The sequence below is a fragment of the Pseudomonas sp. Pse35 genome (genome assembly GCF_024519715.1).
In the GTDB taxonomy this organism is placed as follows: Bacteria; Pseudomonadota; Gammaproteobacteria; order Pseudomonadales; family Pseudomonadaceae; genus Aquipseudomonas; species Aquipseudomonas paracarnis.
Window position 1 is genome coordinate 1 of the sequence record NZ_JALJRP010000022.1, and the last position, 99,666, is coordinate 99,666.

At 59.0% G+C, this 99,666-nt stretch carries 109 protein-coding genes; 31 read left to right on the forward strand and 78 right to left on the reverse strand.

The features are described 5' to 3' along the window. Positions 1–377: 377 nt before the first annotated feature. The 9 genes from OC445_RS18255 (at position 378) to pdeM (ending at position 10,850) form a co-directional block, all read left to right on the forward strand. Positions 378–1,382, forward strand: coding sequence for a ligase-associated DNA damage response exonuclease (locus OC445_RS18255; RefSeq protein WP_198791113.1), 1,005 nt, complete (start codon positions 378–380; stop codon positions 1,380–1,382). Then, the gene (locus OC445_RS18260; RefSeq protein ID WP_198791114.1) at positions 1,379–3,013 is read left to right on the forward strand and encodes an ATP-dependent DNA ligase; all 1,635 of its coding nucleotides are present in this window, start codon (positions 1,379–1,381) and stop codon (positions 3,011–3,013) included. Before OC445_RS18255 ends, OC445_RS18260 begins: the two co-directional genes overlap by 4 nt. A 310-nt stretch (positions 3,014–3,323) precedes the next feature. Then, positions 3,324–4,103, forward strand: a complete 780-nt coding sequence (locus tag OC445_RS18265; protein WP_014717255.1) for a transporter substrate-binding domain-containing protein — start codon at positions 3,324–3,326, stop codon at positions 4,101–4,103. Positions 4,104–4,160: 57 nt separating this feature from the next. Further along, positions 4,161–4,889 (forward strand): ABC transporter permease, encoded by a 729-nt coding sequence (locus OC445_RS18270; protein ID WP_003189227.1) that lies wholly within the window; start codon positions 4,161–4,163, stop codon positions 4,887–4,889. Continuing rightward, positions 4,886–5,596: an ABC transporter permease gene (locus OC445_RS18275; protein WP_003189226.1), complete on the forward strand. Its 711-nt coding sequence runs from the start codon at positions 4,886–4,888 to the stop codon at positions 5,594–5,596. The genes OC445_RS18270 and OC445_RS18275 overlap by 4 nt, the downstream gene beginning before the upstream one ends. A gap of 9 nt (positions 5,597–5,605) precedes the next feature. Next, positions 5,606–6,724 carry a succinylglutamate desuccinylase/aspartoacylase family protein gene (locus tag OC445_RS18280; RefSeq protein WP_054897987.1) on the forward strand — a complete coding sequence of 373 codons (1,119 nt, stop codon included), beginning with the start codon at positions 5,606–5,608 and terminating at the stop codon, positions 6,722–6,724. Positions 6,725–6,737: 13 nt separating this feature from the next. Continuing rightward, complete coding sequence (locus tag OC445_RS18285) at positions 6,738–7,502, forward strand: ABC transporter ATP-binding protein (protein WP_034126849.1); 765 nt, start codon at positions 6,738–6,740, stop codon at positions 7,500–7,502. 217 nt (positions 7,503–7,719) lie between these two features. Beyond that, positions 7,720–10,200, forward strand: a complete 2,481-nt coding sequence (locus tag OC445_RS18290) for a ligase-associated DNA damage response DEXH box helicase (RefSeq protein WP_198791115.1) — start codon at positions 7,720–7,722, stop codon at positions 10,198–10,200. Further along, the gene (gene pdeM, locus OC445_RS18295; RefSeq protein ID WP_197882200.1) at positions 10,200–10,850 is read left to right on the forward strand and encodes a ligase-associated DNA damage response endonuclease PdeM; all 651 of its coding nucleotides are present in this window, start codon (positions 10,200–10,202) and stop codon (positions 10,848–10,850) included. Before OC445_RS18290 ends, pdeM begins: the two co-directional genes overlap by 1 nt. 21 nt (positions 10,851–10,871) lie before the next feature. On the opposite strand, the gene OC445_RS18300 is transcribed toward pdeM, so the two are convergent. Both OC445_RS18300 and dcd read right to left on the reverse strand, forming a co-directional pair. Further along, positions 10,872–11,069, reverse strand: coding sequence for a hypothetical protein (locus OC445_RS18300; RefSeq protein ID WP_005785769.1), 198 nt, complete (start codon positions 11,067–11,069; stop codon positions 10,872–10,874). 108 nt (positions 11,070–11,177) lie between these two features. Continuing rightward, positions 11,178–11,744: a dCTP deaminase gene (dcd, locus tag OC445_RS18305; RefSeq protein ID WP_003189215.1), complete on the reverse strand. Its 567-nt coding sequence runs from the start codon at positions 11,742–11,744 to the stop codon at positions 11,178–11,180. Between the two features lie 388 nt (positions 11,745–12,132). Between dcd and OC445_RS18310 the strand changes: the two genes are divergently transcribed. Next, positions 12,133–12,342 (forward strand): cold-shock protein, encoded by a 210-nt coding sequence (locus OC445_RS18310; protein WP_002554837.1) that lies wholly within the window; start codon positions 12,133–12,135, stop codon positions 12,340–12,342. A 333-nt stretch (positions 12,343–12,675) separates the two neighbouring features. Here OC445_RS18310 and rpoS read toward each other — a convergent pair whose 3' ends face one another. The 8 genes from rpoS to OC445_RS18350 all read right to left on the reverse strand — a co-directional run bounded on the left by rpoS (position 12,676) and on the right by OC445_RS18350 (position 19,799). Further along, positions 12,676–13,683: an RNA polymerase sigma factor RpoS gene (rpoS, locus tag OC445_RS18315; protein ID WP_034126846.1), complete on the reverse strand. Its 1,008-nt coding sequence runs from the start codon at positions 13,681–13,683 to the stop codon at positions 12,676–12,678. A 106-nt stretch (positions 13,684–13,789) separates the two neighbouring features. Next, a complete protein-coding gene (locus OC445_RS18320) occupies positions 13,790–14,626 on the reverse strand; it encodes a peptidoglycan DD-metalloendopeptidase family protein (protein ID WP_003189213.1) in 837 nt (278 codons plus the stop codon). 209 nt (positions 14,627–14,835) lie between these two features. Next, positions 14,836–15,471, reverse strand: a complete 636-nt coding sequence (locus OC445_RS18325) for a protein-L-isoaspartate(D-aspartate) O-methyltransferase (RefSeq protein WP_169850588.1) — start codon at positions 15,469–15,471, stop codon at positions 14,836–14,838. Between the two features lie 41 nt (positions 15,472–15,512). Beyond that, complete coding sequence (gene surE, locus OC445_RS18330; protein ID WP_003189210.1) at positions 15,513–16,262, reverse strand: 5'/3'-nucleotidase SurE; 750 nt, start codon at positions 16,260–16,262, stop codon at positions 15,513–15,515. Further along, complete coding sequence (gene truD, locus OC445_RS18335; RefSeq protein ID WP_034126844.1) at positions 16,250–17,308, reverse strand: tRNA pseudouridine(13) synthase TruD; 1,059 nt, start codon at positions 17,306–17,308, stop codon at positions 16,250–16,252. Before truD ends, surE begins: the two co-directional genes overlap by 13 nt. Next, complete coding sequence (gene ispF, locus OC445_RS18340) at positions 17,305–17,778, reverse strand: 2-C-methyl-D-erythritol 2,4-cyclodiphosphate synthase (RefSeq protein ID WP_034126843.1); 474 nt, start codon at positions 17,776–17,778, stop codon at positions 17,305–17,307. The genes truD and ispF overlap by 4 nt, the downstream gene beginning before the upstream one ends. 54 nt (positions 17,779–17,832) lie before the next feature. Beyond that, a complete protein-coding gene (gene fghA, locus OC445_RS18345; protein ID WP_058410376.1) occupies positions 17,833–18,678 on the reverse strand; it encodes an S-formylglutathione hydrolase in 846 nt (281 codons plus the stop codon). Between the two features lie 8 nt (positions 18,679–18,686). After that, positions 18,687–19,799 carry an S-(hydroxymethyl)glutathione dehydrogenase/class III alcohol dehydrogenase gene (locus tag OC445_RS18350; RefSeq protein WP_014717243.1) on the reverse strand — a complete coding sequence of 371 codons (1,113 nt, stop codon included), beginning with the start codon at positions 19,797–19,799 and terminating at the stop codon, positions 18,687–18,689. Between the two features lie 109 nt (positions 19,800–19,908). Between OC445_RS18350 and OC445_RS18355 the strand changes: the two genes are divergently transcribed. Next, entirely contained in the window at positions 19,909–20,805 is an 897-nt protein-coding gene (locus OC445_RS18355) for a LysR substrate-binding domain-containing protein (RefSeq protein WP_034126841.1), read from the forward strand. A 129-nt stretch (positions 20,806–20,934) separates the two neighbouring features. Here the strand turns inward: OC445_RS18355 and ispD are convergent, their stop codons facing one another. From ispD to rpsB, 23 genes are all read right to left on the reverse strand, one after another. After that, positions 20,935–21,642 (reverse strand): 2-C-methyl-D-erythritol 4-phosphate cytidylyltransferase, encoded by a 708-nt coding sequence (gene ispD, locus OC445_RS18360; protein ID WP_198791117.1) that lies wholly within the window; start codon positions 21,640–21,642, stop codon positions 20,935–20,937. Beyond that, the gene (gene ftsB, locus OC445_RS18365; protein ID WP_003189195.1) at positions 21,639–21,917 is read right to left on the reverse strand and encodes a cell division protein FtsB; all 279 of its coding nucleotides are present in this window, start codon (positions 21,915–21,917) and stop codon (positions 21,639–21,641) included. Before ftsB ends, ispD begins: the two co-directional genes overlap by 4 nt. Positions 21,918–22,088: 171 nt before the next feature. Then, positions 22,089–23,378, reverse strand: coding sequence for a phosphopyruvate hydratase (gene eno, locus OC445_RS18370; protein WP_198791118.1), 1,290 nt, complete (start codon positions 23,376–23,378; stop codon positions 22,089–22,091). A gap of 157 nt (positions 23,379–23,535) precedes the next feature. Continuing rightward, positions 23,536–24,381, reverse strand: a complete 846-nt coding sequence (kdsA, locus tag OC445_RS18375; protein WP_003189190.1) for a 3-deoxy-8-phosphooctulonate synthase — start codon at positions 24,379–24,381, stop codon at positions 23,536–23,538. 5 nt (positions 24,382–24,386) lie between these two features. Then, a complete protein-coding gene (locus tag OC445_RS18380) occupies positions 24,387–26,018 on the reverse strand; it encodes a CTP synthase (RefSeq protein ID WP_034126838.1) in 1,632 nt (543 codons plus the stop codon). A gap of 273 nt (positions 26,019–26,291) precedes the next feature. Beyond that, positions 26,292–27,611, reverse strand: a complete 1,320-nt coding sequence (gene tilS, locus OC445_RS18385) for a tRNA lysidine(34) synthetase TilS (protein ID WP_054917866.1) — start codon at positions 27,609–27,611, stop codon at positions 26,292–26,294. Between the two features lie 174 nt (positions 27,612–27,785). Continuing rightward, the gene (locus OC445_RS18390; protein WP_003189182.1) at positions 27,786–28,733 is read right to left on the reverse strand and encodes an acetyl-CoA carboxylase carboxyltransferase subunit alpha; all 948 of its coding nucleotides are present in this window, start codon (positions 28,731–28,733) and stop codon (positions 27,786–27,788) included. 129 nt (positions 28,734–28,862) lie between these two features. Continuing rightward, the gene (gene dnaE, locus OC445_RS18395; protein ID WP_262020241.1) at positions 28,863–32,384 is read right to left on the reverse strand and encodes a DNA polymerase III subunit alpha; all 3,522 of its coding nucleotides are present in this window, start codon (positions 32,382–32,384) and stop codon (positions 28,863–28,865) included. A gap of 76 nt (positions 32,385–32,460) precedes the next feature. After that, positions 32,461–33,087, reverse strand: a complete 627-nt coding sequence (rnhB, locus tag OC445_RS18400) for a ribonuclease HII (protein ID WP_161793220.1) — start codon at positions 33,085–33,087, stop codon at positions 32,461–32,463. A gap of 2 nt (positions 33,088–33,089) precedes the next feature. Beyond that, positions 33,090–34,229, reverse strand: coding sequence for a lipid-A-disaccharide synthase (lpxB, locus tag OC445_RS18405; protein ID WP_072446902.1), 1,140 nt, complete (start codon positions 34,227–34,229; stop codon positions 33,090–33,092). 2 nt (positions 34,230–34,231) lie between these two features. Then, on the reverse strand, positions 34,232–35,008 hold the full coding sequence (gene lpxA / locus OC445_RS18410; protein ID WP_032893181.1) for an acyl-ACP--UDP-N-acetylglucosamine O-acyltransferase: 777 nt from the start codon (positions 35,006–35,008) through the stop codon (positions 34,232–34,234). Next, complete coding sequence (gene fabZ / locus OC445_RS18415) at positions 35,005–35,445, reverse strand: 3-hydroxyacyl-ACP dehydratase FabZ (protein ID WP_003172281.1); 441 nt, start codon at positions 35,443–35,445, stop codon at positions 35,005–35,007. The genes lpxA and fabZ overlap by 4 nt, the downstream gene beginning before the upstream one ends. A gap of 111 nt (positions 35,446–35,556) precedes the next feature. Continuing rightward, positions 35,557–36,612, reverse strand: coding sequence for a UDP-3-O-(3-hydroxymyristoyl)glucosamine N-acyltransferase (gene lpxD / locus OC445_RS18420; RefSeq protein WP_034126835.1), 1,056 nt, complete (start codon positions 36,610–36,612; stop codon positions 35,557–35,559). A gap of 3 nt (positions 36,613–36,615) precedes the next feature. Further along, the gene (locus OC445_RS18425) at positions 36,616–37,119 is read right to left on the reverse strand and encodes an OmpH family outer membrane protein (protein ID WP_003189173.1); all 504 of its coding nucleotides are present in this window, start codon (positions 37,117–37,119) and stop codon (positions 36,616–36,618) included. Positions 37,120–37,164: 45 nt separating this feature from the next. Continuing rightward, a complete protein-coding gene (gene bamA / locus OC445_RS18430) occupies positions 37,165–39,552 on the reverse strand; it encodes an outer membrane protein assembly factor BamA (protein ID WP_057975605.1) in 2,388 nt (795 codons plus the stop codon). A gap of 74 nt (positions 39,553–39,626) precedes the next feature. Beyond that, positions 39,627–40,979, reverse strand: a complete 1,353-nt coding sequence (rseP, locus tag OC445_RS18435; RefSeq protein WP_262020242.1) for a sigma E protease regulator RseP — start codon at positions 40,977–40,979, stop codon at positions 39,627–39,629. Positions 40,980–41,032: 53 nt separating this feature from the next. Further along, positions 41,033–42,223 (reverse strand): 1-deoxy-D-xylulose-5-phosphate reductoisomerase, encoded by a 1,191-nt coding sequence (gene ispC / locus OC445_RS18440; protein ID WP_198714773.1) that lies wholly within the window; start codon positions 42,221–42,223, stop codon positions 41,033–41,035. Further along, the gene (locus tag OC445_RS18445; RefSeq protein ID WP_070415440.1) at positions 42,220–43,026 is read right to left on the reverse strand and encodes a phosphatidate cytidylyltransferase; all 807 of its coding nucleotides are present in this window, start codon (positions 43,024–43,026) and stop codon (positions 42,220–42,222) included. The genes ispC and OC445_RS18445 overlap by 4 nt, the downstream gene beginning before the upstream one ends. Continuing rightward, positions 43,027–43,782 carry a polyprenyl diphosphate synthase gene (uppS, locus tag OC445_RS18450; protein WP_005785713.1) on the reverse strand — a complete coding sequence of 252 codons (756 nt, stop codon included), beginning with the start codon at positions 43,780–43,782 and terminating at the stop codon, positions 43,027–43,029. A gap of 17 nt (positions 43,783–43,799) precedes the next feature. Continuing rightward, a complete protein-coding gene (gene frr / locus OC445_RS18455) occupies positions 43,800–44,357 on the reverse strand; it encodes a ribosome recycling factor (protein WP_003189163.1) in 558 nt (185 codons plus the stop codon). After that, positions 44,354–45,097 (reverse strand): UMP kinase, encoded by a 744-nt coding sequence (pyrH, locus tag OC445_RS18460; RefSeq protein ID WP_003189161.1) that lies wholly within the window; start codon positions 45,095–45,097, stop codon positions 44,354–44,356. The genes frr and pyrH overlap by 4 nt, the downstream gene beginning before the upstream one ends. 211 nt (positions 45,098–45,308) lie before the next feature. Next, positions 45,309–46,172, reverse strand: coding sequence for a translation elongation factor Ts (gene tsf / locus OC445_RS18465; RefSeq protein WP_005785711.1), 864 nt, complete (start codon positions 46,170–46,172; stop codon positions 45,309–45,311). A gap of 191 nt (positions 46,173–46,363) precedes the next feature. Beyond that, positions 46,364–47,101 (reverse strand): 30S ribosomal protein S2, encoded by a 738-nt coding sequence (rpsB, locus tag OC445_RS18470; protein WP_003189158.1) that lies wholly within the window; start codon positions 47,099–47,101, stop codon positions 46,364–46,366. A gap of 388 nt (positions 47,102–47,489) precedes the next feature. Here rpsB and map point away from each other — a divergent pair, with 388 nt between their 5' ends. From map to dapC, 3 genes are all read left to right on the forward strand, one after another. After that, the gene (gene map, locus OC445_RS18475; protein ID WP_054917857.1) at positions 47,490–48,272 is read left to right on the forward strand and encodes a type I methionyl aminopeptidase; all 783 of its coding nucleotides are present in this window, start codon (positions 47,490–47,492) and stop codon (positions 48,270–48,272) included. Between the two features lie 64 nt (positions 48,273–48,336). Beyond that, positions 48,337–51,039 (forward strand): [protein-PII] uridylyltransferase, encoded by a 2,703-nt coding sequence (locus tag OC445_RS18480; RefSeq protein WP_262020243.1) that lies wholly within the window; start codon positions 48,337–48,339, stop codon positions 51,037–51,039. Between the two features lie 135 nt (positions 51,040–51,174). Next, on the forward strand, positions 51,175–52,374 hold the full coding sequence (dapC, locus tag OC445_RS18485; RefSeq protein ID WP_096144487.1) for a succinyldiaminopimelate transaminase: 1,200 nt from the start codon (positions 51,175–51,177) through the stop codon (positions 52,372–52,374). Between the two features lie 11 nt (positions 52,375–52,385). On the opposite strand, the gene OC445_RS18490 is transcribed toward dapC, so the two are convergent. Together OC445_RS18490 and OC445_RS18495 are read right to left on the reverse strand one after the other, a co-directional pair. Beyond that, complete coding sequence (locus OC445_RS18490; RefSeq protein WP_057975603.1) at positions 52,386–54,029, reverse strand: Na+/H+ antiporter; 1,644 nt, start codon at positions 54,027–54,029, stop codon at positions 52,386–52,388. Between the two features lie 95 nt (positions 54,030–54,124). Next, entirely contained in the window at positions 54,125–54,490 is a 366-nt protein-coding gene (locus OC445_RS18495) for a hypothetical protein (RefSeq protein WP_198791120.1), read from the reverse strand. A 52-nt stretch (positions 54,491–54,542) separates the two neighbouring features. Here OC445_RS18495 and OC445_RS18500 point away from each other — a divergent pair, with 52 nt between their 5' ends. Beyond that, positions 54,543–54,896, forward strand: coding sequence for a hypothetical protein (locus OC445_RS18500; RefSeq protein ID WP_057975601.1), 354 nt, complete (start codon positions 54,543–54,545; stop codon positions 54,894–54,896). Here the strand turns inward: OC445_RS18500 and OC445_RS18505 are convergent. From OC445_RS18505 to OC445_RS18690, 37 genes are all read right to left on the reverse strand, one after another. Further along, entirely contained in the window at positions 54,877–55,407 is a 531-nt protein-coding gene (locus OC445_RS18505) for a lysis system i-spanin subunit Rz (RefSeq protein WP_160049432.1), read from the reverse strand. The two genes, OC445_RS18500 and OC445_RS18505, sit on opposite strands and share 20 nt — an antisense overlap. After that, a complete protein-coding gene (locus OC445_RS18510) occupies positions 55,404–55,829 on the reverse strand; it encodes a structural protein (protein WP_160049430.1) in 426 nt (141 codons plus the stop codon). The genes OC445_RS18505 and OC445_RS18510 overlap by 4 nt, the downstream gene beginning before the upstream one ends. 43 nt (positions 55,830–55,872) lie before the next feature. Beyond that, positions 55,873–57,060 carry a hypothetical protein gene (locus OC445_RS18515; RefSeq protein WP_262020244.1) on the reverse strand — a complete coding sequence of 396 codons (1,188 nt, stop codon included), beginning with the start codon at positions 57,058–57,060 and terminating at the stop codon, positions 55,873–55,875. 55 nt (positions 57,061–57,115) lie between these two features. Beyond that, positions 57,116–58,018 carry a hypothetical protein gene (locus OC445_RS18520; RefSeq protein ID WP_262020245.1) on the reverse strand — a complete coding sequence of 301 codons (903 nt, stop codon included), beginning with the start codon at positions 58,016–58,018 and terminating at the stop codon, positions 57,116–57,118. A gap of 306 nt (positions 58,019–58,324) precedes the next feature. Further along, complete coding sequence (locus OC445_RS18525) at positions 58,325–62,320, reverse strand: DUF1983 domain-containing protein (protein WP_262020246.1); 3,996 nt, start codon at positions 62,318–62,320, stop codon at positions 58,325–58,327. A gap of 9 nt (positions 62,321–62,329) precedes the next feature. After that, positions 62,330–62,926, reverse strand: a complete 597-nt coding sequence (locus OC445_RS18530; RefSeq protein WP_262020247.1) for a tail assembly protein — start codon at positions 62,924–62,926, stop codon at positions 62,330–62,332. Continuing rightward, a complete protein-coding gene (locus tag OC445_RS18535; RefSeq protein ID WP_262020248.1) occupies positions 62,926–63,678 on the reverse strand; it encodes a C40 family peptidase in 753 nt (250 codons plus the stop codon). Before OC445_RS18535 ends, OC445_RS18530 begins: the two co-directional genes overlap by 1 nt. A 5-nt stretch (positions 63,679–63,683) precedes the next feature. Continuing rightward, the gene (locus tag OC445_RS18540; protein ID WP_262020249.1) at positions 63,684–64,370 is read right to left on the reverse strand and encodes a phage minor tail protein L; all 687 of its coding nucleotides are present in this window, start codon (positions 64,368–64,370) and stop codon (positions 63,684–63,686) included. Then, positions 64,367–64,705: a phage tail protein gene (locus OC445_RS18545; RefSeq protein WP_262020250.1), complete on the reverse strand. Its 339-nt coding sequence runs from the start codon at positions 64,703–64,705 to the stop codon at positions 64,367–64,369. Before OC445_RS18545 ends, OC445_RS18540 begins: the two co-directional genes overlap by 4 nt. Next, a complete protein-coding gene (locus OC445_RS18550; RefSeq protein WP_262020251.1) occupies positions 64,705–68,082 on the reverse strand; it encodes a tape measure protein in 3,378 nt (1,125 codons plus the stop codon). The genes OC445_RS18545 and OC445_RS18550 overlap by 1 nt, the downstream gene beginning before the upstream one ends. 582 nt (positions 68,083–68,664) lie before the next feature. Then, positions 68,665–68,970 (reverse strand): DUF4035 domain-containing protein, encoded by a 306-nt coding sequence (locus tag OC445_RS18555; RefSeq protein WP_198834071.1) that lies wholly within the window; start codon positions 68,968–68,970, stop codon positions 68,665–68,667. A gap of 23 nt (positions 68,971–68,993) precedes the next feature. Then, positions 68,994–69,467, reverse strand: coding sequence for a phage tail assembly chaperone (locus tag OC445_RS18560; RefSeq protein WP_262020252.1), 474 nt, complete (start codon positions 69,465–69,467; stop codon positions 68,994–68,996). Beyond that, the gene (locus tag OC445_RS18565; protein ID WP_262020253.1) at positions 69,467–69,937 is read right to left on the reverse strand and encodes a phage tail tube protein; all 471 of its coding nucleotides are present in this window, start codon (positions 69,935–69,937) and stop codon (positions 69,467–69,469) included. Before OC445_RS18565 ends, OC445_RS18560 begins: the two co-directional genes overlap by 1 nt. 8 nt (positions 69,938–69,945) lie before the next feature. Then, positions 69,946–70,293: a DUF3168 domain-containing protein gene (locus tag OC445_RS18570; protein ID WP_054898076.1), complete on the reverse strand. Its 348-nt coding sequence runs from the start codon at positions 70,291–70,293 to the stop codon at positions 69,946–69,948. Between the two features lie 5 nt (positions 70,294–70,298). Then, positions 70,299–70,769: an HK97-gp10 family putative phage morphogenesis protein gene (locus tag OC445_RS18575; RefSeq protein WP_262020254.1), complete on the reverse strand. Its 471-nt coding sequence runs from the start codon at positions 70,767–70,769 to the stop codon at positions 70,299–70,301. After that, positions 70,766–71,056, reverse strand: a complete 291-nt coding sequence (locus tag OC445_RS18580; RefSeq protein WP_262020255.1) for a phage head closure protein — start codon at positions 71,054–71,056, stop codon at positions 70,766–70,768. Before OC445_RS18580 ends, OC445_RS18575 begins: the two co-directional genes overlap by 4 nt. Before the next feature lie 29 nt (positions 71,057–71,085). Continuing rightward, complete coding sequence (locus OC445_RS18585) at positions 71,086–71,427, reverse strand: head-tail connector protein (RefSeq protein ID WP_262020256.1); 342 nt, start codon at positions 71,425–71,427, stop codon at positions 71,086–71,088. Position 71,428: 1 nt separating this feature from the next. Then, positions 71,429–71,662, reverse strand: a complete 234-nt coding sequence (locus tag OC445_RS18590) for a hypothetical protein (RefSeq protein ID WP_262020257.1) — start codon at positions 71,660–71,662, stop codon at positions 71,429–71,431. 43 nt (positions 71,663–71,705) lie between these two features. Further along, positions 71,706–72,920 carry a phage major capsid protein gene (locus OC445_RS18595; protein WP_262020258.1) on the reverse strand — a complete coding sequence of 405 codons (1,215 nt, stop codon included), beginning with the start codon at positions 72,918–72,920 and terminating at the stop codon, positions 71,706–71,708. After that, positions 72,917–73,804: a head maturation protease, ClpP-related gene (locus tag OC445_RS18600; RefSeq protein ID WP_262020259.1), complete on the reverse strand. Its 888-nt coding sequence runs from the start codon at positions 73,802–73,804 to the stop codon at positions 72,917–72,919. The genes OC445_RS18595 and OC445_RS18600 overlap by 4 nt, the downstream gene beginning before the upstream one ends. A 14-nt stretch (positions 73,805–73,818) precedes the next feature. After that, entirely contained in the window at positions 73,819–75,219 is a 1,401-nt protein-coding gene (locus OC445_RS18605) for a phage portal protein (protein WP_248135665.1), read from the reverse strand. Further along, on the reverse strand, positions 75,219–76,910 hold the full coding sequence (locus OC445_RS18610; protein WP_262020260.1) for a terminase large subunit: 1,692 nt from the start codon (positions 76,908–76,910) through the stop codon (positions 75,219–75,221). Before OC445_RS18610 ends, OC445_RS18605 begins: the two co-directional genes overlap by 1 nt. A gap of 2 nt (positions 76,911–76,912) precedes the next feature. Beyond that, complete coding sequence (locus OC445_RS18615; RefSeq protein WP_122489761.1) at positions 76,913–77,320, reverse strand: hypothetical protein; 408 nt, start codon at positions 77,318–77,320, stop codon at positions 76,913–76,915. Positions 77,321–77,472: 152 nt separating this feature from the next. Next, positions 77,473–77,790, reverse strand: a complete 318-nt coding sequence (locus OC445_RS18620) for an HNH endonuclease (protein ID WP_262020261.1) — start codon at positions 77,788–77,790, stop codon at positions 77,473–77,475. Between the two features lie 259 nt (positions 77,791–78,049). Beyond that, a complete protein-coding gene (locus OC445_RS18625; RefSeq protein ID WP_262020262.1) occupies positions 78,050–78,226 on the reverse strand; it encodes a hypothetical protein in 177 nt (58 codons plus the stop codon). Between the two features lie 54 nt (positions 78,227–78,280). Beyond that, positions 78,281–78,466, reverse strand: coding sequence for a hypothetical protein (locus tag OC445_RS18630; protein WP_262020263.1), 186 nt, complete (start codon positions 78,464–78,466; stop codon positions 78,281–78,283). Next, entirely contained in the window at positions 78,438–78,815 is a 378-nt protein-coding gene (locus tag OC445_RS18635) for a hypothetical protein (protein ID WP_262020264.1), read from the reverse strand. Before OC445_RS18635 ends, OC445_RS18630 begins: the two co-directional genes overlap by 29 nt. Beyond that, positions 78,812–79,129, reverse strand: a complete 318-nt coding sequence (locus OC445_RS18640) for a phage holin, lambda family (protein ID WP_262020283.1) — start codon at positions 79,127–79,129, stop codon at positions 78,812–78,814. The genes OC445_RS18635 and OC445_RS18640 overlap by 4 nt, the downstream gene beginning before the upstream one ends. Before the next feature lie 136 nt (positions 79,130–79,265). Beyond that, complete coding sequence (locus OC445_RS18645; protein ID WP_262020265.1) at positions 79,266–79,643, reverse strand: hypothetical protein; 378 nt, start codon at positions 79,641–79,643, stop codon at positions 79,266–79,268. A 242-nt stretch (positions 79,644–79,885) separates the two neighbouring features. Continuing rightward, positions 79,886–80,239, reverse strand: a complete 354-nt coding sequence (locus OC445_RS18650; RefSeq protein WP_032903592.1) for an antiterminator Q family protein — start codon at positions 80,237–80,239, stop codon at positions 79,886–79,888. A 3-nt stretch (positions 80,240–80,242) separates the two neighbouring features. After that, complete coding sequence (locus OC445_RS18655) at positions 80,243–80,563, reverse strand: hypothetical protein (protein WP_262020266.1); 321 nt, start codon at positions 80,561–80,563, stop codon at positions 80,243–80,245. Further along, a complete protein-coding gene (locus OC445_RS18660) occupies positions 80,560–80,847 on the reverse strand; it encodes a hypothetical protein (RefSeq protein WP_262020267.1) in 288 nt (95 codons plus the stop codon). The genes OC445_RS18655 and OC445_RS18660 overlap by 4 nt, the downstream gene beginning before the upstream one ends. Before the next feature lie 2 nt (positions 80,848–80,849). Continuing rightward, positions 80,850–82,145, reverse strand: a complete 1,296-nt coding sequence (locus OC445_RS18665) for a tyrosine-type recombinase/integrase (protein WP_262020268.1) — start codon at positions 82,143–82,145, stop codon at positions 80,850–80,852. Continuing rightward, on the reverse strand, positions 82,142–82,450 hold the full coding sequence (locus OC445_RS18670) for a DUF1364 domain-containing protein (RefSeq protein ID WP_034127829.1): 309 nt from the start codon (positions 82,448–82,450) through the stop codon (positions 82,142–82,144). Before OC445_RS18670 ends, OC445_RS18665 begins: the two co-directional genes overlap by 4 nt. 198 nt (positions 82,451–82,648) lie before the next feature. After that, positions 82,649–83,335 carry a replication protein P gene (locus tag OC445_RS18680; RefSeq protein ID WP_262020269.1) on the reverse strand — a complete coding sequence of 229 codons (687 nt, stop codon included), beginning with the start codon at positions 83,333–83,335 and terminating at the stop codon, positions 82,649–82,651. Continuing rightward, positions 83,335–84,087: a DnaT-like ssDNA-binding domain-containing protein gene (locus OC445_RS18685; protein ID WP_262020270.1), complete on the reverse strand. Its 753-nt coding sequence runs from the start codon at positions 84,085–84,087 to the stop codon at positions 83,335–83,337. The genes OC445_RS18680 and OC445_RS18685 overlap by 1 nt, the downstream gene beginning before the upstream one ends. Further along, the gene (locus tag OC445_RS18690; RefSeq protein ID WP_262020271.1) at positions 84,087–84,788 is read right to left on the reverse strand and encodes a phage regulatory protein/antirepressor Ant; all 702 of its coding nucleotides are present in this window, start codon (positions 84,786–84,788) and stop codon (positions 84,087–84,089) included. Before OC445_RS18690 ends, OC445_RS18685 begins: the two co-directional genes overlap by 1 nt. Positions 84,789–84,931: 143 nt before the next feature. Between OC445_RS18690 and OC445_RS18695 the strand changes: the two genes are divergently transcribed. Then, positions 84,932–85,339 (forward strand): hypothetical protein, encoded by a 408-nt coding sequence (locus OC445_RS18695; protein ID WP_262020272.1) that lies wholly within the window; start codon positions 84,932–84,934, stop codon positions 85,337–85,339. Positions 85,340–85,514: 175 nt separating this feature from the next. Here the strand turns inward: OC445_RS18695 and OC445_RS18700 are convergent, their stop codons facing one another. Then, a complete protein-coding gene (locus OC445_RS18700) occupies positions 85,515–85,802 on the reverse strand; it encodes a helix-turn-helix transcriptional regulator (protein WP_315986351.1) in 288 nt (95 codons plus the stop codon). Between the two features lie 18 nt (positions 85,803–85,820). On the opposite strand from OC445_RS18700, the gene OC445_RS18705 reads away from it, so the two are divergent. From OC445_RS18705 to OC445_RS18715, 3 genes are all read left to right on the forward strand, one after another. Continuing rightward, positions 85,821–86,477 carry a helix-turn-helix domain-containing protein gene (locus OC445_RS18705; protein WP_262020273.1) on the forward strand — a complete coding sequence of 219 codons (657 nt, stop codon included), beginning with the start codon at positions 85,821–85,823 and terminating at the stop codon, positions 86,475–86,477. A gap of 640 nt (positions 86,478–87,117) precedes the next feature. Further along, positions 87,118–87,501, forward strand: coding sequence for a LuxR C-terminal-related transcriptional regulator (locus OC445_RS18710; protein WP_262020274.1), 384 nt, complete (start codon positions 87,118–87,120; stop codon positions 87,499–87,501). A 575-nt stretch (positions 87,502–88,076) separates the two neighbouring features. After that, positions 88,077–88,439, forward strand: a complete 363-nt coding sequence (locus OC445_RS18715) for a hypothetical protein (RefSeq protein ID WP_262020275.1) — start codon at positions 88,077–88,079, stop codon at positions 88,437–88,439. A 352-nt stretch (positions 88,440–88,791) separates the two neighbouring features. On the opposite strand, the gene OC445_RS18720 is transcribed toward OC445_RS18715, so the two are convergent. Continuing rightward, the gene (locus OC445_RS18720) at positions 88,792–89,166 is read right to left on the reverse strand and encodes a hypothetical protein (protein WP_262020276.1); all 375 of its coding nucleotides are present in this window, start codon (positions 89,164–89,166) and stop codon (positions 88,792–88,794) included. Between the two features lie 103 nt (positions 89,167–89,269). Between OC445_RS18720 and yejK the strand changes: the two genes are divergently transcribed. Continuing rightward, positions 89,270–90,277 (forward strand): nucleoid-associated protein YejK, encoded by a 1,008-nt coding sequence (yejK, locus tag OC445_RS18725; protein WP_262020277.1) that lies wholly within the window; start codon positions 89,270–89,272, stop codon positions 90,275–90,277. Between the two features lie 31 nt (positions 90,278–90,308). Here the strand turns inward: yejK and OC445_RS18730 are convergent, their stop codons facing one another. Then, a complete protein-coding gene (locus OC445_RS18730) occupies positions 90,309–90,509 on the reverse strand; it encodes a hypothetical protein (RefSeq protein WP_262020278.1) in 201 nt (66 codons plus the stop codon). A 49-nt stretch (positions 90,510–90,558) separates the two neighbouring features. Further along, entirely contained in the window at positions 90,559–90,792 is a 234-nt protein-coding gene (locus OC445_RS18735; protein ID WP_262020279.1) for a hypothetical protein, read from the reverse strand. 70 nt (positions 90,793–90,862) lie between these two features. On the opposite strand from OC445_RS18735, the gene OC445_RS18740 reads away from it, so the two are divergent. The 7 genes from OC445_RS18740 (at position 90,863) to OC445_RS18770 (ending at position 94,362) form a co-directional block, all read left to right on the forward strand. Then, positions 90,863–91,174 carry a DUF4406 domain-containing protein gene (locus OC445_RS18740; protein ID WP_217880313.1) on the forward strand — a complete coding sequence of 104 codons (312 nt, stop codon included), beginning with the start codon at positions 90,863–90,865 and terminating at the stop codon, positions 91,172–91,174. Further along, positions 91,171–91,518, forward strand: a complete 348-nt coding sequence (locus OC445_RS18745) for a hypothetical protein (RefSeq protein WP_262020280.1) — start codon at positions 91,171–91,173, stop codon at positions 91,516–91,518. The genes OC445_RS18740 and OC445_RS18745 overlap by 4 nt, the downstream gene beginning before the upstream one ends. 401 nt (positions 91,519–91,919) lie before the next feature. After that, positions 91,920–92,345 carry a hypothetical protein gene (locus OC445_RS18750; RefSeq protein WP_054898951.1) on the forward strand — a complete coding sequence of 142 codons (426 nt, stop codon included), beginning with the start codon at positions 91,920–91,922 and terminating at the stop codon, positions 92,343–92,345. Positions 92,346–92,394: 49 nt separating this feature from the next. Continuing rightward, entirely contained in the window at positions 92,395–92,775 is a 381-nt protein-coding gene (locus OC445_RS18755; RefSeq protein WP_262020281.1) for a hypothetical protein, read from the forward strand. Positions 92,776–92,811: 36 nt separating this feature from the next. Next, entirely contained in the window at positions 92,812–93,039 is a 228-nt protein-coding gene (locus tag OC445_RS18760; RefSeq protein ID WP_262020282.1) for a hypothetical protein, read from the forward strand. Next, entirely contained in the window at positions 93,036–93,278 is a 243-nt protein-coding gene (locus OC445_RS18765; protein ID WP_057975987.1) for an excisionase, read from the forward strand. Before OC445_RS18760 ends, OC445_RS18765 begins: the two co-directional genes overlap by 4 nt. Then, the gene (locus OC445_RS18770) at positions 93,259–94,362 is read left to right on the forward strand and encodes a phage integrase Arm DNA-binding domain-containing protein (protein WP_057975989.1); all 1,104 of its coding nucleotides are present in this window, start codon (positions 93,259–93,261) and stop codon (positions 94,360–94,362) included. The genes OC445_RS18765 and OC445_RS18770 overlap by 20 nt, the downstream gene beginning before the upstream one ends. A 12-nt stretch (positions 94,363–94,374) precedes the next feature. Here the strand turns inward: OC445_RS18770 and OC445_RS18775 are convergent, their stop codons facing one another. Both OC445_RS18775 and OC445_RS18780 read right to left on the reverse strand, forming a co-directional pair. After that, positions 94,375–94,878: a hypothetical protein gene (locus tag OC445_RS18775; protein WP_125919852.1), complete on the reverse strand. Its 504-nt coding sequence runs from the start codon at positions 94,876–94,878 to the stop codon at positions 94,375–94,377. Continuing rightward, the gene (locus OC445_RS18780) at positions 94,875–96,038 is read right to left on the reverse strand and encodes an AAA family ATPase (protein WP_087149543.1); all 1,164 of its coding nucleotides are present in this window, start codon (positions 96,036–96,038) and stop codon (positions 94,875–94,877) included. The genes OC445_RS18775 and OC445_RS18780 overlap by 4 nt, the downstream gene beginning before the upstream one ends. A gap of 216 nt (positions 96,039–96,254) precedes the next feature. Between OC445_RS18780 and OC445_RS18785 the strand changes: the two genes are divergently transcribed. The 4 genes from OC445_RS18785 (at position 96,255) to OC445_RS18800 (ending at position 99,367) form a co-directional block, all read left to right on the forward strand. Then, positions 96,255–96,617, forward strand: coding sequence for an ArsC family reductase (locus tag OC445_RS18785; RefSeq protein WP_057975991.1), 363 nt, complete (start codon positions 96,255–96,257; stop codon positions 96,615–96,617). A gap of 31 nt (positions 96,618–96,648) precedes the next feature. Beyond that, a complete protein-coding gene (dapD, locus tag OC445_RS18790) occupies positions 96,649–97,683 on the forward strand; it encodes a 2,3,4,5-tetrahydropyridine-2,6-dicarboxylate N-succinyltransferase (protein WP_034126827.1) in 1,035 nt (344 codons plus the stop codon). 68 nt (positions 97,684–97,751) lie between these two features. Beyond that, complete coding sequence (locus tag OC445_RS18795; RefSeq protein ID WP_054899094.1) at positions 97,752–98,957, forward strand: aminotransferase class V-fold PLP-dependent enzyme; 1,206 nt, start codon at positions 97,752–97,754, stop codon at positions 98,955–98,957. Further along, positions 98,954–99,367: a SufE family protein gene (locus OC445_RS18800; protein ID WP_054899095.1), complete on the forward strand. Its 414-nt coding sequence runs from the start codon at positions 98,954–98,956 to the stop codon at positions 99,365–99,367. Before OC445_RS18795 ends, OC445_RS18800 begins: the two co-directional genes overlap by 4 nt. Positions 99,368–99,666 lie beyond the last annotated feature (299 nt).

Below are 99,666 nucleotides of genomic sequence, written 5' to 3' on the forward strand. Positions count from 1 at the left end.
ATGGCGCGTGGCGGCGGCCCCCCAAATCACTGGCGGATTACGGGCACACCGAGCCCAAGCGAGGTGCCGAGTGGTGGGGCAAGAGCCTTTTTGGTTACTTTTGGGGCTCTTTTCCAAAAGTGACCCGCTGTAAAAGCGGAACCCTAAGTGGCCGTTACCGCAGAAATGGATATGTACACAGATAACAGCTTCGGCTGTCAGGCCGCCATCGCAGGCAAGCCAGCTCCCACAGTTGGATGGTCGGGTGTCAGGTAGATAGGTGTCGGCTTTCAGGCCGGCATTGAAGGCAAGCCCACCTTTGCACCACCTGCATTCAGATAGAACTTCTGCACCCAGCCCCACCTCATAAGTAACAAGCCCACCGCCCCGGCAACCCCATGGATCTTGTCATCGCCCGCCCCGAAGGCCTCTACTGCCCTGCCGGTGATTTTTATATCGACCCCTGGCGCCCAGTGGAACGTGCGGTCATCACCCACGCCCACGGCGACCACGCCCGCACCGGGAATCAACACTACCTGGCCGCCGCCCCCGGCGAAGGTATCCTGCGCTGGCGCCTGGGCCAGGACATTAACCTGCAAACCCTGGCCTACGGTGAACGGTTGGTGCATCACGGCGTGACTTTGAGTTTCCATCCCGCCGGGCATGTACTGGGCTCGGCCCAGGTACGCCTGGAATACCAGGGCGAGGTCTGGGTGGCGTCCGGCGACTACAAGGTCGAACCCGATGGTACCTGCGCGCCCTTCGAACCGGTGCGTTGCCACACCTTTATCACCGAATCCACCTTCGGCCTGCCGATTTACCGCTGGCAGCCCCAGGCGCAGATTTTTGCCAGGATCAATGACTGGTGGCAGGCCAATATCGCCAGCGGCAAAGCCAGCGTGTTGTTCTGCTACTCCTTCGGCAAGGCCCAACGCATCCTCCATGGGCTGGACGCCAGCATCGGCCCGATCCTCAGCCACGGCGCGGTCGAACCGTTGAACCGGGTGTACCGCGAAGCGGGCATCTACATCCCCGAGACGCTGTATGCCGGCGACTTCAAAAAGACCGACCCACTGCTGCGCCAAGCCCTGATCATCGCCCCGCCCTCCGCTGGAGGCAGTACCTGGATGCGCCGCTTTGGCGACTACAGCGACGCCTTCGCCAGCGGCTGGATGCGCCTGCGCGGTACCAGACGGCGGCGCGGCGTGGACCGTGGCTTCGTGCTCTCGGACCACGCCGACTGGCCGGGCCTGTTATGGGCCATCGAACAAACCGGGGCACAACGGGTGATGGTCACCCATGGTTCGGTCGGTGTGTTGGTACGCCACCTGCGGGAAAAGGGCTTGGATGCCCAAGGCTTCAGCACCGAATACGGCGATGACGAAGAAGAGGCCACGGCATGAAAGCCTTCGCTGAGCTGTACGCCAACCTCGACGCCACCACTTCCAGCAATGCCAAGCTCGCCGCCCTGCAGGCCTACTTTCTGCAGGCGCCGCCGGCCGATGCGGCCTGGGCTGTGTACTTTCTCAGCGGCGGGAGGCCTCGGCAACTGGTGCCGACGCGACTGCTACGGGACATGGCCACCGAAGCAGCCGGTATAGAACCCTGGCTGTTCGAAGAGAGCTACCAGTCCGTGGGTGACCTGGCCGAGACCATCTCACTGCTCCTGCCAGAATCCACCTACACATCCGAAGACGGCCTGGCCGTGTGGCTGGAAGAAAAACTGCTGCCACTGCGCGGTCTGCCACCCTTGGACCTTGCAGACCGGCTGCCGGCGCTGTGGGCGCAACTGGACCAACCGAGCCTGATGGTGTGCATCAAATTGATCACCGGCAGCTTCCGGGTCGGGGTATCCAAACTGCTGGTGACCCGCGCCCTCGCCGCCATGGCCGATCTCGACAGCAAACGCGTGGCGCAGCGGCTAGTGGGCTACACCGATTTGTCGAACCGTCCCACAGCCGAAGGCTACCTCAAGCTGATCGCCGCCGAATCGTCCGACGAACACGCGCAACGTGGCGGGCAACCCTATCCGTTTTTTCTGGCTCACGGGCTGGCGCAACCGGTGGAGCAATTCGACACGCTGCTCGGTTCACCCGCCGATTGGCAGGTGGAATGGAAGTTTGATGGCATTCGCGCACAACTGGTCAAGCGCGAGGGACGCCTGTGGGTCTGGTCTCGCGGTGAAGAGTTGCTGACTGAACGCTTCCCCGAACTCCATAGCCTGGTCAGTGGCCTGCCCGACGGTACGGTGATCGATGGCGAAATCGTGGTGTGGAAAGACTCGGTGCAACCTTTCGCGCTGCTGCAACAGCGCATTGGCCGCAAGACCCTGAGTAAAAAAGTCCTTGAGGATGCGCCAGTGGCCGTGCTCGCCTACGACTTGCTGGAGTATCAGGGCGACGACTGGCGCAACCACATCCAGGCCGAACGTCGCACCCAATTGGAACAGGTGATCGCTACGTGCAACCAACCGGTGTTATTGCCTTCGCCCTTGCTGGAAGGCAAGACTTGGGCAGCCTTGGCCGAGCAGCGCGAAGCCTCTCGCAGCCTGGGCGTGGAAGGCATGATGCTCAAGGATCGCAACGGCCTCTACGGCGTGGGCCGCACCAAAGACATGGGCCTGTGGTGGAAGTGGAAGGTCGACCCCTTCAGCGTCGACGCCGTGTTGATCTACGCCCAGCGCGGCCATGGCCGGCGCGCCAGCCTCTACAGCGACTACACCTTCGCGGTATGGGACGGCCCGCCAGGCAGCGAGCGCACCCTGGTGCCGTTCGCCAAGGCGTATTCCGGGCTGACCGACGAGGAAATGCGCAAGGTCGACGCCATTGTGCGCAAAACCACGGTGGAGAAGTTCGGCCCGGTCAGCAGCGTGACGCCCAGCATGGTGTTTGAGTTGGGTTTTGAAGGGATTGCCCTGTCCAAGCGGCACAAGAGCGGGATTGCGGTGCGGTTTCCGCGGATGCTGCGCTGGCGCCAGGACAAGGCGGTGGATGAAGCGGACAACCTGGCCACGCTACAAGACCTGTTGGCCTGATCCGGCCCCTTGTAGGAGCTGGCTTACCTGCGATAGCGGTGAGTCAGTTACCCATAGAACGACTGACCCACCGCTATCGCAGGCAAGCCAGCTCCCACCTTCTTGATAAGTGACAGCTCCAGAATGGTGCACTGGAAATTTCATGCCCATTTTTGAGCGCCGCCTACACTTGGAACTGCCTTATCCCACCGTTTAAAAAGCCCATCCGGAACTATGGTGCAGAAATTGCTACTTGTGATGGGTCTGACACCGTTCAGTAACAGTCCTAATCGCGCCACAAGCGCTTATCTTGGTTTCCAGGGATTACATAATGAAAAAAGCATTGCTGACCCTTTCTGCACTGGCTCTGTGCATGGCTGCTGGTGTTGCTACAGCCAAGGAATACAAGGAATTGCGTTTTGGTGTCGACCCTTCCTACGCACCGTTCGAATCCAAGGCCGCCGACGGCAGCCTGGTGGGCTTCGATATCGACCTGGGCAATGCGATCTGCGCGGAGCTGAAGGTCAAGTGCAAGTGGGTCGAAAGTGACTTCGACGGAATGATCCCGGGCCTGAAAGCCAATAAATTCGATGGCGTGATCTCGTCGATGACCGTGACCCCAGTGCGCGAGAAGGCGATCGACTTCTCCTCTGAGCTGTTCTCCGGCCCGACTTCGCTGGTGTTCAAGAAAGGCGCTGGCTATTCGACGCCAGAATCTCTCAAAGGCAAATCCGTGGGTTACGAGCAAGGCACCATCCAGGAAGCCTACGCCAAGGCCGTACTGGATAAAGCCGGGGTGACCACCAAGGCTTACGCTAACCAGGACCAGGTGTACGCCGATCTGACCTCCGGGCGCCTTGACGCTTCCGTGCAGGACATGCTCCAAGCCGAACTGGGCTTTCTCAAGTCGCCAGCCGGTGCTGGCTATGAAGTGAGCGCAGCTATCGACGACCCACTGCTGCCGTCGAAAACCGCTATCGGTATCAAAAAAGGTAACACTGAACTCAAGGCGCTTTTGGATAAAGGTATCAAAGCGTTACACGATGATGGCACCTACGCCACTATCCAGAAGAAACACTTTGGCGATCTGAACCTGTACAGCGGCAAATAATGCCTGGGGCGCCCTACTTCGGGTGGGGCGCTTTTTTATCGCCATAGGTCCTGATTTATGTTCGAAGATCTGTTGCAAACCCTCGGGCTGAGCGCATTCAGCCTGAAGGGTTTCGGCCCGCTGTTGCTGCAAGGCACCTGGATGACCATCAAGTTGTCGGTGCTGTCCCTGGCCGTCAGCGTATTGCTGGGCCTGCTCGGCGCCAGCGCCAAACTGTCCAGCCTGGCCATTGTGCGTATCCCCGCCCAGCTCTATACCACTCTGATTCGCGGTGTGCCGGACCTGGTACTGATGCTGTTGATTTTCTACAGCCTGCAAACCTGGCTCAGTGGCTTTACCGACTTTATGGAATGGGAATACATCGAGATCGACCCGTTCAGCGCCGGGGTGATCACCCTGGGCTTTATCTACGGTGCGTATTTCACCGAAACCTTTCGCGGTGCGATCCTCGCCGTGCCCCGCGGCCAACTCGAAGCCGCCACCGCTTACGGGCTCAAGCGCGGGCAGCGGTTTCGCTACGTGACCTTCCCGCAGATGATGCGCTTTGCGCTGCCGGGCATCGGCAATAACTGGATGGTGATGCTCAAGGCCACCGCACTGGTGTCGATCATCGGCCTCGCAGACTTGGTAAAAGCCGCCCAGGACGCTGGCAAGAGCACCTATCAACTGTTTTATTTCCTGGTGCTGGCGGCGCTGATCTACCTGTTGATCACCAGCGCCTCCAACTTTGTCTTGCGCCGACTTGAACGTCGCTACTCCGCAGGCGCCCGGGAGGCAGTGCGATGATTGAGCTATTGCAAGAATACTGGCGCCCCTTTCTTTACAGCGACGGCCAGCACATCACCGGTCTGGCCATGACCTTGTGGCTGCTCAGCGCCTCACTGGTCATTGGTTTTCTGGTATCGATTCCACTGTCTATCGCCCGCGTTTCGCGCAAGCGCCTGGTGCGTTGGCCCGTGCAGTTCTACACCTACCTGTTTCGTGGTACGCCGCTCTATATCCAATTGCTGATCTGCTACACCGGCATCTACAGCCTTGCCGCCGTACGAGCACAACCGGTGCTGGATGCGTTCTTTCGCGACGCGATGAACTGCACCCTGCTCGCCTTCGCCCTCAACACTTGCGCCTACACCACGGAGATTTTCGCCGGGGCAATCCGCAGCATGGCCCACGGCGAAGTCGAGGCGGCCAAGGCTTATGGCCTAAGCGGCTGGAAGCTGTACGCCTACGTGATCATGCCTTCCGCGTTGCGACGCTCGTTGCCCTACTACAGCAACGAAGTGATCCTGATGCTGCATTCGACCACCGTGGCCTTTACCGCGACGATCCCGGATATCCTCAAAGTGGCGCGGGATGCCAACTCCGCCACCTTCATGACCTTCCAGTCATTCGGCATTGCCGCACTGATCTATCTGACGGTGACCTTTGCCCTGGTCGGCCTGTTTCGCCTGGCGGAACGCCGTTGGCTGGCCTTTCTCGGGCCGAGCCACTAAGGAGTTTGCATGCGCCACCAGCTACATGATCTGATCGCGCCGGTGCCCGGCACGGCGCGGCAGATCCACAGTTTTCACTTCGGCCCGCAGCAGCCCGAAGGCAAGGTGTACATCCAGTCCTCCCTGCATGCCGATGAATTGCCAGGCATGCTGGTGGCCTGGCATTTAAAGGCGCGCCTGGCAGAACTTGAAGCGACCGGGCGCTTGCGCAGCGAAATCGTGCTGGTGCCCGTCGCCAACCCGGTGGGCCTGGAACAGGTATTGATGGATATCCCCTTGGGCCGCTACGAACTGGAAAGCGGGCAGAACTTCAATCGCCTGTTTGTCGACCTCAGCGAAGACGTCGGTAACCAGGTCGAAGACCTGCTGGGCGATGATCCGCAGCGCAATGCCCAATTGATCCGCAGCGCACTGTTCCACGCCCTGGCCGCGCACACCGCCCAGACCCAGTTGCACTCCCAACGCCTGGTGCTGCAACGCCTGGCCTGTGATGCCGACGTGGTGCTGGACCTGCATTGCGACTTCGAAGCCGTGGCGCACCTGTACACCACGCCCGAAGCCTGGCCACAGGTAGAACCGTTGGCGCGCTACCTGGGCTCGGAGGCCAACCTGTTGGCCACCGATTCCGGTGGGCAGTCTTTTGACGAGTGTTTCACCCTGCTGTGGTGGCAGTTGCAGCAACGCTTCGGCGAACGCTACCCGATCCCCATGGGCAGCTTGTCGGTGACCGTCGAGCTGCGTGGCCAGGGCGATGTCAACCACGGCCTCGCCGCGCTGGACTGCCAGGCCATCATTGATTATTTGATCCACTTCGGCGCCATTCGCGGCGATGCAGCCCCCTTGCCTGCCCTGGCCTACCCGGCTACGCCGTTGGCGGCGGTGGAGCCAGTGACGACTACGGTGGGTGGCTTGCTCGTGTTCAGCGCCCTGCCGGGGGAATACCTGGAGGCGGGGCAATTGGTCGCTGAAATCATCGACCCCATTACCGACCGCGTGACGCCTGTGCACTGCCAGCACGCCGGGCTGCTTTACGCCCGTTCGCTACGCCGCATGGCCACGGCCGGCATGGTGATCTGCCATGTTGCCGGCACACAGGCCTACCGCAGCGGTTATCTACTTTCGCCTTGAGGATGCATGCCACATGTACAAACTGACCGTTGAAGGCCTGCACAAAAGCTATGGCGACAATCAAGTGCTCAAAGGTGTGTCGCTCAAGGCCAAGACCGGGGATGTGATCAGCCTGATCGGCGCCAGTGGCTCAGGCAAGAGTACCTTCCTGCGCTGTATCAACTTTTTGGAAACCCCCAACGATGGCGCCATGACCCTGGACGGCCAGGCGATTCGCATGGTCAGCGACCGCCATGGCATGCGCGTAGCCGACGACGCCGAGTTGCAACGCTTGCGCACGCGGCTGGCGATGGTGTTCCAGCACTTCAATTTGTGGAGCCACATGAGCGTGCTGGAAAACATCACCATGGCCCCGCGCCGCGTGCTGGGTTGCAGTAAAAAGGACGCCGAAGACCGTGCCCGCCGCTACCTGGACAAAGTCGGGCTGCCGGCGCGCGTGGCTGATCAATACCCGGCGTTCCTCTCCGGCGGCCAGCAGCAGCGTGTCGCCATCGCCCGCGCCCTGGCCATGGAGCCGGAGGTGATGCTGTTCGATGAACCCACGTCTGCGCTGGACCCGGAGTTGGTGGGCGAAGTTTTGAAGGTGATCCAGGGCCTGGCCGAGGAAGGCCGCACCATGATTATGGTGACCCACGAGATGAGCTTTGCGCGCAAGGTTTCAAGCCAGGTGCTGTTCCTGCATCAGGGTCTGGTGGAGGAGCAGGGCTTGCCGGAGGATGTGCTGGGCAATCCGAAAAGCGAACGCCTGCAACAGTTTCTGAGTGGCAATTTGAAGTAGGAGCGAGCTTGCTGTGGCGAGGGAGCTTGCTCCCGCTGGGGCGCGAAGCGGCCCCCGCTCTTTGCTCAAAAAGACTGGGACTGTTACGCAGTCCAGCGGGAGCATGCTCCCTCGCCACAGGGCAGCGCTTCTGCTTGACTGAATGGCATTAGGCAGTTGAACGTCGGCGCTGCCTCAGGGGTCTTTGAACTAACCCCTCCAGAGCGTCCGCTGCCGAATGGCAAAAACCCACGATTTCGCCAAGCAATGGTTTGCCACCCAAGGCTGGAAGCCATTCGCCTTTCAGAAAGAGGTATGGGCCGCGGTCAAGGCCGGCCAATCAGGGTTACTGCATGCCAGCACCGGGGCGGGTAAAACCTATGCCCTGTGGTTTGCCGCCCTCAATCGTTTCGCCATTACCCGCCCGCCCGTCACAGGCAAACGCAAACCGCCTGCCGAGCCGCTGACCGTCCTGTGGATCACGCCGATGCGCGCCCTGGCCGCCGACTCCGCACGTGCCCTGCAAGCCCCGCTGGAGGCCCTGCAGATTCCCTGGAGTGTAGGTCTGCGCACCGGTGACACCAGCGGCAGTGAACGCGCGCACCAGACCCGTCGCCAACCCACCGCTCTGGTCACCACTCCGGAAAGCCTGACCCTGATGCTGGCCCGTGCCGACAGTGAAACCAGCCTGGCGCACCTGCGCATGGTCATCGTGGATGAATGGCACGAACTGATCGGCAATAAGCGCGGCGTGCAGTTGCAACTGGCACTGGCACGCTTGCGGCGCTGGCATCCTGAGTTGATGGTGTGGGGTATTTCCGCGACGCTGGGTAATCAGGCCCACGCTTTGGAGGTACTGGTCCCACAGGGCGGCGGCATCAATGTACAGGGGCAAACGGCCAAGGCGCTGAAGGTCGACACCTTGCTGCCGCCCGTCACCGAGCGCTTTCCCTGGGCCGGGCATATCGGCTTGAAGATGTTGCCGCAAGTGGTCGCCGAGGTAGAGGCCAGCAGCAGTTGCCTGGTATTTACCAACACCCGCGCGCAATCCGAGATCTGGTACCAGGCGATTCTGGGCGCTCGTCCGGACTGGGCCGGCTTGATTGCCCTGCACCACGGTTCGTTATCGCGAGAGACCCGGGACTGGGTGGAGCGAGCGTTGAAAGATGGACAGCTCAAGGCAGTGGTGTGCACTTCCAGCCTCGACCTGGGCGTTGACTTCCTGCCGGTGGAACGGGTGCTGCAAATCGGCTCCGCCAAGGGCGTAGCGCGGCTGATGCAACGCGCCGGGCGCTCCGGCCACGCGCCAGGGCGGCCCTCACGGGTAACGCTGGTGCCCACCCACAGCCTGGAGCTGGTGGAAGCCGCAGCCGCCCAGGATGCGATCGCCCAACGACGCATCGAAGCGCGGGAATCACCGTACAAGCCGCTGGATGTGCTGGTACAACACCTGGTCAGCATGGCCTTGGGCGGCGGGTTTACCCCGGCGGCACTGTTGGACGAAGTGCGCGGCGCCTGGGCCTATCGCGACCTCACCGAAGCGGACTGGGCCTGGGCCCTGGGGTTTGTGCGCCATGGTGGCCTGTCACTCACCGCTTATCCGGATTACCGCCGGGTGGAGCCCGATGAGCACGGCATCTGGCGCGTTCCGGATGCCCGCCTGGCACGGCGCCACCGCATGAGCGTGGGCACCATCGTCAGTGACGCCAGCATCCAGCTCAAGTTCTGGAGCAAAGGCGGCGGCGGCAAGAACCTGGGCAGTGTCGAGGAAGGGTTTATTGCAAGGCTCAAGCCGGGGGATGGATTTTTGTTCGCCGGGCGGTTGCTGGAATTGGTGCGCGTGGAAAACATGACCGCTTACGTACGCCGCAGCAACGCGAAAAAAGCCGCCGTGCCACGCTGGAATGGCGGGCGCATGCCCCTTTCCAACGAACTGGCGCAGGCGGTGGTCGAGCGTTTTGATGCCGCCGCGCATGGGCACTTCGACGGCCCAGAGATGAAGGCGGTGCAACCGTTGCTGCATACCCAATTGCGCTGGTCCGGGCTGCCGACCCGCGAGCATTTGCTGGCTGAAACCCTGCGGTCGCGAGAGGGCTGGCACCTGTTTCTGTACCCATTCGCTGGCCGCCAGGTACACCTGGGCCTAGCCAGTTTGCTGGCATGGCGGGTCAGCCAGCAGCAGCCGCTGACCTTTTCGATTGCGGTGAATGATTATGGCCTGGAGCTGTTGAGCGCCACCGAGGTGCAGTGGCCCCAGTTGTTGAATACAAGGTTGCTGAGCCCCCAAGGCCTGCTGGCTGACGTAATTGCCAGCCTCAATGCCGGCGAACTGGCCCTGCGCCGCTTTCGCGAGATTGCGCGAATCGCCGGGCTGGTATTTGCCGGGTACCCCGGCGCGCCAAAAAGCACGCGACAGGTGCAGGCTTCCAGTGGTTTGTTCTTTGAAGTGTTCAAGCAATATGACCCACAAAATCTGCTGCTGGCCCAGGCAGGAGAAGAAGTTCTGCGGGACGAGCTGGATATTCGCCGGCTGGAACAGACGCTGAATCATCTGTCGACGCTGAAGCTGGACCTGCACAGGATCCAGCGGCCCACGCCCCTGGCCTTTCCGCTGCTGGTAGAACGGATGCGCGAAAGCATGAGCTCGGAAAAACTCTCGGAGCGCATCGCGCGGATGGTCAAGGACCTGGAAAAAGTCGCCGACAAAGGGCAAGGCTGATGCATTACCCACTGACGCTGGAAGGTGAAGAGCTATGGCTATTGCCGGAGAAAGCTGTGTACTGGCCCGCGCGTAAATGTTTGCTGATCGCCGACGCGCATTTTGGCAAGGCGTCGGCCTATCGCAGCCTGGGGCAGCCGGTGCCACAGGGCACGACTACGGCCAACCTGGAAGGCCTGGACAGGCTGTTATCGGCCCTACCCTGCGAACAGTTGATCTTTCTCGGGGATTTCCTGCACGGCCCCGGCTCTCACGCCAGCGGCACCCTGAACGCAATCCGGGCCTGGCGTGAGCGCAATCGCACACTGGCCTTGATCTTGATTCGCGGCAATCACGACAAACGTGCCGGCGACCCACCACTGGACTTGGGCATCGACGTGGTCGCGGAGCCTCTGCTGATGGGCCCTTTCGCCTTGCAACATGAGCCCGACGCCCATGCCAGCCATCATGTACTGGCGGGGCATGTGCATCCTGTGTACCACCTGCGCGGTAAAGGGCGCCAACGGCTACGCCTGCCGTGCTTCCAGGTCGGCGGGCGGGTAAGCCTGCTGCCAGCCTTTGGCGCGTTTACAGGGGGCTATGCCGTGGAGCAGGCCCCAGACCGCCGAATCTATGTGATCGGCGATCACCACGTCTGGCCGATTCAATGATCGATAAGGCCTGCTCAGGGATCAGGCCACGGGCGCGGGTGGCGGCTCGTCCGGTAAGGTCGGCTCACCCGGTTCGGTAGGCTGTGGGTAATCAGGTTCGGGTTGACCTGGGATGCCCCCCGCGTGCGCGGGGTTGGCCATCAAGGACCAGGCCAGAACACCAATCTGGTTGGGTTCAAGCCGGGCGAGTTCTGCGCTGATTCGCGGGTCGATCTTCATAAGGTACTCCTCAAGTATGGCCCGGCGCGTTTCACACGCGCCGAAGCAGTACACCTAGATAGAGTCACTTTCTGCAGACAAATTCCCTTTGCCCGTAGGCGCTTTCGATCAAGCGCGTGGGAGAGTGACGCCGCGCTGGCCCTGATACTTGCCCGCACGGTCTTTGTAGGACACTTCACAGGCCTCATCGGACTGCAGGAACAGCATCTGTGCCACGCCTTCGTTGGCGTAGATTTTCGCCGGCAAGGTGGTGGTGTTGGAGAATTCCAGGGTGACGTGGCCTTCCCACTCAGGCTCAAGCGGCGTGACATTGACGATAATGCCGCAGCGGGCATAGGTGCTTTTACCCAGGCAGATGGTCAGCACGTCGCGAGGGATACGGAAGAACTCCACGGTGCGCGCCAGGGCGAAGGAGTTGGGCGGGATGATGCACACGTCGCTCTTGACGTCGACGAAGCTCTTTTCGTCGAAGTTTTTCGGATCGACGATCGCCGAATTGATGTTGGTGAACACCTTGAATTCATCGGCGCAACGCACGTCGTAGCCATAGCTGGAAACGCCGTACGAAATCACGCGCTCGTCGCCTTCGCCACGAATCTGGCGTTCGACGAACGGCTCGATCATGCCGTGTTCCTGCGCCATGCGGCGAATCCACTTGTCCGATTTGATGCTCATGGCGGTGTCCTGAATAGCGAGGCGAAAAAAATCTGTGGGCCATCTTACCGGGGCCAGCCTTGGGGTTCAAAGGCCACAAGGGTTTTCTTGATCAAAGCCCTGCGCGCTATAAGCCTCAGCCAACACGGCCGGGGGCGGGATTGCCGTGAGGGATGTCTGTAAATACCACCGCCAGTCACGAAAATAGAGAAACCTTCGGAAATACCATTGGCACGTTCCGGAAAAAGGGTTAAGGTGGCGCCACTGTGCTGCTTGTGTCACTGAGAATCTCTACACGATATGTTGAATTTCGATCCAACCATCTCCAAGAATTTTTCCTGCTCTTTGCACTCAGTCTCGGCCAGGGCTTTTCCTGAGTCGCAGTTAACTTTGTCCAAGGAGATACACCATGTCTAATCGCCAAACTGGTACCGTTAAGTGGTTCAACGATGAAAAAGGCTTCGGCTTCATCACTCCACAATCCGGTGACGACCTGTTCGTTCACTTCAAAGCTATCCAATCCGACGGCTTCAAAAGCCTGAAAGAAGGCCAACAGGTTTCTTTCATCGCTACCCGCGGTCAGAAAGGCATGCAAGCTGAAGAAGTTCAAGTTATCTAACTTGTACTGACTTAGTCGAAAAAACCCCGCCCTTAAAAGCGGGGTTTTTTTATGCCTGGATTTTGGTGCGCTACACCGTGGCTGCTCGTTCCCACGCTCCGCGTGGTAATGCCTTTTGTGACGCTCTGCGTCACCCCTGGATGCCCACGCAAAGCGTGGAACGATCAGCACAGCGTAATGACGGACACAAAAAAATGTGGGAGCGCAGCTGTATGTGGGAGCTGGCTTGCCTGCGATGCTATCGACTCGGTGCACTAGCTATACCGAGTTGACGCTATCGCAGGCAAGCCAGCTCCCACACAAGCCGGCTCCCACATTTTTGTCTTGTGTCGTTTACTGGAACAACGACTCACTCGACAAGCCATTCTTCTCCAGGATCTCGCGCAAGCGCTTGAGGCCCTCTACCTGGATCTGCCGCACCCGCTCACGGGTCAGGCCAATCTCCAAGCCTACATCCTCCAGGGTGCTGCTCTCATGGCCGCGCAGGCCGAAGCGGCGAATCACCACTTCACGCTGCTTGTCCGTGAGCTCTGAGAGCCACTGGTCAATACTTTGGGAAAGATCATCGTCTTGCAGCAGCTCGCAAGGGTCTGTCGGACGATCATCGGTCAGGGTGTCCAGCAGGGTCTTATCCGAATCCGGCCCCAGCGAGACATCGACCGAAGAGACACGCTCGTTAAGGCCCAGCATGCGCTTGACCTCCCCTACCGGTTTTTCCAGGAGGTTGGCAATCTCTTCAGGCGAAGGTTCATGATCGAGTTTTTGCGTCAGCTCACGCGCCGCCCGCAGGTAGACGTTGAGCTCCTTGACCACATGGATCGGCAACCGGATCGTGCGGGTCTGATTCATGATCGCCCGTTCGATGGTCTGGCGAATCCACCAGGTGGCATAGGTGGAGAAACGGAAGCCCCGCTCAGGGTCGAACTTCTCCACAGCCCGGATCAAGCCCAGGTTGCCCTCCTCGATCAGGTCCAACAGGGAAAGCCCACGATTGACGTAGCGTCGGGCGATCTTCACCACCAGGCGCAGGTTGCTTTCAATCATGCGCTTACGCCCAGCCGGATCGCCCTTCTGCGACAGACGCGCAAAATGGACTTCTTCTTCGGGGGTCAACAGAGGGGAAAAGCCGATTTCATTGAGGTACAGCTGGGTCGCATCGAGCGCCCGGGTGTAATCAACGTACTTGTGCTGCTTCAACGCAGCAGCATTTTTGGATTTGGTGCGAACTGAAGGTGGTGATACCCCTTCATTATCTGACATCGTTTCCAAATCGATGCCGGTCTCCATAAGGAGAACCTCATCGTCGATGTCAAACTCCGGCACTTCTTTACTGAGAGCCATTGTTATAGTCCTTTGGTGAGTTCGACCTCAAGCTCAAGCGACGCCTCTATCCTTGGCAACGCTGGAGCCTGTTCCTTCTACGTGAGGGAACAGGCTGTGCAACACATCAACGACGGGGCAGGAATTGCAGCGGATCTACAGGCTTCCCTTGGCGGCGAATCTCAAAGTGCAGTTTCACCCGGTCTGTGCCCGTTGACCCCATTTCGGCAATCGTCTGTCCGACCTTGACCTGCTGCCCCTCCCGAACCAACAACCTGCGGTTATGACCGTAGGCACTGACGTAGGTATCGCTGTGTTTGATGATGACCAGCTCGCCGTAGCCCCGCAAACCACTCCCGGCGTACACCACTGTCCCATCAGACGCAGCTAAAACAGGCTGTCCCAAATCCCCGGCGATATCAATGCCTTTATTCAAACTACCGTTTGAAGAGAATTTTCCAATCAACACTCCGTTTGAAGGCCATCCCCATCCGGTCGGCGCAGGCCCGGCAGGTGGCAACGGCGCGGGTGCCGGCTTGCTCGCAACCGTAGGCGTGGCGCTGCCTGCAGGCCGAGTGATGATGGTGGTCTTGCTCGAGGACGATGGCGAAGAACCCGACTTTGTCACAACTGCCGTAGGTGCAGAACCTGAGCGACCATCGAAACGAATGGTCTGCCCGGGATGGATCGTATACGGCACAGGAATGTTGTTACGGGCGGCCAACGCCTTGTAGTCCCAGCCATAACGGAAGGCAATCGAGAACAGTGTGTCGCCTTTGCGCACCACGTATTGGCCGGTGGTGACCGTAGGTCTCTGGGGGGTTGCGTTGGTACGGTCAACGACCCGCGCACCGCCGGATGGCGTGCTCGAGCAGGCTGCCAATAAGGAACTCAAGACAAGGCCAAGCACCAGTCGCTGAAAGCTTGTTTTACTCATTCGCTGCGCAGGACCTGTGAGACTCACCCGCCGCTCCCTTTGTGGTGGCTGAACGTTAACGCCTGTATCAGGCTTGAAATATGACGCAAGTATAACTGGGCATTGGCTTTTTACTGGCACCTGACTGAAAGGAAAAATTCATCATGTTTAATCGTGGCTGCCAGACATGTTGATTCAATGGGCCCCGCCGTAAGACACATCCGCGCTTACAGAATTCACTGCCTGCGAATAAATGATCAGGCCAGCGGGCCGTTGAGCAAGGGTACGAACCGCACGGCACCGAGTACATGCCGGGAAAAACCTTCGTCCTCACGGATAATAAGCATCAACTGTTGCACTTCGCCGGAGCCCACCGGGATGACCAGCCGCCCGCCAGGCGCCAATTGATCCAGCAAGGCTTGCGGCACATCGGTGGCCACGGCGGTGACGATGATACCGTTGTAGGGCGCCAGCGCCGGCCAGCCCTCCCAACCATCGCCCCAGCGGAATACCACGTTGCGCAGGTTCAGTTCCACCAGACGCTCTTTGGCCCGGTCCTGTAGCACCTTGATGCGCTCGACCGAAAACACCCGCTCTACCAATTGCGACAGCACGGCCGTCTGGTAGCCGGAGCCGGTACCAATCTCCAGCACCTTGTCCAACGGCCCCGCCGCCAGCAATAGCTCGCTCATACGCGCAACCATATAGGGCTGAGAGATGGTCTGGTTGTGGCCGATTGGCAACGCTGTGTCTTCATAGGCGCGATGCGCCAGCGCCTCATCGACAAACAGGTGCCGCGGCGTGCGCCGGATCACTTCCAGCACCTGCGCGTTGGACAAGCCTTCTTCATACAGACGCTGGATCAACCGCTCCCGGGTGCGCTGGGAGGTCATCCCGATGCCACGGCGCAACAAATCGTCTTGTTCACGAGCCATCAACGCAGTCCCTCCAGCCAGCCATCAAGGCCACTGAAGGCATCACTGAAGGTGCGATCAAACAGCAGAGGGGTAACGGAGACATAGCCTTGCATCACCGCATGAAAGTCGGTGCCTTCGCCGCCATCTTCGGCGTCGCCGGCGGCGGCGATCCAATACCCTTCCTTGCCGCGAGGGTCGACCACCTTCAAGGGCGCCGCCGCACGGGCGCGATGACCCAGGCGCGTGAGTTGGATACCGCGAATATGGTCGAGGGGCAAGTTGGGAATATTGACGTTGAGCACCGTACGCGGCGGCAGGTCCAGGGAAGCATGGGCCTCCACCAACTTGCGCGCGTAGTAGGCCGCCGTCGCCAGGTTATCCAGTTGCCGCGAAGCAAAGGAAAAGGCAAAGCCGGTGCGGCCCAGGAAGCGCCCTTCAAGGGCGGCCGCCACGGTGCCGGAATACAGCACGTCATCACCCAGGTTGGCGCCCAGGTTGATCCCCGAGACCACCAGGTCTGGCTGGTGCTCCAGCAGACTGTTGATCGCCAGGTGCACGCAGTCGGTGGGGGTGCCGTTAACGCTGATAAAGCCATTGGCCAGGACCCGCGGATGCAGCGGACGGTCGAGCGTCAGCGAACTGCTGGCGCCGCTCTTGTCCTGGTCGGGGGCAACCACCACGCACTCGGCGTAATCCTGCAGCGCAGCATGGAGCGCGGCAAGACCGGGTGCGGTGGCACCGTCATCGTTTGATATCAGAATACGCATGGGCTGTCCGTCTGCCCCACCGGCACCAGATCAACAAGCTCGCGCACCAAGACAGTGGCGAAGCATCCGGCCGGCAGGACGAATTCCAATTGCAGAATGTCAGGCCCGGGATAATGCCACGTCAACCCGCCAATGGGCAGTCGCAGAATGCGACGTTCCTGGCTCATTCCCGCCTTCACCAGCCAATCACGTAGGTCTGCTTCGCCAGCGGCGACAGATTGTTCCAGCTCGTACGTAAGACCTTTCGCCGGCGAGTCGCCTTCGCCCCACTGCGGGCCGGTGGGATGCAGGTCCAGGATCGCCAGGCGCGGGTCACTGCATTCAGCTTCCCCGGCCGGAAAAAAACTGCGACTGTCGGTAAACGCCAGCAGATCGCCAACTTGGGCACGCTGCCATGAACCGTCGGCGACGCGAGCCGCCAACACTTGGTTGAACAGGTAACTGCGAGCCGTGGACAGCAAGCGCGAGCGCACGTTGCGCTGCTCGGGCAGGGCCTTGCGGGCAGCCCACTCGCGAGCATCCACCACATTGCCGCCGTTGTGGCCAAAACGCTGGGTGCCGAAATAATTGGGGATGCCGTGCCGGGCAATCAACTGCAGACGTGCGTCGATGGCAGCGGTGTCGCCGGCCAATTGGGTCAGGCGCAAGGTGAAACCATTGGCCGAATGGGCCCCACGCTGCAACTTGCGCTTGTGACGGGCGGTTTTCAGGATCTTGAGGGTGTCGTTTTCTGCGCCGCTCATGTCCGGGTCGGCCTTGCCGGGCAATTGCACGCTGAACCACTGGCGGGTCAGGGCCTGACGATCCTTGAGCCCGGCATAGCTGACGGTGCGCAATGGCACCCCAGCGGCTTTGGCGATACGCCGTGCGGCTTCCTCAGTGTTCAAGCCGCGCTTTTCCACCCACAGCCACAGGTGCTCGCCATCGCCGGTCAGCGGGATGTCCAGCACCTCATCAACCTGGAAGTCTTCGGCCGTGGCCTTCAGTACCGCGCTGCCCAGGGCCTCGCCATAGGCCCGCGGGCCCAGCAGTTGCAGGTCGTTCATGCGCGCAGCAACAAGGCGACGGAGTGCACCGCAATGCCCTCTTCACGACCGGTAAACCCGAGCTTTTCGGTGGTAGTGGCTTTCACGTTGACTTGATCCAATTCAATTTGCAGGTCTGCGGCGATCACTGCGCGCATCGCTTCAATATGGGGGGCCATTTTCGGCGCCTGGGCGACGATGGTGTTATCGACGTTGCCGACCTTCCAGCCCTTGGCATGGATCAGGCCGACCACATGGCGCAGCAACACACGACTGTCCGCCCCCTTGAAGGTGGGGTCGGTGTCCGGAAAGTGCTTGCCGATATCGCCTAATGCAGCCGCGCCGAGCAAGGCATCGCTCAAGGCGTGCAGGACCACGTCGCCGTCGGAATGAGCCAGCAACCCATGGTGGTGTGCAATGCGCACGCCGCCCAGGGTGATGAAATCGCCTTCAGCGAAACGGTGCACATCGTAGCCGTGGCCAATACGCATAAAAAAACGCCCCGATTTAATTCAGGGCGTGATTCTACCTACTTTTGCCTCAGATTAACCGAGCAAAGCACGCCCATGATGACGCAAATGGTCTTCGATGAAGCTGGCGATGAAAAAGTAGCTGTGGTCGTAGCCAGGCTGCAGGCGCAGTTCCAGCGGATGGTTGGCTGCCTTGGCCGCCTGCAGCAGGGCTTCAGGCTTTAGCTGAACGGCGAGGAAATCGTCGCGATCGCCCTGGTCCACCAACAGCGGCAGCTTTTCCGAGGCTTCGCTGATCAGCACGCACGCATCCCATTCACGCCACTTAGAGCGCTCTTCACCCAAATAACGGGAAAAGGCTTTCTGACCCCAAGGACAGTCCATCGGATTGTTGATCGGCGAAAATGCCGACACCGACAGGTAACGTCCAGGGTTGCGCAGCGCACAGACCAGCGCACCGTGACCGCCCATGGAGTGGCCGCTGATGCCGCGCTTATCCGACGCAGGGAAATGCGCTTCCACCAAGGCCGGTAACTCCTGTACCACGTAGTCATGCATCCGATAGTGCTTGGCCCAGGGTTCCTGGGTGGCATTGAGGTAGAAGCCGGCGCCGAGGCCGAAGTCCCAGGCATTGTCCGGGTCGCCCGGCACGCCGGGGCCACGGGGGCTGGTGTCCGGCGCGACGATAATCAAGCCCAACTCGGCGGCCATGCGCTGGGCGCCGGCCTTCTGCATGAAGTTTTCGTCAGTACAGGTCAAACCGGACAGCCAATACAACACCGGCAGCTTGCCGCCCTGCTCCGCTTGCGGTGGCAGGTAGACGGCAAAGGTCATGTCGCAACCGAGCACATCGGAATGATGCTTGTAGCGTTTATGCCAGCCGCCGAAGCTCTTCTGGCATGACAGGTTTTCCAGACTCATGGCCGACCTCAGAAGTGAATGACGGTACGAATGCTCTTGCCTTCATGCATCAGGTCAAACGCTTTGTTGATATCTTCCAGGCCCATGGTGTGGGTGATGAAGGTATCCAGCGGGATTTCACCGGACTGAGCCATTTCCACGTAGCTTGGCAATTCGGTACGACCGCGCACGCCACCAAACGCCGAACCACGCCAGACGCGACCGGTGACCAGCTGGAATGGGCGAGTGGCAATTTCCTGGCCAGCACCGGCCACGCCGATGATCACCGACTCGCCCCAGCCTTTGTGGCAGCACTCAAGGGCCGCACGCATCAGTTGCACATTGCCGATGCACTCGAAAGAGAAGTCCACGCCGCCGTCAGTCAGGTCGACAATCACGTCCTGGATTGGGCGGTCGTAGTCTTTCGGGTTGATGCAATCGGTGGCACCCAGTTGCTTGGCGATTTCGAACTTGGCCGGGTTGATATCAATAGCAATGATGCGACCGGCCTTGGCCTTGACTGCACCGATAATCGCCGACAGGCCAATACCGCCCAGGCCGAAGACGGCCACGGTGTCGCCCGGCTTGACCTTGGCGGTGTTGATCACCGCACCGATGCCGGTGGTGACACCGCAACCGAGCAGGCAGACTTTTTCCAGCGGCGCTTCTTTAGGAATCTTGGCCACGGAGATTTCCGGCAGCACGGTGTACTCGGAGAACGTCGAGGTGCCCATGTAGTGGAAAATCGGCTGGCCCTTGTAGGAGAAACGCGTGGTGCCATCCGGCATCAAGCCCTTGCCCTGCGTGGCGCGAATGGCCTGGCACAGGTTGGTCTTGCCACTCAGACAGAACTTGCACTTGCCGCATTCCGGGGTGTACAGGGGGATCACGTGATCGCCCACAGCCACCGAAGTTACGCCCTCGCCGATGGCTTCCACCACTGCGCCGCCTTCATGGCCGAGGATCGACGGAAAAATGCCTTCCGGGTCGGCGCCCGACAAGGTGTAGGCGTCGGTATGGCACACGCCGGACGCAACTACCCGCAGCAGCACCTCGCCAGCCTTGGGCATGGCGACATCCACTTCAACAATCTCAAGGGGCTTCTTGGCTTCGAAGGCTACGGCGGCACGGGACTTGATCATCCGGGTTTCTCCATCGGGTTAAAAACTGAGGCCGTGAGTGTAAAACATCGCCCATTGATGAATAATCCGGACCAAAGCAAAACATTATTGCCGTACAGGGACAATCAGCATGCTGGAGAACCGCTGGGAAGGCATTGACGAGTTTGTCGCGGTGGCCGAATGCAGCCAGTTCACGGCGGCGGCCGAACGGTTAGGGGTGTCTTCATCCCATGTCAGCCGGCAAGTGGCGCGTCTTGAAGAACGCCTGCAAACCCGATTGCTGTACCGCAGTACGCGCAAGGTGACCTTGACCGAAGCCGGTCAGACCTTCCTGCAGCACTGCCAACGCCTGCAGGACGGTCGCGAGGAAGCGTTGCGGGCGGTGGGCGACCTGACCAGCGAACCCAAGGGCATGTTGCGCATGACCTGCGCCGTGGCCTATGGCGAACGTTTTATCGTGCCGCTGGTGACGCGGTTCATGGCGCACTATCCGCAACTGCGCGTGGACATCGAGTTGACCAACCGCTCGCTGGACCTGGTCCATGAAGGCCTCGACCTGGCCATCCGCCTGGGACGCCTGCAAGACTCGCGCATGGTCGCCAGCCGTCTTGCGCCTCGGCGCATGTACCTGTGCGCCTCCCCCTCCTACCTCGAACGGTACGGTCGGCCACACAGCTTGTCGGAGTTGAGCCGGCATAACTGTCTGATTGGCAGCTCGGATATCTGGCAAATGGCCCAGGATGGGCGGGAATTTTCCCAGCGTGTGCAAGGCAATTGGCGCTGCAACAGTGGGCAAGCGGTGTTGGATGCCGCGTTGCAAGGCATGGGCTTGTGCCAGTTGCCGGATTACTACGTGCTGGAGCATCTGCACAGCGGGGCGTTGGTGTCGCTGCTGCAGGCTCATCAACCGCCGAATACCGCCGTGTGGGCGCTGTATCCGCAGCAGCGGCATTTGTCGCCGAAGGTGAGGAAGCTGGTGGATTTCTTGAAGGTGGGATTGGCGCAGAGGCCGGAGTACAAGCATTGAATTGAGGTGGTCTGCACCGGCCTCATCGCGGGCAAGCCCGGCTCCCACAGTTGGACGTGTTGTTTGATGTGGCAGCGATCAAATGTGGGAGCTGGCTTGCCTGCGATGAAGCAGATTCGGTCTGACGGGTTACCGCCGGTTAGCCCAGCGCAACTTCAACCACTCCAGGTCTTCCGGCCGAGTCACCTTGATATTGTCCGAACGCCCTTCGATCAGGCGCGGTGCCTGCCCAGACCATTCCATGGCCGACGCTTCATCGGTGATCACCGCATCGGCCACCAGGCTGTCGGCCAAGGCGCGATGCAAGGCGCCCAGGCGGAACATCTGCGGCGTGTAAGCCTGCCAGATCAGGCGGCGATCAATGGTGTCCACCACACGGCCATGCTTGTCGACACGCTTGAGGGTGTCGCGTGCCGGTACCGCCAGCAGGCCGCCTACCGGATCGTCAGCCAGTTCCGCCAACAATTTGTCGAGGTCATCACGGCTCAGGTTAGGCCGCGCAGCGTCATGCACCAACACCCAGTCGTCATCACTTGCGCCCAGGGCGTTGAGTTGCAGCAGCGCATTGAGTACCGAGCCGGAACGTTCCGAGCCCCCGTCGGTACGCTGGATACGCGGGTCATTGGCGCATGCCAAGGTGGGCCAATAAGGATCGTCAATTGCAAGACTGACCACCAGGCCCTTGAGGCATGGATGGTCGAGAAAACAGCCGAGGCTGTGTTCGAGAATAGTGCGCCCGCCCAATTGCAGGTACTGCTTGGGACGGTCCGCAGCCATACGGGCACCGACGCCCGCGGCAGGAATCACGGCCCAGAAGGCCGGTAAATCGTGGCTCATTGGGCCAACTGGTAGAGGGTCTCGCCCTCCTTGACCATGCCCAACTCATGACGAGCCCGCTCTTCAACGGTCTCCGTGCCTTTTTTCAGCTCAAGCACTTCAGCGTCGAGGACACGGTTGCGCTCCAGCAGGCGTTCGTTTTCGGCACGCTGGTCGGCAATTTGCTGGGTCAACTCTTCCACCTGCGCAAAGCTGCCATTACCGACCCATAGGCGGTACTGCAGGCCAGCCAGCAACAAGAGCAAGACGAGGAACAACCAATTGGGACTGCGCATCGAAATCCGGGTATCCATTGAATAAAGACAGTCATGCAAACCTTTTGCAGCAACTGATAGCACAAAGCCTGGAAAACCCAGGCTTGCGCTTGCCAGTCAGCAGATTAGCGCCGAAATTCACATTTTCGTGAGATTTCCAACGCAATCCGCCGACTTTTTACCATTTACTGCTTAGCCGCGAAACTCGCCGCGACCGTTGTACTTGGCCTTACCTGCCAATTGCTCTTCGATGCGCAGCAATTGGTTGTACTTGGAGACGCGATCGGAACGGCACAGGGAACCGGTCTTGATCTGGCCCGCCGCAGTACCCACGGCCAGGTCGGCAATGGTGGAATCTTCGGTTTCGCCGGAGCGATGGGAGATCACGGCGGTGTAGCCCGCGGCCTTGGCCATCTGGATGGCTTCCAGGGTTTCGGTCAGGGTGCCGATCTGGTTGAACTTGATCAGGATCGAGTTGGCGATCTTCTTGTCGATGCCTTCTTTCAGGATCTTGGTGTTGGTCACGAACAGGTCGTCACCCACCAGCTGGATTTTTTCGCCGATCTTGTCGGTGAGGATTTTCCAGCCATCCCAGTCGGACTCGTCCAGGCCGTCTTCGATCGAGATGATCGGGTAGCGCTGGGTCAAGCCTTTGAGGTATTCAGCGAAGCCTTCGGAGTCGAACACCTGGCCTTCGCCGGACAGGTTGTACTTACCGTCTTCATAGAATTCGCTGGCGGCGCAGTCCAGGGCCAGGGTCACGTCGGTGCCCAGCGTGTAGCCAGCGTTGGCCACTGCTTCGGAGATGACTTTCAGTGCATCTTCGTTGGAGGCCAGGTTCGGCGCGAAACCACCTTCGTCACCCACGGCAGTGCTCAGGCCACGGGCCTTCAGTACAGCCTTGAGGTGATGGAAAATCTCGGTGCCCATGCGCAGGCCTTCGGAGAAGGACTTGGCGCCCACTGGCTGCACCATGAATTCCTGGATGTCGACGTTGTTATCCGCGTGCTCGCCACCGTTGATGATGTTCATCATCGGCACCGGCATCGAGTAGACGCCCGGAGTGCCATTCAGGTTGGCAATGTGTGCGTACAACGGCAGGTCCTGGTCCTGGGCTGCTGCCTTGGCGGCGGCCAGGGATACCGCGAGGATGGCGTTGGCGCCGAGGCTGCCTTTGTTTTCAGTGCCGTCGAGCTTGATCATCGCGTGGTCCAGGGCTTTCTGGTCCAGCGGGTCCTTGCCCAGCAACAGGTCACGAATCGGACCGTTGATGTTGGCTACAGCCTTGAGTACACCCTTGCCCAGGTAACGGCTCTTGTCGCCATCACGCAGTTCCAGCGCTTCGCGCGAACCGGTGGAAGCACCGGACGGCGCGCAGGCGCTGCCGATGATGCCGTTATCGAGAAGCACGTCGGCTTCGACGGTGGGGTTGCCACGGGAGTCGAGAACTTCACGACCTTTGATGTCGACGATTTTTGCCATTGTTGTAAACACTCCAAAGTTGACGAAAACGACGCAGCTGAAGGAAATCTTTTGACCGACCGCAAGGGTGGAACAACGGGGCAGGCTTGCAGACGACAAGGCTCAGGCCCGGGGGCCTGAGCGTAAAGCGTGGGAAATTCTACCGGAGAAATGCCAGTTACGCGGTCTCTACCGTCGGAAAACTCTTGACCAGCTCGTCCAACTGCTTGAGTTGGGCCAGGAATGGCTCCAGCTTGTCCAGGCGCAGCGCGCATGGGCCATCACATTTGGCGTTGTCCGGGTCCGGGTGAGCTTCAAGGAACAGGCCCGCCAGGGACTGGCTCATGCCCGCCTTGGCCAGGTCCGTCACCTGGGCACGGCGCCCGCCAGCGGAGTCCGAGCGACCACCGGGCATTTGCAGCGCGTGGGTCACGTCGAAGAACACTGGGTATTCGAACTGTTTCATGATGCCGAAACCGAGCATGTCCACCACGAGGTTGTTATAGCCGAAGCTCGAACCCCGCTCGCAAAGGATCAACTGGTCGTTACCCGCTTCCACGCATTTGCTCAGGATGTGTTTCATCTCCTGAGGAGCGAGGAATTGGGCTTTCTTGATGTTGATCACCGCGCCGGTCTTGGCCATGGCGACCACGAGGTCGGTCTGGCGCGACAGGAAAGCCGGCAACTGGATGATGTCGCACACCTCGGCGACCACGGCAGCCTGCTCAGGCTCGTGGACGTCGGTGATGATCGGCACGCCGAAGGCTTGCTTGATGTCCTGGAAGATCCGCATGCCTTCTTCAAGGCCCGGGCCGCGATAGGAGGTCACGGACGAACGGTTGGCCTTGTCGAAGCTGGCCTTGAAGACGTAAGGGATACCCAGTTTCTGGGTGACCCGCACGTACTCCTCACACACCTGCATCGCCATGTCGCGGCTTTCCAGCACGTTCATGCCGCCGAACAGCACCATGGGCTTGTCGTTGGCAATCTCGATGTCGCCTACGCGAATGATCTTCTGGGCCATCAGGTTTACGCCTTCTTCTGATGTTGCGTCAGTGCTGCTTTGACGAAACCACTGAACAACGGGTGACCGTCACGCGGTGTCGAGGTGAACTCCGGGTGGAACTGGCAAGCCACGAACCACGGATGATCCGGTGCCTCGACCACTTCAACCAGCTTGCCATCACCGGAGCGGCCGGAGATTTTCAGGCCAGCTTCTTTGATCTGCGGCAGCAGGTTGTTGTTCACTTCGTAACGGTGGCGGTGACGCTCAACGATCACGTCCTTGCCGTAGCAGTCGTGTACCAGCGAGCCGGCTTCCAGCAGGCAATCCTGTGCACCCAGGCGCATGGTGCCGCCCAGGTCGGAGGTTTCGGTACGGGTTTCAACGGCGCCGGTGGCGTCTTCCCACTCGGTGATCAGGCCCACGACCGGATGGCCGCTGGTGTGATCGAACTCGGTGGAGTTGGCGTCTTTCCAGCCCAGCACGTTACGGGCGAACTCGATAACAGCCACTTGCATGCCCAGGCAGATACCCAGGTACGGCACCTTGTTTTCACGGGCGTACTGCACTGCGGTGATCTTGCCTTCCACGCCACGCAGGCCGAAACCGCCGGGAACGAGGATAGCGTCAACACCTTCGAGCAGCGCGGTGCCCTGGTTCTCGATGTCTTCGGAGTCGATGTAGCGCAGGTTGACCTTGGTACGGTTGCTGATACCGGCGTGGCTCATGGCTTCGATCAGCGACTTGTACGCGTCCAGCAGTTCCATGTACTTGCCGACCATGGCGATGGTGACTTCATGCTCAGGGTTGAGCTTGGCGTCGACAACCGCTTCCCACTCGGACAGGTCGGCGCCGCCGCACTGCAGGCCGAAACGCTCGACCACAAAATCATCCAGCCCCTGGGAATGCAGGATGCCCGGGATCTTGTAGATGGTGTCGGCGTCTTCCAGGGCAATCACCGCACGTTCTTCAACGTTGGTGAACTGCGCGATCTTGCGGCGCGAGGAAATGTCGATCGGATGATCGGAGCGGCATACCAGCACATCCGGCTGCAGGCCGATGGAACGCAGTTCCTTGACCGAATGCTGGGTAGGCTTGGTTTTGGTTTCGCCGGCAGTGGCGATGTACGGCACCAGTGTCAGGTGCATCAGCATCGCGCGCTTGGCGCCGACTTCGAAACGCAACTGGCGGATGGCTTCGAGGAACGGTTGGGACTCGATGTCACCCACGGTGCCACCGATCTCGACCATCGCCACGTCGGCATCGCCTGCACCCTTGATGATGCGGCGCTTGATTTCGTCGGTGATGTGCGGGATCACCTGGATGGTTGCACCCAGGTAGTCACCACGGCGCTCTTTGCGCAGCACGTGCTCGTAGACACGGCCGGTGGTGAAGTTGTTGTTCTGGGTCATGGTCGTGCGGATGAACCGCTCGTAGTGGCCCAGGTCCAGGTCGGTCTCGGCGCCGTCGTGGGTGACGAACACTTCACCGTGCTGGAACGGGCTCATGGTGCCCGGGTCAACGTTGATGTACGGGTCCAGCTTGAGCATGGTGACCTTAAGTCCCCGCGCCTCCAGGATGGCCGCCAATGAAGCGGAGGCAATGCCTTTCCCCAATGAAGAAACAACACCGCCCGTGACGAATATGTAGCGCGTCATGAAAAACCCTAGAAGTCTGCGTTAAAGCGGTCCGAGCCGCCGGGGAAAGCGAAGGAAGGCCGAAGCCCCCGATCACCTGCATTAATCACAGTGCACCTTTCAAAAAAACCGCCGCGTTGTGACAGACCAGCAATGAAGCACCGGTACGTTGATCGCTACACATTTTTTGGAATCGCCCAGCAAAGACTGCTTGGTAATCGGCAACGACTGCGATTCAGGCGAATCCACAGAAGTTGTATCAAGAAGGGAGCGTAGTCTACCGGAAAGGCGCTATCAGCTCAAACCTTGATCGCAGGTCTGTGGCAACCAATCCAATTGCACCTCACCCACCGACCTGGACCATGCCCCCGCAACGCTTGGCACAGCCAGCAATTGCTCGCCCCGATAGACCAGCGGCAATCTGCCACGGGCGAAGCCCGGCATGCCGCTTTCATTCAGCAGACGCTTGAGATCCCGCCGGCCTCGGCCCGCTACGTCGATGATTTCGCCACCCTGGCGATAACGCACCTCCAGCGGGCCTTCGGGGGTCTTGCCGATAAACCTCAGTTGACCATTGCCCGTTAACTCTAGTGGATCTTGCGGATCGGGCCAGCTCACCGATGCGTCGGAAAACTCCGACCATGTTGAGGGCAACCACCAGATGCGTTCACCGCTACGCTGCATTTGGCCGTCGGCCAGGCGCCACAGAGGCTGTGCGTCGCTCTTGGCATCGCGCAGGGCATGCCAACCGGCCCAGTGGTCGCTGTCGGGTAAACGGGTCAGTGGCGTGAGCCAATGCCGCAGGGCGTTACGCTGGCGGGCATCGGATAGCTCGCGCAATGGTTCAAGCGCCAGGGACGGCAGAGGCAACCAGGGAAGCGCAGAAGGCTGATCGGCGCGCTGCAGGTCCATCATCGCCAATTCGTCGAGCAGCCCTTGAGCCTCGGTCATGTGTTCAGCCGTGCGAGCCAAGTGGGTGATCGCCTGTGGCCAGCGTTTCGTCAGCGTGGGAAGTACGTGGTGACGCAGGTAATTGCGGGAAAACCGTGGATCAACGTTGGAGGGGTCGTCGATCCACTGCAACTGATGCTGATGGGCGTAGGCTTCCAGGTCGCTACGGGAAAATGCCAGCAACGGCCGCACCAAGCACCCCTGCGCCAAGGGGCGATGCTCAGGCATAGCCGCCAGCCCTCTTACACCGGCGCCACGCAGCAGGCGAAACAGCAGGGTTTCGGCTTGATCGTCGCGATGCTGGCCAGTGAAAAGCACCTCCCCCACCCCTAGGACCTGCATGAACGCTTGGTAGCGCGCCTCGCGGGCCGCACGTTCAAGGCTCGCACCCTGACTGACCTGCACGCGCATGACGCGCAAAGGTACGCCCAGGCTGTCGCAGACCGATTGGCAATGAGAGGGCCAAGCATCGGCAGCAGCTTGCAGGCCATGGTGGACATGGACGGCGCTGACAGGAGGCAGATTTTCGATTTTGGCCAATGAGGCCAGGAGGTGCAGCAGAACGGTGGAGTCGAGACCGCCGGAGAATGCGATATGCCAGGCCGGCGCGTTGCGCCAGTCGGCCAGGGTGTGCAGGAGTGTGGCCGGCAGGGTTGGTTTCATCACACGTCACCGCCGCAAAGCTTGAATACGTCCGTCAGCATACACAAAACAAATGTGGGAGCCGGGCTTGCCCGCGATGCAGGCACCTCGAGGTATCAGTGATACCAAGGTGATGCTATCGCCGGCAAGCCAGCTCCCACACAAGCCGGCTCCCGCATTGGGTACAGCGTCGGCTTAGAGGCCGTAGCTCATCAGGCGCTCATAACGACGAGCCAGCAGCGCTTCGTTATCCAGCTTCTTGAGCATCGCCAGTTGCGATCCCAACTCGGCACGGATGGTCGCAGCAGCGGCAGCCGGGTCACGGTGGGCGCCGCCCAGTGGCTCGGCGATGACCTTGTCCACGATACCCAGGCCTTTGAGGCGATCGGCGGTGATACCCATGGCTTCGGCAGCGTCCGGCGCCTTTTCGGCGGTTTTCCACAGGATCGAGGCACAACCTTCCGGCGAGATCACCGCGTAGGTCGAGTACTGCAACATGTTCAGTTGGTCGCAGACACCAATGGCCAGGGCACCGCCGGAACCACCTTCACCAATCACAGTGGCGATGATCGGGGTTTTCAGGCGCGCCATGACGCGCAGGTTCCAGGCAATCGCTTCGCTCTGGTTGCGCTCTTCGGCGTCGATACCCGGGTAGGCACCCGGCGTGTCGATGAAGGTCAGGATCGGCATCTTGAAGCGCTCGGCCATTTCCATCAGGCGGCACGCCTTGCGATAGCCTTCCGGGCGCGGCATACCGAAGTTGCGGCGTACTTTCTCGCGCACTTCACGGCCCTTCTGGTGACCGATCACCATCACCGGCTGGTCGTCCAGGCGAGCGATGCCGCCCACGATGGCTGCGTCGTCGGAGAAGTGACGGTCGCCGTGCAACTCGTCGAACTCGGTGAAGATGTGTTCGATGTAGTCCAGGGTGTAGGGACGGCGCGGATGGCGAGCCAGGCGCGCGATCTGCCAGCTGGTCAGCTTGCCGAAGATGTCTTCGGTGAGCGTGCTGCTCTTGTCTTGCAGGCGAGCGATTTCATCACCGATGTTCAGCGAATTGTCATTGCCGACCAGGCGCAGCTCTTCGATCTTGGCTTGCAGGTCAGCGATCGGCTGTTCGAAATCAAGAAAATTCGGGTTCATAAGCGTCCGTCTTGGGTCGACGGCCAAGGGGTGCCTGGCCAGCCGGTTGTCTATTCGCGCCCTACCTTAAGGGAGAGGCGCGTTTAGGTCGAGATTAAATGTTTAGTCGAGATCAGATCTATCTGACCGTCAACGGTATTGGAGGAAGACGTTGTCTCGCCCGAACTGGTCACGCAAAGCTTGAATCAAGCCATCAGCTGGATCAATTCGCCACGTCTCACCAAACTGCAACATGGCCTTGGCATCGCTGCCGGTGTACTCCATGGTCACCGGGCATGCGCCACGATGGCGTTTTAGCAGGTCACCCAACCAGCGTAGCTGATCACCTTTAAGCGCTTCGGTCTTGACCTTCAGGCGCAGGCTTTCGGCCAGATTGGTGCGGGCGTCTTCCATGCTCATCACGCGCTTGATGCGCAGGCGCAGGCCACCGGAGAAGTCATCATTGCTGACCTCCCCTTCCACCACCACCATGGCGTCGGTCTGCAACAGCGATTGGGCGGAGTGAAACGCGTCGGCAAACAATGACGCTTCGATGCGGCCCGAGCGGTCATCGAGGGTGATGAAGCCCATCTTGTCGCCCTTCTTATTTTTCATCACCCGCAGGGCGATGATCATACCGGCAACCGTCTGGGTATCCCGCGCCGGTTTCAGGTCGATGATGCGCTGGCGGGCAAAACGGCGGATTTCGCCTTCGTACTCGTCAATCGGGTGGCCAGTGAGGTACAGGCCCAAGGTGTCTTTTTCACCCTTGAGGCGCTCCTTCAGAGTCAGCTCCTTGGCCTTGCGGTGATTCGCGTAGACATCCGCATCTTCTTCGACGAACAGCCCGCCAAACAGGTCGGCGTGGCCGCTGTCATGGGTACGGGCGGTCTGTTCGGCGGCCTTGATGGCCTCTTCCATGGCGGTCAGCAGCACCGCACGGTTGCGGTCGATATTGGCCTGGTAAGCCTTCGGCTCATCATGAAAATACGGGCCAAGACGGTCGAGTGCGCCGCTGCGGATCAGGCCATCGAGGGTACGCTTGTTGATGCGCTTGAGGTCAACGCGTGCGCAAAAGTCGAACAGTTCCTTGAACGGCCCGTCCTGACGCGCTTCGGTAATGGCCTCGACCGGGCCTTCGCCCACGCCTTTGATCGCGCCAAGGCCATAGATGATGCGGCCTTCGTCGTTCACCGTGAACTTGAACTCCGAAGCGTTCACGTCCGGCGCGTCGAGGCGCAGCTTCATGGTGCGCACTTCCTCGATCAAGGTCACGACCTTGTCGGTGTTGTGCATATCCGCCGAAAGTACCGCCGCCATGAACGGTGCCGGGTAGTGGGCTTTCAGCCAGGCGGTCTGGTACGACACCAGGCCATAGGCGGCGGAGTGGGATTTGTTGAAGCCATAACCGGCGAACTTTTCTACCAGGTCGAAGATGTTACCGGCCAGGTCGGCATCAATATTGTTGGTGGCGCAACCTTCAATGAAACCGCCGCGCTGCTTGGCCATTTCCTCGGGCTTTTTCTTACCCATGGCGCGACGCAGCATGTCCGCACCGCCGAGGGTGTAGCCGGCCATCACCTGGGCGATCTGCATCACCTGTTCCTGGTACAGGATGATGCCGTAGGTCGGCGCCAGTACGGGCTTGAGGCCTTCATACTGATAGTCGGAATGCGGGTAAGCCAGCTCGGCCCGGCCGTGTTTACGGTTGATGAAGTCATCCACCATGCCCGATTGCAGCGGGCCCGGACGGAACAGGGCCACCAGTGCGATCAAGTCTTCCAGGCAGTCGGGCTTGAGCTTTTTGATCAGCTCCTTCATGCCCCGGGATTCAAGCTGGAACACTGCGGTGGTTTCGGCTTTTTGCAGCAGGCTGTACGTCGGCTTGTCGTCCAGCGGGATAAACGCGATATCCAGCGGCTCTTCGCCGACCTTGGCACGGTCGCGGTTGATGGTCTTGAGCGCCCAGTCGATGATCGTCAGGGTCCGCAGGCCGAGGAAGTCGAACTTCACCAGGCCGGCGGCCTCCACGTCGTCCTTGTCGAACTGGGTGACCAGGCCGTCGCCTTCTTCATCGCAATAGATCGGCGAAAAGTCGGTGAGCTTGGTCGGCGCAATAACCACACCACCGGCGTGTTTACCGACGTTACGCACCACGCCTTCGAGCTTGCGCGCCATGTCCCAGATTTCGGCGGCTTCTTCATCGACCTTGATGAAGTCGCGCAGGATTTCTTCCTGCTCGTAGGCTTTTTCCAGGGTCATGCCGACTTCGAACGGGATCATCTTCGACAGGCGGTCCGCCAAACCGTAGGATTTGCCCTGCACCCGCGCCACGTCGCGGATTACCGCTTTGGCGGCCATGGAGCCGAAGGTGATGATCTGACTTACCGCGTTGCGACCGTATTTTTCGGCCACGTACTCAATCACGCGGTCACGGCCATCCATGCAGAAGTCGACGTCGAAGTCGGGCATGGAAACCCGTTCCGGGTTCAGGAACCGTTCGAACAGCAGGTCATATTCAAGCGGGTCAAGGTCGGTGATCTTCTGTACGTAGGCCACCAGCGAGCCAGCACCTGACCCCCGGCCAGGGCCTACCGGCACACCGTTGTTTTTGGCCCACTGGATAAAGTCCATTACGATCAGGAAGTAACCGGGGAACCCCATCTGGATAATGATATCCAGCTCGAAATTCAACCGATCGACATACACCTGGCGCTTGGCTTCGTAGTCCTCGGTGGTGTCCTTGGGCAGCAGGACGCTGAGGCGTTCCTCCAGGCCATCGAACGACACTTTGCGAAAGTATTCGTCGATGGTCATGCCATCGGGAATCGGGAAGTTGGGCAGGAAGTGTTTGCCCAGCTTCACTTCGATGTTGCAGCGCTTGGCGATCTCGACGGAGTTTTCCAGGGCCTCGGGCAAGTCGCTGAACAGCTCCGCCATTTCCTCGGCGCTTTTGAGGTACTGCTCTTCGCTGTAGTTCTTCGAGCGGCGCGGGTCATCCAAGGCACGGCCTTCGCCGATGCACACGCGGGTCTCGTGGGCTTCGAAATCTTCTTTCTTGATAAAGCGCACATCATTGGTCGCCACCAGCGGCGCACCCAGCTTATCGGCCAGGGCTACGGCAGCGTGCAGATGCTCTTCATCGTTGGGGCGGTTGGTGCGCTGGACTTCCAGGTAGAACCGGCCTGGGAACACCTGCATCCACTCACGCGCCAGCACTTCGGCTTCCTGAGGGTTGCCGCCCAGCAGCGCGATGCCGATTTCGCCCTCTTTGGCCGCCGAGAGCATGATCAGTCCTTCGCTGGCTTCGGCCACCCACTCGCGCTCGATGATGATCGAGCCGTTGCGCTGACCATCGATAAAGCCACGGGAGATCAGTTCGGTGAGGTTGCGATAACCCACGCCGTTCATCGCCAGCAGGCTGATGCGGCTCAGGGGGTTATCCGGGTCTTTGTTGGACAGCCACAGATCGGCGCCGCAGATCGGCTTGATGCCGGCGCCCATGGCGTTCTTGTAGAACTTGACCAGGGAACACATGTTGTTCTGGTCGGTAACCGCAACCGCAGGCATGTTCATGCCCACCAGGGTTTTGACCAGCGGTTTGATCCGTACCAGGCCGTCGACCAGGGAGTACTCAGTGTGCAGGCGTAGATGAACGAATGAAGCCGGCATAGTGATCCTGTCTTGATACATGAAAACAACAAGGCCCGGATTGTACCGGGCCTGGGTAAAAACATCAGCCTTGCTGCTATACCTCGATCAGACTTTCACGGGCCTCATAAGCCTGGCGCACCGGGGCAAACGAGCGGCGATGGATCGGGGTGGGGCCGAGCCGAGCCAGGGCTTCCAGATGAACGGGGGTCGGGTAGCCTTTATGGCCACCAATGCCGTAGCCGGGATAGATCAATTCGAACGCGGCCATTTCACGGTCGCGGCTGACCTTGGCCAGGATCGAGGCGGCGGCAATGGCGGGAACCTTGCTATCGCCCTTTACCACCGCTTCGGACGGCATTGTCAGTTTGGGGCAGCGGTTACCGTCGATCATCGCCATTTTCGGGGTGATGTGCAGCCCTTCCACAGCGCGCTGCATCGCCAGCATGGTGGCGTGCAGGATATTCAGCTCGTCGATTTCTTCGACTTCAGCCCGGGCGATATGCCAGCTCAGGGCTTTCTCACAGATCTCGTCATAGAGCTTTTCGCGACGGGCTTCGGTGAGCTTCTTCGAATCGTTGAGCCCCAGGATCGGGCGGTTCGGATCAAGGATCACCGCCGCCGTGACCACTGCGCCACACAGCGGGCCGCGCCCGACTTCGTCAACACCCGCCACCAGTTCGTGGGCTTGGGCGACGAGACTGAAATCCAGGCCCATTTGCATGGTCATAAGGCTTCCTGTTTATGGCCGATCAGGGTCAACACGGCGTCGGCCGCCTGGTTCGAGGCATCACGGCGTAACGTGCGGTGAATATCGTCGAAACCACGGGTCTGCTCTTCGCCGCCGTCAATCAAGGGTAGTAGGGTTTGCGCAAGCGCTTCGGGCGTTGCATCGTCCTGCAACAACTCCGGCACCAGCAGGCGCTGGGCCAGCAGGTTGGGCAAGGAAATGTAAGGGCTCTTGACCATGCGCTTGAGGATCCAGAAGGTCAGTGGCGCCAGGCGATAGGCCACGACCATCGGCCGCTTGTACAGCAGGGCCTCAAGTGTGGCAGTGCCCGAGGCGATCAACACCGCATCGCAGGCTGCCAGGGCCAGGTGGGACTGGCCATCGAGCAGGGTCAACGGCAGGTTGCGGCCTTCCAGCAGGGTTTCGATCTGTGCACGACGTTGTGGACTGGCGCAAGGCAGCACAAAGCGGATTCCCGGCTTTTGCGCCTGAAGACGTTCGGCAGCATCAAAAAACAACGCCCCCAAACGCCCCACCTCACCGCCACGACTGCCTGGCATCAACGCTACCAACGGGCCATCGGGCAAGCCCAGCTCGGCGCGCGCAGCCGCACGATCAGCCTGCAAGGGAATGGCGTCAGCCAGGGTGTGGCCGACAAACCGCACCGGCACGCCCTTCTCCTCGTAGAACCGGGCTTCGAATGGAAGCAAGGTCAACATCAGGTCGCAGCCTTCGCGGATTTTCAACACACGCTTCTGGCGCCACGCCCACACGGATGGGCTGACGTAGTGCACGGTCTTGATCCCGGCCTGGCGCAACTTGAGTTCGATATTGAGCGTGAAGTCCGGCGCATCGATGCCGATAAAGACGTCAGGTTTTTCTTCGATCAGCGTCTTGATCAGCAGCTTGCGGCGAGCCAGCAGCTCACGCAGGCGCCCCAAGACTTCCACCAGTCCCATGACCGACAGGCGCTCCATGGGGAAATAGGAGGTCAGGCCTTCGGCCTGCATCAACGGGCCGCCGACCCCGATAAATTCCACCGCCGGATGCTGGGCCTTGAGCGCGCGCATCAAGCCAGAACCCAGGATATCGCCGGAAGCTTCACCGGCCACGAGCGCAATACGCAGAGTGGCCATGATCAGCGGGTGATGCCGCGAGTCGAGGTCTGGATAGAATCACGGAATACCGCGACTTCCGGGAACTGCGTGGCAGGCTCGGCCAACTCGGCCAGGGCCTGCTCCACGGTCAACCCTTGGCGGTAAACCGTCTTGTAGGCACGGCGCAGGGCGTGGATGGCTTCTTCGCTGAAACCACGACGACGCATGCCTTCAAAATTCATGCTGCGGGCTTCGGCAGGATTGCCGAACACCGTCACGAATGCCGGGACATCCTTGCCGATGGCGGTGCCCATACCGGAAAAGCTGTGGGCGCCGATATGGCAGTATTGATGTACCAGGGTGAAGCCGGAAAGGATCGCCCAGTCATCAACGTGCACATGGCCTGCCAACGCAGTGTTGTTGACCAGGATGCAATGATTGCCGATCACGCTGTCATGGCCGATGTGCGCATAGGCCATGACCAGGTTGTGATCACCCAAGGTGGTTTCGGCGCGATCTTGCACGGTGCCACGGTGAATGGTGACGCCTTCACGGATAATATTGTGGTCACCGATTACCAGGCGTGTTTCTTCACCCTTGTACTTCATGTCCGGGGTGTCTTCGCCTACCGAGGAAAACTGGTAGATGCGATTGTGTTTGCCAATGCGGGTCGGACCCTTGAGGATCACGTGCGGCCCGATGACAGTCCCCTCGCCGATTTCCACACCTGCGCCGACGATCGACCAAGGGCCGACCTCAACGTCGGCGGCCAGTACGGCCGACGGATCGATGATTGCGCGAGGGTCAATCAAACTCATAGTTTGCGTTCCGCACAGATGATCTCGGCAGAGCACACCGGCTTGCCATCTACCGAGGCCTGGCATTCGAACTTCCAGATCTGGCGTTTGCAACTGATGAACTTGGCTTCCAGGATCAACTGGTCACCCGGGGTGACCGGGTTGCGAAAACGCAGCTTGTCCGAACCCACGAAATAGTAAAGCGTGCCGTCAGCAGGCTTGAGGTCGAGCATTTTGAAACCAAGGATACCGGCAGCCTGGGCCATGGCTTCGATGATCAACACACCTGGCATGATTGGATGCGCAGGAAAGTGACCATTGAAGAATGGTTCGTTGATGCTGACATTCTTGTAGGCACGAATGCGCTTTTCCTCGACATTGAGGTCCACTACGCGGTCCACCAGCAGGAACGGGTAACGGTGAGGCAGGTATTCGCGAATCTCGTTGATGTCCATCATTTCGGGGGGAAGCCTGTAATAAAGATTGGGGGCGGGCGCACCAGGCGCACGCCCCGCTAGCAAATCAAGGAGGCCGTCTAGCGGCTGCGCACACTTGATATGGAAATGGTATCAGCCTTCTGATGAAGCATTACCGCCAGGGGTCACGTCCCCGACACGCTTTTCAAGCTGTTTGATACGTCGTGCCATGTCGTCGATCTTCCTCAAACGCGCGGCACTCTTGCGCCATTCGGCCGCAGGTTGCATCGCGGTACCGGACGAGTAGGCCCCTGGCTCTGTGATCGAGTGGGTCACCATGGTCATGCCGGTGATGAAGACGTTGTCGCAAATATCGATATGCCCCACCAGCCCAACGCCACCGGCGAGCATGCAATGCTTGCCGATCTTGGTGCTGCCGGAGATGCCCACGCAGGCAGCCATGGCGGTGTGATCGCCAATCTGCACGTTGTGGGCGATCTGGATCTGGTTATCGAGCTTCACACCGTTACCGATCACGGTATCGGCCAGAGCCCCGCGATCCACCGCAGTGTTTACACCGATCTCCACATCATCGCCGATCAATACGCCACCGACCTGGGCGATCTTGTGCCAGACACCTTTGGAGTTGGCAAAGCCAAAGCCTTCGCCGCCGATAACAGCACCGGACTGAATGACCACACGCTGACCAATACGCACATCGTGGTAGAGGGTCACGCGGGGGGCCAGCCAACCATCGGCACCAATTTCACAGCGTGCACCGATAAAGCAGTGGGCACCCACGGTGACACCAGCACCAATACGCGCCCCGCTTTCGATCACGGCGAATGCACCGATGCTGGCGGCAGGATCAACCTGGGCATCATCGGCGATCACGGCAGACGGGTGAATACCGCCGGCCGCCTTCGGCTTGGGATCGAACAGGTGCGACGCCTTGGCGTACGACAGGTACGGATCGGCCACCACCAGCGCATCCCCGGTAAACCCTTCGGCGTCGGCGGCCTTCAGCAACACTGCTGCGGCCTGGCAGTCGACCAGGTATTTACGGTATTGAGGATTTGCGAGGAAGCTCAACTGAGCTGGGCCAGCCTCCTGCAAGGTGGCTAGCCCAGTGATTTCTTTCTCCTTGGAGCCACGCAAGGTGGCCCCCAGGAACTCGGCCAACTCGCCGAGCTTGATAGTCGCTGTCATGGTTTACTTCAGCTGGTTCATGCGCTCGATCACCTGGCGGGTGATGTCGTATTGAGGCTTGACGTCGATCACGGCGCCACGCTCGAACACCAGGTCAAAGGCACCCTTCTTGATGACTTCTTCCACAGCGCTGTCCAATTTCGGCTTGAGCTGCTTGAGCATTTCGCGGTCGGCCACAGCCTTGGCTTCGTTCAGCTCCTTGGATTGGAACTGGTAGTCACGGGCCTTTTGCTTGAATTCAAGCTCCAGACGCTCGCGCTCGCCTTGCTGCATCTTGTCGCCACCGGCTACCAGGCGGTCCTGGATACCCTTGGCGCTGCTTTCCAGTGTCTTGAGCTTGGTCAGCTGCGGACCGAATTTCTTCTCGGCATCCACGGCGTATCGCTTGGCCGCATCGGACTCCAGCAGGGCCATCTGATAGTTCAGGACCGCGATTTTCATTTCGGCGAAGGCCGGGGTGGTGACCAGCACAGTGGCCAGCAAGACCAATTGAGTCAACTTACGCACGATGTACTCCTACAGAATCCGTTGTCGTTATCTTAGGTCAGACGCTTAGAACGTCTGGCCGAGGGAGAATTGGAAAATCTGGGTTTCAGCGTTATCCGGTTTCTTGATCGGCATGGCCAGAGCAAAGCTCAACGGGCCCAGCGCAGTCACCCAGGTCACACCCACGCCCACGGAGCTCGCCAGGTTGCTGAGGCTCACGTCGTTGCATTGAGTATTGGACTTCAAGCCACTTGGGTTTTTGATCTGTTCGCACTTGGAGTCGAACACGTTACCCACGTCCCAGAAGACCGAAGTACGCAGGGAACGCTGGTCCTTGACGAACGGCAGCGGGAACAGAATCTCCGCACCACCCTGGATCAGCACGTTACCACCGAATGGCAGCGGGTCGTTGTCCGAGTCAGCGACAGTGCCCTGGTTACCGGTCCGGTCAAAACCGCGGCTCGGCGTACCACGCGGACCCAGAGTGCTGTCCTTGAAGCCACGTACCGAGTTGAAACCACCTGCATAGTAGTTTTCATAGAACGGCAAGCCATTGGTCGAACCATAACCGTCGCCATAGCCCAACTCTGTGTGCAGGCGCATGGTGTAGTTATCGCTCAACGGCTGGAACAACTGGCCGCGGTAGTCGAGCTTGAAGAACGACAGGTCGCTGCCCGGCGTAGTGACTTCCGCGGTCAGGCTCTGGGAGTGGCCGCGGGTTGCCAGTACGCCTTTGTTCAGGGTCGACTCGGACCAGCCGGCAGACGCCTTGAAGTTCAGGAACTTGTCGCCTTCACGACGGGTGAAGTCGAAGATTTCGTCCACGGTATAAATACCGGTCTTGATCTCATCCTGCTGGGCGGTAAGGCCGAAGGTCAGGCGCGAAGTCTCGCTGATCGGGTAACCCACGTTTACACCGGCACCCAGGCTGTCGATCGCATAGCTTGCAACGTCAACATCGAGGTCTTTGTAGTCGGTGGTGCGGTAGAAGGCGTTGTAGCCCAGGCTCACACCGTCTGCAGTCCAGTAGGGGTCGGTATAGCCGAAGTTGTATCGGCTCTGGTATTCGCTGCGGGTCAGGCCGATGGACACACGGTTACCGGTACCCAGGAAGTTGTTCTGCGTGATGGAACCACCCAGGATCAAACCGGCACTCTGGGCAAAACCGACGCTGGCGGTGATCGAACCCGAGGCTTGTTCTTCAACGGCGTAGTTCACATCAACCTGGTCATCCACACCCGGTACGGCCGGGGTTTCGACGTTGACTTCCTTGAAGAAGCCCAGGCGCTCAAGACGGGTCTTGGACTGGTCGATCAGGTAGGTCGAAGCCCAGCCACCTTCCATCTGACGCATTTCACGACGCAGCACTTCGTCCGCGGACTTGGTGTTGCCACGGAAGTTGATACGGTTGACGTAGGCACGCTTGCCAGGATCGACGACGAAGGTGATGTCCACGGTGTGGTCTTCATCATTCGGGGTCGGCACGCCGTTGACGTTGGCGAAGGTATAGCCTTCGTTACCCAGGCGGCGGGTGATCAGTTCTGAGGTGGTGGTCATCAGCTTGCGCGAGAACACCTGGTCCTTCTGCACGAGCAGCAGGGACTTGACCTGGTCTTCAGGCACTTTCAGGTCGCCGCTGAGCTTGACGTCACGAACCTTGTACTTCTCGCCTTCGTTGACGTTGACGGTGATATAGACGTGCTTCTTGTCCGGGGTGATGGACACCTGGGTCGAAGCGATGTCCATGTTGATGTAGCCACGGTCCAGGTAGTAGGAGCGCAGGCGTTCCAGGTCACCGGAGAGTTTTTCACGGGCGTACTTGTCATCGTTCTTGAAGAACGACAACCAGTTGGTGGTCTTGAGTTCGAACAGGTCGACCAGGTCTTCATCAGGGAACTTGGTGTTGCCCACGACGTTGATGTGCTGGATGGCGGCCACGGTGCCTTCGTTGATGTTGACCTTCAGGCCCACACGGTTACGAGGCTGGGGGATCACTTCGGTTTCCACGGTCGCGGAGTAGCGGCCCTGGGCAACGTACTGACGTTGCAACTCGTTACGCACACCCTCAAGGGTTGCGCGCTGGAAGATCTCGCCCTCGGCCAGGCCCGATTGCTTCAGGCCCTTCATCAGGTCTTCAGTGGAGATGGCCTTGTTACCTTCGATCGCGATACTGGCGACGGAAGGTCGCTCGACGACCGTGATGACCAGGACGTTGCCTTCGCGACCCAGTTGGATATCTTGAAAGAACCCGGTTTTGAACAGCGCACGAGTGGATTCCACCAGGCGACGATCATCCGCCTGTTCCCCGACGTTCAACGGCAAGGCACCAAAGACGCTACCCGCGGAGACCCGCTGGAGGCCATTGACGCGAATATCGGAGATGGTGAAGGACTCGGCGTGAACTTCGGCGATCATCAATACGGTGAGAACCGCAGTTAGCAGCAGACGTTTCATGAAGTCCTTTCTTATTCCAACTGGCAATAAACAAACTGCCGCAAAATGCGGCAGATTCGCAATTCAGCGAAGCGTTACAGACGTCCCAGATCGTTGACCAGGGCTAACAACATCACCCCGACCACCAAACTGATACCAATCTGTATCCCCCAACCCTGCACCCGATCCGACAAGGGGCGACCACGCACCCACTCGACCAGATAAAACAGCAGATGCCCCCCATCCAATACTGGAATGGGCAGCAAATTCAGAACCCCAAGGCTAATACTCAGATAAGCCAGGAAATTCAGGAAATCCGCGACACCCGACTGGGCAGAAGCGCCCGCCACTTTAGCAATGGTTATCGGTCCACTCAAGTTTTTTACCGAGAGCTCACCGAACAACATTTTCTTGAGGGATTCGAGGGTCAGCACGCTCATGGTCCAGGTGCGTTTCGCGCCCTCTGCAATCGCTGCCAAAGGCCCGTAGCTGATCTCTCGCACCATCGATGGCGGCCATTCGACACCTTTGACCCCTGCCCCCAGGTAGCCCCCGGCCGCCTTGGCTTCGCCTCGCACCGACAGGGTCACGGGGACGTCGATTTGAGCACCTTCGCGCTCAACTTTCAGCACAATTTTGGTATCAGGGCGCACACGCACCAGGTCAACCACCTGCTGCCAGTCACCCAGCGCCTGGCCATCAAGGGCCAACAGGCGATCACCGGTTTTCAGGCCAGCAGCCTGGGCCGGCCCCTTTGGATCCAGCTCGGCCAGCACCGGCGGCAAGGCCGGACGCCAAGGGCGGATCCCGAGGGATTTGATCGGATCGGGCTCATCGGCGCCCTTGAGCCAATGGTCCAGCGCCAATGCCCGCGGGGTTTCGGCGCTGGAGCCCTGGTCACGCACTACCACATTGACGGTGCCGCTTTCACCCAGGCGACGCACCAACTGCAAATTGACCGCGCCCCACCCTGTGGTGGGTTCGCCATCAATCGATACAATTTCCTGCCCTGCCGTCAGGCCCGCCTTGGCCGCGATGCTGTCGGCTTCGACCGCGCCAATGACCGGGCGCACCTGCTGGCTGCCCAGCATGGCCAAGACCCAGAAAAACACCATCGCCAACAGGAAGTTGGCGATCGGTCCCGCCGCCACAATCGCAATACGCTGACGAACGGTCTTGCGATTGAAGGATTGGTCCAGCTGGTCTGCAGGCACTTCGCCTTCGCGCTCATCGAGCATCTTGACGTAGCCGCCCAACGGGATAGCAGCAATCACAAACTCAGTGCCGCGGCGATCATGCCAGCGCAACAACGGCATGCCGAAACCGACGGAAAAGCGCAATACCTTGACGCCGCAACGACGCGCCACCCAGAAGTGGCCGAATTCGTGGAAGGTCACCAACACACCCAGAGCAACCAGGGTGCCGACAATCATGTAGAGCGCACTCATCTAATTTCTCCGCATTTCAATCCAATGCCTGAAGACTCAAACCTGCCCGCGGCCTAACCCGCATTGCGATCCAACCATTGCCCGGCCAGGGCTCGGGCCTTGGTGTCGGCCTCGAACACCGCCTCCAGGTCATTCACTGCCACTACCGGCTCAAGCGCCAGGACGTCCTCGATGATACTCGCGATCTGCGGAAAGCGGATGCGCCGCTCAAGAAACGCCGCCACGGCCACTTCGTTGGCCGCGTTAAGCATCGCCGGGGCACTGTTACCCGCCTCGGCCGCTTGCCGCGCCAGGCGCAAACAAGGGAAACGCTGCTCGTCCGGGGCTTCGAAGTCCAGGCGCGCGATTGCAAACAAGTCCAACGGTGCTACGCCGGAATCAATCCGCTCAGGCCACGCCAAGGCGTTGGCGATCGGTGTGCGCATGTCCGGGTTACCCAATTGCGCCAACACCGAACCATCCACGTAATCGACCAGGGAATGGATCACACTTTGTGGGTGAATGACCACCTCAACCTGGTCAGGCCGCGCATCGAACAGCCAGCATGCCTCGATCAACTCCAGGCCCTTGTTCATCATGCTCGCCGAATCCACGGAGATTTTGCGCCCCATGGACCAGTTCGGGTGAGCGCATGCCTGATCGGGAGACACATGGTCCAGCTCGGCCGACGGAGTCTGGCGGAATGGGCCACCCGATGCCGTCAGCAAAATTCGGCGCACGCCGACCTGGCTCAAGCCGCGGGCAAAATCACCGGGCATGCACTGGAAGATGGCGTTGTGCTCGCTGTCCAGAGGCAGCAGCACCGCTCCGCTCTTACGCACCGCTTGCATAAAGAGTGCGCCGGACATGACCAAAGCTTCTTTGTTGGCCAGCAGGATTTTCTTGCCAGCATCGACTGCCGCCAAGGTCGGGCGCAAACCTGCCGCACCGACAATCGCCGCCACCACCGTATCCACGTCCGCGTCGGCCGAGACCTGGCATAAGCCTGCCTCGCCAACCAATACCTGAGTGGCCAGCCCGGCAGCCCGCAGATCATCCTGCAGACTGCGAGCCGCAGCAGCTTCCGGCACCACGGCAAAGCGCGGCGAGTGACGCACGCACAAGGCCAGCAACTCGCGCAAACGCGTGAAGCCGGTCAGGGCGAAAACCTGATAGCGATCGGGGTGACGCGCGATGACATCCAGGGTACTGAGCCCGACCGAGCCGGTCGCACCCAGCACCGTAACCTGCTGCAGGCGGCTCACGAAGCGATCATCCACAACAGCACGGCAAAAATAGGCAGCGCAGCGGTGAGGCTGTCGATACGGTCAAGCACACCGCCATGACCAGGCAACAGGTTACTGCTGTCCTTGATGCCCGCCTGGCGTTTGAACATGCTCTCGGTAAGGTCGCCCACCACCGAGATGAAGACGACAATAGCCGTCCCCAGCAAGGCCAGAAGCACCTCCTTTACCGACCAGTCACGCACCACACCGACCACCAGGGTGATCAGCAGCGTCAAGGCCAGGCCGCCGTATACACCTTCCCAGCTCTTGCCGGGGCTTACGGCCGGGGCCAGCTTGCGTTTGCCAAAAGCTCTACCCGAGAAGTAGGCACCAATGTCGGCACCCCATACCAACACCATCACAGCCAGGATCAATTCGTTGCCCAGCGGGTAACGCTTGATCTCCACCAGCCCTTGCCAGGCCGGCAAGAGGATCGCCAGGCCAATCACCAGCTTGCAGGCCACGCTGGACCACTGGCCACTGGTGCGCGGATAGGTGAGCACCAGGAAAGTCGCCAACGCCCACCACAACACTGCAGCCCCCAGCACCCAGGGCGCGATGTCCGGCAGGATGTACATGAAGAACAACAACAGCGCGACCAAGGCGGCATAGGCCACACGCGGCAACTGGTTGACGAAGCCTGCCAGGCGCGCCCACTCCCACGCACCAAGGGTCACAACCAGGCCGATGAACAGCGCAAAACCGGAACCGTCGAGCAGGAAAAAACCGCACAAGGCAATCGGCAGCAGGATCAGCGCCGTGATGATTCGTTGTTTAAGCATTTAAACCCGGGCTCCAGCTTCGATCTGCTCGCTCGTTTTACCGAAGCGACGCTGACGGGAAGCGAAATCAGCCAGTGCATTACGCATGGCATCGTGTTTGAAGTCCGGCCAGAACAGGTCGGAGAAGTACAGCTCGGTGTAGGCCAACTGCCACAGCAGGAAATTGCTGATGCGATGCTCGCCACCGGTACGAATGCACAAGTCCGGCAACGGCAGGTCGCCGGTCACCAGGCAGGTTTGCAACAGTTCGGGCGTGATGTCGTCCGGGCGCAGATGGCCGGCCTGCACTTCGCGGGCCAGCCGCTGCGCAGCCTGGGCGATATCCCACTGGCCACCGTAGTTGGCTGCGATCTGCAACACAAAACGGTTACTGCCGGCAGTGATGGCCTCGGCTTCACGCATGGCAGCTTGCAGCTCCGGATGGAACCGCGAGCGATCACCAATGATGCGCAGACTGATGTTGTTGTCGTTGAGGCGCTTGGCCTCACGACGCAATGCCTTGAAGAACAGGTCCATCAAGGCACTGACTTCATCGGCGGGCCGCTGCCAGTTCTCACTGGAGAACGCGAACAAGGTCAATACTTCGACCTTGGCCTCGGCGCACACCTCAATCACCGCCCTTACCGCGTCAACACCCGCTTTATGCCCGGCAACACCCGGCATAAAGCGTTTTTTCGCCCAGCGATTATTCCCATCCATGATGATCGCGACATGGCGCGGCACCACGGAGGGCACAGTCTGCTTGGTCTTTTCCATGAAGGCGTCCTGACCCCTTATACGGCCATCAGGTCCTTTTCTTTTTCTTCGGTCGCCTTGGTGATCTGGGCTTCGGCGTCCTTGGTCAGCTTGTCGATATCAGCGACGGCGCGGCGTTCTTCGTCTTCGCTGATTTCCTTGTCCTTGACCAGCTTCTTCAGATCGCCCAGTGCATCGCGGCGGATGTTACGCACGGCAACGCGCGCATCTTCAGCAGCACTGCGCGCCTGCTTGGTGAAGCCCTTGCGGGTTTCTTCGGTCAGGGCTGGCATGGAGATCAGCAGCAACTCGCCCAAGTTGGTCGGGTTGAGGTTCAGGCCGGCACTCTGGATAGCCTTGTCGACGGCGGCGAGCATGTTGCGCTCGAAGGCAACAACTTGCAGGGTACGCGAATCCTTCACGGTCACGTTGGCCACGCCGCTCAGCGGGGTGTCGGAACCGTAGTAAGGCACCATCACGCTGCCCAGGATGCTTGGGTGCGCCTTGCCAGTACGGATCTGGCCAAAGGCATGGCTCAAGGATTCCAGGGATTTCTGCATACGCGCCTGGGCGTCTTTCTTGATTTCGTTGATCATTGTTGGCCTTCCTCGATCAGAGTCCCTTCTGCGCCGCCGTGTACGATATTCAGCAGGGCGCCGGGCTTGTTCATGTTAAATACGCGCAGCGGCATCTTGTGGTCGCGGCACAGGCAGATAGCGGTCAGGTCCATGACACCCAGCTTGCGATCCAGTACTTCATCGTAGGTCAGATGATCGAACTTCTCGGCATGCGGGTCTTTGAATGGGTCTGCAGTGTATACGCCATCCACCTTGGTCGCCTTCAACACCACGTCGGCATCGATTTCGATAGCACGCAGGCATGCGGCCGAGTCGGTAGTGAAGAACGGGTTACCTGTGCCAGCAGCAAAGATCACCACTTCCTTGGAGTTCAGGTGGCGCATGGCTTTGCGGCGATCATAGTGATCGGTCACGCCAACCATGGAAATTGCCGACATCACGATGGCCGAGATGTTGGCGCGCTCCAGGGCGTCGCGCATGGCGAGGGCGTTCATCACAGTGGCCAGCATGCCCATGTGGTCGCCGGTAACCCGGTCCATACCGGCCGCACTCAGTGCCGCACCGCGGAACAGGTTGCCACCACCAATCACCAGGCCGACCTGCACGCCGATACCGACCAACTGGCCGACTTCCAGCGCCATGCGGTCAAGCACCTTGGGATCGATCCCGAACTCTTCCGAGCCCATCAGGGCCTCGCCGCTGAGCTTGAGTAGAATGCGTTTATAGCGAGCCTGATAACCACTGCCCTGCTGAGCCATTGCGAATCTCTCCTGCGGCGTATTTTTTAAAAAATTCTTGGCGAGCCGTTTACGGCTTGCGTTCACTCTAGCTGGACGCTGTCACAGCGCCATCGGAACACGGCTTTGTAAGCCAGTTCCGAGAGGAAACCAAATAAAATTGGCCTTCCCATTTGAAAAGAGGCTGCGCGCGTGAGCGGGCAGCCTCTTTCGGCGACAGTTTGGAACTGTCTTATTGCTTGGCGGCAGCCAGCTGGGCAGCAACTTCTTCAGCGAAGTTGTCGACCGGCTTCTCGATGCCTTCGCCTACTTTGAAGTAAGTGAAGGAAACGATTTCAGCACCGGCTTTCTTGGCCAGTTCGCCAACCTTGATTTCAGGGTTCTTGACGAACGCCTGCTCAACCAGGCTTGCTTCGGCCAGGAACTTGCTGATACGGCCTTTGACCATGTTCTCAACAATGTTTTCTGGCTTGCCTTTGATTTTTTCTTCGTTCAGCTGCAGGAACACAGCTTTTTCACGCTCGATCGCTTCGGCCGAAACTTCCGAAGGCAGCAGGAACTCAGGGTTGCTTGCAGCAACGTGCATCGCGATGTCTTTGGCCAGCTCAACGTCGCCGCCTTTCAGAACAACTGCAACACCGATTTTGTTGCCGTGCAGGTAGCCACCAACTACGTCACCTTCAACGCGAACCAGGCGACGGATGTTGACGTTTTCGCCAACCTTGCCGACCAGTACCAGGCGAGCTGCTTCTTGAGCTTCGATCAGAGGCTCAACAGTGGTCAGCTTGTCAGCGAAAGCTTTTTCGACGCTGGCAGCAACGAATGCCTTGAAGTCATCTTGCAGAGCCAGGAAGTCGGTCTGGGAGTTCACTTCCAGCAGAACGGCGGATTTGCCGTCTTCTTTCAGAGCGATAGCGCCTTCAGCAGCCACGTTGCCTGCTTTCTTGGCAGCCTTGATGGCGCCGGAAGCACGCATGTCATCAATGGCTTTTTCGATGTCGCCGCCGGCCTTGGTCAAGGCCTTTTTGCAATCCATCATGCCTTCGCCGGTACGCTCACGCAGTTCTTTAACCAACGCTGCAGTAATCTCTGCCATTTCAAAATCCTCTTGGATAGGTTTTCAACCATTCCACCCGATCAAACGGGCGATCAATTCTTCCCGAATTTCCGTTGTAGGCCGCTGCACGTTACAAATAATGTAGCTGCGCTGCCGACAAATGGTTTTCGAGGTGGCAAAAAGGGGGCCAAGCCCCCTTTTTGCTTACTGAGTCAACGCCAGGGCGTCAATTACTCAGCGGCAGCTACCGGAGCTTCTTCAACGAACTGCTCGGTACCACCAGCAACGTGGTTGCGACCACGGATTACAGCGTCAGCCATCGAACCCATGTACAGCTGGATAGCGCGGATTGCGTCATCGTTGCCTGGGATGATGTAGTCAACGCCTTCCGGGCTGCTGTTGGTATCGACTACGCCGATAACCGGGATGCCCAGCTTGTTGGCTTCGGTGATCGCGATGCGCTCGTGATCAACGTCGATAACGAACAGTGCGTCAGGCAGACCGCCCATGTCCTTGATACCACCCAGGGAACGATCGAGCTTTTCCAGGTCACGGGAGCGCATCAGCGCTTCTTTCTTGGTCAGCTTGGCGAAAGTACCGTCTTCGGCTTGTACTTCAAGGTCACGCAGACGCTTGATGGAAGCACGGATGGTTTTGAAGTTGGTCAGCATGCCGCCCAACCAGCGGTGATCGACGTACGGCGAACCGCAACGTGCTGCTTCTTCAGCAACGATCTTGCCAGCGGAACGCTTGGTGCCAACGAACAGGATCTTGTTTTTGCCCTGGGCCAGACGTTCTACGAAAGTCAGCGCTTCGTTGAACATTGGCAGGGTTTTTTCAAGGTTGATAATGTGAATCTTGTTACGCGCGCCGAAAATGTACTTACCCATTTTCGGGTTCCAGTAACGGGTCTGGTGACCGAAGTGCACACCGGCCTTCAGCATATCGCGCATGTTGACTTGGGACATGATAGTTCCTTAATAAGTCGGGTTTGGCCTCCACGTATCCCAATGACCAACCAGCGGCATCAAGGCCTCCGGCACCCAGGTCATCGTGTCGACACGTGTGTGGATTTAAGCTTTGCGGGGTATCCCCGGAAAGCGGCGCATTTTATACCACAGCATCGGCAAAAACGAAACCCGCAATCACACTTGCCGGTCGTCGTCTTTGCGTAACCCCTTGAATACAGCCAACATGCCTCTACCTCATAGAGAGAAGCGATCACCAGACGCGCATGATTTGCCAGCATCGTCTGTTAGAATCGCGTTTTTTGGGACTTGCGCGAATGCTGTACCCCTTTGTCGCGCTCCCCGTGAACCGTATTGATTTCAGCGCGTCGCGCTAGAGAGAGCCTGTATGACCGTTACCTTGAAAACCGCCGAAGACATCGCAGGCATGCGCGTTGCCGGCAAACTGGCTGCCGACGTGCTGGAAATGATCGCCGAACACGTCAAGCCCGGCGTCACCACCGAAACGCTGGACCGCATTTGCCACGACTATATAGTCGACGTGCAAAAAGCCATCCCTGCCCCGCTGAATTACAAAGGCTTCCCCAAGTCGATCTGCACCTCGATCAACCACGTGGTCTGCCACGGCATTCCCGGTGACAAGCCACTGAAAGACGGCGACACCCTGAACATCGACGTCACGGTGATCAAGGATGGTTACCACGGCGACACCAGCCGCATGTTCCACGTCGGTAATGTGCCGGTATGGGCCGAGCGTCTGTCCCAGGTCACCCAGGAATGCATGTACAAGGCCATCGAGATCGTCAAGCCCGGCTGCCGCCTGGGTGACATCGGTGAAGTGATCCAGAAGCACGCGGAAAAGAACGGCTTCTCGGTGGTGCGCGAGTTCTGCGGCCACGGTATCGGCAAGGTGTTCCACGAAGAGCCGCAGATTCTGCATTACGGCCGCGCCGGCACCGGCATGGAACTCAAGGCCGGCATGACCTTCACCATCGAACCGATGATCAACCAGGGCAAGGCCGACACCAAGGTGCTGGGCGACGGCTGGACCGCCATCACCAAGGACCGCAAGCTCTCGGCCCAGTGGGAGCACACCCTGCTGGTCACCGACACCGGCTACGAGATCTTCACCCTGCGCGCTGACGACACCATCCCACGCGTTTCTGCCTGAAGGTCGCCCAGGTTTTCCCGCAACGTGTTGTGACTGACTGATAGATAGAAAGGAAAGCCGAACGATGCCCCAGGTGGATCCCGAACTCTTCGACCGTGGCCAATTCCAGGCCGAGCTGGCACTGAAGGCAAGCCCCATCGCCGCCTTCAAGAAGGCTATCCGCCAAGCCCGCGAGGTGCTCGATGCGCGCTTTCGCAGCGGCCGGGATATTCGCCGCCTGATCGAAGACCGCGCCTGGTTCGTCGATAACATCCTGCAAAAGGCCTGGGAGCAGTTCAATTGGAGTTTCGACGCCGATATCGCCCTGGTGGCGGTCGGCGGCTACGGTCGCGGCGAACTGCACCCCTACTCCGACATCGACCTGCTGATCCTGCTGGACCAGGCCGATCACGAGATCTTTCGCGATTCCATCGAGCGCTTTCTGACGTTGCTGTGGGACATCGGCCTGGAAGTCGGCCAGAGCGTACGCTCGGTGGACGAATGCGCCGAAGAGGCCCGTGCCGATCTGACGGTGGTCACCAACCTGATGGAAAGCCGCACCATCTGTGGCCCCGAGCGCCTGCGCCAGCGCATGCTTGAAGTCACCAGTACCGCACACATGTGGCCAAGCAAAGACTTTTTCCTGGCCAAGCGCGCCGAGCAAAAAGCCCGGCACCACAAGTACAACGACACCGAATACAACCTGGAACCCAACGTCAAAGGCTCACCCGGTGGGCTGCGGGATATCCAGACAATCTTGTGGGTGGCGCGCCGTCAATACGGCACGCTGAACCTGCGCGCCCTGGCCGGCGAAGGCTTTCTGGTGGAGAGCGAAAATTCCCTGCTGGCCTCGTCCCAGGAATTCCTGTGGAAGGTGCGCTACGCCCTGCACATGCTGGCCGGTCGTTCCGAAGACCGCCTGCTCTTCGATCACCAGCGCTCTATCGCTACCCTTCTGGGCTTTGAAGGCGAAGATGCGAAGACCAGCATCGAGAGCTTCATGCAGCAGTATTACCGGGTAGTCATGAGCATTGCCCAGCTCAGCGACTTGATCATCCAGCACTTCGAAGAAGTGATCCTGGCCCCCGAAGACGAAGCGCCACCGCAGCCGATCAATGCGCGTTTCCAGTTGCACGACGGCTATATCGAAGCACGCAACGACAACGTGTTCCGCCGCACGCCGTTCGCCATGCTGGAAATCTTCGTGTTGATGGCCCAGCAGCCGGAGATCAAAGGCGTGCGTGCCGATACCATCCGCTTGCTGCGGGAAAACCGTCACCTGATCGACGACGATTTTCGCAACGACATTCGCAATACCAGCCTGTTTATCGAACTGTTCAAGTGCCGCATCGGCATCCACCGCAACCTGCGACGCATGAACCGCTACGGCATTCTCGGGCGCTACCTGCCGGAGTTCGGCTTTATCGTCGGGCAGATGCAGCACGACCTGTTCCATATCTATACCGTCGATGCCCACACCCTGAACCTGATCAAGCACCTGCGTAAGTTGCAGTACACCCAGGTGTCAGAGAAATTCCCGCTGGCCAGTAAGCTGATGGCCAAGCTGCCCAAGCCCGAGCTGATTTACCTGGCCGGCTTGTACCACGACATCGGCAAAGGCCGGCATGGCGACCACTCGGAGATCGGCGCGGTCGATGCCGAAGCCTTCTGCCAGCGCCACCAGTTGCCGGTGTGGGACAGCCGCCTGATTGTCTGGCTGGTGCAGAACCACCTGGTGATGTCGACCACGGCCCAGCGCAAGGACTTGTCCGACCCGCAGGTGATCCACGACTTTGCCGGCATCGTCGGCGATGAAACCCGCCTGGATTACCTGTATGTGCTGACCGTCTCCGACATCAACGCCACCAACCCGACGCTGTGGAACTCCTGGCGCGCCAGCCTGTTGCGCCAGCTGTACACCGAGACCAAGCGCGCCCTGCGCCGTGGCCTGGAGAACCCGGTGGACCGCGAAGAGCAGATCCGCCGCACCCAAAGCGCAGCCCTGGATATCTTGGTGCGCGGCGGTAACGACCCGGACGACGTCGAGCAACTCTGGTCGCAACTGGGTGACGATTACTTCCTGCGCCACACCGCCGGCGACGTGGCCTGGCACAGCGACGCGATCCTGCAGCAACCCGCCGATGGCGGCCCGTTGGTCTTGATCAAGGAAACCACCCAGCGCGAATTCGAAGGCGGCACGCAGATCTTCATCTACGCGCCCGACCAGCACGACTTCTTCGCCGTGACCGTGGCGGCCATGGACCAGCTCAACCTGAACATCCATGACGCCCGGGTCATCACCTCCAGCAGCCAGTTCACCCTCGACACCTACATCGTGCTCGACGCCGACGGCGACTCGATTGGCGACAACCCGGCGCGCGTGAAAAAGATCCGCGAGGGCCTCACCGAAGCCCTGCGCAACCCCGACGACTACCCCACCATCATCCAGCGCCGGGTGCCGCGCCAGCTCAAGCATTTTGCCTTTGCGCCTCAGGTGACCATTTCCAACGACGCACAGCGCCCGGTGACGGTGCTGGAGCTCAGCGCACCGGATCGCCCAGGCCTGCTGGCGCGTATCGGCGGGATTTTCCTGGAGTTCGACCTGTCATTGCAAAATGCCAAGATTGCGACCCTGGGCGAGCGGGTAGAAGACGTGTTCTTTATCACCGATGCCGACAACCAGCCACTGTCCGACCCGGAGCTGTGCCTGCGTTTACAGGCGGCAATCGTGGAGCAGTTGAGCGTGACCCAGGAACCCGGTGTCGAGCTGACCAGACTGACTATTTGAATTCTTAACTTTGTGAACACGAGTCATGTGGGAGCTGGCTTGCCTGCGATGCAGACACTTCGGCCCGTCCGATCGACCGCAGATCGCAGGCAGGCCAGCTCCCACAGATCCGCGCTCACCGTGATAGAGGCTTATATGAACAACGCCCTTAACCAGTTGCAGCCCTACCCCTTCGAGAAGCTGCGCGCCCTGCTCGGCAGCGTGACGCCGAACCCGGACAAACGCCCGATCGCACTGTCCATCGGCGAGCCCAAGCACACGTCACCGGCCTTCGTTGCCGAGGCCTTGAGCAATAACCTCGATCAAATGGCGGTGTACCCCACCACATTGGGTATCCCGGCACTGCGTGAAGCCATCGGCGCCTGGTGCGAACGCCGCTTCAACGTGCCCAAGGGCTGGCTGGACCCAGCGCGCAACATCCTGCCGGTCAACGGTACGCGCGAGGCGCTGTTTGCCTTCACCCAGACCGTGGTCAACCGTGGCGACGATGCGCTGGTTGTGAGCCCCAACCCGTTCTACCAGATCTACGAAGGCGCCGCGTTCCTGGCCGGGGCCAAGCCGCATTACCTGCCGTGCCTGGATAGCAACGGCTTCAATCCAGACTTCGATGCTGTCTCCCCCGATATCTGGAAACGCTGCCAGATCCTGTTCCTGTGCTCCCCCGGGAACCCGACCGGTGCGCTGATTCCAGTCGCCACACTGAAAAAACTCATCGCCCTGGCCGATAAATACGATTTCGTCATCGCCGCCGACGAATGCTACAGCGAACTGTACTTCGACGAACAAACCCCACCCCCGGGCCTGCTCAGCGCCTGCGTCGAACTGGGCCGTCAGGACTTCAAGCGTTGTGTGGTATTCCACAGCCTATCCAAGCGCTCCAACCTGCCAGGCCTGCGTTCAGGCTTCGTGGCCGGCGACGCCGAGATCCTCAAGGCCTTTTTGCTGTACCGCACCTACCATGGCTGCGCGATGCCGGTGCAAACCCAGTTGGCCAGCATCGCCGCCTGGCAGGACGAGGCCCATGTACTGGCCAACCGTGACCTGTACCGCGAGAAGTTCGACGCAGTGCTGGCGATCCTCAAGCCGGTGCTGGACGTGCAAAGCCCGGACGGCGGCTTTTACCTGTGGCCGAATGTACAAGGCGATGACGCCGCCTTCTGCCGCGATTTGTTCGTGGAAGAACATGTGACGGTGGTGCCGGGCTCTTACCTGTCGCGGGAAGTGGACGGCTTTAACCCAGGTGCGGGGCGTGTGCGCCTGGCATTGGTTGCGCCGTTGGCCGAATGCGTGGAAGCGGCTGAGCGGATTCGCGACTTTATCCAGCGTCGCCGTTAAGGGCTTACGGGTCACTTCATGTGACCCAAATTCGCCTCGCTCATATCCAATTCCGCCAGCACCTCCCTCAATACGTCATCACCAATCTGGTGGTGACGGCTCAAGCTGTACAATTCCAACCGTTGCGCGCGCAGAGCCTTGAGCCGCAGCTTGCGCTCAAGCAGGTCCATTTGCTGCGCCAGCGCCTGAGCTTCAGCCGAATCGTTGAAGACTTCCAATTGATGGCGATATTCCGACATCAGCCGTGCCTTCAGTTCGGTAGCCAATGCCGCCTGGGCGGCGTCCGGCGTGTCGGCCTCGGCTGGCTCGTCGGCCTCCAGTGCATGAATCGCGGCCACGGCGGTCTTTTTCCAGGCTTCGCGCACTTCTTTGTGGCGTTTTTCATCCGGGCTATTCTCGACGCCGCGTAACAGCAGCGGCAGCGCGATACAGGCAGCGACCAGTGATAACAGGATCACACCGGCAGCGATAAAGATCAGCAGGTCACGCTCAGGGAAATCCTGGCCAGGCGCCAACAGCAAGGGCACCGACATGACGCCCGCCAGGGTCACCGCACCGCGTACACCGCCGACGGTCAACAACCAGCAGGAACGGGCCGTCGGCACCAGGGTCAGCGCGTTTTTGCCACGTAGCCTGCGCAGCAACCCCGACAGCCGCCAGATGCTTTGCACCCAGATGAAGCGCAATACCACCAGCACCAGGAAGATCGCCACCACATCCAGGCAGCGATACATCAAGGTGGGCCACAGCGTGGTTTCATGGCTGACCACGGCCTTGATGATGTCTGGCAGTTGCAGACCGAGCAGCAGGAAGATCAGGCCGTTAAAGGCAAACTCCAGCAACGACCACACGCTGCGGTTGAGCAGGCGCGTGCTGGTCTGGCGCGGCAGCAGGTCGAGCCAGCTTTGCATCATCCCCGCTGCCACCGCCGAGAGGATGCCGGAGGCGCCCAGGCGTTCAGCCAGTACGTACGCAGCAAAGGGCAGTAACAACATGAACACCACATGGGTCGCCGGGTCATCCCACCCGCGCGCGATCATCCAGGCGCGCAGGCGGCCGACCAACCAGCTCAACGCCACGCCGATCGCCAGCCCGCCCACCGCCACCAACACAAACGTCAGGCTGGCATCCGCCAGGGAAAAGACCCCGGTCAACGCCGCGGCCAGGGCGAACTTGAAAGTCACGAGGCCCGACGCGTCATTCATCAAGGCCTCGCCCTGGAGCATGTGCATCAGCGGCTTGGGCAAACGGTTCTGGGAAATGGCCGACACCGCCACGGCGTCCGTCGGCGAGAGCACCGCTGCCAGGGCAAAGGCCACCGGCAAGGGGATCGAGGGCAGCAACCAATGAATGAAGTAACCGGCGCCCACCACGGTGAACAGCACCAGCCCCACCGCCAATGTCAGGATCGGGCCACGCAGGTGCCACAACTCACGCTTGGGCATGCGCCAACCATCGGAAAACAACAGTGGCGGCAGGAACAGAAACAGGAACAGCTCAGGGTCCAGCGCCACATGCAGCCCCAACGTGGGCCAGGCCAGCAAGGCGCCGGCGGCGATCTGCACCAGGGGCAAGGGCAGTGGGATGATGCGCCCGATCAGGCGCGAAAAGCTGACCAGCATCAGCAGGATAAGAACGGTGTAGGCGGTTTGCATAACGCGGGTTTCCCGGACAATCGACTCGCAACGACACATCAGGCAACAACTGGCCGTTGAAGTGCCATATTACCCGGCTATGTTACCTGGCTATGTTACTCGCCTATGCTGCGCACTGGCACTTTGCACAAAAGTCGCACGCTGTTGACGAGCGGCGCCGAAACCCGCTGGTCGTGGCATAATCGGCGATCTTTCATTTTCATACGTCCAAAGGGGGGCAATTCCTTGAGTGCTTCAAGCAAAATCTTGCACCTTTTCGGCATCAAAGCCTGGGATGCCACATAAGAAACGCTCAAGGCCTTTATTATCAAGGCCTTGACCCTAAAAACACCCACAAAAATCACCAACTTTTGCGACTCTTCTAAACCCAATAAACATTGGTCCAAACGGTTGCGTTTTGGGGAAGAAACTCCAACGCGAAATCCCTCCACCGGCGTCCTGCCGACGAACACCACTCCCAAATATGAAACACCTCGATTACTGTACGCACATACAGCATCTGAGATTCACACTATGAGCGTTGACATGGACACCGATGATTGGCTCGGCTGCCCCACTCCCCTTGAGATGTACAAGCACCAATGCTCAATCCTCGTAGATGAACTGGTCGAGACAGAGCGCATGTTGCGCAGAGCACGAGCGAATATCGCCGGACTGGTCCAGATGAATGACCTTCTAATGAAAGGCAAGGCTCAGGCCGAGCAGCAGTTAAGCCTGGCAAGCTCAGAGCTCGCCGACCTTAAGGGCTCGCTCACAGAGCCTGGAGTGCTCAGTATTAGGCTTGTGGCCGGGCAGCGCGATCACTTCATGCGCGAGAATCAACGACTGCTGGCAGAACTCAGGGCCCTCAAGGAGCCACAGCCCTGACGTAGGCTTGACAAGCGCGCAGCGCGATTATGGCGTTATCCCCGTCATCGGTGATGCGGATAATTCTTTGAGAATGCGCTGGGTTAAGTTGGGCTCGACGGGCTGCATGAACCACGCCGGCGGCGCCGGGGGCGGCAGGCACGTCGCAGCGACTGGCTGTGTCCGTGCCGTCGAGAAGGACTGACAGCCGGACATCAGCAGTGGCAAGGCGATCGCGAAGAGAAGCCTGGTTGCGTTGAGCATCGGATAATTCCTGAGTGTGTTGTTGGTCCTGCACTGCGATCTGCTGCTCGATGGCCAAGCGCTTATCCTGCTCGGCCTTCTGCTGCCGCCAGGCTTCGTTGGTTATGGCGTCGAGCTGACCCTGGTGCGCGGCGCTTTGGGCCGAGAGCTGTTCGGACAGTTGCTTGCCCAGTCGCCAGTCCTGAACCTGCCAAGTCACGCCGCCGGCGCTGGCCATCAACAACAGAACCAGCACCGCCAGGCCGGCAATCTTCTGCACTGGCGTCATGTCAGTGCCCGCCGCACGCCTTCCGCCAGCACTTCGTCGGGGTAAACGTACCCAGCGTTCTCATGGTGGATGATCGCCTTGACGAAGCCCGTCATGACCTTTGTTTGGGCCAGGTCAATTTCCGCACCAGGCCGAGTACCGGTATTCGCTTCAACCGCGCGCACGTACGCCGCAGTATCGTTCTCTGCGGACGGAGCCCACCGGCTGATGATCGCCTTCACAGTCTTCAGGCCATGTTTGCGCTGATAAGTCAGCAGCAACTTGCCCAGGGCGCGAATACCATTCTCGGGCGTATCGAACCTGGCGAAGCGCTTCTCTAACGCAGCGTCTGGCTTCAACTGGCCCTGCCACTGGTTGGCCGGGTTGTAATCGATGTTGCCGGGGTTGTTGTTGCGTACCCCGCGAGTTTCGGTGCTCGACATGCTTTTCTCCAGGCGTAAAAAAGCCCGCTCAATTGGCGGGCTGCTATTCTTCGGTCGATCTAAGTAGAGGCGGCGTATCGACCTTGGGCATTTCAAGCCGCACATCGATCCAACTATTCAGCGGGACATCCATAGGTGCGCCCCAGCCCGGCACCATCTCTCCGTCATCAGTGAGCGTCCAGCGCTGTTTGAATAGGCGAATGATGACAGTCCCTTCATCTTCCTGATGACTGTCGGTGATACCAAGCATCCGTCCGCCGTCTGGGGAGCTTGGGTCGTGGGTCCGCCAGCCCTCCAGTGCCAGGCCGAGGCTTCCCGTCACCCGGTACTCGCCAACGCCGAGACGCTCAACAATAACGCCGCGTGCTTCATCGTTGGCTACACCCCATTCGCCGGCGGGGAGAAACGATTCCTCTTGGAGGTCGCGGCGCTCGCTGGCGGACACGTTAGCGATTCTCAGGATTGGCGATGCCGCAGAAAGCGCACCGCCGGAACCGCGGGTGGTGTTGCCTGTGTGATAAAGTTTGTATGTGGGGCCGAAGGCGCCGCCATTGTTAGATTCCGTAGTTCGAAAATGTAAATTACCGGTGCCTTGAGCAACGGGGATGAGCAACTGCGCCTCGAAGCCCTGAGCATAGGGAATGCGGATAACTGTGCTGTACGACAAGCCCGAAGAAGAGCCCGGCGCGCCAAGTCTGGAAAAAGCACCACCTTGCCCTGGTTCGCCAGGCCTATCAGGTTGATAGACCGTCGGGGCATTGTTCGAATAGAACCCACTGTAAGTACCCGCAGGGATAAGCTCGCCGTCTTGCAGTCCCCAGCTTTTAGTTGATGCAGTGCCCAGGTCCAACGCTGCTTTCGCTGCTGCCTTGGTGGTAGTACCTGTACCACCATTTGCAAACGGGACAACCGCCATACTGGAGACGGGACCAAGTCCTGCGAGCGTGGCTCCCCACTGCTGAACCATCAGGTTGACCGCGTCGGCCAGGGCCTTTGGGTAGCCGTTGACAGGGACAATGCCGTAGGACGCACCGGAGGCATTGGCTCCGCGATAAGCCGGCGAGATCGACACGGAGGTATCGCTCGACGGATTGATAACCTGATAGACGCCGTTATCCGGACCGACAAACATGTCGCCAGAGCGGCAGTTTGAAAACTTCGTACCGACACCAGTCACAACGGTGTTGCCGTTATTTACGGTGACGGTTCCTTCTGAAAACCAAGAAGCCATATTTTTCTCCAGGCAAAAAATTACCCGCACTCGGCGGGCTCTTTGAGCTAATAAATCAGTTGAAGGGAAATGGCAGGTTGGCCGTCTCGATCACCAAAGCGGTCGGTAGCCTATCCGTTGCAATTTGCGAAAAATTCGGTGGCATTGCAGTTCCACTCACAACCGTCGGGTGATCTTGAGGTGTCCCCCCAGCAGGCCCGAACATAAACTGAATGCCTCCTACGACACCGCCACACCCCTCGCTCCCCCCATAACGATAGGTAGGCTTCGACTCATTGAGACCGTACAACCAGATCTGACACCCCCTACTCCAGGGAAGGTACGCGGCGTACTCAACGCCCGGCTTGATATTAATCGTTACCTTGGCGGTAAATATATTTGACTGGTAACTGGGAGGTGTTTCGCGCTGCTCAACATTCAAGACGGCATTCGCGTATGGCCTGCTACCCGATGGGATTGGATATTGCGACTCCTGCGTTCCCCTCGGCGGAGGCGCTTGAATGGATGCAACTACATTCAAGGCCAGTTGCAGAGAGTTAAACGTCATTGCACCGTCCGTTTGCCGGGTTTTCAAGTACGGAGACCCCGCAATAGCGTCCTTCATCAAATCAAAGCAATAGAACTTAGTATTTACGCTTGCGTTGGTGTAAAGAAAAGTCATTGAATCGCCGGAAATCTTTGTCCCCTGCAAGCAGCCGCTGCCAGTGAGAAACACGATTGGGGAGATGGCTCCAACCACAGTGAAGCCATAAATAACATCTGATAAGGCAACACTAGGACTTACACCTGCGCCTGTCCAATTTCCACCCCAATTAGGATCTACGTTCCCTCCTTTAAAACTCCGGCGCCACCAAGTCTCGATGACGCTCAGGTTACCGCTTTTCACAAGACCATAGGTAATTTTGGCCGTATCAAACAGAAGACTGCCATCTTGTTTTTTAACTACGAGATTAGCCATTAATAATAACCGTAGTAAATAATGCAATTGGCTGAAAAATTACCCCAGCCATTGGTGTTGTACGAGTAGATCCAAGAGAGAACCCCGTTGGATATGGTTACCGACGGGACCTTTCCCTTTTCGAGCTGCCTGTCCTGAAGAGGAACGACGATTGGAAACTGGACCTTTCCAGGGGGCGGTGCCGGGATCGCTATTGAACCATTTGCAGAGTTGGTAACCACTGATCCTTGGGTCTGGCTAATACTCATAGTCATATCGACTTTAACCAGACCCGTATCGCGATCCCTTATTACTAATCCGACCATATTAGAGACTCAGATCAATACCAACCACACCGTTGGCGTAAATGAATTTAAGGAATGTATTGGTTAGCCTCATGGTGCCAAGGCCAGCAATATTCCCGTTCATTTCAAACGTACCGTCGAATGAAAGCCTCCACCCGCTGACCCCTGCCACGTAGTTATTTGACTGAATGTAATTACCGATCATGGCATTGGTGATCATGCCCGTCTTAATTACTGCCGAACTAATGAACACCTGCCCGCCAGAAACCACAAACGGGAAAGTTGCGGCGCCACTGACCTCGTCGATAATGGCGAATCGCTGAGCAAACGCCAGAATTTCGGACGTCTCCCCATCGCTGCCCAGAGCGAGCCCCGCCATTACTTTCCTTCCGTCCACATTGGTCTGGGCCTTGATGGTTGTCTGTGCCGATACCTTGCCGTCAAGGCCCGCTACGACCTGACTCACCTGCTGAACCGATGCATTGGTCTGGCCCAAACTGGCCTGAACCGTATCAGTTCGTTTGGACTGAACTTCTATCGCTGTGGCTCTTACCAGTTCCTCCTGCTGGATGAGCCCCTTCGCGCTATCAATCCCGGCCTGCAAGGTAGTCAGCCGCTCAGCAGTTGCCAATTCGCGAGATGCTTCAACACGCATCTGCTGGGCGATACTTGCGGTGGACTCATACGCTTTCAACGCCCCCGCCAGTTCGCCGGCGCCGTCGTCACCGCGCACCGAAGCACGCAGTGATTCATTGCTGGATGCCTGGGCCGTGACCCGCCCGTCCAAGTTGGTGACCTTCGTGTCGAGGCCATTAATCGCTTGGGCATTGCCGATCGCCTTTTGATCAACCGCAGACAGATCACTCTTGAGTTGGGTGATCTGCGTTGCGGAAGTTTCGCGGTTGGTGGCAACCACCTGCTCAAGCACCGTCAGCGACGACTTGTTGTCACCAACCTGTGCGCCCAAGGTCAGCAATTGCTGGGCCATTGCATCATTTTCGCTGGCTCGGGTTTTACGCTCAACGGCAAGATCCGCCGTGGATGTCCAACCCTTGACTGCGTCGGCAAGATCGCCAGCGCCATCATCACCCCGAGCAGCAGAACGCAACGCCTCGACGGAGGTAGCGGTGGCCAACACCTTGCCGTCGATTTCCTCGATCTTGGTTTCGATGATCTGGACCTGCGACACCAGCGCGTCAGTGGTCTCAATGATGGTGCCAATATCGGTCCAGTACGTGGCGTCGGGCGGCGTTGCGCCGACAGGCACAGGGCCTTTCGCTTGGTAGAGGCGTTGATCCAGACGCACGATGTCGCCCTTGAAATACGGCTTTGCCGGGTCGTAAGCAAGGGCATCGCTCACTTTCTTGATCAGGTCTTCAAGTTCCTGCTTGGCCTCCTCCAGGCGTTCATTCACAGATCCTGGACCATCACCTGTAATCAGCTCGATCTCTTCTCGAAGGCTTTGGTACAGGGCGCCCTTTCCGATCTTGCCCGCAAAGTATTTTTCATACTCGGTTTGATCCGAACTGGCCTGACCAGTGACCGCACCAGGTACAGGAAAGAACGGGCCGACGTTGCCGGTCCGATCCACCAGGCGAGCCCAGAAGAACAGACTCGCGCCAGCCAACAGGCTGTGCATTTCGTGCTTGGCTTGCGGGTAACTGAAGTCGCTCAGCTTTATCGCGGTCGTCAGGTCAGCCGTTTGGCTGTACCAAAGTTCCGTGCGCTCAGTGTCCTCTGCACCTGGTGGAAAGCCCCATTGAATGCCGATGCCATAGACCAGGCTGGTAGTGGTCAGGAACGACACCGCCGGCGGTAGGCCTGTCTTTCCTGTCAGCATCACTTCAGGGCTGGCACCCCAAATAGAGGCCACGTCCATTGCGTTGACCGAGCTTACCCGAGCAACGTAGCGACCGCTGTAGATACCCTCAACTTCTGCACCCAAGCTGCCCGTGCGCGGCAAGCGGATCCAGTTGCCGCTGTCCTTGCGCCATTCCACGTTGTACGCAATGGCCCCCGGTACCGAGTCCCAGGTGATACGCATACTGGTAACAGCAATGCCTTGCGATACGATGCTGCGCGACTCGATGCTGACGTTATCCGGCGGAGACATCACCCCTGGTGGAATGATGCTCGTTGGCTGTGGGTCAATGCGTGCGCCAGTGTCGATCGCCTGGTACTTCAGGGGTTCATGCTGAGTGGCAGCTATTTTGAACTGGTGCAGTCCTTGCGGTTCGATGGTCTGCACACGAAAGCGCATCACGGCCAGGTCAGCGCTCTCCACGGACCAACTGCATTCAGCCTCTGGGAGCTCCGAATAGTCGGCCATGACGGTGACCAAGCGGCCAGAGACGGACTTCACGATGCGCCCTTCGGTCTTGCCGCTGGGTAGGTTGAGGATTAGCCGATCCTCTTCGTGCACCTCGGCATCGATATCGAGCGTGATCACACGCCTGGTCGCGGCGCTGATACGCCCACCATTTGCGCGCCCCGAGAACAACTCATCAGCCACGCAGATAATCTGGCCGGGCTCGACGTTGCGGCCCTCCATGCCGGCGGTGAAGCTTACCGACCACTCCTCATACTGCTCGGACTTAAGCGCCCAAATGCCGTGGCGGATTGCCTCCCCTTCCACGGTGCAGCCGAACCGTGAGATATCCAGCATCCGGTGCCCAAGCTCGCCGATCAACTCTTCGTTGGTAACTGGGGCCGGCTGTGTCTTGAACTCGTTTTCAGGATTGTCCCAGGCCACCTTCGCCCGTGTATGGCGATCAGGAAGCGCTGCGGAGACGTACTCAAATTCACCGATGATGTTCGAGCGCGTGAAGACGTAGCCATCCTCGTTGCCTGGAATGTCCGCCACCATGGTGACCTGGGAGCCGTTCCAGCAACTGCTCCCACGGAACACACTGGCCAAGTCCGAAAGGAGTGCGTAGCCCTCAACTGAATCCTGAATGTAGACGTTGGTGGTCATGCGCGGCTGCATACCGCCCTTCCCGTCTGGAACCATCACGTCGCAATAGCGACCGATCTCGTACAGCGTCCAATGGTCAACCATATCGGCGGTGATGCGGCGGCCCAGGCCATAGCGACGATGCAACAGCAGGTCGCGCCATACCCAGACAGGGTTGTTGGTGTAGGCAAGCTTAAAAGTGCCGTTCCAGTCACCTGTGTAGGCTCGAGTCTCCGGGTTGTAGTTGGTCGGCACCTGCACAATGCGGCCGCGCATCAGGAAGCTGGCCTTCGGCGTGTCTTGGAACTGTTTCGCATCGAACTGCAGGCCACCCAGCGCCAGGTTCGGGTAGCGCAGTTTCTTGTCGATGACCTCCGTCAACCCTTTGATACGCATCAGGTCTGCGAAATTGGAGTCGTTGCGGTTGGGGGTGAGCCGACGCACGCGCACCAATGCGCTGGTAAATCCTTCGGGTAGGTCGATTCGATGGGTGCGCTCGTATTCGGTTGTCCCTTTGTCGTCCAGGGTCGCCGACAAAACCGTTTGATAGCTTCCGCCATCTGCGGAAAGATCAATGGCGTAGTCGATGCGGTAGCCGATCTGGTCGCCATTCGTCTTGACCTGCCAAGTTTGCGGCCAGGACAAACGGATGCGCACAGCCGACAACTGCTGATCAGTGATCGCACGCGTCCAGGCATTATCCGACTTCAACTCAACCGGCAGCCCCTGGGACGCCTCGTTCTCAATGGCCGGAAAGCCTGGAATGTGTTCTTGGTCCACAGTGCCCGGGCGGAAATCCCAAACGGTACCGGGAAAGTTCTCGCTACCGTCAGGCGAGACCAGCGGCGTGCCGTTGAGTTTTACCGACTTCTTATCATCGACCAGGCCGACGATTGGGCCCTCACTCAAGGCATAGAGCAATTTTACAGTGGCAACAGAAAGCGCAGTATCGGGTGCCTTGTAGGGCGTGTATGGCTTCTGCTCGCCCCCTTTGGCGCCCAAAACGCGGGCAGCAGTAGGCCGGCGCCGATGCTTTGCAGCAGGCGCTGTTGCGATTTTGGACATGGGTTTTCCTTACTGCTGATCTTCCGAAAAGACGCCAGCCGAGATGAGGGCGCCGCCGATATCGCGTTCGCCATACAGAAGTGGTTTGCAGCGGCCCTGGGCCGTGGTGGTGACGGCGCCGCCGAACGCATAGGACGGCCTGTTGCCATCGCCCTCTTTGTCCAGCACGCCCACCGGTGAGGGAGACATACTCATGGCGATACCGCCGATCATCAAGCCGGCACCAGCTGCCACCAGGTAGTACTGCTGGGTGATCGCGCCGACCACCACCAGGGCGAGACCGGCAATGGTGGCGAACAAGCCGCCTCCCTTACTGCCAATCACAATTGGCGCAATACGGATCGGCTCAACGGTGTCCTGGCGCATTCCAATCTCGGTATCGCTCAGGTTCTTCTTCCCGCGGAACACTGCGTAGGTCAGGCCGCGCTCTTCCGAAAAGCGCAAGAACCGTCTGAAGCCGGGGATCTTCACGCACAACGCATGAATCGCCTCGGCGCATGACGCTACGGCCAGGTGGTGAACGCGACCGAACCGGGCGCCAAGCACACCATAAAGCATCACCAGCACCACCAAAGGCTGCGGGTTAACCGTTGTTTTCATTGCCATCAGTCAACCTCCGGCATTCGTTGGTGCCGAAGAATCAGCACGGTGTAATCAGCCCACATGCCGCCGTAAACGTCGCGGGTGGATTTCTTGCTGTAGCGATGATGCAGGAAGGTGCCCGGGGCCGGGTGTAGCTCCGGGGCGCTGGTCAGCAAACCGTCACCCAGATAGATTCCTGCATGGTTCGGTGCGGCGGCGTTGATCTGCATGACGATCATGTCGCCCTTGCGCGGCATCGAAACCGGATAGAAACCGGCCTCCTCGTAGTACTTCTCGTAGAGGCTCTCACCATCGTTCCACCAGCCATCCCGGCGTGGGTAGTTCGGCAATTCAATCCCAAGCTCGCGCTCGTAGTAGTCGCGGCACAGGGCATAGCAGTCCAGCAGACCATGGCCGAACTCGCGGCCAACCAGCGGGGCCTGATAGCCCTCCGGCTTGAACTCGAAGTACTCACCAGACGGCCAGCTCACAATACCCCACGGTTTTTCATGCAATTCGCAGCTGACACGATCGGTCATGCTCGGCATGGGCGGCACGTCGGGATGAGAGTGAATGATCATCGTCACCTCGCCACGGTCCTCAGCGTCACACTTATCCTCGGGGTTGATGATGAAGTGCTCGCTGGGGGTCTTGGCGTCGTTGCGGCAGGGAACGTACTTCAGCCGCCCGGCCTCACGGATCACCACGCCGCAGCTTTCCTTCGGAAACTCCGCCGCAGCGTGCGCCTGAATTTGTTTCAGCATCGTCTTGTTCATGGGGTCTATCCAATAAGCGCAGCGCCAGGGGCGCCGCCGAACGACAACGGGTTGCCCTTGCCAAAGCGGATTTCGCAGTCACTTGGCCGGCCGCCACAGCGATCCAGTGCCGGGTCGTCCACTGGGTTGCCGTCGAGGTCGAACATCTTGATCCCGGTGTAATTGCAGTCCGGGCCGCGGTACTCGCCCCAAAGGCACCATTCGCACCGGTTCATGATCAGGCCGCCCGGCAACCTCTGACCTTTAACAGCAGTCGGAGGGGCCAACGAAAACACCACCTCTTCACGCAACAGGCTGGTGACCTGGTTGATATAGGAGATGTCGAGCCTTTCCATGGTGCTGGCCGTCGGGTTGCCCTCTGGGAAATTCGCAGGGTCTAGGTATTTGACGTAAGTCTGCCGAACCGTCAGCTTGACCCCGCTCATCCCCTGGAAGCGCCGGCATAGCGCTGTAATCGTTCCGTCAATATTGCTGATCTTCAGCATGGGCGTGGAGTTGTTGCCCTCAACGCTACGCCCAAAGCCGCCCGTTTCGTAAGGCCTGGGCAGGTATGTCTCACCCTTCCAGATGATCGGGGTGGACTGCTGGTGTGCGTGGTACCGCAAGATGCCCATACCGCGCGCTTCACCGTCCAGCTCGATCAACTGGATAATCGCGCCGGGCTCTAGCTTCTGGTCGTCCAACGTGATCATGGATTGAATACCTGCTGGAAGGTGGTGCTAAGGGTGTACTTCTTGTTGCCGTGGGTTTGCAGCTGCCAGCCTCCGGTGGTGATGAACGCGCCCTGAACTTCAAGCGGCGGGGTCCACAGAAAGTGATTTGCCCCCTTGTGCCGCTTGAAGAACTCCCGGATCGGCTTGATGTATGCCTCCCCGCCCGTGAAGGAAACTGTGTAAGCACCAGCGACATTGTTAATTCCGACCGATAAGCGCTGGCTGTAACCGCTGCCGAACTTCGACTCCAGCACGTCAGGCTGGTCGTCACCGGAAGAGCCAACCCGGGGCGACCAGTTGAATACCTCTGCCATCAGCTGTTTCTCCGATTGTTTGGATCAAGCAGGCCGTTCTGGCCTTTTTCCTGCTGAATCACCTGCCGGGCGATCTTCGGCATTTCGGAACGGGCGGTGGCCAACAACGCTATACCCATCTGCTCGTATCCTTCGGGAGCATTGACAGCTCCGCCGGATCCATCGCCATTGATGTGCAGGTGAATCTCAGGCGCCGAGCCTGAACCAGTTCCGGGAGCAACAGAAGGAGCAGTGAACGCAGGCGAGATGCCTGGGCTGCCGACGAACCCGCCGGTTGCATAGCCCGGCTTACCGCTACGGTTCAGGCCGATGAGGTAATCCTTCATCCCAGGCTGATCGACCACTTCCTTGCGGATGACGACCTCGCCGCCGTGAACCACCCCCTTCGGCTCAAACTTGCCACCGGGGCCGGTATAGCCACCCTCAGAGAAGCCGGCCAGCGCCATGCCGGCGACCATGCCCGCATTGGCATAGCCCGCAGCAAGCAGCGCCGCGCCCACCGGGATACCGCCCAGAATGGTTAGTTCTGCAGGCGCTTTGGCCGCGGCAATCTGCGCGTTCATGATGATCGATGCCACCGCGAACGCTTTTTGCGCTACAAACAATGCCTTGTACGCGCCGGACTGCTCGCCAGCGATCTTGCCAACCATGTCGGCGGCCTGGCCCGACAGTTCGCTGAAGGTGCCGATCACAGCTACTTTGTAGGCACCCTGAATGTCCGAAAGCCGCGCCTGGTTCGTTTGATTGATCTCGACGACTCGGTCCAGGTACTGCTGCTCGGCGGCAAGCTTCTGCTCGTTGGTGCTTTGCTGGTCGGCCAGGATCTGATCGCGCAGATCTGCCTGCATGGACAACTGCTTGTCGTGCCACTTTTTCAGGGCTGCTTCAGCCTCGGCGATCTTCACAAGCTCCCCGGAGGGCCCACCTACCGAGGAGTCGATTCCGCCGAACTCTGGCGCTTCCGTGACCGTGGCTTTCGAAATGGCATCAGCGCCAGCGCGATAATCGTCTGATGAAAGCTTCCCGGCGCGATTGGCTGTTTCCAGGACCTGCATCCGCTCTTTCGTCGTTGCGAGCAGGGCTTGCTCTTTGGTTTGAAGGCTCGACATCAGGCCGTCATAAGCCTTTCTGGCGTTGAGCGCGTCGAGCTCGATCGCCTTGCTCTGAAGCATGACCTTGTTCTTTTCCGACAGCTTCGACAGCTCGCCCGTGGTTAGCTCGTAGCGAAGACGCCCTATCTCGGTTGTTTCACCGTAAAGCGCGACCTGTTGGGTGAGGTTGTCCAGGGTTTGCTTGTATGCATTGTTGAGCTGCTCAGCTTGCCGCTGGATATCCTCGGAGGATTTTTTGGCTTTTTGCTGCGCCTCCTCAGAGGCCTTGGCTGCCATTTCAGACCCCTTGATCGCTCCGGCCAGGATGCGCCAGCCTTCGGCAGTACCGGGGTCAACGCCCTCCCGTTCAATCCTCCGGTTCACCTCGCCAACCAGGTCGCCCCCATCCCTGACGGAGTTCAAGCGCTCAACGAGGGTTTTCGTGTAGGTGTTCCAGCCCTCAATAGTCTTCTTGTCGGGCCCCGCAATCTTTTTCAGCCCGGCGCCAGCCTGGCCGGCAGCGGTGGCCACATCGTTCAGGCGGGCGGTGAGCATATTGGCGACGTCGCCGTAATCGCCGGAGGCTTTGATCGCTTCGCCGTACGCGGATGCAGAAGCATTAATAGCCTTGGTCATCTCCTCGTTTGGGCCGATTGCTGCGACCAGTTGCTGGCTTGCCGAGTCAATACCCTGGCCGCCGGCAATGCGGCGATTGAAGTCCGTTACCGCCCGGTCGCGCTGGAATGGGTTGGCGGAGTAGGTATCGCCCCATTTGTCATTGGCTTGAGCGGCAGCGCGGATCTCGCGCAGTGCTTTTTGCGCCGCCACTTGGGCGTCGGCTTGCTGCTGAATCACTCCATCAAGCTTGTACCTGGCCTGCTCTTTGCCGAGCGCAGCGAACTCTTTGCGCAACTCCTCTACAGGTCGCTTGAGATCGACGGTGGCCTGCCGAGCCTTGTCGCTGTTGTCCCGAAACAGCAGATAGCTGGCAGCCACTGCTCCAGCAGTAACAGCTAGCCCGACTGGACCACCCATTACCCCAAGAAGCGCTGATCCGGCACGACCAGCCATCGACGTCGCAGCCGTTTGAGCGGCCTGCGCAGCAGTTTGCGCGGCTGTCGCTTGTGTATCCGCAAGCCTGGCCAGGCGCAGGCGACTGAGTGCGGCTGTATGGGCATCGGTAAACCTGGTCGCGGCAACCTGCGACTCTGCGGCGACTACCTCTGCGGCAGTGCGCCGGGCGGCAGCGGTGGCCGCATCAAGCTGAGCAGTAGTCCGGCCAATTTCAGCGGATCGAGCTTCGCGCAAAGCGCTGACTTGGTCACGCAACCCCTTAATTAGTTCGCCAGACTTCAACCCGACATAGGCAGCGCCTGCGGTTAAGGCCGATGCGGCCAGGACATCCATGTTCTTAGCGACAAGATCAATTGCGCCAGAAAGCACTGCAGTGCTGCCAGTTGCATTGTCAGCCCCGCCAATCCAAGCCTGAAAAGCATTTGTCAGTGCTGTAGTCGACCGACTTACGGAGGGCGGCATTGCCTTGAACTCAGCATTCAAAACGCCGAGTTGGCCGATCAGCGCAGGTACAAGCTTATCTATGGTTATAAGGCCCTTGTCGGCCATGGCTTTGAGCTCACTCCTGGCGACACCCATTCCCGCAGCGAGCGCCCGCAGGACTCGATCACCACTATCGGCGATCGAGTTGAACTCCTCCCCCCTGAGTACCCCTTGGGCCAGTGCTTGAGCGAATTGCGTGATAGCTGAGGATGCCTCCGTAGAGCTTGCGCCAGAAACCTGCAACCCCACAGAAAGGGCCTCAGTCACTCCCAGAACGTCTGAGGTGGAATATCCGAACTCACGCATCGATGATGCTGAGCGACTGAACAAACCAGCGTTGTCCGCAAATGACGTGCCAGTCCTCTGACTGAGCTCAAAAAGCGATTTCTGGCTAACTGCAAAGTCTTCCGTGCCGGTCGTGGCCTGCTTCAGTCGGGCGTTTACTTGGTTCCAGGCGTCGGCTTGGTGAATCACATTGCCAACCGCCAGCGCCCCAGCCATCGCCGCTGCGTAACTGCCCACTGTGGATGTAAGGGATTGCATAGCCGCACCCTGGGCGCGAACGGCTGCTTCCTGCGAGCGCCACGAACTGGTTGCATCCCTATTCCCAGAAGTGATGGTCCTGAGATAGCTCTGCCCCATGCGACTAGCGCGGGCCATTTCGCGTTGATACGCACTTGTTTCAGCGGAAACGCTTACGATCAAAGAGCGAAGTGTTTGCCCTGCCATGCTTTTCTCCAGACATTAAAAAACCCGCCGAGGCGGGTTTTAATGGTTACTCAATGACTAGCTCGGGGGCTCGCCATAACTTTTCGTTCCTGTCATAGGTCATCGTGGCTTTGTAGTAGGTCCGTATACTCGCCCCGAACCCATTCTGAGAGTCCACATACGCAGACACATAAAACGTGCATTTATGATCAGATGCGGAAACAACGTCCCTGCCATTTAGATATGGGAATTCAGCTGACCCGGGAGCCTTGAGGCGTTGCTTTACGAAGTTCTGAGACATGACATAAGCCATTGTCGTGTCATCACAATCTTTCTGTGCGCGCTCAACCTCTCTATTTGGACTGCCAGCCCAAGATAGATATGCCCACCACATCCCCCCGATAATTGCGGCGCTAATGCCAAGCGTCCAGCGCAATAACGGCTCAGACCCGGTAGTTTTCGCAAACTCACGGCAAAGGCCGATTGCAAAAAAAACTATCAACGCTGTCACAATCCATAAAATAAAAGTCACTCGCCACCTCCTTTGTTGAGCGAGCGACTCTATCACCGCACAGCGAAGAAAAACGAGCCTCATCCTGCGGCCTAGCCCTCCTCGGCCTTGACCATCAGGAAAGCCTTGAACATTTCTACCCCCTCCTCAGCCTGGGCCGCCTCATCAACCACAACCGCCGCCTCATCCTTCCATTTAGGCATCAGGTCGACAGCCGAAACTTTCGCGCCTTGAGCCTGGAACACCGAAGCAGCAATGATCGAGGCCTGGATATCGCCGCGGGTGTCGCTTAGCGGTGACTCCTGGTTATAGGCCATCCAGAGGAACAGCTCCTCCGCGCTCATCCGTGAGCGCAGGTCTTGGAGTGTCATGCCAAGCCGGAGGGCAAGAGTCAGCATAAATGCCAACTCCGGCTCCTCCGTCAGTCGTTTCCCGCGGCATCCACCGGGTCTTGCGCGCCAGCGCCGGCCGCTACGCCACTCAGCTCGAAAACCTTGCCGACGAGCCGGTCATGCACTGGGCTGAAGGCATCAGCTACGGAAGGCACGTCCTCGTCCTGGAACACTCGGGCATTGTTCTCATCGAGCAAGGCCCGCACCAGGACGAATGCATAGAGCGGCGAGGAATGAATCTCCACCCGCGGCTCAAGCGGCGCCTCCTCGACACCTTCAGTTGCTGGAGGCTGGGCCGGAAGCCCAGCATCCTGACGGGCTTCAGCAACCGCCAAAGCAGCGCGGCGGCGATACTCAACCCAGTCGCCAGCGCTCAACGCCCTGACCACCACCTGGGCGCCCTCCCACTCGTCGATGGTGAGGCGCTCATGCTTGAAGTTGCGCATCGGGTCCAGTGCCATGGAGCGCAGATCCGCCACGGCGCCGATCTTCGTGCGCGCCATTATGGAGTCACCGGAGGCAGGTCGAAGGACACGGCGCCAGTGATACGCACGTTAAACGTGCCGTTCACGGTACCGTTCGGCGCAGCGTCCCAGGTGAACTGGGTGACCAGGCCAAGGAACGTCGAGGAGGTGCCATCCTTGAACACCGACTTGAAGGCGCGAGGCTCGGCGTCGTCGCGCGCGGTACGCAGGACGGTCTGTGCTTCGTCGTCTGCCTTCCAGTTGCCGGACATGCTGAAGGTGCCGTTGTCAGCCAGGCCCGTGGTGAACTCCTTGGCCACACTGGCGAGCACCGTGGTTTCAATTTCGTCCGACTGGCCGCCCTGGAACTGAGGCTGCTTAATGGTGACGGACAGATCGGCCCAGGTCAGGGCCTCATCCTTGGGGTCCAGGGTGGTGGTTTTAGAAACGCTGAGAGCCGTGCCCTGCGTTTTGACAAACTTCGCTTTCGTTGGGTTTTGAGCGGCCATGTGGCCTCCTATGGTTGCAGGGTGTATTCCCAGCTCACGCTGAAAAGTTTGGTGTCGTTCTCGAACACATCCGCCAGGCGGTCTGCGCTGCCGGTGGTGAAGTCAGCGCCATCCGTGGTCATCGCGGTAAAGGCCAGGCCAGCAAGCGTGAGCGCCTCGAGGAAGCTCTCCCCCCATGCGTCGAGCTGAATAGTGAGGTCGCTGGAGCCATCCCATCCGGCGAGCGTGAAACCGGTGGTGGTGCCTACCGTTTGAATCACCAGGCGTGGCTGGGCGGCGTCCACCGGCGCAACGCCGAAGTACACTCGCCCGTCGACCAAAGGCGAAAGCCTGTCGATGAGGGATTTCTCAATCATTGGGGTTACCGGGTGATGGCGTTGTCGATGCCTTCGGCCAGCTTGTCGGCAACGGCCTTTTCGATCTGAGGCAGGCTGCCGTCCCAAGATGGTCGAATAAATGGATGAGCCGGCATCTTCGATGTGCCCAGCTCCAGGAACTTCCAGTAGAACGGTGATTCGTAATCCGTTTTCGAGGTGCGCCCTTTTTTGCCGGGACGCTTGAGCGCCTTGGCTTGCTTGCCGGTTGGATTCTTTACGCGAATGCCGGCAGTAGCGCCGCCAGGCGTGTCTGCCTGTTTCACGCTGACAGCAATAATGTTCTTCTTCAATTTGCCCGTGCGAACCGGTGCCGTGCTCCGGGCCTTGTCCCTGGCCACCCTGGCACCAGCCATAACTGCATCCCTGGCGATCTTGTTGCCCACTGACTTGGCCAGGCGCTCGAAATCGGCCTGCAGCTCACCAAGCCCCAGAACTGTCAGCGATCCGTTGCTCATTTTGGCTTCACCGTTTTGCACATGAGTTTCAGCATGTCGCGCTGGTTGGTAGGTAGCGGCGCGACGATTTCGTAGGTCGTGCCGTCATGCACCAAGTGCTGGCCCGCAACCACGTCCTTGCGGTAGCGGATGTTGATCTCGGCGTTGACCGTTACCTGCATCTGTGACGCGGCTTCGTACATGCGTCCGGAGGGAGTGTTGATTTCCGCCCAGATCTTGCCTAGGTCGCCCCAGACCTTCGAGGGCTGGCCAAGGGCATCCTTGCCTTCGATGTAGCCGCGGCGCATGCAAGAGTGTCGAAGCGGACCGGCCCTCATTACACACCCAGCTCGACGCGATAAGGCATCAACATAGACCTGGACCCCATCGGTAACTCGGAAGAGATGTTGCCCACCACAACATCCTCACGATTGCCGTAGAGGTTGCCAGCAATCAACAGGCAGGCAGCACGGATCGATGGGTTGACCAAGATAGGATCAGTACCCGCATCACCAGCGAGGACTGCCGCGGCAAGCGCATCAGCGTCGGCGTAAAACTTGCGATTCAGGTACCGGGCCGCGCTATCCTCAGCAGCCTCCAGAACCAGCGCAACGTAGCTCTGATCCTCGCTATCCGCCCGTAGGTGCTGCATGGCCATCTCGATCGGGATCACAGTCATGTTAGGAGCCTTTCTTCTTGCGGACCGGCTTGCCTGAGGCCGTATCGGTGGTCAGCGGATCGGTTGAGTCACCCTGTTCAGTCAGGTCCACCAGCGGCTCGCCGTCGTCGTCGCACTCCACGGCGTAACCCTTCTGCAAAAGCTGGCGGCCGTGCTGCTCGTCAGTGACGAACACCGAGTCTTCCGACAACGTTTTACCGCCCAAATAAAGCGGCTTGGTCGTTTTCATCTTCATGACGTGCTCCGATAGGCCGCAACAGGTGCGGCCCTCTCAGGGTTTAAGGGGCTTTCGGCGGAGTAAACGAGCCGTAGATGAATGCCTCAGGGCGCTTCACTGCCAGCGCGGCACGCTCTTCGCAACGAATCGAGATCATGTTCTTCTCAAAGTCGTCGGCGTTCTCGGTGGAGATCACCACATTGGCATCTTCACGGTCGAACAACTGCGCACCGGTCTGGAATGCGCCGGTCAGGAACTTGCCCTGGAAAGCCGCGATCTCGGTCGCTACCACCGGCAAACCCCACAGCAACGGACCGGACAGGCCCAGCGGGTTAGCCAGGATGTAGCGGCCCAGCGAATCCTTGGTGAGTTCGATCTTTGCCCAATCGATGAAGTGCAGCACATGGCCAGACGCAGGCAGGCGCGCCAGCTGAGCCTGCAACATGGCGAGGCGCAGATCATCGATCCCGGTTTGGTCTTGGACCTGGAACGCAGGATCGAAGGCAGATGCCTGCGGCACGATGCCGTGCAGGTGCACACCAGTGCCGTCGCCGAACAGAATTTCCTGCTCTTCGGCATACTTCAGGCCGTAGCGCATTTCGGTATCGATGGTCGATTGCAGTTGTGCAAAGTCATCCAGAATCTGCTTCGACGACTTGAACATATGCGCGATGGTGCTGACCGGGGTGATCTTGGTCGCGAACTGGATGTCGCTGTAAGGCTTCTGAGTGCCCTCAGCCACTACTCTGGCGGCGTTGGTGAAGCCGGTTTGCTGAACCCAGAAGATCGCGGGCGACGTGGTGCGTCCAGGGGCAATGAGGTCGCGGATAAACAGGCGCTGTTTCGGAGCGGCATCAATGCCCGGCAGGCGTTGCGGCTCAACCACACCAGCAGGTACGTTGCCACTCAACAAGGCGGCATGCACCGGGATGCTGATGCGACGATTGCCCTCGATGTGAGCGGAGAATTGCTTCAGCGCTTCGCTTTTGATCACCACCCCTCCCACGGTGTCACGGGAAGCAGCGGCAGTACTGGCAGGGATGCGTGCAAACTCCTGCTCCAGCTCGCCGAGTTGTGCCTTCAGCTGCTTTTCAGCCTCGGTCAGGCTGTTGAATTTGGTGGCCAGTTCGTCGACTGCGTTTTTGGTTTCCGCCGACAAGGAGCCGGCCTTCTTGGCTTCGGTCAGTGCATTTTCAGCCTGTTTGCTGAATTCGTCGGTTGCCTTCTTGAGCTCGTTGGAGACGTTCTTCAACAGCTCGGCAGTAGTGTCGCTCATGGTTTTTCTCCGGTTTGAATTGCTGCTGCCGAGAACCGCGAAAGCGCAGCTTGTAGTTCGGCAATGGGGTCGGCCAGGTTGACCGGGGTTGCGGCAGCGTTCTGCTTGCCGGAGGTGGTAGCGCCAGGCGTACCAGCCTTGAGTTCTTGAATGAGGGCGCGGCGCTCGGAGCGCGGCATGCCCTGTTTTGCCAGGATCAGATCCATACGGCGGGCGGCAACCTGGTGCGGCGCCGATGCGCTGGCATCCTCGACGGCGGCGTCAGATGCCAGAAGGCTGTCTGCAAACCCCGCATCGATTGCAGCGGCGCCGCCCATCCAGGTCTCGACGTCCATTAGCTTGCGCATGGCCTCAATGGGGTCACCGGTGCGTACGGCGTAGATATCAGCGAGTGTTCCGTCGATCTGCTCGAGGAAGTCGGCCACCTCTCGAATGTCGTTGCGGTCACCGGCGGCCATGGTCCAGCTGTTGTGAATCATCAGGAAGCCGGCCCGAGCAATCTGGATTTCATCCGCTGCCATGGCGATGAACGATGCGGCCGAGGCTGCCAGGCCGAGGATTTGCACTGTTACCTTGCCTTTGTGTTCACGCAGCAGGTTGTAGATGGCCAGGCCTTCAAACACGTCGCCGCCTGGGCTGTTGATCTTCACCGTTACATCGCTGTCACCGATTGATCGCAGCGCGGCACTGATCCGCTTTGCAGTCACGCCCTCGCCCGTCCACCAATCAAACCCTATTGGGTCGTAAATGGTGATGGAGTTGTCGTCCGTGCTTGCCGCCTTGATCGATGGATTCCACCGCTCCAAGGCCTTCGGCGTCAGGTCGCAGTGAACCTGCGCGCGCGGCCGAGCCTCCGGCGCCGCCGGAATGGTCTTAAGGGTCATTGGTTACTCCAGGATCAGGCGGCGAGGAGCCGCGGTAGTGATATCAGTGCGTGGGCCATCATTGGCCCGTCCGGGTTTCCGGCATCGAGCGCCTTGTTAGCCAAGTCGAAGGCTTCCTTGATGGCTTCCTTGTCCCCGCTCTGATTTGCCGCAGTGATGCGCAACATGAAGGCGGTAGCCGCCGGCGACATTCCGGCTGACTGTTTGCCGAGCTGGTCAAGCGGCACAAGCGCCGACTGAACAGTGAAGGTATCGCCACCTGGGATTGGAGCCATGTTTTCCAGGCGCCGCACTTCGTTGCGGGACATCCAGCCGTTTTGCAGAGCTGTGTTGTACCAGGCGCCGCGCCCGGCGCTGTCAGCGCGCAGTAGGCCTTCTACCGCAAACTCAGCGAAGAACTCGTCAGCATCAGCCTCACCGATCAAGCACCGGGTGATTTCCTGTTCGATGTTCACCAGTAGCGGGCGCAGACTGTTGGTAAGGAAGTGCAGGTTTTGCGCTTCTACCGAACTGGCCCAGCTGGATTGCTTGTCCATGTGCCCGACCATAAAGGGCGGCACCCGGAACCACCGGCACATCTCTTCAATGCTGAACGATCGCGACTCAAGCATTTGCGAGGCTTCGGGGTTCATTGTGATCCCCTGGTACTTGAGCCCAGCCTCGGCCACCATGATCTTGCCGGCGTTCTTGGAGCCCATGAAGGAACCGAGACTGCTTCGCAACTGCTCGCGCTGCGCCGGGGTTAGCGTCTTGTCGCTGGAGAGTATCCCGGAGGCCTGCATACCCTGGGCAAAGACCTTCGCGGCTGCCTCTTCTACCGCCATTGCAGAACCGAATATCTCCTTGCCTGTGGTCACGGGCAGCATCCCGCACACGCCATCCAGGCCAAAGCCGCGGATATGCATCAGGGATTTTTCGGGGATGTCGCGCTCAACTCCGTTCTCGGTGTACGTGTACTTGAGTCGGCCATTTTCCTCGCGCTTGACCCGCATGCACTGCGGCAACAGCGGTACCAGGGCGATGATCCGGCCCGCAAGCATCTTCTTTTCAACGAACGCGTTCCCGCGTAGGCAGATGCTGGCCACCACCAACAGCATGAAGCGTTGAGGGGTCATTTCTGCGTTCGGCACCCGGCATAGCAGCCGATAAAGCGGATGATCAGTAGCTGGCGCCCTTGAGCCATCAGGCAGGCGCCGGTAAAGCTTCAGCGGCAACGTAGATACCGATTCCGAAAGCAAACGCACGCAGGCCCATACCGTGGACAGCTGCATGGCTTTATCAACCGATACGTGCTGTCCACTGACTGAACTTCCGAACCATTCCTGCCAGAACGAACCATCCTTTAAGCCGATGGGCACACCAAGCCAATTTTGAAGAGTGGCCTTGATTCGCCCGGGTTTCTTTTCGCGCGCCATCAAAGCCCCACCATAATTGGATTGTCGAAAAAGCCCTGTAGATCACCGCAACCCACCGGGTTCAGCGCTATGAGCGTTGTTGCGTCGAAGGTAGCCATGAGCGGGTCAATCTTTGCCGACCCGCTCACCTGTTTGTTGATCGCTATCGCGTTGCCAACCGCAACAGTTCTGGCGTTGCCGACGCACCAGGCCATGAGCCGCGTGCCACCGTGCACAAACTCGCCGCCCGCAACCTTGCGCTCTGTGGTTTTGATTGCGCCGTTGAGTCGCCAGCCCTGGGAGATAGAAACAATCTGCTCCATGGTAATGCCGCGATCTTCAGTGGTGAGCTCGTCAACGATATCGCCGATACCGGCCGCATCGACGCCTATTGCCTGCTTGTCAGGCAGTAATCCAGCGTCCCGGACTTCGCAGATGATATCTGCGACCTGCAGGACATCATCACCTGGCCGCTCGACAATGGTCAGATCGCCATCAGCTTCGAAGTCGCGCAGGTTTGAAACGATATCCTTGCGGCGGTCGAGTGCGATCTGGTGGGCCCAGGCGTGCGCCCAGTGCAACCAGCGCCGAGTTTCACGCTCGCGGCCAATCAAACTCAGGCCCAACAAGTCATCAAGGCCGCCGCCATCGATACCTACCACAATCACCTCGGAGCGCCGCAGCAACTCATCAAAGGTGAGCGACTTGTCGCCGGCGGCTTCCCAGTGATCAGCCCCCGCCCACCGGTCGGTCCTTAAGTTCAGACCAATTTCGATATTCAGATGCTTGGCCAGGAACTTCTGCAATGATCCATCTGAAGTGCCCAGCCTTTTCTTGAGCTGGTCTTCTAGCCACTCCGCACTCACGGAGCGCCCGATGTTCGGGTTGGTGATGTAGAAGTTTTCTGGATTCAGGTATTGCTTGTTAGCGACCATCCGGACCGGGAACTCGTAAAGAACCCCCAGCGTCTTGCAATCCACAACCTTTCCATCACGAACATCGCGCCAGTAACTCAGGCGCTCCTTGAAAACCCCTGCCGGCGGCTCATCACTTTGAGTGGTGAGATAGATGACCCATCCCTCTTCGCGGGATATCTGTCCGCCTAGGGCCTCCATGAACATCGACTCGGCATTTGCGCGCTTGCCAAACACCCAAAGCTCATCGACCAGCACCTTGCCCGACTTCTTGCCGGAAACGGTGTCAGTGTCAGCCGCAACGACTTTCAATGAGTTCAGGGTGGTTCGGTCCGTGATGGTCCTGGTGTGTTCCTGGATGTGGAACATCGCTGAAAGCTCTTCATCAGCGCGAACCATCCCGGCAGCTGGCTTGAAAGCGTTGTCCGCAACCTCCTTGGTCGGCGCCAGAATCAGATGCTCCTCTTCCTCACGCCAGCAGAGAATCAAGGCAGTGAGCATGATGCCGGCTGCGATGGTGCTCTTCGTGTTCTTCTTGCTGATCAGTAAGCCGAACTCGCGGATCATTTGCTTGCCGGTCTCAGCATCGTAAGCGCCGAAGATGCAGCGAACGTAGTCGAGTACCCACTCATCGCAACAGTCGGCCATCCTTGGCTTGCCCGGCAGATCTGGAACGCGCAACTCCTTAAATATTTGAAGTGCACGCTCCGCTTCTTCTACGAAAATCGGAGGAGGGATAATCGATTTATGGTCGATCAGGCGCTGCTCCCAGTCAGGACATGCGGTCGACCATTCCATAGTTAAACCTGCTTACCGTTAGCTGCTACTAATTTGGGCGGGGCCTGCCGGTTGAATTTTCCAGCAGCCTCTTCAGCCGCCTTCTGCTTCCCGTCCTTCTTGCCGCCCTCCGCTTTTTTGACGTGGGTGTATTGGACTGCTGCGATGGCTGCCCTAACCTGAATGGGGCTCGCGTCGAGTTGACCGAGCGCGATCTTAGTCAGCAGGGCCAGCATATCCATCTCAGGCGCTGGCACCGGCACCGCCCTCTCGCGCTTCAACGCGCCGCCGTGAGGTTGTGCCTCAAACTCCACAGAGACCGCCGAGGAATTTGCTGATTCCGGCTCGACCTTCTTTTTCCTTCCAGCACCAGGCCGCGCGCCGCCAGAGTTGGGGCGAGCGCCCCCGCTCTTGCCTTTAACGCCTGCCATTTGCTGAATTCCTTTTTCAAAAGTGGGAGAAAATCTGCGCGTGAGAGGGGGAGTGGTGTCCGAGACAAAAGGTCGTGAACTTTAGACCCTCCCCCCCCTTGTGGCACGCCAGTGGCCCGTTGTGGCACGCCATTGACGTGCAGCACCACCAATCAGCACCGCTGCGCAGTCGACTCGAGCGCGGTCTTGGCTTTGTGGCATGGGATGCATAGCGCCTGGAGGTTGCCATCGTCATCGGTGCCGCCCTGGGCGATGTTGATGATGTGGTCTACCTCAAGGTCCTTGGTGGTCAGCCCGCACACCCGACAGGTGTAGTTGTCACGGATCAGGATCGCTTCACGCTTTCGGCGCCATGGCCTACCCCCTCGGCCCGTGCCCCAGCTATCAGCGCCGGCGGACTCAGCAACCGACGAGACCTTGCGGGTAGTGACCGGCGTCAGCCTGGGCTTGAGGCTGGATATCTTTGCCATCACCAACCTCCTGCCATCTTGGCGCCTACCGCCATACCAGCGATGAACACCAGCACGATCAGTAGCGAGCCGAGGCTGGGCGCAACGGATGTGTTAGGTGTACGCATTGGCGGTGGTGATGGCAATCCGCGTTGCTCGGTTGTAGGTGGCGGAAGCAGCGCGCGGCGGCAGTCCTGGCACATCAGGCCGCTACCGTAGTAAGGCACTACCTCAGTCTTCACAGCCCCACACTTCGGACATTCGAATGTGTGATCCATCATCAAGGCTCCAGCGACAGCTTGATCGAGGCCAGGATCACGCCGAGGCAGGCCGGCTTCGATGACTTGGCCAGTTCAACTACCAGCGCCTCAACGCGTGCAACCTCGGCCTGCTCATCCGCTGGCATGTCACTGACCATCCCTTTGATCTGGTAGTACTCGGCACTTACTGTGCTCATGGTGTGGTCCTTTATGCGCGCCACGATTTGGCGCATTCGAAAACGTGGCGCGGATTACTTGCTCTGGCTGCGGACGATTTGGGCGTCCACCTGGTCAGCGCAGGTATCCAGCAATTTGATGGCCTTGTCCTTCAGCTCCCACACATCGCCGTTGAGGCGAAGGTCGGCTTCGTCCTGGTCCACCCGCTCACAGGGGATCAGTTCAGGCGCTTCAATTCTTACGGCCTGGGTCTTTGTCACCACCGCTGGCTTTGCCGCGCAGGCCGTCAGGAAGAGGCTGAGCAGCCCAGTCACGAACAGGCTTGCTGTTGCGCTTGAGTTCTTCAAAGTCTTTCCTCGCCTTCTCGGCTTTCTTCTCGCTGGCCTTGATGCGCTGTGCCAGGTCTGCGGTGTACGCCGCGTTGCGAAGTGCTTCGGCGCGCAGCGTGGTGATGGTGGCCTGGCTTTCGGTGTTGGCCTTGACCGCCTCATCCTTGGCCTGGGATTCAATGCGCTTCTCTGCGCGCAGATCCTCGACACGCATCTGCTGGATGCCGACGAGCAACAGGCCAACCAGGGCGACGATGATTGCCACTGCTATCGCCTTCATGCTGAGTCCGCCTTTCTGCCCAGGAACCTGATGATCAGGTCGCGGATCGCTGTCACACCAATGAAGCCGATGGCACCGCCAGCAGCCACTGACAGGCTCGGCGGCCATTCCATCCACTCAATAATGCTGCTGGCTGACAGGCTCAAGGCCCCACACAACAGCGCTTCAAAAAAGGTGCGCCAGTAGTTCGGCTCTTTTGCGTCGTACAGCACGCGCAATAGCGTGATCGTGAAGGCCATGATTGCGCCCTGCCACAGTGGATTCGAGAGGACCAGCCAGACCTGGGCCCAAAAGTCGGGGTTTTTCTCAGGCATGTTCGAGGACATCCGGCAGTCCTCCCTTTGGGGGAGCGTGATAGGTCCGGCTCCAGCAGCACTCCCAGCTCAGCGCGATGGGTGTGGTGGAGCCGAAAACTGGAAAGGCCCGCGGAGTGCGGACCATTTGTAAGCGTTAGCGGAGCTGCGAAATTTGTGCTTCGAGCGCGGATATCCTGGCACTCATAACGGAATCGGCTGTTATGCGTGCAGAACACTCCTGCGTGATGAGCGCTTTCGTGACCGTGGCATCATCGATGAAGCCCTGGCGGATGTAGGTCACACCGTCCACTACGATGAATGGCTTGAGCTCTTGGGCATCACGCAGATCCGGAAGATTGCCCAGAACGACCTGGGGTGCACCGTTTGTACTGATTACCAGCTTTCCGTCTTTGATGACCGTATTCGATCGCTCTCTCGGCAAGCCGTTGATCTCGAAGGTGCCGGTGGCCTGGTCAAGCTTCCAACCGGAAACGCCCGGCACGTAGTTGTTGGATTGAATAGAGCCGGACATTTTCTGCGCCTCTTAACGAGAAAAGCCCCGGCAAATGCCGAGGCTCAATGTGGGTGGAGATGGAGACCCTATCAGGTCTCTGTCGTGGCGTTTCCCCCCAGTCCCCACGCTGACTGTTACCCCTGCACGTTGCCGCCGGGCTTTGATCATCTCCAGAAAGCAAAAAGCCCAACTCTAGGGTCGGGCTTTGCTCGCGGAAAAACCGCAAAGTAACTTAAATCTATATATCGTCCCCGGGCCTGTCAAGCAGCCTGACGACGAATATCTAAAGCTCCATCAATCCACGCAACACCCGCCTTCCAGAGCTGCCGCGTCTTCTCTTCCCCGAAGCCCATCTTCTTACCAACCTCCATTAAGGAGCTGTCGAGCCTGGTGTAGTACTTCATCAGCACCTGCCCGCATTCGGGGTAACGCTTGAGCAGCCGCCCCATCAAGCCATCGATCATCAAGGCATCGTCGTCGGTGATCATTGGCGACAGCACGGTGTTCTCGCGGGAGGCGCAGCACGACACGCCGGAGCCCAGTACAACCCAGCGGCCCCAATGCTCAAGCAGATCCTCGGCAGTACGCTCTCTAAAGCTCGGTGTGAAGGCCATGGCTCAATCCCCTGTAAAGTTAGTGCCGCCGGCGCCGCGGCGATTGTTCTGGTCGTAATAGTTGAGAAGGCCCACCGGTTTCAGGTCGCTCTTACTCGCCAGGAACATGTCCTGGGCTGCATTCAGGTTGAAACTCAATTGGGTCACCAAGTCCTGAAGCGAAAGCGGCTCACCGCCATCCGCCCGGACCCAGCCCGAGGCATGGCAGTCGATGCAATCCAGGTGATGGAAGAGACCTTGAATCACTGCCTTTCCCTTGCAAGACTTGCAGTGCTCCAGAGGTATCAAGGTGCGGCGGAAAGCTGGGCCGTGGGACTTCTTCATTTGGCCTCCAGCATCCGAGACCGAAGATCAGAGAGTTCTGCCTCAAGTTGGGCACAGCGGGCATGGGCTCGATGTGTCTCCTCCATATGTCCGCGACTCATTGTCACTAAGGCCAGAAACGCAGTGGGCGTGGCAGCCTCATAAAAGTCGATCAGCGCGCCTTGAGCAGAGTACATCGAACACCTGTCACCAATGATTTCAGTGACATCGCAACCGCCCTCTTTCGCGACCTTGGCCAGCCTGACCAGCTCTGGAAGCGGGGTAAAACGTACCTGATTCGCCATTTTTAAACCTCGCCCTTAACAAATTGTGGTTCTGGCTCGCAGGCCACGCCGTTCAAGGCGTCTACGAGGTTTTGCGAATCTTCATATCTAACTCCTGTCTGCGCGTGAATCGCCTTGAAACCACGCTCATCTAACCAGTTGTGCCACTTCACCAAGGCCAGGCGGCGCTGCTCTTTGGCCTGGGTGTTGATGTAGGTGGAGGCGATCTTGCCCAGGGAATGGTTGAGCAGCATCTCGCCTATGTGGCCGTCTACGCCGAGGTCAGTCCACGCGGTACGGGCCACCTTGCGTAGGTCGTGGCTGGTCCAGGCGCCCTGCCCTAGCCGTGTGAATGCCGCGCTCGCCTGGTGGTCGCTCAGCGGCTTGCCTCGGCGCGACGGGAATAGGAAGGCGCCTTCATACCCTTGGGCAGCCTGTAGGCCACGGTATCTCTGTAGGAGCGAGCAAACTTGGTCGGTCAGTGGCACACGCAGCTCAGTCTTGGTCTTGGTGTGTTCTGCCGGGATGAACCACTCGCGCTCTGGTAGCGCGATGTCGGCCCAGCGGGACTGGCGGGTCTCACCGATCCGGGTGCCGTGGCACAGCATCATCAAGGCCAGCATGGCATCAACTGGCGCGCTGTCGAAGCGCTCGGCCAACAGGCTCACCAGGTCCTGTAGCTGCACGTCACGCAACCGCGCCGGCTTGGGCAGGATCCGCGCCGTGGTGAAGTTGACGAACTTCATTTCCGCCATCGGGTTGACCGGGATCAGGTCCAGCTTTCGGGCCTGACGGAACGCTACCGCGAGCAGGCGGTACAGCTGCTGCACGTAGGACAGGGACAGTTCGGCCTGGGCCGGCCACATCAGCAGCTTGTCGAGGGTCTGGGCGCTGACGTCGCGCAGCAGCAGATCGTCCAAGCGCGGCTTGAGCTGGCAGCTGATAGCGGACTTGCCCGCAGCCCGGCGCTTATCGGAGAGCGAGCGCGACTTGGCCATGCGATCACCGAACCAATCGAGCAGTTCACCCACGGTTACCCAGCCAGAAACACTGGCCGCGCCGTCGGCAGCGACCCGCAGGCGCACCGCCGGCAGTGCGGCGATCACCTGCTTGGTATTCAGCTCGGGAAAGCCGCCGATGCGATGCCATTTGCGCTTGTTGAGCAGGTACCAGGAGCCGCGTGTGCGATTCTTGGCGAAACGGAAGTGCAGCGCCGGGTGGCCGGCGTCCCGCAGGTCGCGCACATGCTCAAGCTTGGCATTGCGGGCAATCTCGGCGTCCGACAGCTTCACCGTCAGGGTTTTGATTTGGGTGCTCAAGCGCTCACCTTTCCTTCTTTGATCAAAATGGCCTGAGTCCGCAAGACGGCCTCGGCGTGATAGAGGCGGATCTCGTCGTAACTCATGCCCAGGGTGTTTCGGTTGGTGCGGCCATCGCTCAGGCTGTGGCAGTACTCGCAGGCCCAGGCCCCAATCAGGTCCGGCGGCTTCATGCCCGTTCCGCAGATCCCCGCCAGGCGGTAATGGGCCAACACAACGGTTTCGGTGTCGCCAGGACAGCCCGGCAGGCGGACCTGGCAATCTCGCCCGCGCGCGGCCTTGGTCAGCTTGGTCTGGCGGGTCATGGGGCAACCCTCTGGACAGTGCGCAGATCAACCACTTGATACGTCTCTGGCCACATCCCGGAGCCGTATCGAGCAGCCATGTTGCGGTCAGCAAAAAGCGCCAGGGCATGGTCCGGCGTGTCGCCCAAGTCGAACTTGAACGAGCAGCAAAAGACGGCGTATGGATAGAGGTGAGGGTCGGGCGTTGCTAGGAGGCGATCAGCCACGGGAACCTCCCGCAAGTTGGGCGCGGAGCTCGGCCAGTGCTCCCCTCCCCACTTCTGGGGTGATCCGCCCGTCAACCTTGGCCGGCAACGCCTTGGGCATGGGCTGAAGTGGCAATCCATCAAGCAGACGGCGAGTTGTTATCGTGTAGTTACGCTCGAATAACTTGAGGCTGAGCGCAGTGTCGAGCTTGTTCAGGCTCTCAAATCCGCACTCTTTGGCCGTATGCCATACCGCGTCGTGCGACCACTTCCCCTGGCCGGCCATGCTTGGGTGAGCATTTCGAACAGCTTCGCGATGAGCAGCCGCAAGCGATGGCAATCCGAGCATTTCGGGCGACGGCTTGCACCACTCGATGAACTGCCCAGGGCTCGGGATGAAATCGGACACCTGCTTGCGGGCCTTGATCATGCCGAACTCGATCTGTCCCTGAGTGCGGATACCTTCGTCGAGGAATGCCTGCATCCACTGAACCTTGGCGGCGCGATAGGTCTCCTTGTCAGGCCAGGCCTGACGCCAGGCCGAACGGATCAAGCGAAGCTCCGTGAACAGGTCGTTGATAGCGGCTGCCATCTGACGACGGCCTTCGTCCTGGGGAGCGGCACTCTCATCAGCCGAGATGAACTCGCCTGCCTTCGGGTTGGCCCAAAGGCCCTGTGTTACGACGGATACCTGCTTCATCACGATTGCACCCCGTTCTGCCAGTCAGTGCTGTCATCGTCGAACTCAGACGCCGGTACGCTCTTCTGTCGAATGGGCGTGACGTTGTTAGCTGCAGCGCGGACCTTGTCGTTGTTCACCCACTTGACCAACATGCTCACCCATTCGGCCTGGGTGTTTACTTGGTGTTGCGGTTCGTAGTGAGCAGTGAACGCGATGCGCACCTCTTCGGTGAACAGATCGAGTGCCAGGCCACGGTGGAATGCGTAGGTGGTCAGTAACTTTTCGTCCGGCACCCAATCGAGCGTCATCTCGCTTGGCATTCGAGGGTCGACAGGCTCCTGCGCAGAGATAGGGTTTTGATCTTCTCTTCTCTTCTCTTCTTTAGGTAACGCACCGCTAACGTTTGAACCGTTACCTTTTGCGTTACTTGCCTTGTGGTTTGCCACACGCTTTGCCGTGAGAAGCCTGTTTTTAGCGGTCTTGCCGTTGTGACGGTCGAAATGAGGAAGGCTGATAACACCGTCCACCTCGATCATCCAGGCCACCGATTTCATGTGCTCGCAGAAACCGATAACGCCAACCAGACGATCAAGTAACTTTTTGCTAACGCTTGGAGCGTTACCGTTTTCTGTTTGTTGGTCGAACCAGCCCCATACGCGCATCAGTTTTCCGACGACCGCATCCGGGTCGATGTCAGCCAAGTCCGCGATCTGGCAAACCTCGGGCTTGTCCAAGGTGGTGAGTTCGAATTTGATCCAGTCGCCGGCCATTACGCGGCCTCCTGCAGAAGTTCAGCGAGGCGTGTAAGGCCCTTGGGGGTAATCATTGGGTCAAAGGCGGCGCGCTCGATGCCGGTCTCTGGATCGGGCTTTAAAGCGGTGACCTTATGAGTCATGTGCCCAGACGTTATGCGTGGCTGGTATGCAACCCACCGCTTGCAGCCATGGCGGCGAAATATCCAGCGGTGCTGTTCGAGCCAGGAGAAGAGGCGTGATGGTGCAACGCCAAGCTGTTTGGCTGCGTCAGTGATGCAGATAGCTCCACCGGCAGCGGCCAGACGCTTGATAGCCGCCACCTTTGGTGCCTGCACTGAAACGAGCCTCTGAAGCTCGCCGTTCTGTTCGGCCAGGTCAGCCGCGAGACGCAGCGCGTCTGGGAGGGTTTGAGGGATAGCTACGTGTCGCGACACGCTTTCAAGTTCGCCAAGACGTGTCACGACACGATGGCGAAGCGGAATGCTGTAGCCGGTCAGCAGCGTTTCAGTGAGGATGCGGTCGAGCAGGAACTCGGCGGTGTAGCCGCGCGTATCCTTCTCTTCTTGGAGATGGAGCAATGTTGCGCCATCTTTCTGAAGAGCGTCACGCATCACTCGGATATCACGAATGACGTCCTTGTGCTGCTTGCCAGTGAGATCAGCGATCTCCCGGCTCGACATGGTGACGGTATTGCTTGGAGCGACGAGTGTGTTCATAATGGCCCCACAAGTTTTATTGCTGTTGAAAGGACCGCCCTGCCAGGCGGTTTTTTTATGCCTGCGATTCAGGCGTTATGGGTGTCCGGCGCATCCGTGGTAGCTTTTTGCTTCCACACGAAAAGGCCTCGGAGGCCAGACAAATGAACGCGAAGGAAATCAACTACCAACTTTTGTGGGCGAAGTGCGTCGACGACCAGGACGAGGCGGTAAGGAAGCTCCCGCGAAGTAATGAGAGCTACGACTCGAGACTGGCGCGCATGGCGTTCGGCATTTACAAGCTGCATTGCTTTTGCGAGCGCTTGGCGACGAAATACGCCAGTCCATGGTTGGAGCTGAAGCCCGTCGAGGCCGGACGGTTGTACGCACTCAACAAACATCACTGGCATCCTTCCCAGGTGAAGGAGCTGAACCTTGTTGATCTGCTTGTCCTGCTGCACGAAGAGCTGATCGAGATGAAGCTGACGAAGGAAGAATTTGATCCCGTGCACAATTGGGCGATGCACATGCATTGCTATCCTGAGCTCGCGAAATCAGCCACCAATCCTTAACGACTGGCAGCACTCTTTCGACCGAAGGGTCCAGGAAAGAAAACCTGGATCCTTTCGGCTTAAAGAAACGGGCGATCGCGTCAATCATCTCTATTCCCTTCCTATGCACTGTATGAATTAACAGCTGATCCAGAATCTCTATTCGCCTGCCAAACGTCGGCGGATAATCGGCTCACTAAACAGCGGCCTGTAATTGGGACCGCCGGGCCGATTCCTCTCGATCAGACAAAAGGCACTCAATGGCTTTTCCGGTGCTGTAACCCACCATCGTGCCGTTCGCAGCGCGCGAGATAGTTGCTTGGGTAGTGCCGCAACGTTCAGCCACTTCTGTCTGGGACAGCCCGAGCTGGAAAAGTCGATTCAACATCTCTTGAACTGTCATGAAAAAAATCCTATGAGGTTTTGCATGACAAATCATACGAATATGCATTGAGCCATGCAATAGAATTCTCATAATCCGCATTCGTATATTTGGTGAGTAATGGATATCGCTGGGCGCCTTCGCGCGAAAATGGCTGACGCCGAACTAAACGAAAGCCAGCTAGGCAAGAAGTCGGCCGTTCCACAGCCAACGATTAATCGGATCCTTTCTGGGGAGAGTGAAAGCCCTAGGATGTCGACGATAGGTAAGCTGGCAAAGGCGCTGAAGGTTTCTCCTGAGTGGCTGATGTACGGGACAGGTGAAGAAGCCTTTGACTCGAACATAGAAACAGCCACAGGCCCCAACCGGTATTACGAATACCCAGAAGTCAGCTGGGTTCAGGCAGGAGTTGCAGCGGAGGCAATGGATCTGTTCAGCGTGGGAGACTTTGAAGCGATGCACCCATCGGACGCATGGGCTGGGCCAAACGGTTTCTGGCTGAAGGTGCGCGGCCCGTCTATGACATCGTCCAATGGAATGAGCTTCAGCGAGGGAATGCTGATACTGGTAGCGCCTGGTAGTGATGTAGAGAGTGGGCAATACGTGGTGGCGAAACTCACTGATACTAATGAAGCCACCTTCAAGCAATTCATATGGGATTCAGGTAAGGCCTACTTAAAGCCTCTCAACCCAGCTTTTCCGACAGTTGAGGTGGATGACACCTGGTCGGTAGTGGGCCGAGTGGTTGATGCGAAGTGGCCTCGATCGGTTCTATAGCGGTTTTTCGCCGAACCACAGAACCCGCCTTAGAGCGGGTTTTTTTACGCCCGAGGGAAATATTATGCATAAACGTATTGACCTGGGTTATGAGGATTCGTATAGTTCAACCATCGCCGGATAACAACCGGCCAGATGGAAGGCAGCGATGAACCGGCCTCAACGGTTCAGAGGGTTGGCAACTGACCCGGGCGTGCAGCGTAAATCGCCAAGACGAGTTATCCAGCGGGAGAACAAGCCGAAAGGCCCGCGGCTGGAGAGACATTTGATTCAAGCCAGTGACGGCCGCCAGTAGCGGGTCACGGCCAGATCCAAGCGATTTGAATTAGCGGGCCCGATAGCTTCGGCTGGGCACGCCGGACCTCATGCACCCTGCCCCACTCAATCAGGGCACTCAGAGCTGTAGCGTGCATGTTGTAAGGACCTGTGATCCACGGCGAACAGATGCTGTTTGACGCTGTGCGTAGGAAGCTCGAAGCCCACCCTAGAAGACGAAAGGCCAACCCTGCAATCAGCGGCGGGTAACTGGCCAACACCGATGAAGCAACAACCCCGGTCTGACGCCAGTAGCGTGGCCGGGGGTTTCACCGATAGGCCTTGGTAGCAGGGCCTAACGGGAAACCAACCGGGAGTCACATTGATGGAAGCAACAATCGTCAGCGGCGCATGGAAGGGTCATCTCGGACGCGGCCTTGCGCCAAAGGAGGTTCAATACCTGCTGGGCACTGCCCAGGGCAAGACAGCCAAGGAGATTGCCCGCCAATTCGACGTGGCAGCCTGCACAGTGGCAAAGCGGCTTTCCTGCGCCATGTTCAAGCTCGGCGTGACCCGCCAGACAGCGGCGGTCGCCGAGGCCATGCGCCGTCAGATCATCTCGCCGATGTGCTTCACCTTGGCGGCCTTGATCGCCATGCACGCAATGATCGGTGATGACGCCATGCGCCGTGACCGCCGGGCACCAGAGCGGCGCACGGCCCAGGTTCGAGTGCTTCGCCAGGCGGAACGTCCAAGCCTCATCGCTTAGATCGCCCCAAGAATCCTGACCGGGGTTAACCGGCCGCTGGACTCCCAAGCGCATAAAGGGATAGCCGCTCAGACCAACCGGCTCAATCGTCGGTCTACGACAGCCTGTCGATAACTGCCCGAGCCCCTGGTACTCCCCAGCACCAGGCCGCATCGGAGATCGCTCGGCTGGCTGCCCCGAGATAGCAGGGTGGCCACCTTTACCCGAGCCAGAGCGACGAACAACGCGGCGAAGACGGTTTACTCGCCAGCCAGATTCGAGCGATCTCCGATGCGGACGAACACCCGGCACGCGCCGGCCACCTGCATCCGACAAGCCTAGAGAACGGTAGCCACTGCCAGCCCAGTGAGCGAACAAGCGGAGGATTGGCAGCCATGTGAACCACAACGAACCCTAGACGCCACAGCGTCTACCGCGTGACGTAGGGAGGTCTACGAAGCGCACTGAAAGCCCGGTTTCGACTGGGCTTTTTTACGACTGGCCTTTCCCCGCCAGCACCCTCCCCTGGGCCCACCGGCACATACCAGGCGGTCAGGGTGCTGACGAATAAACGCAACCACAACCAAGGAGTCGGCATGAACCCAGCCATCCAACAAAGCCAAGCCGTTCTGCAGGCCCTGCGGGAACGTGTTTCGCTTTCCACTTCGGAGATGTACATGAAGATCGGTCGCGAACAGCCAGTGAAGGTGCCGCGCTTCAACGTGGTGCCGCTCGGCAAGAACCTGTTCGATGTGGTGGAGCGCTCCACAGGCGTTTCCCGCGGTGCACGTACCGGCCACGACGGCGCATGTCAGTACGCCGACCAGCTCGAGCGCAACGCTGACTTCTTCAATGCAGCCAAGGCCACGTCGAAGCGATTCGGCTGGCGGATGGTGCGCTGGACGGCTGGGTTCTCGGCGCTGCTTGTGCTGTTCGCCTACTACGGTGCACAGCCATGATCGGCGAACCAATGCCGGATCCACGGCGCTCGATCATCGACGAGCTTAACCAGCAGCTGGACGCATTCTTCGGTTAAGGCAAGACAGCCCAGGTCATCCCGAACGGTGTTGGCGTCGATGGTCCTTTCAACGGCACCACGGCTCACCATGAGCGCCTGCGCAAAGAACGCGACAAGCTGGCACCGTCCGTACGCGCCGAAGCAGCAAAGGGCATCGTAGCCAGCGTGGCAGCGAAGAACCTGCGTATGCACATCAAGCGCGTGACGCTGATCGCCCAGGAGAACGGCTTCAAGTTCGCCGACACCCCATGAGTAAAATAATCACCCAGAGACGTCGGCTTTGCCGCTGGCGGTTAAAGTCCGGTTGGTGCGCCGAAGGCAGCCGCAGTTCCGGCAAGAAGGCCTTGAATAATAGAGGATGCATTGGCCGATCTTTCGATAAACGACCACAGCTTTGATTTTTTAATCATATCAAAGCGCGTTGCTTGTTGTGAGTCCGGAATGTTCGCGAGTTTCTGGACCAGATCCACTAACAGTTCGGGAGGCGTATCGGATGGAAGGCCGATTTGTTCAACGAGGCTTGGCTCATCCCGCTCCTCATAAAATGTCTTACCGCGCGTCATTGTTACGTCTTCCATATCGAAATCAATGTCCGCGCCTTTGGGGACAGATACTGCTACGTCTACATCAGTCAAAGTGATGTTTCTGAAAATATTACCGGTCTTCATTAGATTTCTCCGCGGCCCCTATGCCGTAACTTCTAATACCCCAATTGAAACCAAATTGCCACCACCGGCCACCGGAGGGCGGCGCCTACCCGAGGTAAACGAAATGCCTGTACGCCATAGCGTCATCCACAAGATCGACAAGAAGCCCGACGGTAGCCCAGCTGTGCTGTTCCTGAGCTCATCCGAACAGGTCGAAAGCCAGGCCCGCGACGACCTGATGAGCCAACTTAACGAAAGCTACAACGCCACCGCTGGTAAGGGCTGGGGGTTCTTCCATCACGAGTCAGGCGCTTTCCCATTCAGCGGCTGGCTCGGCAAGTACATGGCCGGCGTAACCGACTTCCTAGCGTTCAGCAACACAGCCGTCGAGCACCTGACCAGGCTCATGGAAGAATCGAACCTCACCACGGGTGGGCACGCCCTCTTCTGCCACTATCAGCAAGGCATGACCGACTACCTGGTTATCGCCCTGGTGCAGGAAACCGAAGCGGTGACCATGACCGAGGAACTCAGCCTGCTGACGATCAAGCGCCTCGACTTGGACCACATCCGCCTGGCGGCGCGCATCAACCTCAGTGAATGGAAAAGCAACCCGCAGTCGAAGCAGTACATCTCGTACCTCAAAGGCAAGCAGGGCCGCAGGATCAATGATTACTTCCGAGACTTCATCGGCTGCCAGGAAGGGATTGACGGCCCGAGCGAAACACGCACGCTGCTCAAGGCGTTCAGCGACTTTGTTGAAAGCGAGGATCTGCCGGAAGAGTCGGCACGCGAGAAGACACACACGCTGGTCAGCTACTCAATGGCCCAGGCCAAGCTGGGCGAGCCGATCACGCTGGACGAGCTGTCGGGCCTTATCGACGAAGACCGACCAAAGAACTTCTACGACTTCATCAAGGCGAAGGACTACGGCCTTTCTGACACCCTGCCGCCGGATAAAAAGACGCTCAACAAATTCCGACGCTTCACCGGGCGGGCTGAGGGTATGTCGATCAGCTTCGAGGCGCACCTGCTGGGCGACAAGATCAAGTTTGACGAAGAAGGCGGAACGCTGACGCTACGGGGCCTTCCGACGCAACTGACCGAGCAGCTAAAGCGCGCCGCAATCTGAAGACTCGTGGCGCACTCTTTTTACACAGGGATCACCTGAGCCGGGTAGCGATGTAGTTGAGGTAGTTCACTGCCTCAGACTTCTGCTGCGGCCCTCCTGGCCCATCGCTGCCCAACAGCGAACCTTGTGCATTTTGAATCAGAAAATCTTTTGATACGCCTGTTGATATAGAGCTATTCAGTACTGCGATCAAAAGATGTTCCAGTGCGTCGATTTGTGCCTGATTGCTCATCTGACTCTCCTTGATCCGGCTCCATGCCGGTCACCCGTAATACCCCATATCAACGAATCACGCCAGCAATCAACCTGGTCCCGACCTCACGCCCAGCCACCTGCGCCAGGCCACGGTCAACATAGGCTCGGTCACCAGCAACAGCTGGCACCACCACTTCACTACCGCGCTTCACCTCGACGTTGATTCGCCAGGTCTCCCGGCCCTCATCGTCCTTGTCGCACTCCATGTAGTTCCAAACCTGAAAGCCTTCGATCTCATCGTAAATATCGTGCTTGGTCATGGTCCAGCCCATTTAGAGGAAGGGGCCATCGTAGCACCACACCCCGGGCATGGCCCGGCAAGGACTCCCCGTGAAACGAATTTACCTCAGCGGGCCCATGAGCGGCTTGCCCGGGCTGAACTTCCCCACCTTCCACAGCATGACCGCCAGTCTGCGCGCCAGCGGCCACACAGTCACCAATCCCGCCGAGATAAACCCAGAAGGCGGCACCTGGACCGACTGTATGCGCCGCGACATTGCCGCCCTGATGGACTGCGACACCGTGGCCACCCTGCCCGGCTGGGAGCATTCAAAGGGCGCAAAGCTGGAAGTCCTGATCGCCGAGAAGCTCGGCATGACCGTTGTGGATGCCCATGATCTGGTAACGAGGGAGGCTGTATGAGCGAGGTAAAAAGCTTCTGGTGCCACGAGGCATCCAACGTCTTGTGCGTGCGGGCCTCAGACTTCGACAACTTGACCCGCCTGTTTCTGGACGCCGCCGAGCGCGCCGTTGCCTCGGAGCGCCGGGAGAAGGAACTGCAACAGCGCCTGACCGCAGCGGATGAGCGGGCAGATGTGCTGGAGCGTGTCGAGGCTCGATACCGGTGGCTTCAAAAGGCGACTTCATACCGGCTCAAGAAATTGCAGGAAGCCTCGGTAACTGACGGCGGAGACGTCCTGTATTTCCATGCAGACAGATTTGACGCGCAGGTCGACGCAGCAATGAAAGCTGGTGACCAATGGTGACCCAACTCCCCGCCTACTGCTGGGGCCTGCTGGCACTGGCACAACTGATTTGATGTAACCCCTCCCCCTTCAAAGTCAGCCGCTATAGCGGCAAGGAACCGGTATGCCTGAAGAAAGTGAATCAAGCCTGCGCCAGCGCATCACCACGTACATGAGCGGCGCCGGAGGCTCCCGAGATAACTGGTTCTGCACCTGGTGGTTCCGGCTCCATATCGAGCCGTTCACCACCAAGCAGATCCGCCGCGAGCTGGAACTGATGAAGCGCGAAGGCCTGGTCGAGTCGGACCACAGCCAGAGCAACAACACCAAGTGGCGGCTGACCAAATACAAAACTGATGGGGTGACGCCACGATCGCCACCCTCTGGTTCGCCTACGTCTTCATCTACAAGGGGTCGAGGCCATGAGCAGACAAGTCACCGAGCGAGACTTCCGCATGCCCGAGTTCCGGGATGCCAAAGTCGAGGACTACGAAATCCGAGCGGACGGCAAGGTAGTGCGCAAGGATCGGTGGGAAACAGGAATCCACCAGATTAAGGGCATCGTCGGATCGAGTCGCGGCGAGTTCGAAATCGACGAAGTGGTCGATGCGGTACGAAAGCTCAGGGGCAACTGGGAAGATGCCGATCCAGATGAAGACCCAGGCCACCAGACGATAGATCTACGCCTTTCCTGCGGAACGGTCCTGGCGCGATGCGAGCGTGGACCCGGCCAACTGCCTTTCACCTACCACTGGCAATTCGGCGCTATCGACTTCACCCGTATTGACTTCGGCGCCGATGTCATCGAATGGCAGAGGTCCCCCGAAGCGACCGACGCAACAGCCTAACCCCAATCCCCCTACATGCCTGCCGGTGAGCGGCGGGCGAGGGATTCCTATGCCTGAAATCAAATGCGAGTTCGGCCATAAGCAAAGCATCGGCACCGATGCCTGGGTCGAAACACTCACCTTGGACCAGATGAAATACGCCCGCGACCAAATGACCGGGAAGATCAAGGCGGCGGAAGCCCAGCCAAAGCGCTGTGTTTGGCGCGTGTGCCGTGGCGGCCTCGCAGAGGGGAACTACCGCGAGGAAGACTTCGAGCAGGCGGCCGATCATCTGGTGCGCATCTTCAAGGAGCGATTCATCGAAGAAGCGAAGGTTTTCGTCGATCACCACTACGGGACACTGCGATTCGAGCGGGAGATCCCGCACCTCTCGGTCGAGCTGGTGAGCCAGTTCGAATACGACACCGAGTGGTTCCCCGCCAAACCCTAACCCACCTTCTGCCGCCCAGCGCGGCAAGGACACCCCATGTTCGCTATGAAACTCACCCTGATACTGCTGGGCGCTTTGCTGTACCTGGTAGGAACCATCGGCTGGTTCTTCTGGGCCGGGCCTGACCTTCTGGTAACCGGCACCATCGAGGCACTGCTCTACGCCTTCGCCGGCACATGCGCCTGGCTGCTGATCAGCTTTGGCCTGGCAATCCACATCATCAAGACAGCGCGGCCCACGGTGGGCGGCGGGAGTAACCCATGAGCAAAGTCACCCTGGATGAATGGGCGGCGGCCGAGTTCAAGACGCCGCCAAGCCCCAACACCCTGCGCAAATGGGCCCGAGAGGGCCGAATCGCGCCGGTACCGGTCAAGCACGGGCGCAACTACTATGTAGAGTCCGACGCCCACTACCAAGAACCTGATCAACAGCCCGCTCGGATCGTCGGCGGGAGCCTGATCAGCAGAATAGAGAGAGCACGCAATGGCGCCCAGGCCGCGTAACACCGGGTCAAAGGATCTTCCGCCCAATCTCTACCGCAAGACCGACGCCCGCAACGGCGTCACTTATTACACCTACCGCGACCCAATCAGTGGTCGCGTATTCGGCCTGGGCAGGGACAAGGAGGCGGCGATCCTTGAGGCCGTCGCCGCCAACCATGCAGACGCCATCAAGCCAACGCTTGCACAGCGCATGAGCACGCCGGCGCCAGCGCCTGGAAAACTGTTCTCGGAATGGCTGGACGAATACCGCGAACTGTTCGCCGAGCGCAAGCTGTCAGCCAGCAGCAACAAAAACGTGGGAATGCGGATAAACCGACTGGCGGCGGTGTTCGGCTCGAAGGGGATTAAGGACATCACAACGATGGATGTGGCCGATTACCTGACTGGTATGGCCAAAGAGGGAAAGGCGCAGATGGCCAGGGCAATGCGCTCGCTGTTGCGAGACGTGTTCGCCGAGGCTCAGGCGCGAGGTTGGGCAGACGCCAACCCGGTCGAAGTGACCAAGGCCGCGCGGGTGAGCATCAAGCGCGAACGGCTGACGCTGGAACTGTGGAAGGCAATCTATGAGGAAGCCAAGAAACCATGGCTTCGCAGGGCAATGGAGCTGGCGGTGCTGACTGGCCAGCGCCGGGACGATATAGCATCGATGCTTTTCAAGGACGTGCACGACGGCTTCCTTCATGTCGTTCAGTCCAAGACCGGGGCCAGGCTGCGGATCAGCACCGCGCTTTGCCTCGAGTCGGTCGGCCTGGATCTGTCCACCGTAATTAAGCAATGCCGCGACCGCGTTCTGTCACAACACCTGGTGCACCATGCACAAGCTTCGGGCCGGGCAAAGGCTGGCCAGCCATTGGTGCTGGACACGCTGAGCTCTGCATTTGCCGAAGCGCGCGACAAGGCCGGCGCGAAGCTGGGCATAAGTTTTGGGCGCCAGCCACCGTCCTTTCACGAACAACGCTCGCTGGCTGCACGCCTTCATGAGCTTGAAGGCCGTGACGCCCAGAAACTACTCGGTCACCGTTCGGCCACAATGACGGATCTGTACCGCGACAGCCGAGGCGCTGAGTGGATCGACGTGGCATAAAACCATGTGAAACTAAATATTCTTACCTTTATAAAAACCGTGTTCCAAGTCAACAAACACAACATAAAACGTATTAGTGCAGAAAGAATACTGTCTCTCAGCGCAAAGTTTATTGTTCAACGAAGATGGAACTAGAAAGCCCGCCAATCTGACAGCCCCTTCCATCCTGAACCTAGCCCATTCAACATCATGAGGAACTGAGACGGGATGGGTAAAATCCGAAGGAGCAGGGAATTTTTTATATATCTCAAGAATCGTTCTACTCCCTCCCCCAACACGTTGGTGCAGCCAATAACGAAGAGGGTGCGCGGAGTAGTTTTTGAGCTTCCCCATCAGAGCGGTAAGAAATTCACCCGCCAATTCGGTGGCGGGCTTTGCTAAGGGCTGACTTAAATCCAAGTAAGAAAAGTTAAATTTGCAGCGACCGATAAGCCCGCAGCCCTCCACACTAATTACTGGTAGCGTTTCGAGAAACGAGGTTGCCTTATTATTTTTAAATTTCGACTTCCTACTCATATACGAGGAACTCCGCCAATTTTACCTTCTCGGTACAATGTGGCAATAGACCTATCATTTCTGAGCAAATCACCTGGAATCTGATCAAGCCTGTAGCAGTAACTTTCGCCATTTTCTTTGGACACAAGAATTGTTCGATACTTCCCTAGATAATCTATAATATCAGAGTTATGCGCGGTGAATATGAATTGCGCACCATTGACATTTTTAGATGGATCCTGAAACAGATTAACAAGTTGAGGAAGTAGCATAGGGTGAAAATTCTGGTCAAACTCGTCCATCACCAATAGCCCGCCACGCTGCAGTATTATATAATAAATACCCAACCTGCGGTATAACGCCATCGTACCACTAGATTGTTCGTACGAAGTGAGATAGACGAATTCAGATGTACTACTTACTGGATGACGAAAAATAGGAAAATACTCTGTCTTCCCCGAAGAGTCCTCCCTAGATCTAAGTACTACATCGTCTATCCCAAGATCACTATTCGTGATAATCTTCTTTGCAAATTCAAAAGCATCAGTGTTTTCCGCATAAAAAGATGAGACGCTTTCTCTGGTAAATAAAAATTCATCAGCAACGACTCCAACATTAGTCATATTGCCCGATATATTCGAGAATACGCCAGCTATCTTTGCAAACTCTTCCGACACACCTTTTAGCTTGTACTTTAACACTGTAGAAACAAGCGAGGCATTTGTTTTCAGCTCTATCACATCAAGCGTAGAAAACTCTGCTACCCTTTTAACAATAGTATTTAATTTCCTCTCAACCAAAAGAGTTTTACGCTGCATTTTCTTATACAACGCTTCACGAACAACCTTATCCGGCCTTGCTGTTAACTCATATGAATATCTGACAGACTCAATTTCAAAGTCGACATAAAACTCACTGACCTTATCATTATTAAAATAGCTCCTGAATCCCAGCTCTTCGTCTTCATCCAGATTAAATGACTCTGTAACAAAGTTCGAAATAAACTCAATTGCTTTAAGGACGTTCGTTTTGCCAGAGGCATTTGCGCCCTTAACACCTAGGACAGTAGAAACTCTCTTCCCATTAGAAACACTAGAAGGAGTTTTGGCAGAGAGTTCGAATGAAACCTCCAAGCCTTCCTTGAAGGAAAAATAGTTGCTCGCCCCGTAGGAGTGGATCATTTGTGCCTCAAGCTTAAACGGATATGTCGTCAAAATATGACACATAACAACGATAAGGCAACAAGTATATTTCTTCAGACCCTAATTTCCCTGATGTCGCCCTGTCACCATCAGCCTGCTGACACCCCTTATCACCTTCACCGCAGCGGCTCTGGACGTGGCATACTTGGTGGTTGAATTTTCAGGGGATATTGGGGAAGTTTTGGGGAGGATTTTATGCCCAATGAAATCAGGTACTTACAGCTTTACGGCATCAAAGCCTGCGACACCATGAAAAAGGCGCGCACCTGGCTCGATGAGCACGGGGTGAGCTATGAGTTCCATGACTACAAAACGGCCGGTATCGACCGCGAACACTTGACCCAATGGTGCAATGAGCACGGTTGGCAGGTGGTTTTGAACCGTGCGGGCACCACCTTTCGCAAACTCGAAGACGAACGCAAAGCCGATCTCGATCAGTCGAAAGCCATTGAATTGATGCTCGCACAACCCTCGATGATCAAGCGCCCGGTGCTCGATCTCGGTGACAGAACCCTGATTGGCTTCAAGCCAGATAGTTATTCGGCGGCCCTCAAGTAGGCCAGCCTTCCATTTTTGTAGAGGTAACAGCATGTCCAATTCCCTGTTCAGCCTGGGCTTCGGCGTCGGCACTCAGAACCGCCAAGGTGCTTGGCTGGAAGTGTTTTACGCACAACCCTTGCTCAACCCGTCGGCTGAAATCGTTGCCGCCATCGCACCGATCCTCGGTTACACCGAAGGCAACCAGGCGATCACCTTCACCGTGAGCCAGGCCCTGCAACTGGCCGACGCGCTCAAAGGCGTCGATGCTGCCCAGGCCGCCCTGCTCAGCCGCCTGGCTGAAAGCCACACGCCGCTGGTCGCGACCTTGCTGGCCGAAGACGCCGCACTGACCTCCACGCCTGAGGCCTACCTCAAGCTGCACCTGCTGTCCCATCGCCTGGTCAAGCCCCACGGCCTGAGCCTGGCCGGTGTGTTCCCGCAGTTGCCGAACGTGGCCTGGACCAGCCAGGGCGCTATCGACATCAATGAACTGGCCGAGCGCCAACTGGAAGCGCGCCTGCGTGGCGACCTGCTGGAAGTGTTCTCGGTGGACAAGTTCCCGAAAATGACCGACTACGTCGTACCGGCTGGCGTGCGTATCGCTGACGCTGCACGTATCCGTCTGGGCGCGTACGTGGGCGAAGGCACCACCGTGATGCACGAAGGCTTCGTCAACTTCAACGCGGGCACCGAAGGCCCGGGCATGATCGAAGGTCGCGTATCGGCGGGCGTATTCGTCGGCAAGGGCTCGGACCTGGGCGGCGGTTGCTCCACCATGGGCACCCTGTCGGGCGGCGGCAATATCGTGATCAAGGTGGGCGAAGGCTGCCTGATCGGCGCCAACGCCGGTACCGGTATCCCATTGGGCGACCGCAACACCGTGGAGTCGGGCCTCTACATCACCGCCGGCACCAAGGTTGCCCTGCTGGACGAGCAGAACCAACTGGTCAAGGTGGTCAAGGCACGCGAGTTGGCTGGCCAGCCGGACCTGCTGTTCCGTCGTAACTCCGAGACCGGTGCCGTGGAGTGTAAAACCCACAAATCGGCCATCGAACTGAACGAAGCGCTGCACGCTCACAACTAAGCAGCCACTCGATGCCACTAGCGGGCCGCACCCTCGGGGGCGGCCCGCTTATACGAGTCTTGATCACCATGCTTGTGCCCTCCCCCTGGCGCGCCGACTTCCCGGCCATCGCCACCCTGCAACGGCAAGACCAGATCTATCTGGACAGCGCCGCCACCACGCAAAAACCCCAAGCCCTGCTGGATGCCATCAATCATTACTACGCCAATGGCGCAGCGAATGTGCACCGTGCCCAGCATTTGCCCGGGGCCCATGCTACCCAGGCCTTTGAAGACAGCCGCAGCAAGGTCGCGCAGTGGTTGAACGCAGGTGACAGCGGGCAGGTTGTGTTTACCCACGGCGCAACGTCTGCGCTGAACCTCCTGGCCTATGGCCTGGAACACTTATTCAATGCGGGCGATGAGATTGCCATCAGCGCCCTGGAACACCACGCCAACCTGTTGCCCTGGCAGCAATTGGCCAAACGCCGCGCGCTCACGCTGGTGGTATTACCCCTGGACGATGAAGGCGTAATCGACCTGGACGCCGCGGCCCGCTTGATTGGCCCGCGCACGCGCCTGCTGGCGGTGAGCCAGTTGTCCAACGTGCTCGGTGCCTGGCAGCCGCTGCAAGCCTTGCTGGCGCTGGCCCAGGCACATGGCGCCCTCACGGTGGTGGACGGCGCCCAAGGCATCGTCCATGGCCGCCACGACGTACAGGCCCTGGGCTGCGACTTCTACGTGTTCTCCAGCCACAAACTCTACGGCCCGGACGGCGTCGGCGTGCTGTATGGCCGTAATGAGACCCTGCACCACCTGCGCCACTGGCAGTTCGGCGGCGAGATGGTGCAACAGGCCGACTACCACAGCGCCAGCTTTCGCCCCGCGCCGCTGGGCTTTGAAGCCGGCACCCCACCGATTGCCAGCGTGATCGGCCTGGGCGCGAGCCTGGATTACCTGAGCTCGCTGGATGCCTCGGCGGTGATCGCCCACGAAGCCGCCCTGCATGACTACCTGCTGCGTGGGCTTAAGGCACGCAATGGCGTGCGCGTGCTGGGATCGCCGCAGGTGGCGCTGGTGAGTTTTGTGGTGGAGGGCGTGCACAACGCCGACCTCGCCCACCTGCTGACCGAGCAAGGCATTGCAGTGCGTGCCGGTCATCACTGCGCGATGCCATTGTTGAAGGCAATGCATCTGTCAGGCGCTATCCGCGTTTCCCTGGCGCTCTACAACGATTCCGACGACCTGGAACGCTTTTTTGAAGCGCTGGACCAGGCGCTGGACATGCTGCGATGAGCTTGCCGCTGGAGGCACAAGCCGCGCTGGAAGCCTTCCAGGCCGTGGGCAGCTGGGAGCAGCGCGCACGGATGCTGATGCAATGGGGTGAACGCTTGCCCGCCCTGGCTGATGACGAAAAGGTCGATGCTAACCTGGTGCAAGGTTGCGAAAGCCTGGTGTGGCTGGTGGGGCGCTTGCAGGATGGCCATTGGCAGTTTGCTGCGAGCAGCGAGGCACGGATGATTCGCGGGTTGGTGGCGTTGCTGCTGGCACGGGTCAATGGGTTGTCGGCTGATCAATTGCAAGCGGTCGACCTGCCTGGCTGGTTCAATCAACTGGGCCTGTCGCGCCAACTATCGCCGTCGCGCAGCAATGGCTTGAATGCCGTACTGCAACGCATGCGAGACCTGACGCGTACACAGAAATAATGTGGGAGCTGGCTTGCCTGCGATAGCCATAGGTATCTACATAACTCTGTTAGCTCAACGGTAACCACGATGCGAAGCGAGCCGCTCTTGATCTGCTTTTGATCTTAGGCGCCCCGTTAAACCACGCTGGCCGGAATTCGACAGGGATTTGGGGGGTAAACCGGCAGGGATGCCGGTTTAGCCGCCCCGCGCCATGGATGGCGCGTGGCGGCGGCCCCCCAAATCACTGGCGGATTACGGGCACACCGAGCCTAAGCGAGGTGCCGAGTGGTGGGGCAAGAGCGTTTTGCTTACTTTTG

Bases quoted from the DNA above. Each gene is read 5' to 3' on its own strand.
- OC445_RS18255 (WP_198791113.1), top strand. From the start codon at position 378: ATGGATCTTGTCATCGCCCGCCCCGAAGGCCTCTACTGCCCTGCCGGT.
- OC445_RS18260 (WP_198791114.1), top strand. From the start codon at position 1,379: ATGAAAGCCTTCGCTGAGCTGTACGCCAACCTCGACGCCACCACTTCC.
- OC445_RS18265 (WP_014717255.1), top strand. From the start codon at position 3,324: ATGAAAAAAGCATTGCTGACCCTTTCTGCACTGGCTCTGTGCATGGCT.
- OC445_RS18270 (WP_003189227.1), top strand. From the start codon at position 4,161: ATGTTCGAAGATCTGTTGCAAACCCTCGGGCTGAGCGCATTCAGCCTG.
- OC445_RS18275 (WP_003189226.1), top strand. From the start codon at position 4,886: ATGATTGAGCTATTGCAAGAATACTGGCGCCCCTTTCTTTACAGCGAC.
- OC445_RS18280 (WP_054897987.1), top strand. From the start codon at position 5,606: ATGCGCCACCAGCTACATGATCTGATCGCGCCGGTGCCCGGCACGGCG.
- OC445_RS18285 (WP_034126849.1), top strand. From the start codon at position 6,738: ATGTACAAACTGACCGTTGAAGGCCTGCACAAAAGCTATGGCGACAAT.
- OC445_RS18290 (WP_198791115.1), top strand. From the start codon at position 7,720: ATGGCAAAAACCCACGATTTCGCCAAGCAATGGTTTGCCACCCAAGGC.
- pdeM (WP_197882200.1), top strand. From the start codon at position 10,200: ATGCATTACCCACTGACGCTGGAAGGTGAAGAGCTATGGCTATTGCCG.
- OC445_RS18300 (WP_005785769.1), bottom strand. From the start codon at position 11,069: ATGAAGATCGACCCGCGAATCAGCGCAGAACTCGCCCGGCTTGAACCC.
- dcd (WP_003189215.1), bottom strand. From the start codon at position 11,744: ATGAGCATCAAATCGGACAAGTGGATTCGCCGCATGGCGCAGGAACAC.
- OC445_RS18310 (WP_002554837.1), top strand. From the start codon at position 12,133: ATGTCTAATCGCCAAACTGGTACCGTTAAGTGGTTCAACGATGAAAAA.
- rpoS (WP_034126846.1), bottom strand. From the start codon at position 13,683: ATGGCTCTCAGTAAAGAAGTGCCGGAGTTTGACATCGACGATGAGGTT.
- OC445_RS18325 (WP_169850588.1), bottom strand. From the start codon at position 15,471: ATGACCTCCCAGCGCACCCGGGAGCGGTTGATCCAGCGTCTGTATGAA.
- surE (WP_003189210.1), bottom strand. From the start codon at position 16,262: ATGCGTATTCTGATATCAAACGATGACGGTGCCACCGCACCCGGTCTT.
- truD (WP_034126844.1), bottom strand. From the start codon at position 17,308: ATGAACGACCTGCAACTGCTGGGCCCGCGGGCCTATGGCGAGGCCCTG.
- ispF (WP_034126843.1), bottom strand. From the start codon at position 17,778: ATGCGTATTGGCCACGGCTACGATGTGCACCGTTTCGCTGAAGGCGAT.
- fghA (WP_058410376.1), bottom strand. From the start codon at position 18,678: ATGAGTCTGGAAAACCTGTCATGCCAGAAGAGCTTCGGCGGCTGGCAT.
- OC445_RS18350 (WP_014717243.1), bottom strand. From the start codon at position 19,799: ATGATCAAGTCCCGTGCCGCCGTAGCCTTCGAAGCCAAGAAGCCCCTT.
- OC445_RS18355 (WP_034126841.1), top strand. From the start codon at position 19,909: ATGCTGGAGAACCGCTGGGAAGGCATTGACGAGTTTGTCGCGGTGGCC.
- ispD (WP_198791117.1), bottom strand. From the start codon at position 21,642: ATGAGCCACGATTTACCGGCCTTCTGGGCCGTGATTCCTGCCGCGGGC.
- ftsB (WP_003189195.1), bottom strand. From the start codon at position 21,917: ATGCGCAGTCCCAATTGGTTGTTCCTCGTCTTGCTCTTGTTGCTGGCT.
- eno (WP_198791118.1), bottom strand. From the start codon at position 23,378: ATGGCAAAAATCGTCGACATCAAAGGTCGTGAAGTTCTCGACTCCCGT.
- kdsA (WP_003189190.1), bottom strand. From the start codon at position 24,381: ATGGCCCAGAAGATCATTCGCGTAGGCGACATCGAGATTGCCAACGAC.
- OC445_RS18380 (WP_034126838.1), bottom strand. From the start codon at position 26,018: ATGACGCGCTACATATTCGTCACGGGCGGTGTTGTTTCTTCATTGGGG.
- tilS (WP_054917866.1), bottom strand. From the start codon at position 27,611: ATGAAACCAACCCTGCCGGCCACACTCCTGCACACCCTGGCCGACTGG.
- OC445_RS18390 (WP_003189182.1), bottom strand. From the start codon at position 28,733: ATGAACCCGAATTTTCTTGATTTCGAACAGCCGATCGCTGACCTGCAA.
- dnaE (WP_262020241.1), bottom strand. From the start codon at position 32,384: ATGCCGGCTTCATTCGTTCATCTACGCCTGCACACTGAGTACTCCCTG.
- rnhB (WP_161793220.1), bottom strand. From the start codon at position 33,087: ATGCAAATGGGCCTGGATTTCAGTCTCGTCGCCCAAGCCCACGAACTG.
- lpxB (WP_072446902.1), bottom strand. From the start codon at position 34,229: ATGGCCACTCTGCGTATTGCGCTCGTGGCCGGTGAAGCTTCCGGCGAT.
- lpxA (WP_032893181.1), bottom strand. From the start codon at position 35,008: ATGAGTTTGATTGACCCTCGCGCAATCATCGATCCGTCGGCCGTACTG.
- fabZ (WP_003172281.1), bottom strand. From the start codon at position 35,445: ATGATGGACATCAACGAGATTCGCGAATACCTGCCTCACCGTTACCCG.
- lpxD (WP_034126835.1), bottom strand. From the start codon at position 36,612: ATGACAGCGACTATCAAGCTCGGCGAGTTGGCCGAGTTCCTGGGGGCC.
- bamA (WP_057975605.1), bottom strand. From the start codon at position 39,552: ATGAAACGTCTGCTGCTAACTGCGGTTCTCACCGTATTGATGATCGCC.
- rseP (WP_262020242.1), bottom strand. From the start codon at position 40,979: ATGAGTGCGCTCTACATGATTGTCGGCACCCTGGTTGCTCTGGGTGTG.
- OC445_RS18445 (WP_070415440.1), bottom strand. From the start codon at position 43,026: ATGCTTAAACAACGAATCATCACGGCGCTGATCCTGCTGCCGATTGCC.
- uppS (WP_005785713.1), bottom strand. From the start codon at position 43,782: ATGGAAAAGACCAAGCAGACTGTGCCCTCCGTGGTGCCGCGCCATGTC.
- frr (WP_003189163.1), bottom strand. From the start codon at position 44,357: ATGATCAACGAAATCAAGAAAGACGCCCAGGCGCGTATGCAGAAATCC.
- pyrH (WP_003189161.1), bottom strand. From the start codon at position 45,097: ATGGCTCAGCAGGGCAGTGGTTATCAGGCTCGCTATAAACGCATTCTA.
- tsf (WP_005785711.1), bottom strand. From the start codon at position 46,172: ATGGCAGAGATTACTGCAGCGTTGGTTAAAGAACTGCGTGAGCGTACC.
- rpsB (WP_003189158.1), bottom strand. From the start codon at position 47,101: ATGTCCCAAGTCAACATGCGCGATATGCTGAAGGCCGGTGTGCACTTC.
- map (WP_054917857.1), top strand. From the start codon at position 47,490: ATGACCGTTACCTTGAAAACCGCCGAAGACATCGCAGGCATGCGCGTT.
- OC445_RS18480 (WP_262020243.1), top strand. From the start codon at position 48,337: ATGCCCCAGGTGGATCCCGAACTCTTCGACCGTGGCCAATTCCAGGCC.
- dapC (WP_096144487.1), top strand. From the start codon at position 51,175: ATGAACAACGCCCTTAACCAGTTGCAGCCCTACCCCTTCGAGAAGCTG.
- OC445_RS18490 (WP_057975603.1), bottom strand. From the start codon at position 54,029: ATGCAAACCGCCTACACCGTTCTTATCCTGCTGATGCTGGTCAGCTTT.
- OC445_RS18500 (WP_057975601.1), top strand. From the start codon at position 54,543: ATGAGCGTTGACATGGACACCGATGATTGGCTCGGCTGCCCCACTCCC.
- OC445_RS18505 (WP_160049432.1), bottom strand. From the start codon at position 55,407: ATGACGCCAGTGCAGAAGATTGCCGGCCTGGCGGTGCTGGTTCTGTTG.
- OC445_RS18510 (WP_160049430.1), bottom strand. From the start codon at position 55,829: ATGTCGAGCACCGAAACTCGCGGGGTACGCAACAACAACCCCGGCAAC.
- OC445_RS18515 (WP_262020244.1), bottom strand. From the start codon at position 57,060: ATGGCTTCTTGGTTTTCAGAAGGAACCGTCACCGTAAATAACGGCAAC.
- OC445_RS18520 (WP_262020245.1), bottom strand. From the start codon at position 58,018: ATGGCTAATCTCGTAGTTAAAAAACAAGATGGCAGTCTTCTGTTTGAT.
- OC445_RS18525 (WP_262020246.1), bottom strand. From the start codon at position 62,320: ATGTCCAAAATCGCAACAGCGCCTGCTGCAAAGCATCGGCGCCGGCCT.
- OC445_RS18530 (WP_262020247.1), bottom strand. From the start codon at position 62,926: ATGGCAATGAAAACAACGGTTAACCCGCAGCCTTTGGTGGTGCTGGTG.
- OC445_RS18535 (WP_262020248.1), bottom strand. From the start codon at position 63,678: ATGAACAAGACGATGCTGAAACAAATTCAGGCGCACGCTGCGGCGGAG.
- OC445_RS18540 (WP_262020249.1), bottom strand. From the start codon at position 64,370: ATGATCACGTTGGACGACCAGAAGCTAGAGCCCGGCGCGATTATCCAG.
- OC445_RS18545 (WP_262020250.1), bottom strand. From the start codon at position 64,705: ATGGCAGAGGTATTCAACTGGTCGCCCCGGGTTGGCTCTTCCGGTGAC.
- OC445_RS18550 (WP_262020251.1), bottom strand. From the start codon at position 68,082: ATGGCAGGGCAAACACTTCGCTCTTTGATCGTAAGCGTTTCCGCTGAA.
- OC445_RS18555 (WP_198834071.1), bottom strand. From the start codon at position 68,970: ATGCTGACTCTTGCCCTCCGGCTTGGCATGACACTCCAAGACCTGCGC.
- OC445_RS18560 (WP_262020252.1), bottom strand. From the start codon at position 69,467: ATGGCGCGCACGAAGATCGGCGCCGTGGCGGATCTGCGCTCCATGGCA.
- OC445_RS18565 (WP_262020253.1), bottom strand. From the start codon at position 69,937: ATGGCCGCTCAAAACCCAACGAAAGCGAAGTTTGTCAAAACGCAGGGC.
- OC445_RS18570 (WP_054898076.1), bottom strand. From the start codon at position 70,293: ATGATTGAGAAATCCCTCATCGACAGGCTTTCGCCTTTGGTCGACGGG.
- OC445_RS18575 (WP_262020254.1), bottom strand. From the start codon at position 70,769: ATGAGCAACGGATCGCTGACAGTTCTGGGGCTTGGTGAGCTGCAGGCC.
- OC445_RS18580 (WP_262020255.1), bottom strand. From the start codon at position 71,056: ATGCGCCGCGGCTACATCGAAGGCAAGGATGCCCTTGGCCAGCCCTCG.
- OC445_RS18585 (WP_262020256.1), bottom strand. From the start codon at position 71,427: ATGACTGTGATCCCGATCGAGATGGCCATGCAGCACCTACGGGCGGAT.
- OC445_RS18590 (WP_262020257.1), bottom strand. From the start codon at position 71,662: ATGAAGATGAAAACGACCAAGCCGCTTTATTTGGGCGGTAAAACGTTG.
- OC445_RS18595 (WP_262020258.1), bottom strand. From the start codon at position 72,920: ATGAGCGACACTACTGCCGAGCTGTTGAAGAACGTCTCCAACGAGCTC.
- OC445_RS18600 (WP_262020259.1), bottom strand. From the start codon at position 73,804: ATGACCCTTAAGACCATTCCGGCGGCGCCGGAGGCTCGGCCGCGCGCG.
- OC445_RS18605 (WP_248135665.1), bottom strand. From the start codon at position 75,219: ATGGCGCGCGAAAAGAAACCCGGGCGAATCAAGGCCACTCTTCAAAAT.
- OC445_RS18610 (WP_262020260.1), bottom strand. From the start codon at position 76,910: ATGGAATGGTCGACCGCATGTCCTGACTGGGAGCAGCGCCTGATCGAC.
- OC445_RS18615 (WP_122489761.1), bottom strand. From the start codon at position 77,320: ATGGCAGGCGTTAAAGGCAAGAGCGGGGGCGCTCGCCCCAACTCTGGC.
- OC445_RS18620 (WP_262020261.1), bottom strand. From the start codon at position 77,790: ATGGCAAAGATATCCAGCCTCAAGCCCAGGCTGACGCCGGTCACTACC.
- OC445_RS18625 (WP_262020262.1), bottom strand. From the start codon at position 78,226: ATGAGCACAGTAAGTGCCGAGTACTACCAGATCAAAGGGATGGTCAGT.
- OC445_RS18635 (WP_262020264.1), bottom strand. From the start codon at position 78,815: ATGAAGGCGATAGCAGTGGCAATCATCGTCGCCCTGGTTGGCCTGTTG.
- OC445_RS18640 (WP_262020283.1), bottom strand. From the start codon at position 79,129: ATGCCTGAGAAAAACCCCGACTTTTGGGCCCAGGTCTGGCTGGTCCTC.
- OC445_RS18645 (WP_262020265.1), bottom strand. From the start codon at position 79,643: ATGTCCGGCTCTATTCAATCCAACAACTACGTGCCGGGCGTTTCCGGT.
- OC445_RS18650 (WP_032903592.1), bottom strand. From the start codon at position 80,239: ATGGCCTTCACACCGAGCTTTAGAGAGCGTACTGCCGAGGATCTGCTT.
- OC445_RS18655 (WP_262020266.1), bottom strand. From the start codon at position 80,563: ATGAAGAAGTCCCACGGCCCAGCTTTCCGCCGCACCTTGATACCTCTG.
- OC445_RS18660 (WP_262020267.1), bottom strand. From the start codon at position 80,847: ATGGCGAATCAGGTACGTTTTACCCCGCTTCCAGAGCTGGTCAGGCTG.
- OC445_RS18670 (WP_034127829.1), bottom strand. From the start codon at position 82,450: ATGACCCGCCAGACCAAGCTGACCAAGGCCGCGCGCGGGCGAGATTGC.
- OC445_RS18680 (WP_262020269.1), bottom strand. From the start codon at position 83,335: ATGAAGCAGGTATCCGTCGTAACACAGGGCCTTTGGGCCAACCCGAAG.
- OC445_RS18685 (WP_262020270.1), bottom strand. From the start codon at position 84,087: ATGGCCGGCGACTGGATCAAATTCGAACTCACCACCTTGGACAAGCCC.
- OC445_RS18690 (WP_262020271.1), bottom strand. From the start codon at position 84,788: ATGAACACACTCGTCGCTCCAAGCAATACCGTCACCATGTCGAGCCGG.
- OC445_RS18695 (WP_262020272.1), top strand. From the start codon at position 84,932: ATGAACGCGAAGGAAATCAACTACCAACTTTTGTGGGCGAAGTGCGTC.
- OC445_RS18700 (WP_315986351.1), bottom strand. From the start codon at position 85,802: ATGCGGATTATGAGAATTCTATTGCATGGCTCAATGCATATTCGTATG.
- OC445_RS18705 (WP_262020273.1), top strand. From the start codon at position 85,821: ATGGATATCGCTGGGCGCCTTCGCGCGAAAATGGCTGACGCCGAACTA.
- OC445_RS18710 (WP_262020274.1), top strand. From the start codon at position 87,118: ATGGAAGCAACAATCGTCAGCGGCGCATGGAAGGGTCATCTCGGACGC.
- OC445_RS18715 (WP_262020275.1), top strand. From the start codon at position 88,077: ATGAACCCAGCCATCCAACAAAGCCAAGCCGTTCTGCAGGCCCTGCGG.
- OC445_RS18720 (WP_262020276.1), bottom strand. From the start codon at position 89,166: ATGAAGACCGGTAATATTTTCAGAAACATCACTTTGACTGATGTAGAC.
- yejK (WP_262020277.1), top strand. From the start codon at position 89,270: ATGCCTGTACGCCATAGCGTCATCCACAAGATCGACAAGAAGCCCGAC.
- OC445_RS18730 (WP_262020278.1), bottom strand. From the start codon at position 90,509: ATGAGCAATCAGGCACAAATCGACGCACTGGAACATCTTTTGATCGCA.
- OC445_RS18735 (WP_262020279.1), bottom strand. From the start codon at position 90,792: ATGACCAAGCACGATATTTACGATGAGATCGAAGGCTTTCAGGTTTGG.
- OC445_RS18745 (WP_262020280.1), top strand. From the start codon at position 91,171: ATGAGCGAGGTAAAAAGCTTCTGGTGCCACGAGGCATCCAACGTCTTG.
- OC445_RS18750 (WP_054898951.1), top strand. From the start codon at position 91,920: ATGAGCAGACAAGTCACCGAGCGAGACTTCCGCATGCCCGAGTTCCGG.
- OC445_RS18755 (WP_262020281.1), top strand. From the start codon at position 92,395: ATGCCTGAAATCAAATGCGAGTTCGGCCATAAGCAAAGCATCGGCACC.
- OC445_RS18760 (WP_262020282.1), top strand. From the start codon at position 92,812: ATGTTCGCTATGAAACTCACCCTGATACTGCTGGGCGCTTTGCTGTAC.
- OC445_RS18765 (WP_057975987.1), top strand. From the start codon at position 93,036: ATGAGCAAAGTCACCCTGGATGAATGGGCGGCGGCCGAGTTCAAGACG.
- OC445_RS18770 (WP_057975989.1), top strand. From the start codon at position 93,259: ATGGCGCCCAGGCCGCGTAACACCGGGTCAAAGGATCTTCCGCCCAAT.
- OC445_RS18775 (WP_125919852.1), bottom strand. From the start codon at position 94,878: ATGAGTAGGAAGTCGAAATTTAAAAATAATAAGGCAACCTCGTTTCTC.
- OC445_RS18780 (WP_087149543.1), bottom strand. From the start codon at position 96,038: ATGATCCACTCCTACGGGGCGAGCAACTATTTTTCCTTCAAGGAAGGC.
- OC445_RS18785 (WP_057975991.1), top strand. From the start codon at position 96,255: ATGCCCAATGAAATCAGGTACTTACAGCTTTACGGCATCAAAGCCTGC.
- dapD (WP_034126827.1), top strand. From the start codon at position 96,649: ATGTCCAATTCCCTGTTCAGCCTGGGCTTCGGCGTCGGCACTCAGAAC.
- OC445_RS18795 (WP_054899094.1), top strand. From the start codon at position 97,752: ATGCTTGTGCCCTCCCCCTGGCGCGCCGACTTCCCGGCCATCGCCACC.
- OC445_RS18800 (WP_054899095.1), top strand. From the start codon at position 98,954: ATGAGCTTGCCGCTGGAGGCACAAGCCGCGCTGGAAGCCTTCCAGGCC.